This is a genomic window from Rhizobium sp. BK316, from assembly GCF_014193695.1.
GTDB lineage: Bacteria > Pseudomonadota > Alphaproteobacteria > Rhizobiales > Rhizobiaceae > Rhizobium.
Genome location: NZ_JACHZR010000009.1, coordinates 1 through 110,348, shown reverse-complemented (window position 1 = coordinate 110,348; position 110,348 = coordinate 1). Strand labels below are relative to the sequence as shown.

The following is a 110,348-nucleotide window of genomic DNA, read 5'->3' as shown; positions in this document are numbered from 1 at the left end:
GCCGGCTGGACGGAGGAGATCCCGGCAAGGCGATCGACGCCGCAAAGCTGGTTGGATTGCACGAAGCGATCATGCGCCTGCCCCGGGGCTATGAGACCGATATCGGTGAAGGCGGAAACCTGCTCCTTCGCGCTCAGCGCCAGCAGCTGGGGCTGGCGCGGGCGGCCTATGGAAATCCGTCCCTGATCGTTCTCGACGATCCGAATTCGAGCCTGGATTATGACGGCGAACGCATGCTGTTCAATGCGATCGAGCGCATGAAATCCCGTGGGATGACCGTCGTTATCATAACGCACCGGATGGGGATCCTGCCGGTCACCAACAAGATCGCCATCATGCGCAACGGAACGGTGGCGGCCTTCGGCGACAGCGAGCGGATTTATGAAACCTATCTTCAACCGCCGTCTCGAACCGGAACATAGGGAGGGACGCCGCCATGACCCTTGTTCAACTGGACGCAATGCCGGCGAGAATTTCAAACTGGACAAGGGCGTGCCGGCAGTTCGCGCGACGATCGACAGCGGCAGCCAGGCGGCGGACGGCCCTTTCGCCAGTGATCGAACAGAGCCAGCACGGGTTCGCCCCCCCTTCCCCCATGCCGGGGCTCAGAGGCGTTGTCTGGACGGGTAACCTGTTGATCCTCGTCTTCATCGTCGGATTGGGCGGCTGGTCGGTTCTGGCGCCGCTGAAAAGCGCTGCGATCGCATCTGGTGTCATCGAGCCGGAAACCAGCCGCAAGACCATCCAGCATCTGGAAGGCGGCATTATCAGGCGGATCCTCGTCAAGAACGGCGACAGGGTCATGGGCGGACAGATCGTGATCGAACTCGACGACACGAAGTTCCGCGCCGAGCGCGACAGCATTCAAGGGCAGCTTTGGGACGCCGAAGGAAGCCGCGCCCGCCTGTTTGCGGAGCAGACGGGCGGCGACCGTGTCGTCTATCCGCAAGATCTCCGGGCGGCCATGGACAGATATCCTTCGGTCGGCGCGATCCTGACCGGGCAACAGAAGATCTTCGAAGCCCGTCGCCGGGTCATGCAGGCGGAAATTCAGATCGCCAATGAAAAGATCGCGCAGGTGCGGCAGGAAATCGTCGGACTGGGCGCGCAGAAGGCGGCACTGGCAGACAGAGCCGCGATCTCGAGCCAGGAACTGGATCAGGTGAAGTCCCTCAACGCCAAGGGACTGGAAAAAAAGAGCAGGCTTCTCAACCTCCAGCGGGAAAAAGCAGACCTTGATGGCCAGCAGGGCCAGGTCGAGGCGCAGATATCCCGCGCCTACCAGGTGATCAGCGAGACCCAGGCCGATCTCGCAAAGCTCGAGAGCGCCCGGTTGAGCGAAGTCGCCCAGGGCATGCGCGACACGGAAAGCCGGATCTTGCAGCTGCGCGAGCGCCTGCGGGCGATCGACGACCAGCTTTTGAGGACCGATATCCGTGCTCCCGAAGACGGAACGATCATGAACCTGCGCATCCACACGGCCGGTGGCGTGGTCGGCGCGGGCGAACCGCTCGTCGATCTCCTGCCGCGCTCCGATCGCCTCATCGTGTCCGTCCACGTCAGACCGGAAGACATGAATCTCGTGCGCGCGGGGCTCGAGGCGCAGGTTCACCTCCTCCCCTACAATCAGCGGCGCGTTCCGCTCCTGAAAGGTCGCGTCGAATACGTATCGGCCGACCGTCTCATCGATCAGCAGACCGGCCAGCCCTATTTTGCCGCGACGATCCGTGTGACGGACGAGCGGCTGGCGAAAATGAGGGATGTCGAACTGGTCGCGGGCATGCCCGCACAGACACTGATCGAAACGGGCCAAAGCAGCGTGGCGCTCTATGCTGTCAGGCCATTGCTCGACAGTTTCAACAGAGCATTTCGCGAGGACTGAAGCGGTGATGGGCAAGAGAAAATTCGACGACGACCAGATTACGGGCATTCTTAGGGAGCACAAAGCCGGTGTGACGGTGGCCGATGTCTGCCACAGGTACGGCATCAGCGAGCCGACCTTCTATCGATGGCAATCCCTGCAGGTGCGAAATGTCGGTTTCGATGCCAAAAGGATGAGAGCACTGGAGGAAGAGAACCAGAAGCTCAAGAAGCTCCTGGCCGAAGCCATGCTCTCGGCGGCAACGCTGAGCGAGATGCTGGCGAAGGCATCGAAAGGGTGAGGCTGACGTCCGGACAGAGGGTCGGTGCCCCCGATCTGACCGGCTGATCACGTTCTAAGATCAGATCGCGGCAGTGAGGATACCCCTTCGGGGACTCCGCACAACAAAAGAGCGGAATTCGGTAGGAGGTACCACCGGTCAAGGCTGTGGCGTTCATGGCAGCTTTGCGCCAACAGCGGTCATCGAACCAGTAAAAGCACCAAATGTGTTGGAAGCAGACGAGCGGTGAAAAACCGTTCACCCTGGGGCAACTGTTCCTCCTTGCGCGACACAGCGTTCCGCTGGTTGGCACTACGAGAGGCAACCCAGCGCTCTCAGATATTGTCTGCCGAGCCTATGGGATTCATCCCCGAGTTCGACAAATCCAACAATCGAACGAGGAACACATGATCAATCTTGAGGGCAAACTCGCTTTTGTCACAGGCGGCTCGCGCGGGATCGGAGCGGCAATCGCGCTCGCTCTGGCTGAGAACGGCGCTGATGTCGCACTCACATATCAGAACTCGGAGGAGAGAGCCAAAAATGTCACCGAATCCATCCAGCGCGCGGGGCGACGTGCCTTTGCGATCCAAGCCGACAGCGCCGATCCGAAGGCCATTCAGCGGTCTGTAAATGAGGCGCTCGATAAGCTTGGTGGGCTCGATATTCTCGTCAACTCGGCTGCGGTCGGGATGAATGGCACGATCGCAGACCTCGATGTCGAAGCCTATCAGAAGATGATGGATATCAACGTTCGTGCGCCTGTGCTGTTTGCAAAGGCGGCAATTCCGTATCTGAAGGCAGGTGGACGCATCATTTCCATCGGGTCGGGTCTCGGTGAACGTGTACCCTTCGCAGGCGTAACGGCCTATGCGATGTCCAAAGCGGCTCTTACCTCCTTCACGCGCGGCCTTTCGCGAGAGCTGGGGCCAAGTGCAATCACCGTCAACCTCGTGCAACCTGGTTCGACCGACACGGACTCGAATCCAGCGAGCGGTCCCGCCGCCGAATTCCAGCGAGGCATGACATCCTTGGGACGCTTCGCCGAGGCCCGCGAAGTTGCGAACGCGGTTGTCTTTCTGGCCAGTCCCGCGGCGAGCATTATAACCGGCGCGATACTGACCGCAGATGGCGGTGCGATCGCCTGATCAGACGGCCCGTTTCAGCCAACCCCGGTGGTTTGCTTGCAAACCAGCTAGGGCCGGGCATCTTTGCGCCAGGATCAAAGGCGATCGGCTCGGACGTACCTGGGGTATGCCCGTCGCCAATCGCCTTTACCCTGACGAAAACCTGCTCCGGCAGAATGCTTCAATCTAACCAGGAAAGGCTCTACAGCGCAGCGCGTCTTTTAAGACGCGCAAAGGACGCTGTAACACTTTGAGTTTCTGCATAATTTTGTCCTTAAATCGATTCCGATTTAAGGAATTATGCAGTAGCATCAGCCCTCATCGAAATCTTGTGGCACTTGCTCCATGATGCCGCAAAAAAGGGGCACCTCGCGGCACCCCCTTTCTGCCCCCCAAAGCCGGCATCCCCTCCCCGGATCCCGGCCCCTCACAAATATCCCTCTCCCCCCTCATCTCTGTGTTCCCGGCCCAGCCCCGAGTTATCTCACAGAGATTCAGCGCCCGCCCTTTTGGCCGCGGTGACTCCTACGCAGTCACATATGAACCATCACCGCAGAGCCGACGCCTGAATTCCTGTGACTTCCTTTGCGCCAGCACGCGGGCACAGGAATGAGAGAGGAAAGGGAATGCGCCCGGCAGATGGTGGCGACAAGACACCGCCGCCGGACCGCATTTCGATACCGCCATTGAAGAAGGGCTTCGGTTCTTGAAGCCCTCTCCCGGATCAGGACATCGGATCAGCCGCGGTTGTGTCCGCCCTTGTCCGAGTTGCCATTGTCGGAATTGCCCTTATCCGAGTTGCCCTTGTCGGAGCCATTGTCCGAGCCGCTGCTGCCGCCATTGTCGGAACCGCTGCCGCCGCCATTGCCGGAACCGCTGCCGCCGCCATTGCCGGAACCGCTGCCGCCGCCATTGCCGGAACCGCTGCCACCGCCATTACCGGAACCGCTGCCGCCGCCATTGCCGGAACCGCTGCCGCCGCCATTGCCGGAACCGCTGCCGCCGCCATTGCCGGAACCGCTGCCGCCGCCATTGCCGGAACCACTGCCGCCGCCATTGCCGGAACCGCTGCCGCCGCCATTGCCGGAGCCACTGCTGCCGCCATTGCCGGAACCGCTGCTGCCGCCATTGCCGGAGCCACTGCTGCCCTTGTCAGAACCGCTGCTGCCGCTCTTGCCCGAGCCACCCTTGTCGCCCTTGTCGGAGTCGCCCTTGTCGCCCTTGTCGGTGCCACCCTTGTCGCCCCGGTCAGAACCGCCCTTGTCGCCCCGGTCGGTGCCACCCTTGTCGCCTCTGTCGGAGCCACCCTTGTCGCCCCGGTCAGAACCGCCCTTGTCGCCCTTGTCCGAGCCACCCTTGTCGCCCCGGTCGGTGCCACCCTTGTCGCCCCTGTCCGAGCCACCCTTGTCGCCCTTGTCCGAGCCACCCTTGTCGCCCCGGTCGGTGCCACCCTTGTCGCCTCTGTCGGAGCCACCCTTGTCGCCCCGGTCAGAACCGCCCTTGTCGCCTCGGCCCTTGTCGCCGCGATCACCGTGATCCTTGTCACCACGATCACCATGGTCCTTATCGCCATGGTCCTTGCCGCCGTGGTGATCACGGTCCTTGCCGCCGTGATGGTCACGGTCCTTGCCGCCGTGATGGTCACGGTCCTTGCCGCCATGGTGACCACCATGATGACCACCGTGATGATCGCCGGGGCCATCGCCGTCACCATCGCCGGAGCCGCCAGTGTTGCCGTTGCCGCCGCCGCTGCCGTTACCGTCGTTGCCGCCGTTGTTCTGATCGCCGGAAGGATTCTGGTTCGACGCCTGTTTGCCGGAACCGGAGCCGGAGCGACCGCCGAAGCCGTTGCCGCTGCTGTCATTGTTGACCGTGCGGCTGTCTTTGTCAGTGCGGATGGATTTCGTGGGCAGGCACAGCCTGGCCTCGATCGAGCCCGGCGCAGCCGTGGCGCAGTTGACAACTGCCGGTGCGGCCATCGTGAGGCTGCTGCTTGCCAGAAGGTAAGCAACGGCGACGCTATACTTCGCTGCTTTGCGGATCATCTTTTTTCTCCCAAAGTTAACAAACCGTTAACTGAGGGGAATTCCTATATTAGCAAAAAGTTAATTCCAAGAATAAACTGTGGATAGTGGCACAGGTTCTTAACCTATAGTTAATTACGCAAGTAATAATTTTTATTAAAGTTTTAGTATAAACTGTGTTACCTTCTCTCACGAACAATAGAGGGGTGATTCATGCGGCGGCTTGTTTGTCTTGTTTCCCTTGTGTTCTTTCCCATGCAATTTCAAGCATTTGCCGGGCAGCTGCTGCCGGTCGGCAGAAGCATCGGCGCGCCGGTGGGATTCGCCTCCGCCTGTGCCAGCTACCGCTGGCTTTGCCGTGAGACTCCCTCGCGAGCGACAGCCGAGCAGCCGGGCATGCCACTTCTTCGCAAGGTCACCCGCGCCGTGAACCTGCACGTGATTTCGACCGAGGACCGCTCCGCCTCCGGAAACGGCGACGTCTGGACCCTGCCCTCGAACGGACGGGGCGACTGCGAGGATTACGCTTTGCAGAAGATGAAGGACCTGATCGACGCCGGTTTTCCGGCAAACCGCCTGGCGCTCTCGGTGGTGATCGGCCTGCGTGACGAGAACCACGTCGTGCTGATCGCCCGCATGGACGACGGCGATTACGTGCTCGACAATCTCAACAACGCAGTGAAACCCTGGAGAGCCACGCCCTATACGTTTCTGGCGACGCAGGATTTCCGGGCAAAATCGACCTGGCGGGTGACCCTTGCCGGGCCGAGGGCGAACGAGTTTTCTTGATTCTGGCGGGGCGGCAGAGGACGCGGGGCGCGACTATTGAACGTATGTGCCGGGCGCATACGTCTAATACCCAAGAACTGCATCTCGCAAACCATGATTCCCGTCCGCCACCTTTGCGGATCGCGTTACCACCCTACTTCTCTCCCGGACATCCCCGATCGCAACCACAAGAGGAGGGTTTCCCCGTGGGCGTCTTCGACCGCATCAAGAACGCGATTTTCGGCAAGGCGCAGGCAGCCCCCGCGCCGGAGCCCGCACCCGCGGCCCCGCAGGCCAGTGCGCCGGTGAGCGAACCCGCAACCGGCGCGCCGCCGCCTGCTCAATCAGGTTCGGCCCAAGCCAGCCCAACCCAAGCCAGCCCAACCCAGGCCAGCCCAACCCAGGCTAGCAAGGCCGATATCGAGCAGATCCTGAACGCGGCCGTGAAGAAATCCGGCCAGAAGCTCGACTGGCGCCATTCGATCGTCGATCTCATGAAGGCGCTCGGAATGGATGCAAGCATGGCAGAGCGCAAGGAGCTGGCCGGCGAACTCGGCTATACCGGCGATACCAATGACAGCGCGAAGATGAACATCTTCCTTCACAAGGCGCTCATGAAGAAACTGTCGGAAAACGGCGGCAAGGTGCCGGCCGATCTTCTGGATTGAGCGGCAGTCGAGGACCTGCCCGAGCAATACCGCGAATGGCTCATCGATTTCGGAGACAGCGGATATGCGGCTCGCTACCGCTTCGATCAGGACACGGTAACGATCCTCGCGGTGCGGCACCGGAAGGAAGCAATGTTCTGATACTGACGTCGCGGCGATTGCCGTGACAAGGTTCGGCACGCTTCGAGATCGGTATTTGATCTACACCAGCCCGATCGCCGCGCGCGCCATCAGGCAGGCTTCGTCGCCCGGAAGGCAGGCGCGACAGACATCCGGCCGGATATCGTAGACCATGCACGATACATATGACCCGACAGTGCCGGAGAGCGCGCAGCAGCGCTCTCCATCGCAGCGCATGCCCGTCTGATCCGCCGAAACGAAATGCGCCGGCAGCAGATCGAGGTCCTCTTCGCTTTCAGTGGTAAACCTCGGCCATTCGCTCGAATAGGAACAGCACGCGCCGCAGGCCTGACAGTCCAGCTCTGTTGATAGGGTCATATGTGGCTCTTAACATTGTATCGGCCAAGGATGCAAAAGCATCGGTCCAATGCCGGACCGGCAAGCGTGAACAAGTTGATCCTCCACGCGCCCGGGGCGCGTCCTGTCGCCGGTGGCAGTCACGTCGCCAGCACCGGTTCCGGAAACAATACCGGCAGCCTCACTTCGCTTTCAGCGGCACCGGAAAATCGTTGCTCAGGTCGGCCAGGCACAGTTGAAAATCGATCGCCGTATCCTTCGAGCGCACCCGTTCCCCGTTGGGCTTGACGTCCGTCACGTCGAGTTCGATCGGAACGGTGATCATCCTGTCCCCGTAAAACTGGTTGAAGGCAACGCTGATCGCATGAGAGGAACTCGTCGCTTCCATGAGGATTTTCAGCGCCGGGTCGGTATCGAGCAACATCTTCACGGTTCCAGGCGTTTCGGTGCCTGTCGGTTCCCCGCGACTGTCGGTGTGGCTTTCGGTATCCGTGCCGACGAGATAGGCCTTCGACGGCGCCGATGGCGTGAAACGGATATCGCCATCCTCCCCGTTCGAAGCCTCTTCGACAGTGAGAAACAAGGTGCTCACAAACGGGGGAAGTATGTCGGTTTCGCCTACCAGGACACGGGTCTTGATCAGGTTGAGATAACCGGTCACACGAAGATATTGTCCCGACCGATAGATATGATCCCGCGTGAGCGCGACGAACCAATAGGTACAGCCGCCCGTCCGGCCATCCTCCATCACCATGGGCTGGGCCGCCGCTTTCAGCGTGCCGTTCAGGATATCGAGCGCGTCTCTTGCCTTTGCCGGCACCACGGCGAGGCATGCTGCAAGCAACGCCCCGGCCAGCGAAATCCACTTCATGCCAATCCCTCGCCCCCTTGATGAGGACGCATCATAAATGCGCTTCACTGCCCATAGTCCAGCCCCCTCACGGCGACCACAAAAAGATGCGCCCACCCATGCGGGTGATATCCATGCGATTGCCCGAGGCGTAAACTTTTCTCCGGCTCCGATATCAGGAGCAGCAAGAGGAGGACGCAATGCCGACCATCCTGGCTCATCACGACGTCAAGGACGTCAAACACTGGCTCGCCTCGCCCCGCCGCAAGGAAGTTTTCGAACCGATCGGCTGCACGAATATTCGCACCTTCGTCGATCCGCAATCGTCCAACAAGGTTGGCCTCGTCATGGACGTCGCCGACATGGCCCGCCTGGCGGAATTCATGAAGAGCAAGCAAGCAGCCGATGCGATGGAATATGACGGTGTATTGCCCGAGACCCTGGTGATCCTCGTTCAGTCCTGACCAAGCAGCCAAGTTCAATCCGGCAGGGATCAACCCGTTCTGTCGGCGCACCGTGCCGGCAATCGATCCCCACCGCCCATGCATCCTTTTTCCGCCTCGAACGTTTGAACTGCGTCAGCAAATGAGGAGACCGAAATGGCGAGCACGACAGGCAGGGACGCCATCGAAGGCATGGACGAACTGAAAGACGCGAGCGAGCTCACGCCAGCCTCCGAACGTGAAAAGACCCGCGAACAGGAAAAGGCCGATCAGCACGCAAACACCGAGGGCTTCGAGAGCGAGGAGGCCTTTCAGGACTATCTGCATGCGGTCGCCGAGGATGCGCCGGTGGAGGAGATCGTCGTCGATGTCGAGCGCGCCGCCGCGCGCGAGGAGCTCGAGCGGCAGATCGAGGAGGTGCGCTACGAGATCAACAATCTGCGCGCCCGGCTGCACATCATCCGTCATCAGGCAGGCAGCGTGGTGGAAGAAAATATTCGCTGGGCGGATGCGAGCGCCCGTGCGCAGCTCGGTGACCATCCCTGGCTGAAGCTTTCCAGCGCCATGGCCGCCGCCTTCCTCGTCGGCAAGGCCCTGCAGCGCCTGCCCTTCGGTCCGTTCGCCACCGCCCTGGCGCCGCTCATTCTGGTCGTGGCGCGGGAGAGAGGAAGGTAGCGGAAGGGCTGTTCCTATCCTCTCTTGGCGAGTCTGATGAGGGGTGAGGTTTGCGCCCGTGGCCCCTTCATCCGTCGCCCTTCGGCCACGGGCTCAGGCCTCACCCTAGGCAATCCCCACCCGTTACTACTGTGACAATGCGCTCAGCAAGTTGGCCAGTTGATCGCTTTGGGCGATGTCGAGCTTGTCGCCAAGATGACGCTTTATCGCGGGCGCATAGACTTTCCACATTCTCGCCTGCATGGCGCGACCATCATCGGTGATAACAACCCATCGGCCCCGGCCGTCCTCGGCATAGAGTTCACGCACGACAAGTCCGCTCTTTTCCATCCGGTCGAGAAGGCGGGAAAGATTGGGCTGTGCAAGAAGCGTGCGCTGCTCGATCTCGTAAGGGCGCAATCGGCCGCCCTCTGCCCGCGAAAGTTCCAGAAGCACATCGTACCAGCCGAGCGGCGGGAGGTCGGCCGCTTTGAGATCGTTTTCGATCGCCTCGAGAACCCGCTGCTGGGCACGCATGAGCAGCACCCAGGCGCGGGTGGCGGAAGGAGACGGTTGAGCATCGTCGGGAGCGCAGGGATCATTCATAGATGCAATTACATCTATATTGACGGCGAGTGCAAGGGCTTATATAGATGCAATTACATCTACCTCTTTAAGGAGTCCTTCCATGAACCAGGCCATGAACCAGGAACGCATGACCGATTATGCCGTCACACTGCTGCGCGTGAGCCTCGGCGTGATGTATCTCGCCCATTCCATCGTGCTCAAGCTCTTCACATTCGGCCTTGCCGGCACGGCAGGCTATTTCGCATCCATCGGCCTGCCGGGATGGCTGGCCTATCTGACCTTTGCGGCCGAAGCCGTTGGTGGGGTGATGCTGGTGCTCGGCATCTATGCCCGCTGGGTTGCCCTCGCATTGATCCCTGCCCTGCTCGGCGCGATCATCTGGGCTCATTGGGGTAATGGCTGGGTGTTCAACGCACCGAACGGCGGCTGGGAATATCCGTTCTATCTCATCGTGCTGTCGCTGGCCCAGTTCCTGCTTGGCGATGGTCGCCATGCGCTTCGTCCCTCCCCCGCGTTCTAAGGTGCCTGTCATGTCCGATGCACATCTGATCCTCGTCAGCCATCATCTCTGCCCCTATGTCCAGCGCGCCGCCATCGCCCTTGCGGAAAAGGGCGTGCCCTTCGAGCGCCGCACTATCGATCTCTCGGCAAAGCCCGACTGGTTCCTGGCCATCTCGCCGCTCGGCAAGGTGCCGCTGCTGGTCGTCAACCAGGCGGATGGAACGCAGGCGGTGCTGTTCGAAAGCGCCGTGATCTGCGAATACCTGGAGGAAACCCAACCGGGATCGCCACTCCATCCCGCCGATCCGCTGAAGCGGGCTCGGCACCGGGGATGGATGGAGTTCGGCTCCTCGATCCTTTCGGAGCTGTGGGGCTTCGAGACAGCCAGGGATGCCGCAGCCTACGAGGCCAAACGATCAGCCCTGATCGACAAATTCAGGCGCGTCGAGGCGGAACTCGGCGCCGGGCCATTTTTCGCCGGCGAGACGTTCAGTCTCGTCGATGCAGTCTTCGCGCCGATTTTCCGCTATTTCGACGTGTTCGACACGATCGCACCCACCGGAATATTCGATGGGCTGTCCCGCACGGCCCAATGGCGCGCAGCCTTGACCGAGCGCCGGAGCGTGCGCGAAGCGGTCGGGGGAGACTATGGCGACCGCTTGCGGACCTTCCTTAAGCATCACGATGCCTGGCTGCTGAAACTATCGGCATGATCCGAACCTGGACATATTCTCGCCTGGAGCGCTGATGAAGAGAGAGCAGGCACACCCTTTCCTCCCTCATTCCTGTGCTTGTCACAGGAATCCAGCAGCCGCGTGTCCACGCGGCGAAAGACTCTTATCCTCCGACAACCTCACAGCCCCATCAGATGCCAGGAGATATCCTCCCATTCCGGATTATTTCCTCAATGAGATTGAGCTTCCACTGCCGCGGCCATTTCTTGATCGTTTTCTCGCGCGTAATCGCCGTCGTCAGCAGATCGTGCTCCTCGAACCAGACGAGCGTCTTCACGCCGTAGCGCGAGGTGAAGCCCGGTGTCAGTTCGTTCTGGTGCTCGAACAAGCGGCCCGCGATATCGCGCGTCACGCCGGTTAGAGCGTGCCGTTTCTCTTCGACGCGAGGATGTAGACGTAACCCTTCATGGTTGAAGAGTGGCGTATTTCGGCACTGTTTTTCAAGAGTCTTTTCGGCTTGCAGACGCAAGCCGGCTGGATTCCTGTGACAAGCACAGGAATGAGGGAGGTTGGGGGTGCCGCCTCTCTCCATCAGCGCTTCAGGTATTGCATGGAGGGGCGCGCCGTGTGGCCCCCACCAAAGACCTGCCCTCCCGCACAAAGCCCTCTTGTGGCACCGACGCTCCCTCCTCTCTCGTCATTCGGCAGTTTCCGCGCTCATCGTAAGACCTGATCGAAAGCGTTAGGGAATGCAGCCTTTTTCGCACGGGCCAACTCGTGTATTTTAAGCTTTTGTAATATACGATCGCATTTTCCTGATCTGCTGCGGGGGGAGCCGTCATGAGAATTTGCCGGAGCGTGCTTGCGGGTGCGGGTCTCCTGGCCCTTGGTTGTGTCCCGGGATGGGCTCAACAGGTCACCGGTACTCAGGGATCCCCCGAAGCCACCGCCACGATCACCGGAAAACAACTTCCACCGCCTGATCCGAAATTCGGCGGTGTCATCAACGAAAAGGCGTCGGACTCGACACCATGGTGGGCTCCGCGCGTCGTGCCGCCGAAAGGCGCCCCCAACGTGTTGCTGATCATGACGGATGACCAGGGCTTCGGCGCACCGAGCACCTTCGGCGGCGTCATTCCAACGCCAGCCATGGATCGCATCGCCAGCCAGGGCCTGCGCTTTACCAATTTCCACTCCACGTCACTCTGCTCACCGTCGCGCGCGGGCAACCGCGCGATCTATCACGACGGATGGGTAGCAGCCACGACGCCGGCAACGCTACCGTGAGCTCCGAGCACCACGACGTCTCCGGACGTGATCAGCGGAGCACCGAACTTGGTACAGGCGGCACGGGTGTGCTCTCCGTCGACGGCAAGGAAGTGGCCACGAACTCGCTGGGGCACGGCATCCCGGTGACGTTCCCCGAGGACGAGACCTTCGACGTCGGCCTCGATACGCGCACCGGCGTGGCGCTCGTGGAGCATCGGTACGACACGCCATTCGAGTTCACCGGCAAGATCGACAAGCTAACTTTCGAACCAGGGAGAAAAAAATGAGCCTCAAGCACACCATCAGCACCATCGCGGTAGCCGCGACGTTCGGCATTCTCACATCGTCGACGTCGATGGCCGAAAACGCCATCACCGCGCCGGCGACGAAGTCCATCGGCACCTCGAGCACGCAGAAGACGGAACTCGTTCCCTCGCTGATCGTGATGAACTCCGGCGGCGCGACCCTGAAGGGCGACACGCTGACGCTGACGAGCATTTCCAACAACTCGATCCTGTTCGCCGACCGGCCGGTCCGCTCCGCCGGCCATGCGCTGACCACCCACTTGCTGGAAGAGTGGGCTCAGGGCGGCAGCTTCGAAAAGGATCCGCCGAACGCCACCGTCTCGGTGCTGAACAAGGACGCGTCGAGCGTCGAGGACGCCGTCGTCGTGCTGAAGGAACCAAAGCTCGAAGGCACGAACCTGACGTTCAAGGTGGAGGTGCTGGAGGGCAGTCTCGCCAAGGCGGATGGCCCGGCATCGATCTTCATCGACATTATCGGCATGCCGAGGACGCCTCTGTCGTTTGCGGGTGTAGCACGAAGGACGGCCTTTCGGGGAGCCTGGTACGGCGCGGCTGCGGCGGCCTACGACCGGCCCTATTACCCGCCCTATTACCGGCCCTACTACCCGCCGCCGGCCTGCGGCTATTATCCGCTGCCGCCGTGCTAGGGCTGCATGACGGAGCGCGGCAGACGGAGCGTCAACAATGGCCCGGTCGGACGGGGCCGATTCAATCCGATGGCAGTAACCAGAGAGGAGTGCACCATGCGAATGAAATTGGCCCTACTAACGCAGATTGCTGCGACTACCTTGGCGTGTTCCGCCTGGACCGCGAGCGCCCAGCAGGTCACCGTTGAGCCGGGTTCGCCCGGTGCCACGACCTCGATCGACGGCAAGCAATTGCCGGCGCCCGATCCCGCGTTCGGCGGCGTCATCAAGGATGATGCGCTTCAGTCGAAACCTTGGTGGGCGCCGGCCATCGTGCCGCCGAAGGATGCGCCGAACGTGCTCTTGATCATCACGGATGATGCCGGGTTTGGTGTGCCAAGCACCTTCGGCGGCGTTATCCCGACGCCGACCATGGATCGGATCGCCAATGAAGGTCTGCGCTACAACAATATCCATTCGACGGCGCTGTGCTCGCCGACGCGGGCGGCCCTCATCACCGGGCGGAACCATCACTCGGCCGGTTTCGGCGTAATCTCCGAACAGTCGACGGGCTTCCCCGGCTACAACAGCATCATCGGCGAGGACAAGGCCACGATCGGGCGGATTCTGCTCGACAACGGCTACGCCACGTCCTGGTTCGGCAAAGATCACAACACTCCGGCATTTGCCGCCAGTCAGGCCGGTCCATTCGATAAATGGCCGACCGGCATGGGCTTCGAGTATTTCTACGGGTTCGTCGGCGGCGATGCGAACCAGTGGCAACCGAACCTGTTCCGCAATACCACCCAGATCTATCCCTTCGACGGCAAGCCGGGCTGGAACCTGGTCACGGGGATGGCCGATGATGCCATCGACTACCTGAGCCGCCTCAACCAGACGATCCCCGACAAGCCGTTCTTCGTGAAATACGCGCCCGGCGCCACGCATGCGCCGCATCATCCGACCAAGGAATGGCTCGACAAGATACAGGAGATGCACCTGTTCGATGAGGGCTACAACAAGCTTCGCGATCAGATCTTCGCAAACCAAAAGAAGCTCGGCGTCATCCCTCAGGATACGCAGATGGAGCCCTGGCCGACGAACGTGCTCCAGAATTGGGACGATCTGCCGGCGGAAGAGAAGAAGCTCTTCATCAAGCAAGCGGAGGTATTCGCCGCTTACGCCGCCTACAATGACCACGAGATCGGCCGTGTCGTCCAGGCCATCGAGGACATGGGCAAGCTCGACAACACGCTCATCATCTACATCAACGGCGATAACGGCACGAGCGCCGAAGGCGGCCCCCTCGGCACGCCCAATGAGGTCGCCTTCTTCAACGGCATCAACAAGATGCCGGTCGACGTGCAGATGAAGTGGTACGACGTCTGGGGCACCGAGCAGACCTACAACCACATGTCGGCAGGCTGGTCGTGGGCCTTCGACACGCCCTTCACCTGGTTCAAGCAGAACGCCTCGAAGCTTGGCGGCGTCCGCCAGAACATGGCGGTCTCCTGGCCGGCACGCATCAAGGACAAGGGCGGCCTGCGCGAGCAGTTCATGCACGTGATCGACGTGGTGCCGACCATCCTCGAAGCAACCGGGATCCCCGCGCCTGAGACGGTGAACGGCATCAAGCAGGCGCCGATCGAGGGCACGAGCTTCGCCTATACGTTCGACAAGGAGAACGCCAAGGCGCCTACCCGTCACAAGACCCAGTACTTCGAGATGATGGGGCAGTGGGCGCTATACAATGACGGCTGGCTGCTCAGCACCAAGGTAAACCGCGCTCCGTGGGACGCGTTCGGTCCAGCCAACGCCGACCCGCTCAACAACCAGGTGCTGGAACTTTACGATCTTACCAAGGACTTCAGCCAATCCCATGACATCGCCGACCAGAATCCCGACAAGGTGAAAGAGATGAAGGAACTGTTCATCGCGGAGGCCCGGAAATATCAGGTCTTCCCGATGGACGCCTCGGTGGCGGCCCGCATCGTGGCGCCGCGCCCGAACATCACTGCCGGCCGCAGCGAGTTCGTCTATACTCACCCGATGGTTGGGTTGCCGCAGGGCGACTCGCCGCTGCTGATCAATACGTCCTACACGATCACCGCCGACATCGACGTGCCGGAGGGTGGGGCCGAGGGTATGATCCTAACATCGGGCGGCCGCTTCGCCGGCTACGGCTTCTATCTGCTCAAGGGCAAACCCGTCTTCCTGTGGAACCTGGTCGACCTGAAGCGGATCAAATGGGAGGGGCCGGACGCGCTGACGCCCGGCAAGCATCTGATCGAGTTCGACTTCAAATATGACGGGCTCGGCGCTGGCACACTTGCCTTTAACAACTTCAGCGGCGTCGGCGGCCCAGGCACCGGCACGCTCAAGGTGGACGGCAACGTGGTGGCAACCCAGAAGATGGAACGCACCCTGCCGATGATCCTGCAGTGGGACGAGAGCTTCGACGTCGGCTCCGACACGCTCACCGGTGTCAACGACGCCGACTACCAGCCGCCGTTTACGCTGACCGCCAAGCTCAACAAGCTGACGCTCAAGGTGGACCGTCCGGTGCTCAGCGAGGACGACATCAAGAAGTTTCAGGAAGCCCAGGCGGCCGCGAGCGACGGCGCCGCCAGCCAGGCCGTTGCGGTCGACGGCAAGCCGATTCAGCACGTCCAGCCTGGGCCGAATTGATCCGAGCGCCTCGCCAAACTCGCGAACGAAACGGGCCTGAGGCCAGTCCTCAGGCCCGTCGATCAGGAGAAGACAATGGCTCGACCGAAGTCTCGCGCGGCGCAAGGCGGTTCTTGTGGACTCGCAGTCCGTTGCAATTGGCGCTCTCGCGACTAACTTTCATATGACGCCACGCCCCTTTCCGTGGCGGTGAGACGATGAAGGAAAGCAGCGCATGTGCCGAAATATAAAACCCCTGTTCAATTTCGATCCGCCGGCGACGGACGAGGAAATCCATGATGCGGCGCTTCAATTCGTTCGCAAGCTGAGCGGAACCACCAGGCCATCGAAACGCAATGAGGCCGCCTTCAAGAGCGCCGTCTCGTCGATCGCAAGATGCGCCCATGAATTGCTCAATTCGCTGGAGACGTCTCAACCGCCTCGCGACCGCGAGGAAGTCGCTGCCAAGGCGCGGGCACGAACGGCGGCCCGCTTCGCATAGGAAACGCCCTACTGCTGCTGGTTTCGAAGCACGCCGACGAGCGCCTTTCCGTCGGTGAAATAGGGATCGCCGCCGCCGTTGCGGCCGTCCTTGGTCGCTCCGATGCCATCGATCTCATAGCTCGACAGAATTTGTCCGGCCTTGAGAAGATCGCCGATGACAAGGTCTCGCTCCGCGTCGACATCAGGGCCGATATGATGCGTGATCTGACCGGTATCGTGGCTGAAGCCGACGCCTCGGTCGAAACTTGCCGAGCCCAGCCAGTGCGGGCGGTCATTCGGGCCCGTTTGTCCGGTCAGCCAGAAACGGACATGGTTGCGTTCGTCGGCACTTCTGCCCACGGGCTTTTCGAAAGCCAGATCCTGTTTTCTGCCCTCGAAAAGCAGCGGGCTGACCGGCGCATCGAGATCGGGCCGGTCAAGCACCACGCTCAGTCCGATATCGATCGATGTGCGCAGGGTGATCTTATCGGCAGGATCCCATTTGGCAGCCGCGAATGCCCGGATGACCTCTTCCTTCGAACCGACAAGACCGACATTGATGGGGTCGCCGGGGATCCCCTGCTCTGTCGTCGTGACCATGTTGCCGACTTTGGCAACGCGGTCGGCATCGTGAAAAATCCAGATCTCGGGAATGAGGAAATAGGCAAGCAGCAAATAGGTGAACAGCAGGACAGCCACTGTTCTCGTCGCCATGCGGATCTTCGTGCGATGAAGCATTTGGAAATCCCCCCGATTGCCAGGCAGGATCATACGCCGAACATGCGGCGACGACATCCATAATTTGCAGTCGGCTTCGGCAGCGTCACCCAGGGCATGAGGGACAATATGACGTGCTCGCCGTCGACCGCATGCTGCCGGGCCTCGACGGCCTGTCGATCTGCACGACGGACGGGCAGCCCCTCCGGGCCACCCGTTGTCTTGACCCATTCTCGATCAGTTGCCTGGCTTGTTCCTGATCGCCGCCTCTATCTGCTTCTTCACGGCATCCAGGTTGAAGGAGGCCGGATCCTGCATTGGCGGATAGTCAACCGCCGTAAGCGCGAGTTTGGCGACTTCCTGCTGAACGCTCACGAAGCGCCAGAACTCGCGAGCAAAGAAGTCGTTCATGTAGCCTCCACCAAGGTCATTGAGGCTTTGCTCGCCAATCGACGGTGTCCGCTCGAAGGGATCCTGACGGATATTGACCATGGTGGGCATATCAGTCGTTACCTTTGCGCCGGGCCAGCCCTGCGGCTGCTGAAAGAACTGATACTTGAAATCGTCGAGGCGCACAGCCCCCAGCGCAGGGCCGCCGAAGTAGAAGAACTCATGACGTGCGGACGGCGCATTGCCCTCCAGCAGGTCCAGCTGGTTGTAGCCGTCGAGGTGGTTCTTGTAGGTCACGTCACCCAGCTTCACGCCTTTGAGCAACTGGTCGGTGATGTTGGGATTACCAGCCGCCGCCACCAGCGTGGGGAACCAATCCAGGGCGGAGAAAATACCGTTCTCGACCGTGCCCGGCTTGACCCTGCCCGGCCAGCGGATGATCGCGGGTGCGCGGAAGCCGCCCTCCATCACAGTACCCTTGGTGCCCTTGAACGGGGTCATGCCGCCGTCAGGCCAGGTAAAGACTTCTGCGCCATTGTCGGTCGTGAAGACGACGATGGTGTTGTCGGTCTCGTCGGCGTCCTCGACGCATTTCAGGATGGCACCGACGCTGTCGTCCAATTGCGCCATGCCGGCTTCTTCGAGACCATAATTGGTCTGGCTGTTCATCAAAGCCTGGTATTTGGGAGACAGGAACGTCCAGACGTGCATGCGCGTCGTGTTGTGCCAGACGAAGAACGGCTTTCCTTCGGTCTTGGCCTTGTCCATGAAGTCGCAGGAAGCCTTGACCAGCACGTCGTCGAACGTACCCATGTCGTACTTGGCCTTGGGCGTTATGTCATGCATGTTCGGCACGTTGGACATATCAGGGTATGGCGCCAGCGGGCCTTCGTCGATGATCCGCTGCTTGCCGATCTTGCCCCAGCGCGGCTGCTGGGTCGCGTCGTCCGTATCCGTGGCAAAGCTATGCACCAGATTGCGCGGCCCGACCTTGTCACGGTACGACTGGTCATCCGGGAACGAATACCAGTAGGGGTCCGACATCGCATCGAGGTGGTACAGGTACCCGAAGAACTCATCGAAGCCATGGAGAGTTGGCAGGAACTTGTTCAAGTCGCCGAGGTGATTCTTGCCAAACTGGCCCGTTGCGTAGCCCTCTGTTTTGAGGACGGTGGCGATGGTTGAGGCCTTGTCCGGCATACCCACATCTGCGCCCGCCTGGCCCACAGTCGTCAGGCCGGTGCGCAACGGGATTTCACCGGTGATGAAACTCGCCCGGCCAGCCGTGCAGCTCGCCTCGGCATAATAGTCGGTGAACATCATGCCCTCAGAGGCCAGCTTATCGAGGTTCGGCGTCTTCCCGGACATGATGCCCCGGTGATAGGCACCGATGTTGAACCAACCAACATCGTCGCCCATGATGACGAGGATGTTGGGTTTCGACTGCTGCTGCGCGACTGCCGGTGCACCCAGCGCGGTTGCGCATGCGGAAGCCAGCAGCCCGAAGCAAAGGTTTCTCATGGCACTCATGGTGTATCCTCCGTTGAGTTTGCTCGTGCTCGGCCCTATTGGTATTGCCTCTTAGAGCAGAAGGATGCCCATCCTCTCGGCCGGGGACGATCTGGTGTCGTGACAGTTCGCGGCATGGTGCTGCAGGAGGTCGGTCTGTTGGGTTATTTGAAAAATGCCGCGCTGATTGCTCGCCATAGAGGTGGCGACAGGCGTACCCGCTATCGAAGTGTCGATGGCCAGTAATGACATGCTTGCCCTCGCGTCTGCCTGGATGTCAGCAGTCGCGTTGCCGGATAATCGCACATCTTCGCCCTCGCCGCCAGATTGAAGGCTCTCGTCAATACACTCCGATTGGATAGGGTCCGGGTGTATGACATCCACCGTAATGCCGATCCCATATCATGGCCGCTTTTGGCGCGAAGCGGCCGCTGGAACCGCAGTGAAGCGGGCTGGTGGCATTTCCTCCCTCCGTCATCAAGTCGACAACGAGGGAACGTGGTGCGTGTGGCTCCCTCATTCCCTCCTCGTGCCGGCACGAGGGATGTCACAGGAATCCAGCTGCCGCGTGTGTCCACGCGGCGAGAGACCCTGACCCTGCGGCAGTTTCACAATCCCATCGGATGCCGGGAAATATCCGGAATTAGGTAGCAACCGCCACCAGGGAAGGAACTACTCGAAGCGAGTATCGGCACTAGGTTCTTCGAGGTCGAAATCGTCCTCCATCTCAACGCGTGGCGGACGTTCGCGGCCGTGACGGATCGCGAAAATTGAAATCTCATCGCCCAGAATCTTGTAATCAACGAGATATGGTCCCATGACAAAGCGTAAAACTCCAGGAACGGGAATCTCGTCGTTGAACTTTCCCATCTCCGGAAAGCGACTGAGCCCTTGCCTGAGCCACTTGATGTCATCAGCAAATTGTTGAGCTGCTCTGGGACTTCCCGATTTAAGATATTTAGCTTCTCGCCTTACGTACTCTCGTGCCTTAGGAGAGAGAGTGACTTTCAAGCAGCCGCTCCCTTGACGATCGCATCGACTTCGTCAATCACGTCGTCAAGATCATGCCCCAGCCCGTTTTCAATATCCCGCCTTGCCTGAGCGAGTTCGATAATCTCGCGCCCCTCTGCGGCTAAATATGATTTCAGAGCACGGACGAAGACCCAGCTTCGGCTGCGATCGCATATTTCAGCGATCTCTTCGATTTCAGATAGCACATCCAGCGGCAGCCGCATGGTGATCGGGTCTGACAGCTCACGTTCTGACATCGTTTTTGCCTCCGTTTGTAATACAGGAAAATAGCTCATCGGCTGTCAAATTCAACACCCGATAAACTCTTCGCGCGCACCTTTCGGCTTGCGGACGCAAGCCGGCTGGATTCCTGTGATGATCCCGGAACAAGCCCGAGGACGGGAATGAGTTGAGTGGGCACTACCGCTCGCTCTCAGCCTCATCAGCAGTCCGCGCGATGAAGCGCTTCGAGACCAGCCAGCACAACAGCGCCCAGAGCGAACCGGCAACCCAGCCGGCGAGCACATCGGTCGGGTAATGGACGCCGAGATAGATGCGGCTGAGGCCGATGATGGTGGCGAGGAAGATGCCCGCCCCCATGACGAAGATGCGTGTGGCGCGGAAGCGCTGCGTGCGCGCCAGAAGCGCCCCGAGCGTGAGATAGGTGACGGCCGAGACCATCGCATGGCCGCTCGGGAAGCTCAGATCGTTGACATCGACGAGATGCGGAACCACGTCCGGCCTGGCGCGGGCGACGATGATCTTCAGGCCCGTACTCGCCAGCCAGCCGCTGAAAACCGAGAGGAACAGGAAGACGGCAATTGTGGTCTTGCGGTCGAGCAGCAGATAGACGGTGGCCAGCAGCGTCAGGATCGCCAGCACGGTGACCCCGCCGAGGCTGGTAATGTCGCCCATCGCATGAACAAGCCAGTGCGGGCCGATCGGCCGGCCGAGATCGCCGGGTTGGCGCAGCCACAGCAGGATCGTCTGGTCGAAGCCCTGCGTTTCGCCCTCCAGCACCTCGCTCGTCAACTGCTGCAGCAGGAAGACGCCGCCGGCGAGGCAGGCGAAGGTAATGAGCGTCATCGGCTCATATTGGTTCAGCCAGGTCTTGATACGGTTCATTCTTCTCCCATCGGACGGTGTTGTGCGCCTGAAAGTCCCGGCGCAGGAACTCATCAACTGTGTGCAGCGGTTTGATTTGGCAAGGGGTGGCGTCGTGCCGCACCGCACAACAGAGCGACTGTCTCCGAAGTCAAGCGTTTTGCCATGTTTTCTGGTCTCAGATCGAAATTGAGACGATCTGTAAGATCTAACCCAAATGACACGAAGATAGTTTCGCGCAGAGATGGATATATTTTTGTGGACTACAGTATAAGTTAAGTCTATATTGTTAATAATCCCATGCCATCGTGTTAATTTTCCTCACGTTCCGGCTTTTCCAAGAGCCAGGTTCATATGTAACGGGCTTTCCTAAGGTGCTTTGTACGTCGTTTGAACACGAGGGCCGCGGCGAGACTTTGCAGAATGTGAATTTGGAGGATTTCCGATGATACGTTTGGATAAGGCAATCGCAGCCTTCGCCTTCCTCTTGGTTGCCGTGATCTGCTCGTCCTGCACCCCCGGTGGCCCCGGTGCCCGGAACTTGAACGAGCCTTTGAACATGGCCTGCAAGGATGGCTTCACGGCCAGAGGCGGCGGCTCTTGCAACTTTTAAGACCAGAGTTGAGAGTAATAGCCTGCCGCGGGCTGAGCTATAGCTAGGCTGCAGGCGGATGACGTCAAGTTACAAGGGGGGTTCCGCACGGCACAACATCAAAGACAGCCGCCGAACCCTCGCCTTCGGGCGCCACCCAGCCAGCGAACCCATCAAAGCCTGATGGCAGTCTCCTCTTTCGCCGTCCGGATGACGATCATGGTGAAATAGCGGGCAACATTGTTTTCGTCGCGGAAAAGACGTTCGCACAGGCTATCGAATTCCTCCATATCGCGCAGGCGCAGCATCAGCACGACATCGGTTGCACCCGTGACGGAATAGGCTTGCGACACGGCCTCTTCGGCGATGGCGATATCGAGAAAGCGGCGCATATGCGCCTCGCCGTGCAGCTTCAGTTCCACGGTCACCAGGGCCTTGATCCCACGTCCGGCTTTTGCCGGATTGAGGATAGCGACGATGCGGTCGATGACGCCGGATTTGCGCAGCCGCTGCACGCGGCGCAGACAGCTGGAGGGAGCAAGACCCACCTCGTCGGCCATTTCGATATTCGTGCGCGATGCGTCGCGCTGCATCAGGTTCAGAAGTTTTCGGTCGATCCGGTCCATTCCCGCAGCATATCCGCCAGACACGCCTTTGCAATAAAATTGCAAGGCGCTGCAATCTTTGACCGAAAATTCGAAGCGAACGGGTCTAGCAGATGGAGACGTCACAAAAGGAGTCTCACATGCCGTTCCTGTCGTTCATCCGGCGCAACACCAGCCAGACACTGGGCATCTACTGGGTGCTTGTCCGCATCACCGTTCCGATTGCCATCCTGACGGAGCTGCTGTCGCGGATGGGAGCGGTCAAGGCGGTTGCGCCCGCCTTTGCACCTGTCATGAACCTGATCGGGCTGCCCCCGGAGCTGGGACTGGCCTGGCTGACGGGCATGCTGGTCGGGATCTGGGGCGCCATTCCCCTCGTCTTCACCCTCGTTCCCGTTTCCTCGCTCAGCGTCGCCGACGTCACGGTTTTCTCGGCCCTCATTCTGTTCGCGCACGGTCTGCCAATCGAGCAGAAGATCATCCAGAAGGCCGGTCCCGGCATGATCGCGACGACGGTGCTGCGCATCGCGGGCGGCCTGCTCTATGCCTTCATGCTGCACCATGTTTTCTCGGCGACGGGATGGCTCTCGTATCAGGTCGATCCTGTCTGGCTGCCGATGAGCGCAACGCCCGACTGGGCCGATTACATCTGGAGCCTTGCCGGGACCATGGTCTGGATGCTCGTCATCCTCCTCGTCCTGTCCTGGGGTCTTGAAATCCTCAAGGTGACCGGGCTCATGGAGATGATGATGAAGGCTCTTTCGCCTGTGCTGCGTCTCGCCGGCATCCGCGGCGAGGCCGGGCATCTGACGGCGATCGGCCTATTTCTGGGCATTTCCTACGGCGCCGGGCTGCTGATCCGCGAGGCGCAATCGGGCTCGGTGGCGCCGCGCCAGATCTTTCTCTCCTGCGTGTTCATGGGCTTCGCGCACAGCGTGATCGAGGATACGATCGTGGTGATGTCGCTCGGCGCCAATCTGCACGGCGTCCTGACCGGCCGGCTCGTCTTCGCGGTCGCGGCATGCGCGGCGATTGCGGCCCTGCTTCGCCGCCTGCCCGACAAAGCGTTCTTTGCGCAGATGTTCCGGCTGGGAAACATGGAGGCCGAGCGCCGATAGAGACGATCACATCGGGCTCACCGAACTTTGTACTCACCTCTTCATCTACTGCTTTCTCGACCTTCGTATAGTTACAAATCCCGGCTAACCCGGTGATCCTGATGCGGCTGAAAGACAGTCGCCGCCTGTCGCCGCGGGAGCCTCTCCTGTTCAGGCACGGAGCAGCGGCAGAAAGGACCAAAAATGTCTGGAATGACGAAAAGCCTCGTGATCTCGTTCGGCCTCGCCCTGATCTCCCTATCGGTTGCAGAGGCAAAACCCATGTCGCCTGCCACGGTCGTGACAAGCGGACAACACAAGCTGTTGGCGGACGATAGCGGCCGATCGCTTTACACCTTCGACAAGGACCAGCCCGGCAAGTCCGAATGCACACTGCTTTGTGCCCTCGCCTGGCCCCCCTTTGAAGCGCCGGCCGGCGCCAAGGCCTCCGGTCCCTGGAGCATTGTCACACGGCCGACCGGGGTAACCCAGTGGGCTTACAACGGCTCGCCGCTCTACACCTATCACTTCGATTCCAATCCTGGCGATATCCACGGCGACGGCGCCGAAGGCGTTTGGCATCTTGCCAGGCCGTGACGGCATAACGCGTATCGAACTGGCGACAGGGCAAGCCGAGTCTTCCATACCGCCCCGACAAACTTGTCCTGCCGCGCGATTCGTTCCAATGATGGCAAGCTCATGTTCGCGCCAAAGGCGCTATAGGTGAGCGCCTTTGCATCCTCCCAAATCAGAGCCTCCGGAAAAGGGAAGAGAATGAAAAAGGTACCCGCCGCCCTCGTATTTGCGATTGCTGTCTGCGGCGCGGAAGCACGGGCGGACGATATGGCGCCGCCATCCTATGCCGACACCACATTGACCGGCGATTGGCACGGCGCCCGCAACCGCCTGCGGGATCAGGGGATCACCTTCACGATGTCGCAGACCAGCGATGTGCTCGGCAATGTATCGGGCGGCCTGAAACGGGGAACGGCCTATGACGGTCTTTTTCAGTTGCAGGGCGATTTCGACATGAGCCGGCTGGCAGGCTGGACCGGCGGCAGCATTCATATCTCCGGTTATGCGATCCAGGGTCAGGGCCTGTCCGGAAAGGATGTCGGCAATCTTCTGACGGCAACCTCTGTCGAGGCCGATCCCGGCTTCAGACTGGGCGAATTCTATCTCTCGCAGAGCCTCATGAACGACAAGGTGACGGTGAAGCTCGGGCAAATTCTGGCGGACCAGAATTTCGCGATCAGCAATACGGCCAGCCTTTTCGTCAACTCGACATTCGGATGGCCCGGCATCTTTGCCGCGGATCTTCCAGGCGGAGGCCCGGCCTATCCCTTCGCCGTTCCGGGCGCTCAGATCATCGTCAAACCCGACGATGCCTGGACCCTGCAGGCCGCCGTCTTCAATGGCAGCCCGACCGGATCGGACCCTGACGGCAATGCAAACGGACTGGGATTTCCGCTCGGAGACGGCGTGCTTGCGATTGCCGAGGCGGCCTATGCCTATACGCCTGGAAAGGGCGATTACGGCTTGCCGGGCACCTACAAGATCGGCGCCTGGTACAATTCCGAAAAGTTCGACAGCCTGTCCACCGCATCGAACGGCGTTTCGCTCGCCGATCCCCTGTCGAGCGGCAGCCCGCGCCGGCTCTCGGGCAATTTTGCGGTCTATGCCGTTGTCGATCAGACGCTCTGGCAGGAGCCCGGCAGCACGGATAACGGCCTCAATGGATTTTTCCGTGTCGCGGTTGCGCCGCAGCAGGACCGCAACAGCATGAACTGGTATTTCGACATGGGCCTTGCCTATAAGGGGCTTCTGCCTGGCCGCGACGATGACACCGCCGGCGTCAGCTTTGCCTATGCCAGCATGAGTTCGGGCATGTCGGACCTGGCAAAGGCCGAGAATGCTTTTTCCGGGACGTCGCAGCCGGTTCCGAGTTCCGAGGCCGTGATCGAAGCCACGTATCAGGCTGCCGTCACGCCATGGCTGTCGGCCCAGCCCTTCTTTCAATATGTCATCCGTCCCGGCGGCAATGCAGCCGATCCCGACAAGCCCGGCTCGCGGATCGAGAATGCGGCGATCTTCGGCTTCCGGGCCGTGACAACCTTTTGAGAGGGCGGCGCCGTTTCAGACGCCGCTCTCCCTCTACACCAGCGGCCCGCGGCTCGTGGCCACCAGATCCTCTTCCTCATCGCGCTGATGCCCGCCGAACGCGGCAGCCGCAGCGGCGATGAAGGCGCCGACCAGCAGCGACAAAGAGCCGATCAAGGCCGAGGTCGCCGCAGCCTTGCGGGCCTCGTCGGCGGCAGCCTGTGCTGCGACCTTGGCGTCGTCGATCTGCTTCAGCACGGTATCGACCCTGGCGCGGGCATCGGCCTCGGAAAGCCCTGTGCGGGCCGACACGATGCCGGCAATATAGGTCTTGTCGCCATCCGGCACCGAGCCGTTGACAGCGCCCTGCAGCAGGATGCGGGAGATCTCGGCAGCAGCCGCGCCATTATCCTCGTTGACGCGATTGCCGATATTCTGCGGCCGCAAGAGCGCATCGGTGAAATAGGCGGTGGATAGACCAGGCCCCGTCGAATCCGTGTCCGAAGCCGAGGCGGCGGCCCCTCCGGCGACACCGGCAGCCATTGCGGCCTGACCGGCAGCACTTGCCCCAGCGCCTGCAAGCGAGGTCAGCGACGATGCCAGGAAGCCGGCGACGAAGACGGTCGCGAGCGCCCAGCTGAGGAAACCGTGCGCCGTATCGCGGAAGAACACCTCGTCGGTATGGATCGCCGCCCACTTGGTACGCAGCCGTCCGGTCAGATAACCGCCGAAGGCCGAGGACAGCCATTGCACGACGACCAGCCAGATCGCCGCGGTGACGCCGACGGTCGTGGCCGAGCTGCTTTCGCCCGACCATGGGGAGACCATCGTCAGACCGACGCCGGAGCCGAGCAGCAGCAGGATGAGCGTGATGCCCGTCGCCGCCACGGCGCCGCCGATGATCGGCCCCCAGGCCATGGCCGATTTCGATGATTCGACCGGCATCACGCCGGTCCGCCCGCTTTCGAGGCCGGAGCCTCCGATAACTGTTCTGTCTTCAGCAAGAGACATGGCAGCCTCCTATCGCATGAAGAGAACGAGCAGGATGACGATCGGCAGCGGGATACCCAGAAGCCAGAGAAGAATACCGCGACCCATTTGAAAATCCTCCGTGAATTGAATGTGTTCGCGGAGATCGAACGCCGGCGGATGCTGTTTGTTCCGGGAACGGGTGTGGCGCTGGGGACAAGCCCTCGAATCTACCCCTCGATGGAACAGGAGAGTCTGCCCCGCGTTGCGTTTTTAGAGAAAAGGAGCGCCTCATGCCCCAGAAGACAAAACCGCTCGTCGAAGTCGCCGCAAAGACCGAGGACGGCCGCGTGCCACTTGGCATCATGAACACCAAGCAGGCACTCGACCTGCCCGATGAGCTCGATGTGGAAGTCTCCCATCCTGACAAGGAGCCCGGCGCGACCGATCACTTCATCGACAAGGAAGAGCTTCGCAGCGTCGGAAGAAAAGCCCGTGGCAAGCAGTAAGCCATGGGCTGCGAGCGGCTGAGGATTCCTCCTTGGATTGACCGCCGTTGATACCTGCGGCAAGCGAGCTATCTCGCCTGCATGGATCATCTCTTCGACGACGACACGCATCACAAGAGCCTGCGCGCGGGACTGCGACGCATCGAGCGGGGCGAAGGCCGTAAGGCCGTGCTCCTGCAATTCGTCTTTACCGTCGTAGACATCGCCATCCTCGCCTTCTTCGTGCTCGGCCCCTATTTCCGCGCCGCCCCCACCTATCTCGTCATCGACTACGTCATCGCCGTCTGGATCGCCGCCGAGACCGCGGCGCGCGCCATCGCGGCACCCTCGCTGCGCAGCTGGATCCTGCGGCCGATGACCTGGATCGATTTCATCGTGCTGGCAACGCTGCTCTTCCCTAATGCGCTCTTCAACTTCGCCTTCCTGCGCGTCATGCGGCTCTGGGCGATCGGACGAAGCCCGCTGCTGAAGGTGGCGCTGCACCGGATGGGCTGCGGCTACGCGATCGATGTTGTGCGCGCGGTGATCAATTTCCTGGTCTTCCTCTTCCTCGTGACGGGCTTCGTCTACACCTCCTTCTTCTACAACCAGCCGGGCGGCGAAGGTTTCGTGGACGCGCTCTATTTTACTGTCGCGACCGTGACCACGACGGGCTTCGGCGACATCACACTGCCCGGCACGCTCGGCAAGCTCACCTCGGTAGTGACCATGATCGTCGGCATCTCGCTCTTCGTGCGCCTGGCGCAGGCGGTGGTGCGGCCGCACAAGGTGACCTTTGCCTGCCACCGCTGCGGCCTGCAGCGCCACGATGCCGATGCCGTCCACTGCAAGGCCTGCGGCGAAGTCCTCAACATTCCCGACGAAGGCGCGTAGGCCGAACGCGGCACGCTGAAAAGAGTGGATGGTCTTGGGCCGTGGCGAGACTGGGCGCAGCGGGTCGAGGGCGAAGCCCTGCCTTGCGGTCACTTCATTCCCGAGGAAGCGCCTGACGCCGTCATCGCGCATTTCACCCGGTTCCTCGGCGCCGGCGCCTGATCTGCCTTGTAGGGTCTCCACGCCATCCGGCTCAGAAGCGGCAAGGCCCATCGCAACCCGTCCCATTCCGGCGCATCGAGCGGATCGGCGAGCGGGTCTTGTCTCTGCCGGCGGCTTTGCCTGTGAAGCTCGTTTGAAAGCATGATCCAGTTGAGAAGCATCATCCTGCCTCCATCTATGTCAGATGCAACTGACCTAAGGCGCACCCACCCGCAAAGGTAGACGCATGGATAAAAGGGGGTTTTCATCCATGAAAGAGGCCAGCTGGGACGATCTGCAGCTCTTTTTCCATGTCGCGACATCAGGCGGCCTTACGGGGGCTGCGGCACGCACCGGCCTCAGCGCGCCGACCATCGGCAGGCGCATGCTGGCGCTGGAGCGGGCGACGGGGCGCACGCTCTTCCGGCGCGGCCCGACTGGCTATCTGCTCGCCGAGGATGGCGAGACGCTGTTCGAGCGTGTTCTCGTCATGCAGCAGGCGGCAGAGACGATCGCCGACTGGCGCGGCGACGTTTTGAGCCTGCCGATCGTTTCGACCGGGGCAGATGCCTGGATGTTATGGTTCATCGCCGGCCACCTGCCGGCCGTTTGGCAGCCGGAAGACCGGTTCCGCATGTGCTACAAGGCGCTCGATACCGGTCTTGATCTCACCTACCGCGAGGCGCATCTCGCCATCATGCATGGCCGGCCGGAGCGCGGCAATTTCGCAACCCGCCGTTCGGTCTCCGTTGCCCACGCTGCCTATCAGGCCGCCACTTTCAGCGCCGCCAATCACAACTGGATTTCGCTCGGAACGGAGATTGCGGTGACACCGGCCGACAAATGGACCTTCGGGCAGCCGGACCACTGGATCACCAGCTGGACGAACACGCCGCTGATGCTGCTCCATCTCATCCGCGGCGGCGCCGGCCGCGGCCTGCTGCCTTGCTTCATGGGCGATGCCGAGCCCGGCCTGGTCCGCGCCGGGCCTGTGATCGACAGCCTGACCTATGACATCTGGATCACCGTTCATGAAGATGAGCGCCAGCGCCCGGAAGTGCGCACTGTTATCGACAGGCTGGGCGCGCTGTTTGCCGCCCATGCGGATCTCTTCGCGGGCAAATGCGAGCGCGTCTGAAATGCTCTATAGGGCGGCGGGTGCTGCTCCACGCCTCGGCCATTGCGGCGGCTGCACGGTCGGGTGGATGACATCCTCGGTTTCGGCCTCGTCGTCGCAGGTCGCCTGCAGCTTCAAAGCGCTGCCTTCGATCCCATCGAGCAGGGATTGAACGTCATCGAACCGGCCGAGAAGCCGGTGGGTCAGTCTCTTGAATTTGCGTCTGGACATGATGGGCTCCTTCGATCCGGAAACGCCGGGGATCGAAGAAAGTTCGGCGCCGATAGGGCATCTTTTCCTGCTGCGGGAAGCGCTGCCCTCCTTGAAAGCACTGGCAATACCATCCATCTCATAGTAGGTTACATGTAACCTTTCCGGAGTGTCGTCATGGCTGGAGCATCAAGTCCGAAGTCCTCGCGCGAGAAGGTGCGCGAACATCGCGAGCGCTTGCGGTCGCAGGGCCTGCGCCCGATCCAGATCTGGGTGCCGGATGTGCGTGCATCATCGTTCAAGTCGGAGGCGCACCGCCAGTCTCTGGCCGTGGCCGCCAGCGCTCATGGCCATGCCGATCAGGCGTTCATCGACGCGGTCTCCGACTGGGACGACGAATGAAGCGCGGAGAGATCTGGACCGTCGCGGGCGGCAAGGATTATGCGGGCAAGCCGCGCCCCGTCGTCATCGTCCAGGACGACAGCTTCGACGCGACGGACTCGATCACCATTTGCGCCTTCACCACGGATCCGACCGACGCACCGCTGTTCCGGCTCCCGGTCGAGCCGAAGGAACGAAATGGCCTGCGCTCTCCTTCCCTGCTGATGGTAGACAAGATCACGACTGTCCCCAAGTCCAAGGTCGGCGACCGGCTCGGACGGCTCGACGACGAGGACGTGGTCCGGTTCAATCAGGCCGTCATGGTCTTCCTCGGGTTGGCGATCTCCCCAAGACTGGGCCGGATAGAAGAATAGCAGGAAAGCGTGTCCGCATGGTTCGGGTATAGGGGCCAACACGGGAATAATAGAGGGCCGCTGGCGGCCTCAGGCGACGCGAAACAGGAACGAATTCCATCCTAAATTGTTATCCGGCCAGCAATATCCTGGATCGGATCGGCCGATGCGAATGCTCATGATGATAATCCTGGCACTGATGATCGCATCGGTGGTCGGCATATTGGCGGTGAAAATGTTCGACGGCGGCGGCACCAAGAGCAAGACGCCGCCGCCCGTCATTCAGCAGTCGGAACCGAAGTGAGCCCCTCACCGCTCCATCAATGCCCTCATCACCTTCTCCGTCAACCGGTCGCATTTCCAGCCGGCGAAGGGAAAGGCATCCATCGCGATCGGCCCGATCATCTCGTCGAGCTGGCGGCGGAGCAACGCGCGTGCCCGGTGCAGGCGGCTGCGGACGGTTTCGGGTTTGAGGGAAAGCATTTCGGCGGTTTCCTCGACGCTCATCTCCTCGATCACCCTGGCGATGAAGACGAGGCGGAATTCTTCCGGCAGGCTGTCGGTCGCCTCTTCCACGAGTTTCAGGATCTGTCGCTGCGCCATTGATGTCTCGGGATTGTCGATCGGCGAACCGGTTGGGAAATCGAGGATGCGGCCTTGCATCGTATCGACGGGCATTTCGGGCGTTCGCCGCGCCTTACGAAGTCTGCCAAGCGCCTCGTTCATGACGATGCGCGTCAGCCAGGTGGAAAAGGCGCTGGTACCCTGGAAATCGGCAAGGTGGCGGAATGCCTTGAGATAGGCATCCTGCAGGGCATCTTCGGCCATGGCATCATCGCGCAGGATGCCGCGGGCAATGCGGAACAGCCGGCGGTTATAACGCCGCATGATGGCACGGAAGCCGGCGGGATCGCGCGCGAGCGCCATCGCCACCAGCTCCGGGTCGCTTCTCTCTTCTATCGAAATCTCCGCCTGCTGCGCCATGGCTCATCCTTTTTCCCTATTGGATGCCGCGGCAAGGCGAAGGTTCCCGATATCTCAAAAAATCTTTTCGGGAACGTCTGCCCGATGCCGGCATCCAAGTCTGCGTAGGAAACATCGACCGGCGCATTGCCGCCGGATGGAGGACCAGATGCAGAAACATCTTATCGCCGCCCTTGCCGCCTTCGCGCTCTCCGCCCCCGCGGCGCTATCGGCCGGCGCAGCGCCCACCGATCCGCAGATCGCCCATATCGCCTATACGGCCGGCGTCATCGATATCGAGGCGGCCAAGCAGGCGGTCGAAAAATCCAGGGATAAGGAGGTCGTCGCCTTCGCCAAGGATATGATCCGCGACCACGAAGCCGTCAACAAGCAGGCGCTCGATCTCGTCAAGAAGCTGAAGGTGACGCCCGAGGATAACGATACCAGCAAGTCGCTGACATCGGCCGCCAAGGCCGAGCGGGAAAAGCTCTCCAAGCTCAAGGGTGCGGCCTTCGACAAGGCCTATGTCGACAACGAAGTCGCCTACCACAAGCAGGTCAACGAGGCGCTGAAGACGGCGCTGATCCCGGCCGCGCAGAATCCGGATCTGAAGGCCCTGCTCGAGACCGGCCTGAAACTCTTCGAAGGCCATGAGCAGCATGCCGAGCATGTTGCCTCGATGCTGAAATGACCATGGCGTTCGTGTTGAAACTCTGCCTTGCGGCCGGTCTCTTCCTTTGCGGAACGGCCGCAGGTGCCGCGACGATCGAGGTGACGATCGAGAAACTGGAGTTCAAGCCGGCGGCGGTGACGGCGCGGCCGGGCGATACGATCGTTTGGCGGAACAAAGATGTGATGGATCACACCGCGACGTCGAAAGGGAATTTCGATGTGGTGATACCCCCGGGCAAGTCGGGGTCGATGGTGGTCAAGGGTGATGGGGTGGTGGGGTATTACTGCCGGTATCATCCGAATATGAAGGGACGGATCGAGTTGGGGCGGTAGGGTTGGATTACTCCCCATCTTGTTGGAAAAACAATGAAAGGCCGTACCCGGCGCCCCCTCACCCTAACCCTCTCCCCGCTGGGTAGAGGGGACTTGCCACGCAATAGCTTCGAGATCGCCGAGACGGTGCGGCATCCCCTTCTCCCCAGCGGGGAGAAGGTGGCCCGAAGGGTCGGATGAGGGGGCCGCGCGCTCCACTTTAGCGGCTTCTCCGGCTCCGCTTGCCCCTCAATCATTCACCGTCACGCTCCCACTCCAGTTCCCCCTCACCGCCAAAGCTTTTCTTCCGTATACACATCCATCCAGCGCCAGACCCAGGCCATGGCGAACATCGTCAGCAGCCAGCCAAGCACGACGTCCGAAAGGAAATGAGCGCCGAAAATCACGCGATTGAATGCCACGAACAAGAGGCAGGGCACCAAGACCATCGCGGCCGCCCACCTGAGCCTGGCGGGCACCAGAACCAGCAGCGACAGTGACGCCGCCGCTGCGGAAGCCTCGCCGGACGGGAAGGAGCAGTTGCGGCTGCACGCGGCGGAAAACTGCCACACCGGCGTGAAATCCATGGTTCCACCGAACTCGGCAAGCTCGCGCGGCCGTACACGCCCGATGAGAACCTTGAGCGTCTGAACCGTGAAGAGCGGGCCTGCGACAAAGCTCAGGAGCACGAACAAGGGCTTTTCGGGCGGGCAGAACCGCATTCGTCCCGGCAGGAGCCACTGCAGCGCGATCAGCACGATCATCGAGCCGATAAGATAGGGTTGTGCGAGGCGGCTGATATCCCTTACCGCCAGCAGGAATGGATCGTCGGCCAGAATGAAGGTCTGTCCGCTTGCAAACCAGCGCGAGACGATGAGATCGAGATTGGGAAAGACGACAAAGACGAAACTGACCCAGACGATCGACGTGCCGATCGCGGCGAGCGCCCGGTCAGCCTCGGATGGCGTTGCCGGCAAGCCCACGCCGCTGGAGGCAGGATTCCAGGAATCGAACACAAATTTTCGCATGCCGGCATCTCCGAAAGCTGCAGCATCGGCCCGAAAATCGGAATCGATTTTCGGAAAGCCTGATGCGCCAAATCAAAGGGTTAGAGCGTCCGTTGCGCGTCCGGACGGATGCGCGGCGCTCTAATCGGCGGCAAGCTGGTTTCGAATTGTCAAGAAATGGCGAGGAAGCGATCAAGGCGCTGTTGAGAACAGGTTGGCCGGTCGCTAAAAGCGCGCTTGCAAATTGCAGAAATCTCCTCCGTCCGCGATGGTGGACGTCCGGCGGCAAAGCCGGCAAAGGCAATTGAACAACCGCAGGGCATTGGGGTGGATAACAGTCTCGTTCTGATCGTTGAGGATGAACCGGCAATCGCGCAGATACTGGAAGGATATTTGTTGCGTGACGGGTTCCGTACCGTTCGCGCCGGCGACGGCGAAATAGCGCTTCAACATCATGCCCATCTGAAACCGGATCTTGTGCTGCTTGACGTGCGCCTGCCGAAACTCGACGGTTTCGACGTGCTCGCGCGTCTGCGGCAAGCCGGGTCGACGCCGGTCATCATGGTGACGGCCATTGCCGACGACATCGACCGGTTGGCTGGTCTGCGCCTCGGCGCCGATGATTATGTGGTCAAACCGTTCAACCCGCAGGAGGTCGTGGCCCGGGTCAAGGCCGTCCTGCGCCGGACGCGGGGAGAACACGCCAACGTCATCAAGCGGTTTGGGCCTATAGAGGTCGATTTCACCAGCCACACTGCGTTTGTCACGAGCGACGAGCGCCGCACGCATCTATCCCTGACGCTCAGCGAATTTCGAATTCTCGCCTATATGATCCGCCATCCGACCCAGGCTTTCGCGCGCGCCGATATTCTCGACGCCTGCCTGCCGGAAAGCGACGCCCTGGTGCGCACTGTCGACACGCATATTTCCAACCTTCGGCGCAAACTGGAAGAGTTGGGGCAGAACGGCTTCTTTCCTGCCGTGAGGGGAATTGGCTATCGTTTTTCGGATCCAAGATGAAGATATCAAGGCTCCCCTCGCTGCCGCTTGCAACGGTCACCGCTGTCACCATCGCAGTGATGCTGCTTCTCAGCGTCGGCATGACCTATCTCGGGGCCATCTGGTATTCCACCTATCTCGAGGAAAGCATTATTGAAAACCTGCCGCCGAGAGCCGCGGCTGCTTATCGCGATCTGGACAATGGCGTCGTCCCCGACCAGGATTCGCTCAAGCTCCTCCTCGCCAACCTCAATGGGCTGCAGGAAGAACAGACAGATTTCCAGCTCCAGATCCTGATTCTGACCTGCGGCCTGCTTTCGGCCCTTGTCTGCGCCATCATCGGGATATTTCTGGCGCGGCGGATCGCAAGGCCTCTCGCAGAACTCACATCTGCTGCCGAAGGCCTGAAATCCGGCGACTTCTCAGTGAGCGTCACGGCGTCGCGCCATGCCACCCGAGAAGTCTCCAGTCTTATGGATACGTTCAATGCGCTGGCGGCAAGCCTCGACAGCATGGAAAAAAGGCTGCGCTTCAACAACATGGCGGTCGCCCACGAATTGCGCACGCCACTGACGATCCTGCGGGGTTCGTTGCAGGGCATGCTCGACGGCGTTTTCCCGATGGACCGGAAGATGATGTCCGATCTCCTGGTCCAGGTGGAGGGCCTTGGAAGAATTGTCGAGGATCTGCGCACCTTGTCCCTGGCGATCGGCCAGAAACTCGTCATGGAGCGTGAACGGACCGACGTGTCGCAGGTGGTGGCAGCGGTGCTGACATCCGCCAAACCCATGCTGGAGACCAGCACGCTGACGCTCGAAACCGGTCTGCAACCCGCCTTCCTATCGGTCGACTCCCCGCGCATTCGCCAGGCCGTGCTGGCGCTTCTGGAAAACGCCTGCCGTTACGCGGCAGACGGCAACTGGCTGCGCTGCGAAACGGAGCAATTGCCGGATGAGAGCGTCGTCATCCGTTTTCTGGATCGAGGTCCCGGATTTCCTGAAGGACTGGATGCGGTGGCCACGAACCCCTTCTGGCGCGGCGATCCCTCCCGGTCTCGCGCAACGGGCGGTACGGGACTGGGACTATCGGTGGTGCAGGCCATCGCGCTTGCCCATGGCGGACATCTTGAATTCGCAAACCGGCAAGGCGGCGGCGCAATGGTTGCAATCCACCTGCGTCCGGCATAGTGCGCACGGGGCCAAGCACCCTCAATGGAACACTTCACCCTCAATGGAACAATTCGCCAATCATGTGGAAACGCGATTTGCTCCGGCTGCGCCTGTCCGTTCCGCCGATTGCTGACTTGGGCACCCTGAACCCGTAGACATCTTCGGGCTCGGCAGAGCGCTCGGCCCAGAACGCATCGATCGCCGACAGCATCATGGAGCGTCGTTTGCGGCGGCGATATTGTATCGGCTGCCTGGCCCGCGAGACGGCCAGGAAATACGGCATGCCGCCTTCGACAGTCAGCCCCTGCAGCACGATCAGGATCGCCTCCTTCGGGCGAACGCCTCGGAGATCGCGGGTCGCCTCGACGATCAGCCGCTTTCCATTGCGAGGCCCCTGCATGCTGCCGATGACGAAGGTGTAGCCGCCCTGAGCGCCCTGGCGAAGGAATGTGAACCTGCCGGTGCATAGGAGGGCCTTGTCGCGTGTGCGGACAAGCTCGACGGCGAAGACACCCTCGTGACGTCCGCCGCAAAGATCGGCCAGTGCGATGCGGCACGTATAGGCCTCGTTGCGGCCGTTCACCACGCCGATCTCAAGCCTTTCCCCCTGCCACAGCCGCATCATGGTTTCCCTGGCCAGGATCTTGTCCGCGACAAGGAAATGCTCGACGAGACGTGCGAGACGCCCGGAATTGGGCATTCCGTAAACCAGGAACTTCGACAGCGGCTTCTGCAGCAACGCGTCATGCGGGGCCGGAAACGCCCGTGCTGCGGCAAAACCCGCAAGGAAGCGCCACCAGCTGATGGTCAGGAGCGGATGGGCGGCAAAGCGAAACCAGAACAGAACGCCGCGCTTCCAGCGGGCTCGCAGAACGAAAGTCAATATTCTCCAGAGCACGAGAAATCGGAATTGCCGTGGTCCATCGGCGATTTCGAGCGCTGAGTACTGAGGAGTGGTGGAGATTTCGCCTTTTACCGCTGCGGCGATCACTTCATTCTGGATCATGTTTCAAGCCCCGACGCGTGTGGTTGCGGCCAACCATCTGCGGCGGGACTATCAAGATCGTGGCAAGAAACCGTGGTCATCGCGGGGAGGACTGCCGGGGTGGCGGCCTTGATTTGCAGGCAGTGCTGTGACACGCAATCCCTGCAAAAAGCTCCCGGTCTTGTGCCGTGGGATACCCCCCTCTGCCCTGCCGGGCGTCTCCCCCACAAGGAGGGAGATTAGCTGGGGGCGCCGGCTTCCCCAAACTATCAACGCTGCAAACTGTGCGACGTCAGTGATGTGCGAAGGTCAGGCCACTTGTCGATCTCCCCACCTGTGGGGGAGACGCCCGGCAGGGCAGAGGGGGTGAGCCACACGGCACAGCGCTAGATCCCCACCCCCATGTCACCCCCACAACCTTTCACCCGCAGGCTGCCTCCCATCGACGCCGAACCGGCTGGAGACCACCCTCCTCCAACCGCTCAACCTCACGATCGGATGCCCCATGTGCATGTTCTCCTCGCCGCCGAAAGCCGAGCCGCCGCAGGCGCCACCCGAATACGCCCAGCAGAAGACGCCCGATTATGCTGCGGCCCAATCCACCGCCGCACGACGCGCCTCCGACAAGGTGAAGGGGGTGCCCTCCACCATCCTCACCTCGCCTTCGGGCGCACCTGTTCTCGCCGATACGCAATCGCCGGCGCTCTCGGGCAATACGCTCAAGAAGACGCTGCTCGGGCAATAGAGGCTGACATCATCTATGGAAAATCCTCGTCGCGACAACGAGACGCAAATTGCCTATCACCGCCGCCGGCTGGCGGAACTGAAGGAGGTCCGCCAGCCCTGGGAAGCAGAGTGGCGGGCGCTGGCAGAGCATATCGAGCCGACGCGGCTCAGACTTCAATCCGACCGGGAAGGCCCGCGCTCGCGTGACAAGATCATCGACAGCACCGGCAGCCATGCCTATGAGACGCTGAAGTCAGGCATGCATTCCGGCCTCACCTCGCCCGCCCGGCCCTGGTTTCGGCTGACCACCTTCGATCCCGATCTGAAGAAGCAGGATTCCGTCAAAGTCTATCTCGCTGCCGTGCAGGACAAGATGCGCGAGGTCTTTGCCGCGTCGAACCTCTACCGCGCCTTCCATATCGGCTATGGCGATCTCGGCCAGTTCGGCCAGTCCGTCGCCATTCTCGTGGAAGACGAGGAGACGGTCATCCGCGTACAGCAGCTGGTGCATGGCCGTTTCTGGATATCAAGGGATCACAAGGGCAAGGCGACCACGCTCTACCGCACCTTCCGCTGGAGCGTGCAGCGCATCATCGAGCGCTTCGGCTACGACAATGTGCCGGAGCGGCTGAGGAGCCTCTATGACAGCTCGAAATATGGCGAATGTTTCGATGTCTATCACGCCATCGAACCGCGCTATGACCGCGACCCCAGACTGATCGACAAGCGCAACAAGGCCTTCCTCTCCAATTACTGGATCGATGAGCTCGGCGGCGATCTCCTGGAAGAAAGCGGCTTCGACTCGAACCCGATCATCGCGCCGGCCTGGGAGCTTTCCGAAGACGATCACTATGCGCTCTCGCCCGGCCAGAAGGCGCTCGGCGATATCAGGATGCTGCAGCTGGAGCAGACGCGAAAGCTCGAAGGCATCGACAAGAAGGTGCGCCCGCCGATGAACGCGCCGACCTCGATGCAGAACAGCCCGGCCTCGCTGCTGCCGGGCGCCGTCAACTATGTCGACGACCCCACCGGCAAGGGTTTTAGGCCGGCGATGGAGGTGAACCTCAGCCTGGCTGAACTGCGCGAGGATATCCAGGAAGTGCAGAACCGCATCGAGAAGACCTTCTTTGCCGATCTCTTCTTCGCCATCACCAATATGGAAGGCGTGCAGCCGCGCAATCAGTTCGAGCTGACCCAGCGCAAGGAAGAGCAGCTGCTGCAGCTCGGTCCCGTCTTGGAAAACGTCTTCGGCGATCAACTGGGACCGACCATCGACCGCACCTTCGATATTCTGGCCGCCCGCGACGAGCTGCCCCCACCGCCGCCGGAGCTGCAGGGAACCGAGCTGAAGGTCGAGTATATTTCCACGCTCGCGCAGGCACAGCAGGCGGTTGCGACAGGCGCGATCGAGCGCGGCGTCGCCTTCATGGGCCAGGTCTCCGCCGTCAAGCCGGAAGCGCTGGACAAGCTCGATGTCGACGAGGCGATCGATCTCTATTTCGACGCGATCGGCGCCCCGCCCTCGATGATCCTCGCCGACGACAAGGTGGAGGATATGCGCGCCCAACGCGCCCAGCAGATGCAGGCGGCACAGACGGCGCAGATGGCCTCGCAGGTGGCGCCTGCGCTGAACCAGGGCGCCAAGGCCGCACAGGTGCTGGCCGATGCCAATGACAACCCGAACGGCGCAGCACTTCTGCGCCAGCTGGGGCTCGCTTGATGGATCATTTTAAGGATCAACCATCCATCCCCCAAACCATTCAGCGAGACGAAATCACGACGGCGTTTCGCGAGGTCTTCGCGACCGCCTCCGGCAAGCGCGTGCTGTTCTGGATGCTGGAACAATGCGCCGTCTATCAGGAGGCCTATGCGGGAGAGCTTGGCAACGCGACGCATTACACGCTCGGAAAACAGGGCGTCGGCCGCCGGCTGATCGCCGAGCTCGATCGCATCGACCCGACGCTCTATCCGCGCCTGCTGCTGGCCATCGCGGATCTCAAGGCAAGTGACAAGGCAGCGGCGGCAAGCCGCGCCGAACAAGAGGAAGGCGAAGACCATGATATCGATGCTTAGCAGGAGCCCCTTTCCGGCCGTTCTGCACAGCGCCGAGGGAACCGGCAGCGGTGGCGGCGAAAGTGCTGCACCGGAAACCGTTCTGTTTCCGGACGATGCGGCATCACCGGACGGTGACAGCGGTGGCGACGATCATGCCGACGCCGCCGATCACGACACCGGCAAGCCCGACGATACCGATGACAACGACCCCGATGACCGCGTCCCCGATGATGGCCGCTATTCGCTCACCATGCCCGAGGGCATCGAGGTGGATCAGGAACTGATCGATGCGCTCGGCCCTGATTTCCACAATCTCGGCCTGACCAACCGGCAGGCGCAGCAGCTGGCCGACCGCTTCATCGAGATCCAGGGCCGCCGCGGCAAGGCGGCTTCCGAAGCCTGGGCCGGCCGCGTTCAGGGCTGGGCAGACGAAGCCCGCCGGGACCGCGAGATCGGCGGGGCGAAGTGGAGCGGCACCGTGGGCTCGGCCCAGCGCGCGCTCTCGCGGCTCGGCACGCCGGCGCTGCGCGAGTACCTCAATACCAGCGGCGGCGGCAACCACCCCGAAATGATCAGAATTTTCGCAAAGGTCGGATCGATGATCCAGGAGGACAACCCACCGAACGGCGGCGCGGGCGGAAACGGCAGGAAAGCCGAAACCGCGCACCTGATGTTTCCCAAAGACGCACCGAAGGGCTGATAAGACATGGCCACCATTGGCAGCTACTACCCCAATCTCGTTGACGCATTCAAAGGCTCTGCCGAAGGCGCCGTCATCGAGCTTCTCTCCCAGCAGAACCCGATCCTCGACGACGCGATGGCCGTCGAGTGCAACATGGATGCCGTGCACCGCCATATGGTGCGCACCGGCCTGCCCTCCGTTTCCTGGGGCCGGCTCTACCAGGGCATCAAGCAGTCCAAGGCCACCATGCAGCAGGTGGACGATACGACGGGTTTCGTGCATGCCCGCTCCGAAATCGACATGCGCCTGCTCGATCTGGCACCCGATAAGGCCAAGGCCCGTCTCGTCGACACCATGCCCTTCATCGAGTCGCTGAGCCAGGAAATGGCCTCCGGCCTCTTCTACCATGACACGGCGACGACCCCGGAAAAGTTCAAGGGACTGTCGGCCCGCTACGCCGCCTATAACCCGAACCTGCCGAACCCGGCGCAGCCAAACATCGCCAACCAGGTGGTCCATGGCGGCGGCACCGGTGCCGACAACACTTCCATCTGGTTCGTCACCTGGGGCGACCACGCCACCCACCTGCTCTACCCGAAGGGCACCAAGGCCGGCGTGAAGATCGACGACAAGGGCGAGCAGCGCGTGCTGGATGCCAATGGCGACCCCTACTATGCCAAGGAAACGCTCTACACCTGGCATATCGGCGCTGCCGTCAAGGACTGGCGCTACAACGCCCGCGTCGCCAATATCGACGTGTCCGACATGATGGCCGGTACCGTCGATCTCTGGTCGCTCTTGCGCAAGGGCTACTACCGCCTGCAGTCTCGCCGGCTGAATGCCAAGGCCAGCCGCATCGCCATCTACATGAACAAGGATGTGCTCGAAGTGCTCGACGTGCAGTCGTCTGATCGCGCGCTGACCTCCGACCGGCAGAACACCGTGCACCTGACCACGCAGTTCGTCGAGGGCCAGGAAGTGAAGTTCTATCGCGGCATCCCGATCCGCGAGACGGACGCCATCCTCAACACCGAAGCCGCCGTCCCGGCGCTCGCCTGATCGTCTCCCTCAAGCCCGCCGTCTTGAGCGGCGGGCAACCCCTATCTAACGAAAGGCACTTCCCATGATTTTCGACCGGCAGACGCTGCTTTCGGACGCGCAGGTTATCACCGCAACCGGCCCCAGCACCAATGTCATCAATCTCGGCCCGATCAAGGCCGGCCTCACCCGCGATATCGGCAAGGGCGAACCAATCCCCTTCCTGATGCAGGTGGTGGAAAGCTTCAACAACCTCACCTCGCTCGCTGTCACCATCCAGACCGACGACAACGAGGCCTTCGCCTCGCCGAAGGCGGTCATCACCACGACCCTCAACCTCGCCGATCTCAAGGCCGGCAAGATCATCCCGCCGAGCCATATCCCGCGCGGCACGGATGAGGTTTACCTGCGCCTGCTCTACACCGTGACCGGCACGGCCCCCACCACGGGCAAGATCACCGCCGGCTTCACCGCTGGGGTTCCCTCGCATGGTTGATGTCGTCGCCACCGAGCGCGGCTATTTCGGCAGCATCCGGCGCGAACCCGGCGAGCGTTTCAGCTTGCCGGACGCGCTCTGGAAGGACGAGAAGCGCCGCCCGAAATGGGTGCGTCTCGCCCGATCCGGTGACAAATCCACTGGCAAGGCGGAAGCGGAGCCGGCCGAGAAAAAGCCGGCCGCAAAGCCCGTCAGGGCTTCCCCGCCTCCTGAACCAGTTGGCAACGGTGTGCAGGAAGCTCTTGGCGGCCCTGCCCCAGATTGGGTGCCGCCGGAAATCCAGAACTCCTCCCAGCCTGTCGATTGACACCCCCGATTGACAGGCCACCTCGGGCGGCTTCGGCCGCTCTTTTTTCTCTTCGAGCGAAGGCAGAGCGCACCGATGGCGAAACTCTATAATATGCAGCGCGTCCAGGGCGTCGTCATCGTTCCCGACGGCACGCGCATGTTCAACAACCGCCCTGTCATCGGCATCCGCGATGTGGGCGACACCACCCTGTTCGCCGATAACAGGCCTGTCCTCGGCGTCGAGATCGTCACCGATGGCGCGACCGTCCATAACGACCTGCCCGTGCTCGGCGCCGTCAGGATATCGGATGGGCGCAGCCTCTATGGCAACGCGCCGGTCATTCCGGTCAAAGGCGGTGCGCCAAGTTCGCTCTCGGATGTTTTCCTGACCGGGACGCCGATGAATACGCTCGAGATCACCGTCCAGCCCGCCACCTATGATTTCGCCCCTGATAGCATCAGCCGGCAGATGCAGGTTTCCGATGACGGATCGACCGGGTGGACGAACACGGGAAGCCCGTTCGGGGGAACGACATTCGCTTTGGGAACGCTGACGGGGAAATACCTGCGGGTGATCGAGACCGCGATGGCGGACACCACCCCCGTCGAAACCACGAGCGCATCAATCGGCCCCGTCGCGGCATTCGTTGCCCTGCCGAGCACGCCGCTTGCCGCCGGCGAACTCCTGGGCGCCATCGGCGACAGCTACGTCGCCTACAACAACCTTGATTTCAACCCCAACATCCCCGACACCACAGCGGGTCGCGCCGGCTTCAGCATCGGCATCGGCTTGATCGAGTGGGCAAAACGTCTCGACCCGCGTTTCCGTGTCGATCAGTGGTTCGACACGACGTCGCCGCTGGGACTGAACAGCTCGGGGTTCAACAACGCGAAAGCGGCCGATCATCTCGCCTTTTCAGGCGCTGGTTTTCTGGGTGGCATTGTCGCCCGTCTCGATGCCTTCCTGCTTGGCGATTTCAAGGCCGTGATCTTCGAAGGCGGCTCGAATACCCTATCATCCGGGGACGATGGCGAGTTCTCCCTGACCTATCTGATCACGAAGTTCGACGAGGGCCTGTCGAAGATCCGCAAGGCCGGCAAACTCGCCATTGTCGTAAAGGTGCCATACCGCGGCGATTGGCCTGCTGGTGACGACCGCCATGCCATGCGTATCGCCTTCAACGCATGGATCGCCACGCAGGCCACCCGCGATGGCATCGTCGCGGTTCTCGATCTCGATACGGTGCTTGCGCCTGGTGGCGTTCCTGACCTCGGCATGTATCTGAGCGATAAGATACATCAGAACCCGAAAGCTGCCCGCGCCATCGGCGAGGATATCCTTCTTCCGGTCATTCAAAACCTCTTTTCTGCCGGCACCTTCATCGACCTCGACCCGGCCAACAACAACCTCGCTCCATCAGGCATATCGCTGCTCAACGGCGGCACTGCCGGGACATGGGCGAATACCAATGCAAACCGCACCGGCGCTGGACAAGTTGCCACAGGGGTTGCCATCAGCGTCGTGCGCAATGTCTCGGCCGTGGCTTCAATCGTGGATATAGGCGGAGGTTATAAGGCCCAGCGCATCGACTACACCCCGCTTCAGGTCGATATCGGCCCCTATTTCGAGCTTGTCGCCCAGTCCATTTCCGTTCCGTTCACCCTCGATCAGACGAAATGGTATCGCGCCATGTGCGAGCTCCAGACCTTCGACGGCACGCCGGCTTTCATCGAATTGCGCTACATGACCCGCCAGGGCACGACAAACCGCTCAAGCGGCTTCAGCGGCTATCGCCTCTCCTCCGACACCTTCGTTCTCGGTATGGGACGCTCGGGAACCTACAAGCTCATCTCCGAGCCCTTCCGATGGGATCCGGCCTGGGGAACCGCCGACCGCGTCGGCATCGAGATCCGCATCACCGGCGACCGCACCGCGCCGCCGTCAGCCGTTCAGTTTTCGAAGATCAAGGTCATGGAAGACGTTGATCCTGTGGCGCTGTGGGGGTTCGGCGCGTAGCGCCCACCCGATGATCGAAAAGATGGGGCTCGCCGCGCTACTCGATACTGGGACGAGCCCCGCTTGCCTGATCTGCTCAGCCGCATCAGGCAGGGAAACAAACCACGCCGAGAGGTCATAGTCGCGTGAAATTGGTGTGACATGTGACGCCCGTCACAGTGTCGCGCTCCTGGCCTGCGCAGGCGGGGGATTTCGCAAAAAGACGCCCGCCGAAGCGGGCGACAGGTAGACCGCCGGCGATCTGAACGGTTGAGGAACAAACGTCAAGCGGTCCACTAGGGAACCGAAAACATTGTATAAAGTTCCGCCCTCTAACGAAGGAGTGATTGCGTCTATGCCACGCGGGTGCCGACGTCGCGGGAGCAAAAAACGGCCCGTCGCGGCCGGTGAGTCCCATCAATGAAGAGTTTGGATCTTTCGCGGGTTCGCGGAAGTTATTGATATGCATGCAGGCTCCCCAACCAGAAGGCGAAGATACACCTCATGCGCGAAAATTACGCAAGAACCTTTTTGGACTCTTGTGACAAAGGTAACAGGAAGCTAACGCCATGCCCTGCCGCCCGATTATCGGAAGCAGGTAACTCGTGCTCGTGACAGCGCAGACGCGAACATGGTTTCTCGCGATAGCGGCATACATGCGGGTCCCTTCCCGCCCGTCAACGATGGTACATACTCACGTTAGCGAAAGCGGCTGCCCTGGCGTCGACCCTAATGGCCTGGTCTACCAACGGCGGTTGGCGTCGAACTCTTCGCGCTCAAATTCGGTCATCTGGCGGTAAGCCCACCTGCCATCGATGACCTTCCGCATGACGGGGCCGGTGATCGGCATCTTCGTGTTGATATCGGTAACATCGCCGGAGACGCGAGCGAATGCCCAGTCGTCCTCGTATCCACCGTTCCGGTACATCATCCAGAAACGCTTAAGCGCAGATGACAAGAAATGGAAAATGTCTTTGGCGGTTTCGCCAACGGTAGTTGTTCGCATTTGAAAATCCCCAGCAACTTGGGGATGCTGCAAATTACGCCGAAAGACAATCGTGACTTTTTAGGGGTGGCTTAGGCGAGCCGGACTTTTATTGGTCTTTTTGTTAGCCGACATCCGTTGCGTCTGCGTAAGAAGGCCGTTACCTATTAGAATATAAGTCTCCAAATCGTGGAATCTTTAAACCAGCTGAGCGATTAGTAGAGAATCTACAGCATCCATAGCAACGGCAGTAGGTTTAACATGGAATTGCTCGACTTTATTCCGGAAGAATACCTTCATTATCAATTCGCTCTGATGAACGAGCGTACGCTAAGCATGCTTCCATCAAGCGTGAGCATTGTGCTTCGCATTACCGGTGACAACAACCTTCGAATACGCACCACGGCCACGCCGGATCCTGATGGTCGGCAATCCTACGCGATACTCGTTTCGAAGGATCTCATTGAGTTCATAACGAGGTACTTTTTCGGCGTTGCGCGTTGCGCAGGTTCAATTAATGGGGTCGAGATACCAAACCCTCAGCCAAGCGGAATTACACACAGGTGGATCCCTGAACTGGAGAGGATTGAAGCCGTACTCAACACAATTCCGGCGGATCTCGATCTCGACGAGCAAAGGACTGACCTGTTCCTAGCTTTGATTGAAGTTGCATGGGACTTATTGCTATTTCATGAAACCGCGCACATCACCGAGGGGCACATCAACTTCATGCGAATGGAGCCGCAACGGTTCAAGGCTGACGCAGCGTATTCTCGAAGTTGCGAAATTCAGGCTGACGAAACCGCTCATCGTTGGCTGCGCGAACGCATGACGTGCCTGACATATGCTTGGATCAAAGGGGCTCAGCTTGGAAATGCAGCGTACAGCAAAAGTTCCCAATTTTCAGCTTTCGTGGCGTCGACGTTATTTCTCAAAATGCGCGTAAATGCCTCGACCTTCGGGCATGAGAGCGATCAGTACCTTCCTCGCGAAATAAGGCATCGGTTAGCCATACGGCAGATACTTCAAGAAGGATCGTTCGAAACTAAGGAAACACTGTATGATGCCATGCTCTTAGCAGAGGTCGAAGCGCTTCGCATTTTTGATCTGGTAATGGGGTGGCCAGAGAGAACTGAAAAGGTGCTATTTGTTGATATTCCGCCTGAAGAGCAGCAAGAATATCTCGCTAAGGCGATTGTGGATTACGAAAGGCTCCGGGGTGAGTGGACGAAATACCAGCCAACCCAACGAACGGACTAAACATCCATAGGCCGTGCCAGTTCACCTCGCGCAAACCACGCAAAACCGATTGACCAGGAACCTGCCGGTGCTACCGTGGCGCGATCGGGTCGCTGGAGGACATGAACGGATCGCTGGAGGATGTGATGAACTCTTCGAGAATCTGGCTTGGACGACACAACGAGGAATTTGCAAGGAGCTTGCCCGCGGGGTCGATCGTGCTTGATGCGGGAGCCGGAAGCCAGCCCTATAGGCACCTTTTCGACCATTGCATTTACGAGGCCGCCGATTTCGAAATGGTCGACAAGGAATATGCGAAATCCACCTATGTATGCGACCTTTCAAGCATTCCCGTCGCGGAAGCCAGGTTCGATGCCATCGTGCTGAATCAGGTCCTGGAGCATCTGTCGGACCCGGTTGCCGTGCTTCAGGAAATGCACCGCGTCCTCAAAGATGGCGGGACGATGATCTGCTCTGCGCCGCTTTTCTACGAGGAGCATGAGCAACCCTACGACTTCTTCAGATACACGCAGTTTGCGTGGCGCCATCTCCTCGGAAATGCGGGCTTTGAAATCATCAGCCTGGATTGGATGGAGGGATATCTGGGAACGGTGGCCTATCAGATGGAAACGGCTTCGAAACATCTGCCGCGTGGCGCAAAGAATATCGCTCCAGGCGCGCTGGGGGTTGCGGCCGTCCCGCTGCTGGCATCCGTGCGGATCGCATGCAGGCATCTGGCCCGGGTCTTTTATCGTCTCGATGCGCAGCAAAAATATACCCTGTCGGGTTTTCCGAAAAACTACATCGTCGTGGCAAAAAAATCATTTGTCGCCAGGCAAGCCGCTTAGGGACTCCCGCCCTTCATCGAGCTGTGACGTTACGGCCAAACCATCGCCACCATTGCATCCAATGCTGCATCCGGTCGCCTTGTCGCTGATATCTCGGGGCTGACGACCGGCTCGATCACACCTGATGACGGAAGGCTCGCATTGAACGTTACACGCCGCAACCTGATCGTCGGCCTTTCGGCGATATCCGCAGGCAGCATTGCCGCCGCTTTGACGGCGGCCGGCCGGCCGGCGCTCGCCATGCAGATGCCTGCCGGGAATGGTGAAGGGCAGAAAGTGCGCCGCGCCGTCGCCTACGGCACGAACGCGGGTTATCAGAAGGATACATCCGGTTCGACCCAGATGGCCTTCGTTCGGCGCAAGGCGTATTTCCTGCCCTATGACATCAAAGCGGGCGAGCTGATCGAGTTTTCCTTTCCGCTTTGGACGCTGGAGCGTCCGCCGCGCAGTCCGGTTCTCGAGGTCGATCTCGCCGAAGCCTATGATTTCATGCTGTCGATGGAATATCCGTTCAACGACAGTTCGACATCCTCGCCCGATCTTGCCAGCCGCCATCGCTGCCTGAACACCAGGGATAACAAGGCGATCTATTCATATGTTCCGGGCCAGCCGGAGCGCATGATGGTCTTCACGGTGGCAGCCCCGGCCGACATTCCGGCCTTTACGGCAATCGGCGGCATCCTGCTGCATGAATGCGTCGCCGGACGCTCCGGCTCCGTGAAGAACAAGGCCATCAACAGCGTCGTCAATGCCTCGACCTTCATCGGCCGCCGGGACGGTTCGTTCAATTCGACGACCTCGCTGGTGTCCTCCGACCCGACGATGACGCAGACGAAGTTTCACGCCGCCAATGGCAGTCAGACCGGCAATCCCGGAACCATGCTGGTCGGCGCCATCAGGGTCGCCGTTCCCGCAGATGCCGTTGCCATCATGTCGATGGGCAACTCGAAGCTTCAGGGTGCCAACGAGGGCATGGCCGGTTCGGGCACTTTCGGTGATGGCGGCGGCGACCGTTACGGCAATACCGGTTGGGGCACGCGTCTGGCATGCAAGCTTGGCCTCGGTTGCGCCCAGATGTCCAGAGGCGCCGACAGCTATAACTATCAGCTGATCTCCGGTATCGACCGCCGCATGGAATTCGCCGCCTGGTGCAATCCCACACACCTCCTTCCGTGCGATCCTCATAACGATACGACGCAGACCTCGACCCCGGACTGGTCGCAGAAGACCTGGGAAGTCGACGACACCTGCAGGGCGAACGGCAACGCTTATATCGCCGATACCGGCGGCGCCTCCGGCTCCATTACGCCCCACGGCACCGGCAAGGGCATCGTCGACGGCGACATCAGCTGGACCTATATCGGGCCTGACGACATGGCCTCGACCGCCGGCATGTCCCTCGTCGGCAAGATGCGCAAGCTCTTCAGGCAGTACAGGGCTGCGATGCCGCATGTGAAGATCATTCCGCCGACGCTCACGCCCGACACGACGTCGAACGTCAAAGCTTCGGATTATATCTATGACAGTGGTACCGGTGACCTCACCCTGACCATCCCCGACGTTTCAAAACTCGTTGTCGGAAGCAATGTTGGAGTGGCCGGCCTCATTCCGAAGGCCTTCAACACGAGTTGGAAAAACTACGCGCAGATCAGGGCGATCGACGGCAACAGGATCACCGTCAATCTGCCCGCTGGCCTTGCCTCTCCGATCGGCGATGCATCGGTCAACCTCACCTGGAGCGATCCGAGTTATCAGGTCCCCAGGCCCGGTTATGCCGCCCATGCCAGCTTCCGCTCCTGGATCAACCGCTTCCTTCGCACAAACCCGAACGGAGCGCTCGACATGGTCGTCTGCGCGGATGCAGGCAAATGGGGCGAGGCCGGCAACCCGACGACACCGGCAGCAGAAACCGGGGCATGGGCTGCCCTTCCCGTCGACCGCGTCTCTCTTGGCGGCGCTTTCACCTCGGATGGGACGCACGAGACATCCTGGGGCAATGACTACATCGCCACGCAGCTCGCGGCCGATCCGGCGCTCGTGGCGGTATTGCAGGAGGCCGATTAACGCCTCGAACCCCGAGCCACAACGTCCTTTGCGCGTCTGAAAAGACGCGCGGCGTTGTAGTGTGACGTCCGTTATATCTTCTGATGGCTAGCCGGATTAGGTAATGGACGATGAACAAGGTTCAAACTACAGTTCTTCACCTGCCGAGTTTGCAGCACCGGCAGGACGTCAGTGAGGATGGACAACAGGAAAGTCCGTCCTGTGCTTACGGACCGCAACCGATTTGAGAAAGCCGCTGCCCAGGTGAAGGCCTCACCTGTCGACAAGACTCCATGAAACCACGGCATTATCTACTGATGATCTTCGTCGCACCGCCACTCGTGGCGCTCGTGCTCGGACTTGTTTTCGTGATCGTGACATGGCCCAGCGATCAGCGCACGGAACAGCGCGCAGACCCGCGCCCGACCGGAACGATCGGCGTCAAAAAGGGCGACAGGATCGGCAGCCCCGGGGACAGGTTTGCGCCTCCGCGACCAGGCGGCGACATCAAATAGAGTAATTCCAGCAAAAGTGGGAAAGTGCGAACGCCCCCGTCGCCATCAGCGTTGCTTCAGTTCCATCCGGATCCTGTAAAAATTCTCGGCATCGGCCGTCGCCTTCACGTCGCATTGTTTCGTGCCGACTGCCACGGTCGCGATCTCCTTGACATCGGTGGTCAGCCAGATCGGTGCCTCGCGGCTATAGGACCGGCCGGGGAGCGCGCGCCAGTTGGCGAAGAAAATGCCCACCTCCTGCCCGGCCGCATTGAGGAAGCTCGCAACGACGCACACTTGATCGTCATCCTCGGTGTCTTCGTTTCTAAGCGTGATGCGGGATGTGACCGAATTGGTCTTCGGGTCCAAACGGAAGGAAAAGCTGTAATATTGCGGCCGCTTCCAATCCCATTTGTCCTGGACCAGGACGCAATATCCATCCTCGACATCAAGGCATTCCTGCGCGGCGTGGACGCGCCAGACGTAATTCTGCCAGCCGTCCTCATTGGGAACGGGAGAATGATCACTGGTCAACAGCCCTAAGGCGATGGAAAGCTGCTTGAGAGTCGGCATGCCCAATGCTGTCTAAATTTGCTGCATCGCGCAAGGCATCCGCCTGTTCCGGTCAGGATTTCCGCGCCAGCGGCGGCAGGGGAATGAAAGGGTTTTGGGAGTCGTAGCTCATCTTCGGCTTGCTCCGGCCGGCTTTCAGCAATCCCGGCGCGAGATGCCCCTTGGGACCGAAGAGATAAGCGCCTCCCGCGCAGAGATGGGCGAGCGAGCGGTAATCGAAATAGCGGAAGGTGCTGTCGGCAAGGAAGGCAGCTTCATTATAGGCGTTGCCCTTGATATCTGCAAAGCGGGTCTCGGTCATGTAGGCGTAGAGCGCTTTCTTGTCGAGAGATGCACCGCTGCAGAGATTGCTGAGCGTATTTGCGAGCTTCACGACCCTCAAGGTCTGAGCATCAGGGTTTGCAAGCGGCTTCATCGCCTGGGCGAGGTAATAATTCGTCGCCGGATCGCCGGTCATCGATTTCTTCCAGGAGGCCGGCACCTCCTCCGCTATGCTTGAGCCCGCCGAAACAGTCACGGCAATTGCGGCGAGCAGGCAAGATCTGAAGCTGTGAGCCAAAACATCCCCTCCGGCTGAACAATCCAGACTGCCCTGGATTCGCGATCGGAAGCAAGACCGGCATCAGGGGCAGCTTCGGTGCTGCAGCGCAATAAAAGACTTGTATCCGCACCCCAAACTATGGTCAAATTCGCTGATTTCTACGAGCAAACAGTGAAATTCCCTAACCCCCAGTAGAGGAATTGCGTGTGACGAGCGTTAGCAACGGCGGTCGTGTCGACTGCCTTGACGGATTGCGCGGCCTGGCCGCTCTTTGGGTACTGGTTGGCCATGCTCATCTTCTGACCGGATTTTCGGTGCCTGTCATTGGCGATCCGGATCTCGGCGTCGATCTCTTCATCATGCTGTCGGGCTTCCTGATGGTCTTTCACTATCAGCGCAGAAAAGAGCGGGAGCCCTGGGAAGCGAGCAGCACCTGGATCACCTTCTGGGTCAGGCGTTACTTCCGAATTGCGCCGCTCTATTACGTGATGCTCGTTGCGGCCCTGACGCTCGGCCCCTTCATTTACGATGCCCGCATGGTCATCGACGGCTTCAACGGCGTGGAGCCGCAGTTGGCCAGCCGTTATCTCGACAGCAGCCTGACCAACTATCTGGCGCATGTGACCTTCCTCTACGGCTTCAGCCCCGAATATGCTTTCAGGACCGCGCTGCCGGACTGGAGTATCGGTCTTGAAATGCAATTTTATGCCGCCCTGCCCTTCATCATTATCGTTGTCGGCCGCATCGGCTGGATCAAGGGCATTGTCGGCGCTTCGTTTGCCGGTATCGTGATTTCCTATGCCTTGAACCGGCTCGGCATTTCCTTTCCGATGCCGACCTTCCTACCGCTCAAGATGCATATTTTTGCCGCCGGCATGCTGCTGGCCGGCGCCTTGTGGACCGACAGGATTCGGGCCTTCCAATTTGCGACGATCGCCATGGTGCTCGTTCTGGCGCCGCTCGGCGGCGGAAAGGACCTGCTGCACCAGTCCGTGCGGATTTCGCTCGTCCTGATCTTCTTCGCTTTCATCCATACGCACCGCCTGCCTGAAACTCCGGCAAAGCTTCTAAGGCCGATCGGTGCATGGCTGGGTAACGGCTTTTTCCATAGTCTGGGCGAACTGTCTTTCGGCGCCTACCTGATCCATCTCATGGTCATGCAGCCGGTCATCGCCTACCTGATCAAGGCGACTGATGTCTCCGATCCGGTGCGCTGGGCACTCTCCCTCGTCATCACGGTGCCGATCGTCTACGGTCTCGCCTGGGTCGGTTACAACCTGATCGAAATGCCCGGCCAGAATGTCGGCCGAGGCCTGACCAAGCCCCGCGCCTCCGTCTAGGTAAAGCGCCCCCTGGGTCTCATCGGCATCGTCATCCGCAGGATGGCGGTGCCGATCTCGCTTGGCTGCTGAGGCGGGAGGCCGGTTTTGCACAGGCCCCGACGACTTGGTGGCAATCGCGCCACGCAAGTGCAGCAATCGTGCAACGCAAGTGCAGCAATCGACGATCTGTCGAAGATTCCGGTTCCAGCCCATGTATTCTCCATGTATTCACAGGCAGAGAGCGCCTGAGGATATCAATGGCAAAAAGAGCTGAAATACGCGCGCTGACCGGATTCCGCGGTATCGCTGCGTTAATTGTTGCCCTCTACCATTTTTCCCGCGGTTTTGGCGGCGAGCCGGTCTTTTCGATGGGTCCGGGCTATGCTGCCGTCGACGCATTCTTCGTTCTGAGCGGATATGTGCTCGCCTATAACTATGCGTCTACATTCTCACGCCGCTTCGACAAGGCAGAGTACTGGGATTTCCTCATAAAGCGTGTCTGCCGGATATATCCGGCTTACGTTGCCATCCTGCTTGTTGCGACGGCAAAACTCAGCCTGAACTTCAGTGGCGCAGAGCATGCCAGCCTTGATGGGTGGGATGCGTTCTGCAACATATTCATGCTGACCGGCTGGGGATTGCACGCAACTCCCATTATGGGTGTCTCCTGGTCGGTGAGCGCGGAGCTGTTCTGCTATCTGCTGTTTCCGCTGATTGCACTTCTGACGGCGCGGGAAACCTTCTTCCTCGGCTTTGTCGTCGTCGCCGCTTTGGCTGCGATAACAGGGATGTCGCAGTTGGGCCTCGGCATCGAAGGGCCGATGGACATCGTCTCGTCGGATCATTCCTTTGCCCTGGCACGAGCGCTGTGCGGCTTCACGCTCGGCGTCGTCGGCTATGCGCTGGCTGAGAAAGCAAAATTCGGCCTGATGACGGTGGTAAATTACAGCCTGCCGGTCGCGCTCGTCGCCCTGGCAGCGAGCTGGTACATGGACCATACGGATCTCGTCAATTACGTGCTGATCGTCCTGGTCGTGTGGCTGATCGCTCAAGGGTCAAAACTCGGCGAAACCGTATTCGGCAATCGCCCGGTCTACTTCCTCGGCGAGATATCCTACTCGCTTTATCTGATCCATCCGCTGCTCGTCCCGTTCTTCGCCAAGCTGGCGAGGCGGCTTTTGCCGACACTGGGCGTCGAGGCCGGATTTGCCGCAGCCTTGTGCGCTTACCTGTTGCTGGCGATTGGTCTTTCCTACGGCACCTATCTTGCATTCGAGCTTTGGGGCAAGCGCGTCATGCTGCGCGCGCTTCTTCCCAAGCGCCGCGCAGCCGCCTGAATCCCTTCTCGGCGGCCGGTTCAGACGCTGTGGGCCGCGCGGTGCAACGGCTGTGTGCGCAGAGCCGCCGCAACCCTGACTTATGAAAACTCGCCGCGGCGGTTGAAAAACAATCGGAATTTCTGGGAGAGTGGTCCGGATTCACCCTGGATCGAGCGTGGAAACACATCCCGGATATGGCGCGTATAATACCAGCCAGGTGATGCCGCCGTGATCAGGTTTTCGTAGATCACCGGCGGCACGTTGAAATACCTGCGATTGCCCTTGAGGCGAATCTCGATGTCGAGGACCCCGGTCGACGGGTCGTAGGCAACGGATTTCACGAGTTTTGACGAGAGTTCCATTGTTGCTCCTATGCTGCACCGCACAATGGAAACATTCCTGATAAAATAGTCAAGCATTTGTAAGGTTTCGGGACACATTACCTCACAAGCCTTGCCTTAGGTGAATGCCGCTCTAACAGGATTGATCCGGCAGACGACCGCTTTGCAGCATTTTGCCACACCAGCCGATTATCCGCCGATTCCATTCCCCATTGAATCCACCCGAGTTCTCCCGCTATATAGGAGAAAACGCAAAATCTCGGAGAGACTCATGCGGCAGGACGATATCGAGGAAACTGTCGCCGAGAGCGGTTACAGGCAGATCAGGGCCGATATCATCTTCGGGCGGCTTGCGCCCGGACAGAAGCTGAAACTGGAAAATCTCAAAGGCACCTATGAGACCAGCGTCAGCACCCTGCGCGAAATCCTCAACCGGCTGACCTCGGAAGGGCTTGTCGTCGCCGAAGGGCAGCGGGGTTTTGAGGTGGCGGGGGTTTCCGTCGCCGATCTGCGCGAGATTGCTGCACTTCGCCTGCTCCTGGAAGAACATGCGCTGGAGCAATCCTTCGAGCAGGGCGATGTGGAATGGGAGGCGCAGCTCGTCTCGGCCCATTACAAGCTGGCGCGCATGGAAAAGGTCATGGCATCGGGCGATACCAGCCAGGCGGAGGACTGGAAGCGCTATGACTGGGAGTTCCACCAGGCACTGATTGCCGCCTGCGGCTCGCGGCTCCTGATGGAAACGCATTCGGCCGTTTTCGACAAATATCTGCGCTACCAGATGGTGGCGCTCTCCTATCGCGGCGGCGTGGCCGAAGAGGAGCATAAGCAGCTGCTGGAAGCGGCCCTGCAGCGCGACAGCAAGACGGCGAAGACGATCCTGCAGCGCCATATCGAGGGCGGTGTCGAACATGCGCTCGGCAAGGGCCTGCTCTCGGCCCCGGCGAAGCAGGCGAAATAGACCATGGCTGGCCCGCGCAAGACAGAAAAACTGATGCTCAAGACCACGGCCGAAGCCTCCGAAACCATCAGCGACGTCGTCTTCCGGCAGATCCGGAAGGATATCATTTCGGGTGCGCTGGCGCCGGGCGCCAAGATCAAGCTGGAGCAGGCCAAGGAACATTATTCGATCAGCGTCTCGTCGCTGCGCGAGATCCTCAGCCGGCTTGCGATGGAAAACCTCGTGCTTGCCGAGGGACAGCGCGGCTTCGAGGTGAGCCCTGCATCACGCAAGGAGCTGGAGGAGCTTGCCGATTTGAGGACCGTGCTCGAAACCCACGCGATCGGCCTCTCTTTTGCCGCCGGAAACCTGGAATGGGAAGGCCGCATCGTCGCCGCCCATCACAAGCTTGCGGCGGCCGAGAGGAAGCTGCTCGCGGGGGACGCCTCGCGCACCGTCGACTGGGTGCGCTATGACTGGGAATTTCATCAGGCGATCGTCTCGGCCTGCAATTCGGCGACGCTGATGGCGACGCTGTCTTCGGTGTTCGACCGGTTTTTGCGGTATCATATGTTGGCGCGGAGTTTTCGCGGGCAAGCGGTGGTGGATGATCACAAGCTGCTGTTCGAGCTGGCGCTGAAGCGCGATGTGGAAGGTGCGAGGGCGGTTATTCGGCGGCATGTGCAGAGTGGGGTGGCGCATGTGCTGACGAGTGGGCGGATTGGGTGAAGGCGGCTGGCATGCCCTTCTAAGCCGGAGACATTCGCTACCGTTTTCGGCGCTTATCGATGCTGGATTACGGCATGCACGGCGCCCAGAGAAAACCCCTCCCCAACCCCTCCCCACAAGGGGGAGGGACTAACTTGAGGCACCCGCCTCACTCATCCCGCAATGTCGAAGATCCAGAAGGTGGGTGCGGCAGTTTAAGCCCCTCCCACCTGTGGGGAGGGGTTGGGGAGGGGTTTTTGCACGGACGACAGACCGGGCTTCTACCCGACGCCCTCGCCTCATCCCCTCGAACCAACCCCACTTCACCCCGCATCCCTCGGAATCCCCTCCGGCCGCATCTGCTTCTTCAGCGCCGCAATCCTAAAAATCGCATTCGGCGCCCCATAGCCGCGATAGCTCCGCCGCTCCACCACCTCAAAGAAAAACCCCTCCCCATAGGTCCCGCTGTAGAGCTGGAAATATTCCCCCTCGCCATCGCGGTCATAGAGAATGTTCTCCGCCTTCAGCCTCTCGGTCAGCTCCGGGTCCAGCCCGAAGCGGGCTTCGACGTCATCGTAATAGTTCGGCGAGATCGGCAGCGGCCTGAAACCTTTGGCGCGCAGGCGTTCGGCGGTTGCGAAGATATCCTTGGTCGAAAACGCCAGGTGCTGGATACCGGAGCCGAACTTCTCCGCGATGAAATGGCCGGCAAGCGTGCGGCGGTTTTCCGCACCGTTCATGGTAATGCGCAGCGTGCCCGCCTCGTTTTCGATCACCTGGCTGCGCACCACGCCGGCGGGATCGATGATATCGACGACAGGGGTTTTGCGGGTTTCGAAGATCGAGGTGTAGAAGAGCAGCCAGGTCAGCATCTCGTCATAGGAGACGGTCTGGGCGATATGGTCGATCTGCAGCAGGCCCGCATCTGGGGCCTTGTCCGCTGCCGCCACCGGCTCGAAATCGATCTCGGAGAAACGGCCGAGCGGGCTCTTCTCGTCGATGAGATAGATCAGCCCGCCGCCGACGCCGCGAATGGCCGGCAGCTGCAGTTCGCCTTCGGCCACGGCCTGGGTGAAGGGTTCGGCATCGAGTGCCAGCGCGCGGGCATAGGCCTCAGCGGCATCGTCCACCACCAGCGCCATCGCATAGGCGAAGGTGCCGTGCACGGCATAGGCTGCATTGGCAAAGCCTTCGGGATCGACATTGATGATGATCTTGATATCGCCTTGCTGGAACAGCGTCACCTTCTTGGAGCGATGCACCGCGACCTTGCGGAAACCGAGCGCTTCAAGAATGCCGACGAGCTCCACCGCCTCCTCGTCATCGGTGGCGAATTCGATGAAGCCGACGCCTTTGACGGCGGCTCGCGCAGGCATTTCCACACCGATCGGCGTCTCCACCTTGCGGCGGATCTGGTCGGCGAGATAGATCAGCGAGCGGTGGCCGTCTGCGGCAATCGCCCGTGTCGAGCCGCCGCGGAACTGGTCGTTGAAGATCTCCAGCGAGAAGAAGCCGTCATAACCGGTCGAGGCGACGGCCTCGGTAAACTCGGTGACGGGCAGATCGCCCTCGCCCGGCATGTTGCGGAAATGCCTGGACCAGTAGAGCAGGTCCATATCGATCAGCGGCGCATCGGCGAGCTGCACGATGAAGATCTTTTCCTTCGGGATCGAGCGGATGGAATTGATGTCGATCTTGCGTGACAGCGAATGGAAACTGTCGAGGATCAGCCCGACATTCTCGTGATCGGCGCGGCGCACGATTTCCCAGGCATCGCGATGGTCATTGACGAAGCGGCCCCAGGCCAGCGCCTCGTAGCCCACCTTCAGCCCGCGTTTTGCCGCCCGTTCGCCGAGCTCGCGGAAGTCGGCCGCCGCCCGGTCGATGCCGCCGAGGGCTGCCTGCGAGACATTGGAGCAGACGAGCACCATGTCCGTGCCGAGCTCCTGCATGATGTCGAACTTGCGCTCGGCGCGGTCGAAGGTGCGGCTGCGCAGACTGTCCGGCATGCCCTCGAAATCGCGGAAGGGCTGGAAGAGCGTGATGGCGAGGCCGAAATCCCGCGCCATCTTCCCCACATCGGCGGGGCTGCCATCGAAGGCCAGGAAGTCGTTTTCGAAAATCTCCACGCCGTCAAAGCCGGCCCGCGCAATCGCTTCCAGCTTTTCCGGCAGCTCGCCCGAGATCGTCACAGTCGCAATCGAGGTCTTCATATCAGGCAATCCTCCTCGTTCGGGCCGCCATCGGCTGAGGCCGACGACCCTCCTGACGGCATTATGGCGAATGTCGTGAGGATTTCAATTCAATTGACCAAATGAAAAGTCTCATATGATTTTCAAAAACTATGTTGATTTATGGCTTCCCCTCTGGCAAACATTGTTGCGAACAGTCGGGAGAGGATGACTGTGGGGCCGTTTTTGACGGCCATGCAAAAAGGAGGAGAATTCCAATGCTGAAGTCTTTGCTGACGCGGCGTGGCGCCATGCTGGGTGCTGCCGCTCTCGTGGCCGCCATCGGGCTTGCAAACCCGGCTGCCGCCGTCACCCCCGAAGAAATCAAGGCCCGCGGCAAGCTGATCGTCGGCATCCAGGGCGACAACCCGCCATGGGGCTTCGTCACCAGCGCCGGCAAGCAGGATGGCCTGGATGCCGATATCGCCACACTCTATGCCAAGGAACTCGGCGTCGACGTGGAATTCGTGCCGCTGGAAGTGAACAACCGCATTCCGGCGCTGACGACCGGCCGTGTCGACGTGCTCTTCGCCACCATGGCCATGCTGCCGGATCGCGCCAAGGCCGTGCAGTTTTCAAAACCCTATGTCGCCAATGCCATCGTGCTGATCGGCGCCAAATCCGCCTCGATCAAGACCAATGAGGATATGGCGAACCTGACGATCGGCGTCGCCAAAGGTGCTGCTCAGGACACGCAGGTCACGAAGAACGCGCCGCCGACCGCCACGATCCGCCGTTTCGATGGTGACGCGGCAAGCGTCCAGGCGCTCGCCTCCGGCCAGGTGCAGGCGCTCGGCGGCAACATCTTCTACATGGACCGCGTCGAAAAGGCCCGCCCCGGCGAATTCGAAAACAAGCTGGAATTCCAGAAGCTCTATAACGGCGCCTGCACGCGGCTGGGCGAAAAGGAAATCAACGCCTCGATCAACACGTTCATCGACAAGATCAAGGCCAATGGCGAGCTGAAGAAGATCTACGACAAGTGGATGAAGGTGCCGGTTCCGGAATTCCCGGAAAAGCTGGAAGGCATTCCGTTTACGGCGGGCTGAGCGAAACGCCCTGAAAATCCGGATACCGGGGCGGGCATTTCGATGCCCGTCCACGCCATCCCTATGCCTGAAGCCCTGCCCCGTTTGAGGTGCGCGACATGACCAGAACCATCTTCGTCCTCAACGGACCGAACCTGAACCTGCTCGGCGAGCGCGAGCCCACCATCTACGGCTCCACGACGCTTGCCGATATCAGGCAGATGTGCCTCGCGAGAGCAAAGACGCTCGGCTTCGAAATCGACTTCCGCCAGACGAATTTCGAGGGCGAGCTGGTGGAAAGCATCCATCAGGCCCGCAAGCAGGCCTGCGGCATCATCATCAATCCCGCCGCCTACACCTTCACCTCGATTGCCCTGCTCGATGCGTTGAAAACCTTCGATCCGCCGAAGATCGAGCTGCATATTTCCAATGTCCATGCCCGCGAGGAGATCTACCATAAGTCCCTCGTCTCGCGCATCGCCACCGCCATCATGATCGGTTTTGGCGCCCGCGGTTACGAGCTGGCGATTGAGGCTATGGCCGGCATGGTGGGAGCGGCGAAAGCGGCATGAATTATCAACTGGATTTCACGCCCGTCATCGACGGGTTGCCGAGCCTGCTGCTCGGCTGTCTCGGCACCTTCCTGCTGGCGCTCTGCGGCATGGTGCTCGCCGTCGTCATCGGCGTCGGCGGCGTAGCGCTGAGGGATTCGCATATCAAGGCGGTGCGCTGGCTGGTGATCGGCTTTGTCGAGCTCATCCGCAACACACCCTTCCTGGTGCAGATCTTCTTTCTCTTCTTCGCCCTGCCGCTGATCGGCATTCGCCTCGACCCGACGCCGACGGCAATCATCGCGCTCGGCATCAATGGCGGCGCCTATGCGATCGAGATCATCAGGGGCGGCGTGCAATCCATCCCCAAGGGGCAGATGGAAGCGGGCCTGGCGCTCGGCCTGCACAAGGTCCAGGTGTTCCGGCTGATCATCCTCAAGCCGGCGCTGCGCGCGATCTACCCGTCGCTGACCAGCCAGTTCGTGCTGCTGACGCTCTCGACCAGCATCTGCTCGGCCATCTCGGCCTATGAACTGACATCGGTCGCGCAGCGCATCGAATCCGACAGCTTCCGCAGCTTCGAGGTCTATTTCACCGTGACCGTGTTCTACCTCGTCATTTCCTGGCTGATGATGCGCCTCTTCGCGCTCTTCTCGGCCCGCTATTTCACCTATCCGGTCAAGTGAGGGCACCATGGGCAGCGAAGAATTCATCTTCCTTCTGATCGGCCTGAAATGGACCGTGCTTCTCTCCGCCGTCGGCTTCGTCTGCGGCTGCATTGCCGGGCTTTGCGTGGCGCTCGCGCGCACTTCCGGCATGCCGTGGCTGGAGCGGCTGACCTCGGCCTATATCGCCGTCTTCCAGGGCACGCCGCTGCTCATGCAGCTCTTCGTCACCTACTATGGGCTGGCGCTGATCGGCTTCAAGCTCGATGCCTGGGAAGCGGTGGCGATCGGCCTGACGCTGCATGCCAGCGCCTATCTCGGCGAGATCTGGCGCGGCTCCATCGAGGCCGTGCCGCGCGGCCAGACGGAGGCGGCAAAGGCGCTCAGCCTCAGATATGTCTCGCGCATGAAGGATGTGATCCTGCCGCAGGCGATCCGCATCTCGCTGCCGGCAACGATCGGCTTCCTGGTGCAGCTCATCAAGGGCACGTCGCTCGCCTCCATCGTCGGTTTCACGGAGCTGACGCGCGCCGGCAACATCGTCTCCAACCAGATCTTCCAGCCGCTGACCGTCTTCGGCATCGTCGGCATCCTCTATTTCCTAATGTGCTGCCCGCTGACGATCATCGGCGCGCGACTGGAGCGGCGCTTCAACGCCGCCCATGCACGATGACGCACATTGCGATCGGAACCAACACCATGACCACAGCAACAGCAACAGCACCCGCTCTCAACGCCGCCACCGGCGAAACCATGATCACCATGAGCCATGTGGAGAAATGGTACGGCGCCTTCCAGGCCCTGCACGATATCAATATCGAGGTGCACAAAGGCGAGCGCATCGTGCTCTGCGGCCCCTCCGGCAGCGGAAAATCGACGCTCATCCGCTGCATCAACCATCTGGAGACCTACGAGAAGGGCGAGATCCGCGTCGGCGGCATCCTGCTCGGCAACCAGGCCAAGGCGATCGATGCGATCAGGCGCGAAGTCGGCATGGTCTTCCAGCAATTCAACCTCTTCCCGCATCTGACGGTGCTGGAAAACTGCATGCTGGCGCCGATGCGTGCCCTCGGCGTGCCCAGGGCCGAAGCCGAAGAGCGCGCCCGCACGCTGCTCGCCCGCGTCAAAATCTCCGAACAGGCGGCCAAATATCCGGTGCAGCTTTCCGGCGGCCAGCAGCAGCGCGTGGCGATTGCGCGGGCGCTCTGCATGCGCCCCAAGGTGATGCTCTTCGACGAACCGACCTCGGCGCTCGATCCCGAGATGGTCAAGGAAGTGCTGGATACGATGATCAGCCTTGCCGAGGAAGGCATGACAATGATCTGCGTGACGCATGAAATGGGCTTTGCCCGCCAGGTCGCCAACCGGGTGATCTTCATGGCAAGCGGCGCGATCGTGGAAGAAGCCGCCCCGGCGGAATTCTTCACCAATCCGCGCCATGAGCGCACCCGCAAATTCCTCGGCGAAATCCTGCGTAATTAGGATCGGAAGGACGCTTTCATGCCCGAACCGTCGCGCACACGCCCGCTCGAAATTAGCGGCACCACACGGCTGATCGCCCATCTCGGCTACCCGACGGAGAGCTTCAAGGCGCCGCTGATTTACAACCCCTATTTCAAGGAACAGGGCATCGACGCCGTCGTCGTGCCGATGGGCTGCAAGCCCAGGGATTACCCCGATTTCCTGAGGCTGGTCTTCCGCCTGTCAAACATCCACGGGGCGCTGATCACCATGCCCCACAAGATCACCACGATGGGCCTGCTCGACGAGATCTCCACCAACGCCCGCGTCGCCGGCTCCTGCAACGCCGTCAAGCTCGGCGCCGACGGCCGCCTGATCGGCGACATGTTCGACGGCGAAGGTTTCGTGCGCGGCCTCAAGCGCAAGGGCCAGACGATCGCGGGCGCCAGCGCCCTCATGGTCGGCGCCGGCGGCGTCGGCTCGGCCATCGCAGCATCGCTGGCCAGCGCCGGCCTCACCCACCTCGCCCTCCACGACGACAACGAGGCGGCGCTGGACGGCCTGAAGACCCGCCTCAACACCTACTATCCGGAAATGCAGGTCACGACCGGCGGAAACGACCCGGAGGGATTCGACATCGTCATCAACGCCACGCCGCTCGGCATGCGCAAGGATGATCCGCTGCCGCTGGATGTGACGCGATTGTCGCCGGCAGCTTTCGTGGGCGAAGTGGTGATGAAGGAGGAGATCACGCCGTTTCTGGCGGCGGCACGGGAGAGAGGCTGCCGGTATCAGGTGGGGACGGATATGCTGTTCGAGCAGATACCGGCATACCTGGAGTTTTTTGGGTTTGCGACGACGACCGCGGAGCATTTGAGAAGCGTGGCGCGGTTGTAGCGTGGTGGGCGGCGCAGACGCTTCGCGAGCCAACTTAGAGAAAATCGCCGGAATACGCCTCACAGTTGAAAATAAGTAAGACTTCGAATAAGTATACTGATCGGTGCGGGCGGAGTGGATAAAACCACTGGCTCAGTTGGGTCACGGTCATACAGCAAGGCTTGTCCTTGGCGTCTGCTACATTCCTTCGTGAGTGTTTAGTTGCTTCGAGATATTGCGCCCGCACCACCACTCGTGGGGGGAATATGCACGCAACTACCGGGTCAACTATAAACGACACTATCTGGATTACCTCGAGAGTAAGAATGATCTCTGAGAGAAAGGCTCTTAGAAATCAAAATGTATCATTTCTTGCTGTTACATATTACTCGCTGTTCTCAGTGATCCTATCAATATTTGCCGACTTTTACAGCGAACCTTACCCGGTTCTCGACAAGATCAATCTTTCAGCTTCGGTCGTAGTGCTTGTTGCTTCTCTCGTAGCTGCAGGATTTCGTCTTGAGGCACGGGCAAGCGCATTTCGAGAATGCTATCTCAAGCTCCAGAGTCTCTACGATGAAGAGCTACCTGAATCTGACAAGAAGAAAAAGTATAGGGAAATCATGATGGATTTCCCTAATCATTCGCCGCGAGACTATACCGACCTGCTAGTCAACCACATCATGCTGGAGGGAAAGACTCTTTCTAGCGGAACAAAAACGCTTGTTTATACAACAGCGATGGCTATCTCATTTTTTGCTCGTGCCACGCTATACTGGATGCTGCTAGCACTCCTTTTCCTTGGCCCAGTAATATTTTTACTCTGGCCGTTTGCCTGACGAGTTATAGATCAGATGACCGCAAAGCAAATTTTTGACGATCAGTTTTCGGCGGCTAATCTAAAATCCATTTTCCTTGATCGCGTTTCCCAATCCGGGACTGTCGGCAGAGACGGCGTTCATCCCAGCGCGTTCGAAGGAAATCTTGATCGTGAGATCGCACTGATTAGAAAGAACGTTCTCAACGAAAAATATCGTTTTACAACTTATAAACAGCGGCTGATTTTGAAAGGTGCTGGCAAAGCTCCTCGCGAAATTTCAATAGCTGGGGTAAGAGATCGTGTTTGTCTAAGAGCGCTCAACAACGCTCTATCTACGATTTTTACAGACGCTAAACCTGCCTTGGCACACCAGTATATTTCGGAGATAAAAGAGTACATAAAACCGCTTTCAGATGATTATTCCTTTGTTCAGTTAGACGTCCAGAATTTTTTCCCGAGCCTTCTACACGATCAGCTGCTTAAGCGACTTCGAAGCAAAACTCGATACCATAAGCTCCTGCACTTGTTGCTGTCAGCTATTCGAACACCTACGGGAACCGCTGACGTAAATGGGTGCGGAGTGCCCCAAGGACTGAGTATCTCGAACATATTGTCGTCGATCTATATGTCCCCGATTGATATCGAGGCGCACGAGAAATACGAATACTATCGGTATGTCGACGACATCCTGATCATCTGTAGAACCGAAAATGCGCAGGCGAACCTGAGATTCATGATCAGGCGGCTGGCGAAAATCGGCCTAACATGTCACGAGCCAACGCCTGGCAGCAAAACAAAAATCGAAACTCTCTCTACGGGCGTGGATTACCTAGGTTATCATCTGACGCCTGCTAAGGTTTCGATCCGCAAGAGTTCGTATCGCAATATCATGGAAGCATTGGTCTCAGTCACCACTGCCGCAAAATACAAGCCTTCCGACCGACGGCAGATGCGCCGTTTGAACCTTAAGATCACCGGCTGCTTCGTGAACGGCAAGAGATATGGCGCAATGTTCTATTTCTCGATGACAGACGATATCGGTCAGCTGAAGAGACTGGATCGCTTCGTTGATCGGCTCTGGAAGAAGGCCGATTTTACGAAATATGGAAAGGCAAAGACATTTGTAAAAACATTTCACGAGATAAAATATAATCTCGCGACTACAAAATATATCCCGCGCTTCGATGACTACACGGTTGATCAAATGATGCAATTCATTGCCGACCTAGAAGCAAGAGACATCGATGAAATAAAGAATTGGACCGAAGAAAAAGTAAGAAAAACCTTCAAAAAACATGTCAAGCGCGAAATCAGCGATCTGCAGAAAGATATGAGCCCGATGAGTTGAAACAACGCCTTAGAAGTACCGTTGCTTCGCCTTCGCGCTCGGCCTCTCCATTGCTCATGGTGGGGAGCGCTTTCCTGAATTTGCACCCATCGATACAGAGGATCGAATTATCTCACTTCAGAGGCATCTAAGGTGAACAGCACCAGATTAATTCGGCCTGGAAAATCATAGCGCTCAATTAGGTCGAGCGCATCATTCGCCCCCACAACCATGTATTCAAAAAAAGAGTTTGCTCGGCTTCGCTCAATTGCTTTTCGGTAATGATTTTTATCGGTCCTGAATGAAGCAGCCGACTGTCAAACGATAGAAATAATCGCACTGCGAAGCCATCCCGACACGCTTGGCCTCGGTGGCCACAGCCGCCAATACCTCCGTGTCATGCCCATTCGAAGGCTTCGATTGACGCTGCGTTCGCCCGGCTTGCGCTGGTTCAGCCGCCTTGCCCATGCTAACAGCAGTCAAACAACGGAGCTCGGTCGCGACATTGCTGTCACTCGATATCATCATCACCTTCGCTGCCGCCGCCACCATCCTGTGCTGGGTGCCAGGCCCCGATAATCTCTTTGTGCTGATGCAGTCGGCGATCTATGGTCCCGTCGTCGGCCTCTGCGTGACGATTGGGCTTTGCGTCGGTCTCGTCTTTCACACGGTCGCCGTGTCGCTCGGCGTTGCCGCCATTTTCCAGACGTCGCAACTTGCGTTCGACGCCTTGAAGTTCGTTGGTGCCGCCTATCTGGTCTATCTTGCCTACAAATCCTTTCGGGCGCGGCCGGATCGGCTCGATGAGGGCACGACCAAGGTGAAGCCGATGTGGCAGATGGTGCTGCGCGGTGTCGTCATGAATGTCACGAACCCGAAGGTCGCCATTTTCTTTCTGGCGTTTCTTCCGCAATTCACCTCGCCCGCCAGCGGCAGCATCGTGCTGCAGATGCTGGAGCTTGGAGGCATATTCATCCTCTGTGCACTTGCTTCGTTCTCGGTCATTTCGCTGCTCGCCGGCTCGATCAGCAAGTGGCTGAGGCGGTCGGACAAAAGCCAGGTCATCCTCAATCGCATTGCCGGTTTCGTGTTCGTCGGGCTTGCCCTGAAACTGGCAACCGCACATCGGTGAAACAGGCAGTGATGGCTCACCAGAGGAGTGGCTGAGCCGACGACAGCTTGCGCCGACGGCCTGGCCCCAGCTCTCGGCCCCGTGCCTAGAGCTTGCACCCCTTCGACAACGCAGCACTCTCCATCGCCGACACTTTCCCCTTCGACACCGCGACCTCGCCTTCCTTATCTCCGCCTGCCACACTCCCAATCGGCACCCCGACCAGAAACACGCCGAAAGCATCCCCATTGGCCGCCGAGATCTGCTGCTTCGACAGGTCGTCGAGCTTCTTCTTTTCCTTGGCATGTTCGCTGGCGATCTGCGGGCAGCTGAGATTGGTATAGGCCTGCATCGGGATGTCGGCCTGGACGATGGCGTCAGGTCTTTTCGCGCAAGCGGTGAGTGCTGCGGCAAGGGCCGCGGCGAGAATGAATTTTTTCATCAGATAACCCCAGTTAGCAGGCGATCTCTAGCATTGCCGCCCGCCTGGCGCGAGTAACGCGCAAGAACAACCACAGAAGAATTCTTCGGGTGTTGCCGGTGGTCTCTTGTCGGCGGTGCAGGCCTGCTCGCATGACTGCCTTGTGCAAGCCCTCAAAAAGCGGTTAGCTGCGGCCGCTGGGTACGCTCATTCCTGCACGGCCGGACAAGTATTGAGATGAAACGCGTGCTGAAACGCGCCCGCATTCCGGGGGAAATCTCGTGCTCTGGTCCAAACCCTTAAGGCTGCATCTCGGCGTCCTGGTCATCGCATCGCTGCTTTGCACGTCGATGCCGATCATCTGGCTGGCCTTCAGCCGCGGAAGCGACGCTGCGGTCAGCGCCGGCGTGCAGCAGATGCGCGGGATGAGCCTGCGGCTGATCGAGGGATATCGCAATACGCTGCAGGGCGGCACGGAGGCGGTGGCGCTGGCAGCCACCCTGCCGCAGCTCGCCTCCCCGCCGCCTCAGGATATCGAGGCCAAGCAGCAATTCTTTCTGGAGGTTCTGCGAAACGTCCCCAATGCGACCAGCATCTACACCGGTTATCCCGATGGCTCGTATCTGCAGGTCATCAACGCAGCAAGGCAGGATGTTCGCCGGACGCTCGCAGCACCTGACGGGACGGCCTTCGCGATCAGGACGATCGCCGAGAGACAAAGCCCCGATGTCATCTCGACGCTTCGGTTTCTCGACAGCGAGGCAAGACCGATCGGCGAGCGGGACGTCGACTCCGCATCCTTCGATCCGCGCCAGCGCCCGTGGTATCAATCCGTCGTTCAGGACGGCGTGCCGGTGTCCGTCGGACCCTATGTTGCAGGCACGCTCAAGGTTCCGACGCTGACGATCGCAGCACCGATGCGGGACAATATCAAGGTGGTCGTCGGCATCAACATCCACCTGCAGACCGTCAGCCGCCTGCTCGACGCGCGCCAGATTTCGCCGCGTGCCCGCGCCTATATCATCGACGCCGGCGATGATCTCGTCGCCCATTCCGACCCTGATATCATGAGCAGGATCATCGAAATATGGTCGAGAGCATCAGGTACCTTCGACTCAACGGCAAACGGCTTCGACACAAGCGTCGAAACCGTGGCAAGGCTCAGGCGCGATCCCGCCTTTGCCAATGGCGGCCTGGCCCGCGTCGAGCTCGATGGCGAAGCCTATCTCGTGCAGATCGCCCCCGTCGGCGTGTCCGGCCTGTTCCAGGGAAGTGCCGCCGCAATCGTCGTGCCGATGGAGGACCTGGTGGCCGAGGCCAACCGGCTGCTCCTCCACAATCTGCTGATTGCGAGCGCCTTCCTGATCGCCGGTGTCGCCGCTTCGGTCACCCTGTCGCGCATGGTCAGTCGCTCTCTCAATCGGCTTGCCGAAGAGGCCCGCCGGATCGGCGATCTCGATTTCGGCGAAAAGCCTGTGGCCCATTCCTGGATCACCGAGATCAACACGCTGGCGACTGCGCTCGCCGCCAGCCGCCACGCCATCAGCCAGTTTGCCCTCTATGTGCCGCGCGAAGTCGTGAGGCGCATCGTCAATCCCGGAGGGCAAGCGGTGGTCAAGGCCAGGCGCCAGGACGTGACCGTGCTCTTCACCGATATCAGGGATTTCACCACCATATCCGAACAGCATTCGCCCGAAGACGTGGTCGATACGCTGTCGGCCTATTTCGAGATCCTGAACACAACAGCCGAACGCAATGGCGGCACAGTCGTGCAATATCTCGGCGACTCCATCTTCGTCATGTGGAACGCCCCCGTCGAAGATGTTGATCATGCCGAACACGGCTGTCGCTGCGCGCTCGCCATGAAAGCCGCGATCGATGAACTGAATGAGGAAAACAGAGAGAATGGCCGCCCCGAACTCGTCACCCGCTTCGGCCTCCACACCGGCCCCGCCGTCGTCGGCAGTTTCGGCGCAATCTCGCGCCAGCAATACACGGCGATGGGCGACACGATCAACGTCGCCTCGCGGCTGGAAGGGCTGAACAAGCAATACGATACGTCGATCCTGGTGAGTGCGGCCATCCGCGACGCGGTAGGCGAACGGTTCGAGCTGCGGCCGCTGGGCCTGGTGCAGCTCAAGGGGCGGGCTGAGAGGGTGGATCTATGGGAGCTGGTTGGGGAGAGCGGCGGGTAGACTGGCCGCCGCAACCGACGTCCATGCTGTGGGGCAACGCTCGGCTTGAGCGGAACCTGCACGAAAAAGCCGCCAAGGGGTGTTGGCGGCTGATCAGGAGAAAGGGTCGAAAAGGGTGCTCCGACTCTGAAAAAGACACCCTTTTCGCGCTGATCCTGGAGTCATCAGCGGAACAAAAACTAGCGGCCGGATCGCCAGCTTCAATCGGACTAAAGTCCCACCCTCCTGCCCTTTTTTGCCAGCCCGCGGATGGTGAGCGACCTCTCAGCGCAAACCGCTCGAACTCGCATGACATCAAAGCGCAGACGCCCCCCTGGCGACAGCGCAAATATCCTCACCTGCCGACCGGTGCCCTGTGAAAAATGACGAGTTCTGTCATTCCACTCATACAGTCCTATATCTTCAACACCGGAGCAGACCACCGCACACCGGGCACCTCCCGCAAATGGTGTCGCAATGACATATGAAGCCGACATGGTGATAGTGTGGGATCAGGTCTCACGAGGAGTAGCGATTGTCTTTCGGGGTAAGCCACACTATCTGGACGGGCCTTTCTCGGACAGAAGGAGCGGGATACGTGCTGCAGAATGGTACTGCGCCCGATTGGGATGGCGTGACGCAAAGCTTAAACGACTTCCGGTACCTGCCCCCATCATCATTTGAGCGAGAACGAATACGCGCACGGTCTGCTCGCTTAGGCTTGGTCAAATCATAGGTATCGTCACAACAAGGACGCCAATGAGCGCAGCTGTAAGCACCGATGTTTCGATCAGAAAGATTGCGATTTGCCTTCCCGTCAGGCCAGGAAAAAATTGCTGCATGATTTGCCTCTTCTTAAAAAAATTTATTCTACAAGCGCACCGTATCATTGTTTGGCGCCAAATATTTTTTTATTTTCGAAAATACTAAAGTTTTTAGCGTTCGACCCGGCAAACGTTTGGTTGCCGCTCGCGAACCGGACCGACGACGCGGCGAGGCTTTTCACTGCGATGGCATGTCATTGCGCAGCCCCCTCACGACAGCGCAAAAATCCGCACTTCCCGCCCGATGCCATGAAGCTCCTCCATCCGCGACACCGAGCTGATGCCGCCGTCGCGCAATATTTCCGTGACCTGCTCGTTGCCGACCACCGCTTCCGTCGTCAGGATCACATGCGGTTCGGCGAGCTCCTGCACACGCGAGGCGATATTGACGGTCTGGCCGAAATAGTCCTGCCGGTCGTTCATATTGACAGCGAGGCATGGTCCCTCATGGATGCCGATCTTCAGGAGGAGATCCTCGCTGCCGCGTTCGGCGTTCAGCTGCAGCATCGCTTCGCGCATCCGAAGTGCTGCCGCCACCGCGCGGTCCGGGCTCGGGAAGGTCGCCATCACGGCGTCGCCGATGGTTTTCACGACTGCGCCGGCCTCGGCCGCGACGATCTCGTGCAGAACCCTGAAATGCGTGCGCACCAGATCGAAGGCCGAGAGATCGCCGACACGCTCGTAAAGGGCGGTCGAGCCCCTGAGGTCGGTGAAGAGGAAGGTCAGGCTGGTGATCTTCAGGCGCTGGTCGACATCGAGCGTATCGGTCCGGTAGATGTCGCGAAAATTCTGGTTCGTCAAAAGCCGCTTGGCCGTCAGGAAGGGTCGCCTGTGGCCCAATATGTCGTGCAGCTCGTCTCCCGCGACGCAGACATTCGGCAGCACCCTGCGATCGGTGTGGTTTTCCAGCGTCAGCCGCAGCGGGCCGGGGCGCAGGACAAGCGTCTCGTTCGCCGCATGGCCTTGGCCGAGGACCATCGACAGGTTCTGTCGCTCCTCCGTCGGCTCGCCCTGCACGTCGATGAACTGCGCCGAATGCGTCACCGCATCGAAGATGATGACGAATTGCGCCGGCAGCTGCAACGAGACGAGCGCTCGCTCGCCCGGCTCCAGCTCAACCTCCTCCAGAAGGACGTGCGAGAACCTTTCTTCGAGATTGTCAGGCAGGTCGACGCCGGTGCTGAAAAAGATCTGGCGGTAATATTCGAGCGAAGGCAACCGGTCGGGGTCGTGGGCGGCGATCTTGCGCACGCGCGGACTGACCGTGAAGGACACCTCGACCATTTCATCGAGGGTCGGCTCGTAACCGGCCGCGCAGAGCGCGCAATGATAGCATTCCCGATCGACAGTTTTCAGGGTGGCACCACTGTCGAGCACGCCGCCGCATCCGGGGCAAAGCACGTTCCAGGTCATCTCGAACGCCCCGATGCGGGCAGCATGGAGAAAGGCCGCGATCACCTTCTCTTCATCGAGATGATGCGCCCCGGCGAAGGCCAGCGCATTGATGCGGTTGAGTTCTCGATCGGCGCCATGCCTGACGACATTTTCGATGCAGTCGACCGTCTCGGGGTCGGCCGCCTGTCGCAGGGCCGAAAAAAGCACGTCCATTTCACTCATCGGACAAGCCTCTGTGCACGCAACGCCACGGCTGACGAGGCCGCCGGCAACGAAGGATTATATCACGGAATCCGCCGATATCGTGCATCAATGGGGACAACGCCGGATCGAAGGCTGTTTTTTGATCCGCAGTTGCCATGGGATGCTCCCCATACAAGCAATACGGGGATAATCGATCGGCGGCCGATCAGAGAGGGACGATGCGGATAATCAAGCTTCCCCACAACGTGAGCCGAGCCCCTATTTCCGGATCGGTCCGAAGTTCTGGTCGGGGTAATGGATCGTTTCCTCACCCGGCCGGCGTGAGCCGACAGCCAGGAAGCTGCCCGGCTGGTCCGACCGGTTCCGTATGTGATGTCCGTTTGGCTCACCCGCCGGAAAGGCGGCGAACATGCCGGGAGTCAGCTCATGAAGACCATTATCGTCGAGCAATGTCAGTGTGCCTTCGAGCACGTATATGAATTCGTCCTCAACCGCGTGCCAGTGGCGGAGTGACGACCACGCTCCCGGTTCAAGCCGCACGTGATTGACGCCGAACTGTGTCAGCAAGAGTGGTTTCGCCAACCTCAATTCAGCCATACCGGCGAAGCGCTCGGGCATAATCTGGCCCTCATAGCTGGGGCTCGGCGTGCGCGGTGCCGTCGCAAGACTACCTATGCGGCTCTCGGACATTGCTCTGGTCTCCGGTGAGTAAATCCTCCACTGCACGGTGGACAGTTATTTAATCTCTTCGTTGACGCGGGAAAAGGCACGATACGCCTCTCAGGGTGCGTACCGGCTGAACACGAAGTCGCGGTCCTTGACGACCGTGTGACAGGCAAAGCAGGCTTCGGGCATTGCCGTAGCGGAGGGTTTGCCGTCATCGAATTCGACATAACCCCAGCCGCCGGTCGAGGCGAACTTCTTTGCATCCTTGACCATGAACTGCACGCCGTTCTTGGGCAATCCCGCGACAAAGGACTGGGGAGCGCCGAAGGCTGCTTTGCTTTCCTCCAGCGGGTGATAATCCCAGGCAAGGCGTCCGATGATGGTGCCGTCGGGATAGGTAGCGGCCCCCTCCCGGAAGGCCGTGATCGCAATGTCGTTGCCCAGGACAGCTCTGATATCGTCGAGCTTGCCCTCCTCATGCGCCACAGTGATCAGCCGCCAGTCGCGGTAACCGGCGGGCAGTGTCGTCAGGGCCGGCGCGCGCGCGGCGTCAGCCTCCCCGGATGCTGTGGCATCGTAACCGATCAGGCCTGTCACCAGACCGGCCGCCAAGGACACCGTGATAATCTGCTTCATCGAAAGAACTCTCCTGCCATTAGAGCGCCGTGCGTCCATTCGGACGCACTAAGGACGCTCTAACTCTTGAATCTACGCATCAGGCTTTCCGAAAACCGTATCCGATTTTCGGGCCGATGCTGTAAGCGACGAAGCGATCCTCGCAGATATTCCGGCAGGCGAAATCATACTTTGATATGGTGGACACTGTCCCGTGACGGACCCTACAGGCCCCGCCGAGCCGGAAAGGGTCATCCTCTACCAGGGGCGGCCCGCCATCGTGCTTGCCGTCAACAAAAGCGGACACGCAGGGCTTCGGCGGTTCGAAATCCCTTCCCCCGAAAGCGCAATCCGCAACCGGCTCCGTCACCCCTTTTCGCCCTTTGTAGCGGGCAGAAGCACACATGGAAAAGGCCGGCTCCGCAGCTTTGCAGACCCGGCCTCCCTTTACGTTTTGACGCCTATTCCTGAATATCGGGCTCGACCAGACGGGCAAGGTTGCGCAGCGATTCCTGCCAGCCGAGATAGCAGGCCTCCGGCGGGATGAGGTCAGGGATGCCGGCCTGCACCACATGGAGTTCGGTGCCGACCGAAACCTTCGTCAGGGTCACCGTCACGTCCATTTCGCCAGGCAGGTTGGCGTCGTCGAACGTGTCGGTGTAGCGAAGCTTCTGGCCGGGAACGAGTTCCAGATACTCACCGCCGAAGGAATGGCTGTGGCCGGTGGTGAAGTTGCGGAAAGACATCTTGTGTGTGCCTCCCACGATCGGTTCCAGATGGTGGACCGTGCAGACAAAGCCGTTGGGGGGAAGCCATTTGGCAACGGCATCGGCTTCCAGGAAGGCGCGATAGACCTTGTCCGGAGTGGTTGCCAGGACGCGGTGAAGGCGAATTGTGCTTGGCATGATGATTCTCCCTTTGGATTGAACTGTGGCAATGTCTCTAAGACGGGCCTGATCTGGCCGATCCGACACGGCGCTCGATTTTTTTGCTTCCGCCCTCTCGCCTGCCCGCGATGGGGGACCGCATCCCGACCTTCCGCCGAGGCGGTGCATGTTTCAAGCTTGCGACGTGGAAAACAGCCGATCGGGCGTGGATGGCTGTCGGCATTGGCCTGCCTCAAACGTTCTTTGTTCGACGAGGCAACGCCTTGTAAATCGAAACGACAACCACGGAGATTGAAAACATGGCGCTCAAGCGAATGGACAATGTCGGAATCGTCGTCGAAGACCTTGACGTGACGATTGAATTCTTTCGCGAACTCGGCCTCAATCTCGAAGGGCGGGCCATGATCGAGGGAGAATGGGCCGGACGCATCACCGGACTGGGCGATCAGCGTGTCGAGATCGCCATGATGCGCACACCGGACGGACACAGCCGGCTGGAGCTCTCCCGCTTCCTCGCCCCTCGCGTCGTCGCAGATCACCGCAACGCCCCGGTCAACGCGCTCGGCTACCTCCGCGTCATGTTCGCCGTCGATGATCTCGACGACACGCTTGAAAGGCTGCGTGCGCGCGGCGCTGAGCTCGTCGGCGAAGTCGTCCAGTATATGGAGGCGTACCGGCTCTGCTACATCCGCGGGCCTGAAGGGATTCTCATCGGGCTCGCCCAGGAACTCGGCTGAGCGCAACACCGATCGGGGCGTGCCCCGACCCTTATCCGCCCTTCCCCTTGCGCGCCGCCTTGCCGGCGCTCGCCCGCTTGCCCGCCACCTCCACCAGCCGGCGAAAGGTCGGGCATTCCATATGCGAGGGCGCCGGGCATTCGGCCACGTGCCGCAGCGTGTCGCGCAGCGCCGAGAGCTGGCGGATCTGGCGGTCGATTTCGTCGGCCTTCTCGTGGAGCGTTGCGCGCGGCAGGTCCGGGCCGCCGGTCCTGCCGAACATGCCCGATATCTCCTCCAGCGAGAAACCGGCCGTCTTGCCCATCGAAATCAGCGTCAGCTGCAACAGCACCTCGGGCGGGAACTGCCGGCGCAAGCCGTGGCGGAAGACCGAGGTGATGAGCCCGACCTCCTCGTAATAGCGCAGCGCCGAGGGCTTGATTCCGCTTCTTGCGGAGACCTCTCCGATATCCAGAAATTTCATGCTTGACCTCAAGTCGGCTTGAATTGGTAGCCTGCTCTTGAATGACATTTCAAGCAAGAGGATATCGATATGCAACAGGCAGAAATGACCGGATCGGAGCGAACGGAAAGACGGGGCGCCACACTGACGCTGTCCCTTTCAATGCTGCTCGCCTCGCTCGGCACCAGCATCGCCAACATCGCCCTGCCCAAGCTCGCGGAGGATTTTTCGGCGCCCTTCGCCCAGGTGCAGGGCATCGTCATCGCCTATCTCGCGGCCCTGACGATCTCTGTCGTCATCGTCGGCCGGCTCGGCGATCTCTATGGGCTGAAGCGCATGCAGCTTGCGGGCCTCGGCCTGTTTGCCGTCGCTTCGCTGGTTTCGGCCATGGCGCCCGATCTGACGCTCTTGATGGCCGCGCGTGCCGCGCAAGGGGTCGGCGCAGCCTTCCTGATGACGCTCTCGATGGCGCTGATGCGCGAGAGCGCGAGCGAGGCGCGCATCGGCCGCGCCATGGGCCTGCTCGGCACGGTCTCCGCGCTTGGCACGGCGCTCGGCCCCTCGCTCGGCGGCGCGCTGATCCCGCTTGCCGGCTGGCGCGGCATTTTCTGGGTGCAGATTCCGCTGGCGGGACTTGCACTGATCTTGGCCATCGCGACACTGCCGGCTGACAGGGCCAGGGGCAAGACGCGCCCGGCGGGCCTGCTTGCCATGCTGGAACGGCGCCTCGTCCCCAATCTCGTCGTCAATATCGTGGTCGCCGCCGTGATGATGACGACGCTGGTGGTCGGCCCCTTCTATCTCGGCCTGGCGCTCGGTCTGAAGCCCGCCTGGGTCGGCCTCGTCATGTCCGTCGGCCCGGTCATCTCCATCGCCAGCGGCGTGCCCTCCGGCCGGCTGGTCGATGCCTGGGGCGCGCGACGGGTGCTTTCGATCGGCCTTGCGATGCTCGCCGCCGGCGCTTTCCTGCTGGCGATCCTGCCTGAGCTTTCGGGCGTCGCGGGCTATATCGCCGCCATCATTGTGCTCACACCCGGCTACCAGCTTTTCCAGGCTGCCAACAACACCGCAGCCCTTGCCGACGTGCCGAAGGACCGGCGCGGCACGGCCTCCGGCCTGCTCGGCCTGTCGCGCAATATCGGCCTGATGTCAGGCGCATCCCTCATGGGCGCCGTCTTCGCCTATGGCGCCGGCACGCAGGATTTCATCCATGCGGCGCCGGCAGCGATCTCAGCCGGCATGCAACTGACCTTCCTGCTTGCCGGCGGGCTGATGCTTGCTGCCATGGCCGTTGTCTTCGCTGGCGCTGCGAATTGGTTATACCTTTTTCGTGAAAAGGTATAAGCGACGCCTTCACCGGCCATCCAGACCTTCGTCGCCTGGGTACGCAAGAAGCCGCCGGGATTCTATGACACGCAGCGCAGCAGGCGGCGGCGGGAGTGAGGAGAGATCGCGTTGGCTTACTCGCGGTGCAGCCTCTATTCGACCACTCAACGGTGCTTGAGGTGTACGGCGCATCCCCACCTCCCTCATTCCTGTGCTCGTCACAGGAATGAGGGAAATTGCGATTGGCGCCGGTGCCCAAAGTGAGGCTTGCGGTGTTCGAAAGCTGTAACTGATGTTCCGCTCCCACGTTGTCTCCGTCGCCTGCAAGCTTAACTCCGTCGATGCAGCTTGCGGGTCTCGGCCTGTTTGCCGCCGCATCATAGGGCAGCTCAGGCAAATACGGTAATACAGACGGCCGTCCAGATTAACGCCGTCCCCAGTGCCATCGCTCGCCTGGCGGCGGCCACCTTGTCTGCCTCGTCCTCCGCGACAGGTGTGGTCACAATCCAGGGAACGCAACCAAGTGCTGCAAATCCGATGACGGCTACGATCATCACCAGATAATCGACGGTACGCCAGCTCCCCTGTTCATAGACCCCCCAGTAACCCAGAAAGGCCATTCCGACTGCAAACATGGTGGCGGACGCAGAGCAAAGCCCTGTAACGGACCCGGTCGGTGCATGCAGGTTGCTTTTTTCACGTGTCTGCGAACTCATGACGCAATATCCACGACGGTTGGCTGTCCCTCCCGCAAATATGTCAGGAATTGAGCGCGGCGTGAAGCGCTGGTGACCCTCCGGGACACCAGCGCATTCCCCGCCTCGGGCGGCGCCACCACCGCCCGAGGCCAGTTCTGCTACAGCAGCCGCACCGACATGCCGCCATCGACGATCATCGGGCTGCCGGTCATGAAGCTCGACTGGTCCGACAGCAGGAAGAGCGCCGCCTGCGCGATCTCCTTGGCAGCGGCCATCCGCTTCATCGGATGCAGGCCGGAGATATAGTCGAGGAAGTCGGGGGTATTCTCCCCGCCGGCGGGTGTGATGGTGCCGCCGGGCAGCAGGCTGTTGATCCGGATGCCATCGGCCGCGTAATCGGCGGCGACCGATTGCACGAGGCCGATCAGGCCCGCCTTGGAAGCTGCATAGGCCCCCATGCCCGGCAGGCCGCCATTGCTGTATCCGACGAAGGACGAGGTGAAGACGATCGAGCCGCTGCGCTGCGCTTTCATGACCGGCAGCTGCGCCTTCAGCGCAAAGAAGGCGCTCGTCAGGTTCGTGGAGATCACCGCCTCCCAATTGGCCACGCTCATCTCCGAAAACGCGCCCATCTCGCCGACGACACCGGCATTGTTGAAAGCCCCGTCCAGCCGGCCGAAAGCATCGAGCGCCCGGTCGACGAGGGCCTGCGCGTAAGCTCCTTCGCGTACATCACCGGCGAGAGATACGGCCGTGCCGCCGCTTTTGCTGATCTCGGAAACCAGCGCTGAGAGGTTTTGCGCCCGCCGCGCGCCGAGCACGAGTTTCGCGCCCCTCCCCGCAAACAGCCGAGCGGCGGCCGCGCCAATACCGCTGCTCGCGCCTGAAATGATGATGACCTTATCTTCCAGTTCCATGTCCAGACCTCCTGTTTTGATAGTCATGGAGGGGTAGAAAATAAGAGAAGCGGCAGCCACCCGATTCCTGATCGGCGACCTGCCAGCCGACACCGAAACCCGTTAACCATCTCCCGCTCTCTAAGACCATAGTCCGGTGGATGCCGGACCTCGGTCCGATGCACGCCCCGCGTTTCGCGCCTAACATCGCCTTCATTCGATAGCCGCCTTCCCGAGTCGGCTATCTCACGATTTTTGATGAATTATCCTGCGAGGAGACCCGGATGCGTATCGCAACTCTTGCGTCCATAGCCGCACTTTCGATGATCATGGCGTCCAGCCCGCTGACGATCACCGGCTTCGATAGTGCCGCCATGGCAAAAGGCGGTGGAAACGGTGGCAGCAACGGCGGCGGTAATGGCGGAGGCAACGGCGGCGGTGGCGGCAGCAGCAATGGCGGCGGCAACGGTGGCGGACAGAGCGGCAGTCACGAAAACCGCAGCAACAAGTCCGGCAGTTCCCAGACCGGCAAATCATTGCGTGACGGTTCGAAATCCGGGAGCGCAGCGAAAGGCAAATCCGGCGAGGCGAAGACGAAATCGCTCACTGCGAAAAACGCCGCAGCCAATATCAAGCAAAAGAACCTCGCCTCCGAGCTGAAGGGCCTGAACTCTCTCAACCGCAGCTACAAGGCCTATATGCACACGTCCGATCCGAAGATGACCGCGATCGCCGCCTATGCCACGGCCTATGCCCAGTTTGAACTCGACAACGGCTTCGCACCCGCCATCGATGACCCGATACTGGGTGACGCAGCACTGGAGGACGCGCTGGAGTCCGCCACGCGCACCGGCCAGCTGAGCCCGGAAGCCTTCGAAGAGGCCAAGACCATCCTCGGCGTCGGAGAAGCCGACGGCAAAATCGACCAGATCCGTGAATCCCTGTCTTACTCCGCCCCGACCTCGACAGGGAATTAACGGCCCCTCGATCCGCCGGGCACCATGCCCGGCGGATCGATTGCACCTGTCATGGGTTTTCCCACGGGCAGGATAATCTCTTTCCCCCTGCAGCTGCACCCGCTTCCCGCGACATCCCAGCCGCCCTGCAACAGGCTTCGAGCCGAAACCGAAAAAGACCTCTTGAGCCGGACCCAGCATCATAGCTTGGAAAGGGTTCCGAGACAGCGCGGAAGGCGTGATGGACGCCAAGGAACGGGAACTGGCTGACGGCGCCGCAATGTGCTCTTCTTACCCCTGCTCCTCGATCGCCACCTGCGCCACATCAGGCGCGCCGCTGTTGATCCGCGTCGCGATGAAATGGCCGACAGCCACCGCCCCGATGCAGAGCACGACGGAAGCCGTCACATTGATGCAGGCCCGCACCACGGCACCTGATCGCAGCAGATCGAGCGTCTGCAGGCTGAAGGAGGAAAAGGTCGTATAGCCGCCGCAGAGGCCGATCAGCACGAAGAGGCGCATATTGTCCGAGACCGGAAAGCGGCCATTGGCGAGCGTCAGCGTGCTGAAAAGGCCGATCACCAGTGAGCCGGTGACATTGATGATAACAGTGCCCCAGGGCATGTCCCGGCTGATCGGCATGGCGATGATGGAAACGGCATAGCGCGCGAAAGTGCCTAAGGCGCCGCCGGCCATGATGATGAGGCAGGTATAAAATGACATGCTCGCTCCAAAAAGCTCGGACGGGCAATAAAAAACCCGCCTTGCAGCGGGCTCCGGACAGATTCCCACCGCGGTTCAACACGGTAGGAGTCATCAGCCTCTAGGGCGGTTTCGGGGGTACTCCATCCCCATCGCCGCAATATATAGCGCGGGCTGCGGTGGGATGGCAAGGGGGTGAGAGGTGGATGATCTCACCCCGACAGACACCCCTGGTACGACTGGCTCACCCGCCAGGCTGTTATTTCCCGCGCGGCGGCCTGCGGGTTTTATCGCTCTTGTCTTTGGCAGAAGATGTCTTTGCATCGAAGGCCTGACCGAAATTGGTGCCTCCCAGGTGCCCGCCGCCGCTGGTGTTGGCCACTTGGCGCGCGGCACGTCTGAGAAGCGCTGCAGCATCTGTCTTCGTCATTGTGTTCTCCTGAACAAACCGGCTTGAAAACAAAAAGGCCGGGACTGGCCCGACCTTTCCAGGGTTCGCATATCCGCAGTGCCAGTACATCCGTGGTCAAAGCGGGGTGCGAGCCGATTGATTATGCAGAACCGAGGTTCTGCGCCGCGTTCTTGCCGCTGCGGCTGTCACGGACCAGCTCGAAAGTCACCGACTGGCCTTCGCGCAGCGCAGACATGCCGGACTGCTCGACAGCCGAAATGTGAACGAACACATCCGGCGAGCCGTCGGTCGGCGAGATGAAACCAAAGCCCTTGGCCGTGTTGAAGAATTTGACGATACCAGTATTCATGAACGATTTCCTTTCAATCGCAAAGTATTACCAAGCCCGCTGCGTGCAGGCGATAAATGGTCGAGCTTGAGAGGAAAGATTAGCCAATGCGCATCTTGCGCAGAAACGAAGCTGACGAAGCAAATTCGATGAGCTGAACATAGGGAACATTTGTGTTCAGAACAAGGTATATTTTATTTTTATTAATTTCGCCGGCCATTGTGGAGGCAGCAAAAAGGGCGCATCTTGACCGCGTCAGCAGCCATTTTCACGGGCGCTGTTGGTTAAGGGCATCCACACCCTGGCCCCGACCGGAAGGAGGACTGAATGTCTTCCACGATCCTGCTGAATCTAGTTCCGATGTCCGCAATCCCGGTATCTTTGGCCGGCGAAACCGTACTTGATAACGACGACATGAACCTGCTGACCCGTATGCTCGATCGAGCCGGATATGACCAGGCTGCCGAGCCGAAGTTGTTCGTGCACGCTGCAGCACAGATCCTTTCTCTGTTCGATAGCGGCATCCGCCATGAAACGATCCTCATGGCCGCGCTTCAGAACGCCGGCGACTATCCCGGCGTCGCCGATCCATACGTCAAGCGCCGCTTTGCGATCCAAGGCCTGCCGCCGGGCAACACCGCGCAGGCAGTATGATGCGCAGGAGAACGGATATGCCCGGGCGTGAACGGCATCTGCAGCTTGTGCATTCGAGACCGGCCAATGCGGCTGATCTGGAATCCGAGGTCTCGGCATCGCTTCACCGCGCAGGCGATATCGATGCGACCTATATCTTCGTATCGGCGCATGAAGGCGACGTCACCCTTGCAGGATGGGTGCCGCTCTACACCCAGATCGAGCGGGCGGCGGATGTGGCGTGGGGCGTCGGTGGCGTGAGGCACGTCTTAAACGAGCTGTCCTGTTCGCTCTGAAGAGAAACACATGCCGATACCCTTCGAATCCATGCCGCAGGAAGAACGCCTCGCCATCATCGAGCTGCTGATCGCCCATCTTGCCACGGCCTCATCCAACGCGGCGGCTGCCGGCAACGCCTCGCTGCATGCCGAAATCGGCAAGGTTTCGGGACGGCTGAAGGCCTGCCGCGAGCAGATCTCCGCCAGCAACCCGGCATCCGCCAGGCCCGCCGTCTCCGCAGCGCTGCGCTTGTTGTCGCGCCTGCAATCCAGAGCTCCCGGCGCCACGGCATCTGCCAGTACGGGTTTCTGCTGACTTGGTAAGGTGATCAATTACCCTGCACGCCCTCTTCCCCATCCCCTCCCCGAGCCAAACCCGAGGAGGGAACGAGGCGAACGCCGGCCGCTGCCCCTCGCAAAACGACCGGCGATGTCTTGCAACTCGACGATGCCGACGCGCGCGAGGTGAAGCGCTGGGCGATCAGGACGCTGGAGGCCGCGGCCCAGAAAGGCCACGGTTGATCTGCGCCCGGTCGCGATCTGCACCAGCTGCAGCTATCAGCCCTGACTCGCCGGTGCGACACCGAAAGAACAGGCAAGCTCCATTAAAGAATAAAACTATGGCGTCAGCACTTCTATAGACCGCCAAAGAGCCGACTTACCGTAACATTCAGCGAAACAGATGAATTTCATTTATGAAAATCGACAATTTATAAATGGATGAAACCAGTCACACTGGATTGCGCATGATGAACGACTAAACATTATATTGACGCGCACCTTCCGCGAGAGTTTAATTACAGAATTGCCACCTCACCGGGAGGTTGCGCGCCGAGACGGGGGACTTGCCGCATGAGCAATAGCAGCCGCGTGATCCTTTTGGCCCTGTTTTCGTCGCTCGTTGGCCCGCTGACGGCCAATGCGGCGGGCCACACATATCAAGGCATTTGCGAGGCCTCGGCCGCAGCCTTGGTCGATGCGTCGCATGTGGCGGTCGCAAGCGACGATTTCTCCGCGATCATGATCTATCAGCGGGGGAAACCGAAACCGGTCACACAGTTCGCGGTCGACGATGTGACTGATATCGAAGGCGGTGCCCGCATCGGCGACACGATCTTCTGGCTCACATCCCATTCGCTGAACAGCAGCGGGGAAGACAAGAAAAAGCGCAAGGAACTATTTGCAACGACCGTTTCGGCCGATGGGACATTGTCGAACTCCGGCGAGGTCTATCGCAATCTTCGCGCGGATCTGGCCGCAGCACTTGGCCGCAGCGAAGACAGATCGAAAGCCCTCATCAACATCGAAGGCCTGGCAGCAACGCCTGACGGGCATCTTCTGATCGGCTTGCGAGGCCCTGAAACAATACCCAACGACCGCGCCATCGTGCTCGAACTCGCCAATCCGATGCAGCTGGTCAAACTGGGCACGGGCGACGTGGGCTCCGCGCAAATGACCCGTGTCGTCACGATGGACCTCTCCGATGGACCGGGAACGTCCGGTCGAGGCGTGCGCGACATCGCCCGGGTCGGCAGCCGATACCTCATCCTGGCGGGCTCCGAGCCTGATGGCGGCAATCCTCCGCCGAAACTTTTCTGGTGGGATGGAAACGCCGAGGGCCGCGTCACCCTAGGTCCCGACGCTGATTTCTCGGGAATGACGCCGGAAGCAATCGTGGTCTGGAGCGATCACGAGGGCGAGATCCTCAGCGATAGCGGCGGCATGATGATCAATGGGGTGGAATGCGCCGACAAGGATCCGCCCAAGGGCGCCTTTTTCCCCGCCATCAACCTCAAATTCTGAGTTTTCAAGAGAGGGCGCCAAACGGCATAGTCTCGCTCTTCAATCCACGCCCGCCCGTCCCGCCACCTCGAAGAGCTGCGGCACGGCCGGGTTCTTCGCCGCACGCGAGGCGCAGAGCACGACATCGAATTCCGGCGCATCATCGAGCCTCCGCGACACCACGCCCTCGGCCAGATCATCGCAAAGCGATTGCGGGATCAGCGCCACCCCCAGCCCCTCCTGCACCAGCCGGATGATGGTGTGCTGCAGGCGCGGCTCGAAGGCATAATGCGGGGTGACGCCGCCGGATGCGCAATAGAGGCCGATCGCCGTGCGCAGCGTTGGCGCCACGGTTGCGGGCGCAGCGATCAGCCTTTCGCCCGCAAGCGACTGCGGCCCGATGGTTTCGACCCCGGCCAGCCGATGGCCCTGGGGCACGATCAGGCACAGCCGGTCGCGGGCAAGCAGCAGCGTGCGCAGATGCGGCGCAGGACCGCCGCCGAAGGTGACGGCGGCATCGAGTTTCCCTTCGGCCAGCATCTCCTCGATATCGGTGGGTATGCGCTCTTCAAGGATGAGGCGCACATCAGGCCGCGCTTCGGAATAAAGCCGCACCAGCGCCGGGATGACGCTATGGGCGGCATGCATCATGAAGCCGAGCTTCAGCTCGCCCTTCATGCCGCAGGCGACCAGCTGCACATCGCGGCAAGCGGCATCGAATTGATCAAGCACGGCGCGGCAATCAGCAAGGAAATGCTGGCCGGCCGGCGTCAGCGCCACATTGCGCGAGTTGCGCTCGAAAAGCCGCACACCGAGCGTCTTCTCGATCGCCGATATCTGCCGGCTGAAGGGCGGCTGGCTCATGTTCATGCGCGCCGCCGCATGGCCGAAATGCAGCGTTTCGGCGAGCGCCACGAAATAGCGCATATGACGTGTGTCCATTTGATACCTCAAAAGTATCAATCAGCATCCAAGATGACATTGGATTATCTCGATCCCAGGCGCTAGGCAATGATCGCCCCAGTCAAGAATTCCATCCGAGTTGCCACATGCTGACGAACCTGACGATTGTCCTGCCGATCTTTGCCCTCATCCTCGCCGGCTGGATCGCCCGCAAGACCGGCGCGCTCGGCGAAAATGCCACGCGCGAGGTCAACCGGCTGGTCGTCTATCTCGCTCTGCCGGCGCTGCTCTTCGACATCATGGCCAATGCAAAACCCGCCGAGATCTGGCAGCCGGGCTTTATCCTGGCGTTTACCGCCGGCTGCGCCGTCATCTTCGGCGCCACACTCTGCTGGCGCGTCGCCAAGGGCCGGCATCTCGCCGATGCGGCGATCGACGGGCTGAACGCGAGCTATGCCAATACCGGCTTCATCGGCTTTCCGCTCGTCCTGTCCCTGGTCGGCGACACAGGCATGGCGCCGACGCTGATCTCCACCATCCTCACTGTCTGCGTGCTCTTCGCCGTCGCCATCATCCTCATCGAAGGCGGCCTGCAATCCGAAAGCCGCCGGCGCGATATCGCCATCAGGACGGCCCGCTCGCTGGCAAAAAACCCGCTGCTGGTCGCGCCCGCTCTCGGCGCGCTGGTCATGGTCTCGGGTGTGGTGCTTCCCGCCCCCGCGCATGCCTTCCTGAAGCTCTTGGGCGGTGCCGCCTCACCCTGCGCGCTGATCGCCCTCGGCCTGTTTCTCGCCGGCACCAAGGCTGGCGAGGCAAGCGCGCGGGCGACGACGACAAGCATTCTCGTCGGCCTGAAGCTGATCGCGCAACCAGCCGTCACCTGGGTTATCGCCGCACCGCTCCTCAACCTGCCGGCTTCCGCCGCCCATACCGCCGTGCTACTCGCGGCCCTGCCGACCGGTACCGGCCCCTTCATGCTGGCGGAATTCTACGGCCGTGAGGCGAGCCTCACGGGCCGCGTCGTTTTGGCCTCGACCGTGCTTTCGGTGCTGACGATTTCGGCCTATCTGGCGTTAGCCGGCCATTGAGGCAAAGCCGCAGGCAACGAGACGGGACTTTGACAAGTGAAGGTCGGTCGCACACACCGCAAGCAGAAAAGAGTACTTTATTCTTTTTGATTGCCCCTTATACATACAGAAGTTGCAGCGTTTTTGGGGGCGGCGCGTGAGACGATTGCTATTTTTCTTTGCCATTATCGGATTGACCGCAACGGTCGCGACTGCCGAAGATATAAATAGGCCAATGGTAGATTTATGGATCAACGAGATCGGAACCGATGATCCTTTGATGCAGGCGATCCTCAAAGATCATATGGATGAAGCGCTTCAGATAGACAGCTTGCTTCAGGCAGAAAATGTCGACGCTGTTCAAAACGCGATGGCCGCAGTCCGACTGAAATACAGCAACCGTGCATTTTCACGCGCGAGCGATGCTACGGCAATCCAGGTGGTCAAGACGACCGCTGAAATCATCGACTTCTTTAGCGAAAACTATCCGCAAGGCTGCTTCGAGCTGCTCCACAAACAACTGTCGTTCAAGGCGGCATCAATCCTCGACGAAAAACGCATCTACTCGGCTTATCTGGAGATTCAGCGCCTTGCTTACGAGGACGGAAAAAACCGAGCGCCGGTTGAGAGAATGGACATAGCAACCATGTACGACGTCGTGACCAAGGATTTGGGTGTAAGCGATGATGAGATCCACATGATAGTGAAATCCGAGAGCACTCCCGCACCGCAACTCTGTTCAATCATGAAAAAGAACCTCAATATCGATGCCGTACGAGAGTCTCAGAGGGGCCAGTATGCAAGGGCGAACATCGCGTCGAAGAGAGCAGAATGACGATATGGCGAAGGTTCATGGACCTATGGCAATATTTTACGCTCGCTTGGATCGTCGCTCTTACGCTGGTGTGTTGGCCGCTCGTCACGAGTGACGCGTGGTGGACGGGCAAGGCGAAGGTAGAAGATTACGCATTGACCGAGTTGCCGATAAGCTGCGTTGAGGCCCGTGGTACATTTGCCGTTGATTATGAAATGCGCGACCCAGCCGAACCATGGAACCGCGACCCCTATGAATTGTTCAACCTGGCCTGCTGGTACGGTGAGAAGCAGTTCAAAGCTCTCTGGCCGGAAACTAAGGATACGCCGTTCGCTGAACTTTCGGTCGCGCAATACAACTCTTTGGGTTGGACGCAGACTGAACCGGCTGGCGCTTACACGGGGACCAAGTTGGCCGCGCTCCCGCCTCATAGGCACAAGACGCGGCATTCCCGTCCGGATGCACCGGGTATTCAGCGATCAGAGCGAACCGCCGCTCAATCTGGAGGCCTAGAAGAGCCCGATCAGCCGGGCGGAGCTGATCATCAGGCCGGCAATCGCCACCAGCACAAAGGCGCACATGAGAATGAAAAAGATCCGGTTCTTCACAATGTCTCCTCGGGGCTGCTGCGGGCAAGGCGCATCATCGACACCAGCCAATCCGCCACCTCAATAACCGATCTCATCATTGCCCACTACACTATAAAAGTGCAGGATCGACCCGCCGCATTCATTCCGTCCGACATTGAGGGAAGCCGGGGCCAATCATGTCAGCCATCACCACAGGCAATGAAGAGCAATATAGCGACAGCAAAAAGCTCGCAGCCCGCGGGCGCTTGAACCGGGAATATACGATTGCCGAAACCGGCTGGTTTCCCTGGGTCGCAAGGCAGCTGCCGCTCAGGTCAGGAGATCGCGTGCTGGATATCGGCTGCGGCCCCGGCTGGTTCTGGGCTTCGGTGGTGAACGAACTGCCCGACGATCTCGGCCTCACCCTTGCCGATCTCTCCCCCGGCATGCTGCAGGAAGCACTCGAGCGCTGCCACCTGCTCGCCTTCGCCGAAGTCACGGGCCGGCGGGCCGACGCCACGGCCCTGCCCTTCGAAGACGGCTCCTTCGATACCGTCATCGCCATGCACATGCTCTACCATGTCGCCGATCAAGCTAAGGCGATTGCCGAAATGCACCGCGTGCTGAAGTTAGGCGGTCACCTTGCGGTGACCACCAATGGTGCCGGCAACATGCGCGGCATGTACGAACTGACGACGGTGTTCGGCAGCCCGCCCTACGACCCCGCGGGCGCGGCTTTCGGTTATGAGACGGCAGAGCGGTTGATGCAGGCGCAGTTCGGCAATGTGACGATGACGGAACACCCGGCCCATATGCGGATAACCGAGCCGGAAGACGTGTTTCTGGCGCTGACTTCCTATCCGCCCGGCGACAGGGCTGATGAGGCAGAGCTTGCGGCGTTTCGGGTGGCGATATCAGAGGCATTCCGGGCGGGCGGCGGCGTGCTGAAGGTGGGCAAGGAGACGGGGTTGTTCATCAGCCGGAAGGCGGAGTGAGAGCGCTTCACTCCCCACCCTCATTCCTGTGCTTGTCACAGGAATCCAGCCTGCCCAAGTCCTTGGGCAGGAGAGACTTTTTTCCTTTAAGTCTATCGACGAGCGCAGGTTACGTGCTGGCTCTCAGTGCAGGAGTCCTCTCGGCTTGCCGACGCAAGCCGGCTGGATTCCTGTGACATCCCTCGTGCCAGCACGAGGAGGGAATGAGGGAGGAGAGATTTCACCCCCACAACCATCTCCACGTTAGCCCTACCCCAACTCCAGAGGTTGGTTCATGGCTACCGTTGTCTCTATCTGCAATCTCGCCCTTTCCAATATCGGCAAGGACAATATCAACGATCTCACCGAAAAGAGCGCCGAGGCGCGCGCCTGCAATCAGTTCTATGCGCAGACGCGCGATACACTCTTGCAGTCCTTTCCTTGGGCTGCGGCCGGCAAGACGCTGGCGCTGGGCGCGCTGGACAATGACAAGCCGGGTGTCTGGCGCCACTCCTATGCGCGGCCGGCCGATTGCCTGCAGATCCGCTGGATCAGGCCGCGATATTCCGCTGATGCCGCAGCGCTGCCGGAAACGCTCAACCCCGATCTCGATGAGGCCGGGCGCGAGATGCAATACCCTTACGCGCTCGAAGGCGACCGGCTCTATTGCGATCTCTCGCCGGCACTCCTGCGCTATACCTGCCGCCTGACGGACCCGACGAAATATGCGCCGCTCTTCGTCGAGGCGCTCTCATGGCATCTCGCCGTCCGTCTCGCCATGCCGCTGACGCGCGATCCGAAGATCCGCGCCGATGCGATGGCACTCGCCCAAAGCAGCCAGCGGGCGGCCGAACAGGCCGAGGCCAATCAGGTGAGGCACACGAGCGAGAATTTCGTCAGCGAACTGATTGCGGTGCGCGCCCATGGCTGATTTCCGCGCCTACCAGCCTTCGTTTACCGCCGGCGAACTCTCGCCCGCGCTCGGCGCCCGCGTCGATCTCACCAAATACCAGAGCGGCCTGCGCACGGCGCTGAACGTCTTCGTGCATCCGCATGGCGGCGTGTCGAACCGGGCCGGGCTGCAATTCATCCACGAGATCAAGGACAGTTCGAAACAGGCCCGGCTGATCCGCTTTCAGTTCAATACCGAGCAAACCTATATCCTCGAATTCGGCCACCAATATATCCGCATCTTCCGCGATGGCGGGCTGGTGCTGTCGGGTGCTGCCCCCTACGAGGTCGCGACCGCCTATACTGATAATGACGTGCAGGATCTCGTCTTCGTGCAGGAAGCCGATGTGCTCTATCTCTGCCACGTCAATCATCCCGTGCGAAAGCTCGGGCGTCTGGCCGACAACAACTGGACGCTGACATCAGTCCTGTTCAAGCCGCTGATCAATCCGCCGGCGGGCACACCCTCCGTAACCAAGCCCGGCGATACATCAGGCAAACCCGGCTATGTGGCAACCACATACCGCTACCGCATTTCCGCCGTCGCAGACAGCGGCGAGGAAAGCCTGCCGTCGAACGCAGGCGCGGTCGTCAACGATCTCGCCATTCAGGGCGGCATCAACCGTGTCACCTGGGCGGCGGTGTCAGGCGCGGCACGCTACATCGTCTATCGCGACGACAACGGCATTTTCGGCTATGTCGGCGGCACGACGGGCCTGACCTTCGACGACGAGAACATCACGCCCGATCTCTCCGACACGCCGCAGACGGGCCGCAACCCCTTCAATGCGGCGGGCGATTATCCACGCTGCGTGACCTTCATCGAACAGCGCCTCGCCTTCGCCTCGACGCTGAACGATCCGCAGGCCGTCTGGCTCAGCCAATCCGCCAATTATGAGAATTTCGGCGTCTCCTCCCCCGCCAAGGCAAGCGATGCCGTGACCTTCCGCATCCGCGCAAGGCAGGTGAACGAGATCCGCTCGATGATCTCGGTGCGCGGCCTGCTGCTCCTGACATCAGGTTCCGAATGGATCGTCACCGGCGGCTCGGCCGCGGATGCGATTTCGCCCTCCGCCATCAAGCTCGATAACCAGGGCTATCGCGGGGCCGCCAAGGTGCAGCCGATCGTCGTCGGCAATACGGTGCTTTTTGCCCAGCGCCTTGGCGGCGTGGTGCGCGATTTCTCCTACGACTATACGCAGGACAGCTATGTCGGCAAGGATCTGACCATCCTCGCCCGCCACCTCTTCAAGGGCCGCGAGATATCAGCCTGGGACTATGCGCAGGCACCCGATTCCGTCGTCTGGGTGGTGCTCGATGACGGCGCGCTGGTCTCGCTCACCTACATGAAGGAGCAGGATGTCTGGGCTTGGACCCGCCATGAGAGCGGTGCCGATGCCTTCTTCGAGGATGTGACTGTCATCGAGGAGAATGGCGAGGATGTGCCCTATTTCATCGTCCGCCGCACGATCGATGGCACGCAGAAGCGCTATATCGAGCGGCTGCACAGCCGCGCTTTCGAGGATGTGCAGGATGCCTTCTTCGTCGATTGCGGGCTCACCTATTCCGGCCCGCCGACATTGGTTCTCAACGGCCTCTCCCATCTCGAAGGCCAGTCCGTCGTGGCACTTGCCGATGGCAATGTCGTGCGCAATCTCACCGTCACAGGCGGAGCCGTGCGGCTACAGAACGCGGCCTCGAAAATCCATATCGGCCTGCCGGTGACGGCGGCGATCCAGACGCTCGATCTCGATGTCGGCCAGGTGCAGGGCCTCGGCACCGTGCAGGGTCGCACCAAATCCGTCTCCGAAGTGACATTCCGCGTGGAAAACACCCGCGGCATCTTCACCGGTCCTGCCGACGGCGAGCGCGACAGCAATGTGCTGGTGGAATACAAGCAGCGCCGCAACGAGAATTGGAACGAGGCAATCAGCCTCTATACCGGCGATCTCACCATCACCCCCTATTGGGACTGGAGCACCAGCGGCGCCATGTGGGTGAAGCAGTTCGACCCGCTGCCGATGACCATCCTCTCCATCATGCCGGATGTCACCCTTGGCCGCTGAGATTGCCATCGTACCCGCCCGGCCCGACCATATCAGAGAGATTGCCGGGCGCATGCGCCGCGCCGATCGCGAGGAGGTCTTCGCCGCCTCCGGACGCTCGCCGATCTCGGCGCTTTCCTTCTCCTACCGCCATTCCTCCCTTGCCTGGACGGGACTTTTCGATGGCCGGCCGGAGGTGATGTGGGGTGTCGGCGATATCAACATCCTCACCGGCATCGGCGCACCCTGGCTGCTCGGCACGGATGCGGTGGAAGAGAATTTCCGCGCCTTCCTGCGGATATCGCGCGATTGGCCGGCTCAACTGTTGAGCCGCTATCGCTTGCTCAGAAACCTCGTGGATGCGCGCAACACGATCTCCATCCGCTGGCTCGAATGGCTGGGCTTCCGGCTGTTCGAACCCGTAGAGATCAATGGCCATCCATTCCACCTGTTCGAAATGGGAGACGCGGATGTGTGATCTTGGTCTAGCGCTGACATTGGGCTCGACGCTGCTCGGCGCCGCCGGCCAGGTGCAGCAGGCAAAGGCGACGGCGGAGGCGAATAAATACAACGCCCAGGTCGCCGAAATGAATGCGCAGATTGCCGACAAGCAGGCGAAAGACGCGATCGAGCGCGGCAAGCAGGAGGAGCAGCAGAAGCGCCTGCAGACCTCGCAGCTCGAGGGCCGCCAGCGTGCCGCGATCGCCGCAAACGGCGTGGACCTCTCTTTCGGCTCGCCGCTCGACACGATCGTCGACACGGCGAAGATGGGCGAGATCGATGCGCTGAACGTGCGCACCAATGCCTATCGCGAGGCCTATGGCTACAAGATGCAGGGCACCAACCAGCTGGCGAGCGCCAGGCTGGACCGCATGCGCGCCGACGCTGCCGTCAAGGGCGGTTATCTCGAAGCCTTCGGCACCGTGCTCGGCGGTACCGGCAAGGTCTACAGCCAGGCGAAATCGCTTGGATATATCAAGTGAGGTGAAGAATGCCGACTGTTCCGACCTATCAGGATACGCAGCAGCATATCGCGCTTCGTCCAGAATATACCGAGGGTTTTACGGTCAAGGCCGATGCCGAGGCTTTCGGCTCCGCCATCGGCAAGGGCATGCAGGGGCTGGCAACCGCCATGGGCACGCTCGGCGAGGCCGTGGTCGAGGTGGAGAAGCTTGATAATGCCAATGCCGCCAAGGATGCGCAGACGAAGCTCAACGACTGGCAGCGCGACGGGCTTTACGGCAAGAGCGGCTTCCTGACGCTGACCGGCCGCGCCGCCGTGGAAGGCCGCGCCGCCTTCGAAAAGCTGGCCGAGCAGAAACGCGCCGAATTCGGCAAGGGCCTGACGCCGGGTGCCGCGCGCACCTACGAAGAGACCAGCCGCGCCAGCATGAACGCGCTGCTGGACAGCACGATCCGCCACACATTCGACCAGCGCAAGGCGTGGTTTGCCGAGACCTCGGCCAACAGCATCAAATCCGCCGGCGCCGTCGCCGTCGCCGTCTACAGCGATCCGGCCAAGGTGGATGCCGAGATCGGCAAGGGTGTGGCCGAGATCGAGCATCAGGGCCATATGCAGGGCTGGAGCCAGGAAAGGCTCGAGCAGGAACGCGCCCGGTTCGTCTCCGACACGACGAAGAATGTCGCCCTTCGCATCGCCAATGACAGCGCCATCAAGGCCGAGCAATATGTGAAAGACGCCGGCGACCGGATGCTGCCGGCCGACAGCACCGCCCTGCTGAAATCGCTGCAGCCCGCCGTCACCGAGGAAAAGGCCCGGCAGAACACCACCGATATCATCGCCGGCCGGCCGCCGACCTATACCGGTGTGCCTGATGCCAATGCCGCCCCCACAGCGGCCACCGCAAACGCCGATAGCAGTACAGGCGGCCAGCCGCAGACCGGCAGCCCGGTTCAGCCCTCCACAGCAGGCGCAAGAACCACCGGCCTCGAAACGGATGGCGCCGGCAGCAGAACCGGGGGAGCCCGCACACTTGGCGCGCAGCCTTCGGCGGGCAAGACCGCAGCCCCGCAAATCGCCCGCGCTCAAACAACTGGCCAGCGACCCGCCGGCCCGCAGGTATCGACCACTCAGATCCCGCCGCGCCAGCCGAGCGGCCCGGAGGATTTCCGCACCGTTGCCGCCACACTTACCTTCCCCGGCAAGGCGAAGGACGATCTGGCGCTGGCGAGTTTCGTGAGAAATGCCGCCGGCACCACAGTCGCCCCGTCGCTCCAGCCCTGGTTGACCGATGTCACGGGAGCTATCCTCGGCACGGCCGCAGGCCCCGCCGGAAGCACTGCGGCCGATGCCACAAGCTTCCGCCATTTCGGCCTGCCGACGCAGACACCCCGCCCCGGCGACATTGTCGTGCTCGGCCTGCCTCAAAGCAAAGGCGCCGGGAAGAACGGCGGCAACGCCCCTGATGATCGCGAGAAGGGCCAGATCGGCATCTTCCGCGGCTACGATGCCGACGGCAACATCCTCGTGCTCGGCCGCGATCCCAGACGCGCCGGCGAAACCGTGCTGACGGCCCACGCCGCAAGTCAGGTCATCGGCTTCCGCACATCCGGCACCGTCGACGAGAAGACCATGACCTTGCCGAACTACAATCCCGAGAGCTTGCGCAGGATCGAAGAAAGCCTGAACAGCATCGCCGACCCCGCCTTGCGCGCCGCCACCGAGGCACAGCTGAACGGCTATACCGTCTCGCTGAAGAAGGCGATCGACGCCCAGCGGGTGCAGGTGCAGGAATGGGCCAATAACCAGGTTATCGCCGACCCGAGCTTCGACCCGACGAAACTGCCCGTCCACATCCAGCAGGCCATCGGCCCATCCGGCATGCTGACGCTGCGCGACTACAAGGAAAAAGTCCGCGCCTACGGCCAGCCGGCGACGGACACGCAGACGCTCTACGACCTGCAGACCGAATTCGCCAGGGATCCGGCCGCCTTCTCGCAGATCGATCTCCTTGGGTATCGCTCCAAACTCTCCGACAAGGACTGGGAAAAGGTCACCGGCTGGCGGCAGATGGCCCTCACCGACCAGCGCAAGGCCCGCCTCGAAAGCCTGGATCTCAAGACCGCCTTCGAACTCGCCCGCCCGCAGCTCGAAGGCCTCGGCCTCATCGACACCAATCCCGGCTTCTTCTCATCCGGCGACGCTCCCCGCCGCGCCGCCCAATTCCAGACCATGCTGGTCGACCAGATGGACGAGTTCAAAACCACCCACAACGGCCAGAACCCGCCCCAGAGCGACGTCCAGAAAATGATCAATCGTCTGCTGCTGCCGATCGTTATCAGCACGCCAAGCCACGGCCGCGGCCTGCCGGCGAGCGAGCAACCGGGCTATCTCTTCGAAGCAAACAGCCGCGCCAACGACGCGACCTACGACATCACCGTGCAGTACGAGGATATTCCGCGGGATCTGAGGTTGGCGATCGAGGCTGACCTGAAGAAACGTAACGGCAAGCAGCCAACGCCGGGAGAAATTGCGAATGAATATGAGCGATTTATTCTCAATCGCTGACCTGATGCGTCAGGAAAAACCTCGAGCCATGACCGGTCTCGATCAATCACTCACTTCGATCGGCGGAGCGCTCTCGAAATGCTGCTTCAGCCGCTCGATCTCCTCAGCCGACCAGCCGGGCGGCTCCGTGACCGCCAACCAGGCATCGATATAGTGCTGCGGCGCATAGACATGGCCGTAGCCCATGGGCGATGTGGTGGCGATCATGGCGTCGAAGCCGAGCTGCAGGGCGGTGACGATCGGAAACCATTGAAAATGCGGTGACACGTCGGGGCCGCGCTGCCCCTTCATCCAGTCCGGCTCCCGATAGAGCGCCCGCCAGTCGAAAAAGGTTACGGGGTCGCTGGCATATTGCAGGAAGACGATGCGGACCGGCCCCCAGGCGGCACCGGCAGTGGTGGCAGACGTCCACTGATTGGAAAACCGGATCATGCTGCCATCGCGAAATTGCGGCAGCCAGGCCGGCGATCCCGGATTGCGATTTGCGGTCAGATAGGACCACGTGGCACTCGCAAAGGGCGGCCCGCTCCACAGCGCCCCCTGGAACGGATCGTCAAACACCTCGAAGAGATTGACGGACGATTGCGAATTCAGCGCCCCGAGGCTGAGGCCATGCAGATAGAGTTTCGGGCGATGATCGCGCGGCAACGTGCGCCAATAGCCGTAGACCTCCCGAAACAGCGCCCTTGCCGTATCGGACCCATATTCCGGCTCGACCATCAGTGACAGCCAGCTGCTGAGATAGGAATATTGGATCGCGACGCTGGCGACATCGCCGCGCAGCAGATATTCGACCGTATCCAGCGCTTCCGGATCGACCCAGCCGGTTCCCGTCGGTACGACGACGATCAGGGAAGTTCGCTCGAATGCGCCCTGGCGCTTAAGTTCGGCAAGCGCCAGGCTTGCGCGCGCCTCCGCACTGTCTGCGCTGTTGAGGCCGACATAGACCCGGATCGGATCCTTTACGGGAGAGTTCAGGAATGCGCCAATCTGCTCACGCGTCGGGCCAGAGGTGATGAAATGACGGCCGCGTCGTCCGAGCTCCTCCCAATTGACGAGCGAGACCGCACTTCCCGTTTTGGCCGGGTCTTCAGGCATCGGCGTATCGTCATCAATCAGCGCATCGGCCTCCCGGAAGGAGGAATCGACGACGCGCAGCGCGACATGGAACAGCACACCGTCGACGACAGTCCAGAAGGCAAAGGCCGAAATCAGGATGGCGGCAAGGGCGGCGATCCGCCTTGGAACGATACGGCTGGCGCGTTCATAACTCGCAAGCACCATCATCTTGAAAAGCCGGCCGATCGCGACGAGCAGGACGAAGACCACGGCTGCGGTGAGGATCAGCAGGAAGGGCTCGATCGTGGCATTGGGCGGAAGCTGCATCAGCGCCCGGACCGAATTCTGCCAGGATGACGCCTGCCACACGAAAAACGCCGCGATCAATACGCCGGTTATGACCGCGGCCGATCGCACTATCCATCCGGGGCTGAACCGGAACGACGGGATCTCGAGATAGATCCAGAGCCATTGCAGGACGACACCGCAGAAATAACCGACCGCAGCGCTCGTACCCGACAGGGCACCCTGCACGAACCAAGACCGCGGCATCAGGCTCGGCGTCAGCGACAGGCACAGGCAAAGCAGCGCGAAGAAAAGCCCCGGCCACGAAAGCGGCCTGACGGAAACGATCGCCTGATATCGCATCATTGCCCTCACACCATGCCGAATGCTGCACCTCCCTGTTTTATGTCAGGTTTTGCATACAATCCAGAAGCGATGTGTGGTTGTATGGCAGGCTGTAGGATTTGTCAGATGATGGCAGGCTGATATCACCCGAAATCGCATCATCGAAAGATATGAGCAGCAGACGCGCGATCCCTCTTACTCGCCGGATCTCCCGGTCAATTCAATGTCTAACCAACTGGGAAAGCCTCTGCTTCAGAAGATATGCAGTGTCGAAAACGACCGATGCCATGCTGCCGGAGCCTCTTTTCCGAGCTATCAATTGGTGGGTTACGTCGAGCAAGTTCTCTTGAGACATGCCCCTCGCTACAGCTGCGGCCCCAAATGGGTGGCGTAGCAAACTCGCATCTTCCTTCAGGATTTCATTTCGAAGAACGCGCAAGCCTGCGAGCTTCGCACAGGCCTCAATGTAATCCGTTGAGGGGCGCATATTGAAAAAGGACGGATTGAGCATGTACGCGACCTTCGCCCTGGCACGCTCTTCTGTGGGGTAGAGATTGTTATTGATCGCTATCTCGGCAATCTCGTCGGGAGACTTCACAAGGTGGATCCAGGGCCATTTGAGGAACTCACCATATGGTGGCCGCCGGGCGACTGCCAAAGCGGGGATGCGAGGGAATATATGATGCCGCCCTTGCGCACCACTCGCGCCATTTCGGAGAACGCCGCCTCCACGTTGGGGACGTGTTCCATCGTCGCATAGCAGTACACCAGATCGAAGGATTCATCTGCGATCGAACGCATGTCTTCCGCGCTCTCGCAGAGATATTTTACTTTCGGGTGCGTGAACTCGCTTCCGACTTCTTCGATTACATCGAGGCCCAAAACCGCCTTGGCGCCAAACTCGACAAAATAGGAACAATCGTTGCCGGTGTTGGCCCCCACCACAAGTACATCCGGATGCCTGATCGTCAGATGCTTCCATGCGGAAGCCGCGTTGTGCCTATTATAATCCACGTTCATCCCCTACCCACCAGAAGGTATTACTATCCACGAGACCGCCAAAACACAACGGTAGATGGCAATTTCGACTTGGGATGGGCAAAACGTCGATCCAGTATCCGATTGCTGGGCAGGAGGTTTCAGCAGAAAGGCTCGGTGGCCGGCCTTGCCGGGCAGTAGCGACATAATAATGGCTCGCGTGACGTGCAGTTAGGTTCGATATTTGACGACCTTCGCAGGTGAGCCAACAGCAATCGCGTATTCCGGGATATCGGATATCACGACAGAATTGGCGCCGATTACAGCACCTTTTCCTATCGTTACGTTCATCAGAATCTTTGCCCCCACTCCAATCCAGACATCGTCTCCAATCTCTACGAAGCCGATGTCTGCCCGCTGCAGGCGCATTAGAGTATCGCGTTTTGTGCCGTGGCTGTGATCGGTGATCTGGACATCTGATCCGATCAATACATCGCTTCCGATGCGAATGAGGTTCTTTGCCGTGACAATGTTTCGTCGGCCTATGACCGTATTGTCACCGATAAATACCTTTGGCTCCGGCATTGTGAGTTGGAAGAAAGAATAGTCCTGGATCGTGACATTATCCCCAACCTCCAAGACTGCATGCTCAACTATCAGGAACTCCGCGCGACGCTTCACGACCAAGTTTCTACCCGCCCTGGTGAAATAGCGAGCCCGTTTATAAGCGGTCACCAGCTTCTGAATGATGCCGCCTCGATTTCTATAGGATGCTCTGTCTTTTGTCGCACGCGCTCCCATCGGGAAAGGTGCTTTCAGCCTGACGAGTTAGCTATTACCAGAACTGCCAGACCCATCATGGGTTGAACTGGCGCTGGCATCTTAGAAGTAAAATCGAGTATGCCCTTTACGATTGTTCGACGACAGCGCTTGGCCCCGTCCGTTCGATCTTGCCCCTCATTCAGAGTCGGCTTGCTACTCCAACGATCCGTCGCCCTGCTTCCATCTTTAAGCGCTTGCCCGCCGCGCTGCGTTTTCGGCAGGTCAGGTAAACAACCTTTTTACGCCCATGATCGGCAAAAAAATAAGGCACAACGACATGACCATATCGAGTGAAGTAAATCGATCCGGCCCTTATGACGCAAACGGCATAACGACGGCCTTCGAATACAAGTTCAAGATCCTTGAACCCCAGCATCTGCAGGTGATCCACACGGATTCCTCGGGCACGGATTCAATCCTGATGCTCGATGCCGATTACACCGTGACCGGAATTGGCAACGATGGCGGCGGCAGCGCGCTCATCACCCCTGCCCCGGCCGAAGGCAGCCGGATAACCCTGCTGCTGGACGTGCCCTTCACCCAGGAAACCGACCTGGAAAACCAGGGCGCGTATTATGCCGAGACCGTCGAGCAGGCGCTCGACCTGATCGTGATGCGGCTTCAGCAACTGAAGGAACGGGCGGCCCGCGCCATAACCATTCCGCCGTCCTTCGATTCGGCGACGATCGACAAACTCATCGCAGATGTTCTGGCGTTGAGCAACAAAGGCGATGCGCTGGAGGCTGTTGCCGCTGTCTCGCACTATCTGGAGGCTGTGGCCGATCTTGCCGATGACATTCCCGATGTTGCCAGCTTGACGCAGACCACCCAGCAGAAGGCCGCGGAAGCCGCGCAGTCGGCCGCGGACGCAAATGCCAACGCCGGGGTTGCGACCGCTTACGCGACGAATCCGGAAGATGTTGCGGTTCCAGGTTCGGGCGGGCTGTTTTCCGCCTTTCATTGGTATCGGAAGACGCTGGCAATCTACGACACCGTTGCCAATACTCTCGCCGGCTGGCTGCACGGCGCAGCGGCAAAAAGCGACATCATGGATACAGACGAATTCGCCATTGCCGACAATGCGGCAGGCTGGGGACTGAGAAAGGTTCTGGCGGGCAGCATCGTCAAATATGTGGCCCGGGCGCTGGACCTGGACTTCATGGTCGGGTTCATCCCGGCCTGGGCCAGCACCACGTCCATCTCGATTGGTCCCGGCGTCGGTTTCTTTGGTGGCAAGAGGCACGCTACTACGGTTGATACCACGAGGCAGCTTTCGGCCACCTTTGGTACCGGCACCGGTTTCCTCGACACAGGCGTGGTGCAAGCCTCCAAGACCTATTTCATATACGCCATCAGGAACCTCGACACGGGTGCTACCGACTTTGTGGCCTCTCTTAGCGCTATAGAAGGGGGCGTGTCGTTGACCAACCTAACGGGCTGGGAGCTACTCTCTGGTAGTCGTGTGGGCATCCTATTGACCAATGCCAGCGCGCAAATCCACCGGTTCAAACAAACCGGGAACTTCGTCCAGACAGTCGCATCAAACGAGGTTAATACCTCGGCTGCCTTCACGAACGACAACATGAGGTTTGCCTTCTGGCCTGTCGGTGTTCCGGTCCTGGGGCGAGCAAACAGCAGCATCGTCGCCAACAGTAATAACGGCGTTATTACCCTCAAAGGCGGTGTTGCGACGGCTGCTGACGCAGTGGGGGAGAGCGAACTGCTCGTTCAAGCCAACAACGGGACCGGCACTATCGCCATCACCGATACATGGGACATCCACACCCGAACTGATGGGACCTTTCGCCTTGTGGGGTCAAGCGCGGGCGGCAGCATTAACATCAGCATTTCATCATCCGGATGGACTGACTACACCTGCAAGAGGCTACTGGGATGACCATAGTTTACGTTGACCGAGATAATGATGGGAATATTAGGGGAATTTATGCCTGCGATCAGATTGGGCTTTCGCTCACTCCTCGCGACGACCAGGATCCATTGATTGCCAAATTCCTCCGCGACCCCTTCGGCCTCGAAGATGCCTTCCCCCCTCTCAAAAAATGGCAGCTCTGGCTCGCCGCGCTCGAGCTTGAACCGCCGATTTTCAAGACCGATGTTCTCTCCACCGTCAACGACATGGCCGGCATGTCTGGGAAAGACAAGGAAACCGTTCGGATCATGATCGAGGATGCCCAGGAATATTCCCGTGAAGACTCCCGCATCGATCTGCTCGCGGCAGCCATGGGCATTCCGCCGAACCAGATGGACGACCTCTGGAAATGGGCGGCCCAGATCGAGCCTATCTGACGCGGGTTCACGTAAAATAGCCAGCGGGACCAGCCCATCCCGCCGGCCCCGCTTGGCAATCATCTCACAGCGGCAACGGCCTGCCCGTCTGCTCGGCCATCATGTATTCCGCATACCAGTCCGGCCAGTTCTCGTCGTGCTTTCCACCATTGCGCTTCTCATGCTCTCCATGCGCCTCGGCCGCCCGGCGCAATCCCGCGGCGAGGTCCTTCGCCGTGCCGAAGGCGGCGAGGTCGGAGGTGATGCGGCCGGGCAGCCGGGCGGTGATTTCCTGGAAGAGCCAGCCATTGCCGTCAGGGTCGCTGAAGGCCGCGAAGGAACGGTAGCTGCCTCGGTCCGGATCGCGGCCGCTGACCCGACGCCGGCCGAAAAGATAGGGCACGTCAGGGCCGCTATAGACTTCACCTTCGGGATGAAAGGCCTCGCTGACCTCGACGCCGCGCTCGCGTAGCTCCTTGCGGGCGGTCTCTATGTCGGACACGATGAGATAGAGGCCCTGCGCGGAGCCGGGCGCTGCCGGTGTCACGTTCTTCCCGAAGATGACGGATGCTTTCGAGCCCGGAGGGGTGAACTGGATCACCCGATAGTCATCGCCTGAGGAATAATCGGCATCGAGGCGCCAGCCGAGCCCGCCGTAAAATGCCTTGGCCCGGTCGACATCCGAAACGGGTACGACAATGATCTCCAGCTTCATCTCGCTGGTGCCGTTGCCGGTCATAGTGCTTGCGCTGCTCATGATCTTCCCCCTTCCCATCGTCACGACGATGGTGTTGATGATGATGATGACGGCGATGCGGCGAAGGCATCGCCGGCACCCACTCTACCACGTTGCGCGCCGGCGATCTCCGCTCACCCCCCTCGCGGCATAGCCTTGATGAAATCGATGAAGGCGCGCAGCGGCGCCGGCACCAGCCGCCGGCCGGGATAATAGAGGAAGGGGCCGGAAAAGCTCTCCCACCAGCCCTCCAGCACCGGCTCCAGCGCGCCACTTGCAAAATAAGGCCTGAGCCAATCCTCGAAAGTGAAGACGACGCCGGTTCCGGCAATGGCCGCATCGACGGCGAGATCCGTGCCGCCGCCATTCTGGACGATCAGCGGGCTCGGCGGATCGACCCTGACGATCTCGCCATTGCGCTCGAATTCCCAGACCGGGATGGCGCGACCGGCAAAGCGCCCGCGGATGCAGGCATGCTCGAGCAGATCGCGCGGATGATCCGGCCGCCCGTGTTCGGCGAGATAGGCTGAGGATGCACCACCGGCAAAACGCTGGCGGCGTGGGCCGATCGGCACGGCGATCATGTCCTGCTCCAGCCGCTCGTCGTATCGAATGCCGGCATCGCAGCCGGCGGCGATGATATCGACGAAATTCTCTTCGGTGACGATTTCGAGGCGGATGTCGGGATAGGCTTTCAGAAACGCCGGCACGATGCGCGGCAGCACCAGCCTTGCGGCGCTGACAGGCACATTGAGCTTCAGCGAGCCGGCCGGCCGGTCGCGAAAATCCTTGACGAAATCGAGCGCCGCATCGATCTCGCCGAAGGCAGGACCCAGCCGCTCCATCAAGCCGCGGCCGGCCTCGGTCGGCACCACGCTGCGCGTCGTGCGGTTGAAGAGCCTGACACCAAGTTCCGCCTCGAGCCGGCGCACCGCATCGCTGAGTGCCGACGAACTCATACGGCTCATCCGCGCCGCCTCGCGAAAACCACCGGCCCTTGCGACGGCGAGAAAGGCGCTGACATCGCTGATCTCGGGCACACCCTGTTTCATAGTCCCACCCCGTTCATTGTCCTGTATTCCGGACAGCCCGTCCGGATTATAGCCGATTGTCCGAATAGCGATACGGGCCTATCTCCTCCTTGGCTTTCAATCGGAGATGAGATTTCATGTCTACTGTCGAAAAATCCGGAACCTTCAAGCTCGGCGACCGCACGGTCAAGCGGCTCGGCTATGGCGCGATGCAGCTCGCCGGCAAGGGTGTCTTCGGCCCGCCGCGCGATCGAGACGAAGCCATCGCCGTTCTGCGCGAGGCGGTCGAAAGCGGCGTCAACCACATCGACACCAGCGATTTTTATGGACCCTTCGTCACCAATGAGATCATCAGGGAAGCGCTGCACCCCTATAAGGACGATCTCGTCATCGTCACCAAGGTCGGCGCGCTGCGTGGGTCCGACGCCTCCTGGAACCCGGCCTTCTCCAAGGCAGAGCTGACCGCTGCGATCCACAGCAACCTGAAAAACCTCGGCCTCGATGTGATCGAGGTGGTCAACCTGCGCGCCATGTTCGATGTGCACGGCCCGGCCGAAGGCTCGCTCGAAGCGCCACTCACGGTTCTCGCCGAGTTGCAGCAGCAGGGCCTGATCAAGCATATCGGCCTGTCGAATGCCACGGCAAAACAGGTGGATGACGGCCGCAGGATCACGGAGATCGTCTGCGTCCAGAACCAGTACAACCTCGCCAACCGCGACGATGACGCGCTGATCGACAAGCTTGCCGCCGAAGGCACCGCCTACGTGCCCTTCTTCCCGCTCGGCGGCTTCTCGCCCCTGCAGTCCTCGACGCTCTCAGATGTCGCCACCCGCCTCGATGCCACACCTCTGCAGGTGGCACTCGCCTGGCTCCTGAAGCGCGCACCGAACATCCTCCTGATCCCCGGTACGTCCTCGCGCGGCCACCTCAGGGAAAATCTCGCAGTGGCCGAGATCGAACTGTCGCCCGAGGTGATGGCGCAACTCGACGGCATTGCCGCAGCGAAAGGCGCCTGACCCCACGTAAGGAACCGAAACGCGGCGGATCACCTGCCGCGTTTCGAAGCCCACATTGCGGCCCCTCCCCAGATTGACGAATCGCCACGGCATCGACATCTTTCTCGTCAGGCGTGGCCTGCGCCCAACCTCCAGCGATCCTCCCCGGCAGGGTCTTCAAAACGGAGGCAAAGGGACTTCCGTCTCGGGTTCGAAAACCTTGGTCCGATCGCTCGGGCGTGGTTGCCGGGGAACATGCGTCCGTGACGGAAAGGCCAGACAATGACCCAGAACGGAAATCTCAAACGCAGGGTTCGCGCTCGCGCTGCAAAAACCGGCGAATCCTATACTTCAGCCCTCAGCCACATCCGCAAACCAAAGCCGGATGAGCCCGCCGGCAAATCCCTGCGGCTGGCCGTGGCCCAGACCACTGTTTGCCTCGACCCGCGCGATGCCTCGGCATTCCGCGCCAACGGCGCCGAAATGCGCCACCTGATGCGCCAGGCGAGCAAAGCCGGAGCCCGACTGATCCACTTCCCGGAAGGTACAATCTGCTTTCCCAGCAAACGCCTCCTCTCCGAAATCGGCCCCAGGGAGATCGGCGCGGCCGATTGGAGCCGCTATCAATGGGAGGTTCTGCGCGAAGAGCTGGAAGAGACGAGAAAGCGCGCAAAGGAGTTGAAGCTCTGGACGGTCTTCGGCGCGCCGCACAGGCTGACCCCGCCGCACCGGCCGCATAACAGCCTCTATGTCATCTCAGACCGGGGCGAGCTGGTGACGCGTTATGACGAGCGCCTGCTCTCCCACACCAAGATTTCCTTTATGTATTCGCCGGGCAGAATCCCCGTCACCTTCGAGGTGGACGGCATGCGCTTCGGCTGTGCTGCAGGCATAGAGTCGCACTATCACGAGATCTTCACCGAATATGAGCGGCTCGATGTCGATTGCGTGCTCTTCTCCACATCGGGCGAAGTCCCCTCCGCCGCCCCTCCCTTCGCCGCTGAAGTCCTGGGAGTTGCGGCCAGCAACACATTCTGGGTGAGCTACGCTGCCCATGCGCCGCAAAGCGTCATCGCCCCCTGCGGCATCGCCGGCCCCAGGGGTCAGTGGGCGGCTCGTTGCTCGGATGATGGCAAACCTGGCATCGCAATCGCCGAAATCGCAACCGACCCAGCCAATCTCGCCCGCCCTTGGCGGCGCAACGCCCGGGGCGATCTCTACCGGCCGCATCAGATCGAGGGAGATCCCAGAAGCGACAGCCGCGAGGCTTTCTGAAGCGGCAGGGCAATTCCGGCAGAACCGTGCAGCGATTGTGCTGGAATTGCATGCTGCTTACTTCAGGAAAAGACCGGTCACGGCAAGCCCCGCGCTAACCCCGTAGATCAGCACCATACCTGCATACACGCAAGCGGTTGGAGATTCATATTCCCAGCCGGATGGTAGTTCCACAAATCCTGAGACTATGCATCCCACGAGACCGGTCATCAAAAAATGCCACTTGTCGATTGGTTTCTCATCCACGTCATCAGAAGGTCTGATCTCTCCAGGAGGGTGGAATTTTAGCCGAAACCGGTTTGTCGAAACAATGACCACCATCATGATGAGACCGGACCACCCAAGCCCCCGCCCCAGATAATCCGTCCGTTCATCGCTTATTGAGTGAGAAGCCAGATCCGCCTGCCAGAGGCATATGATGCACGTTACATAGACAAGGATCACGCCGGTCAGCACGCAGAAAAAGGCCAGCAGCGAATAGAGCTGCCCCTTCGGCAATAGCCGCGCCCAATATCTCGCCCCAAACCAAGCCGCCATGAAAGTGGGCACGAGGGTGGAGGCGAAGCCCAGATTGGAAGTCATGCGCGCTCGGCCCCCTAGCGCTGGTCGGGCGGCGACCAGCTCTTGCAGCCGTCACGGCAATATTGCGGGAAGGCCGCGCTCGCGCTTGCCGGTGTGGGGTAGATCGTGACGGTGGTGACATTCCCCGCCCTGCTGACTGAGACGAGAAACATTCCGGCCGGCAGGCTGTTGAGGTAGGCATCGCCATCGGGGAAGGCAGCACCCGGCCGCGGTGGTTTCGTCGCTCGGGAAGCAACGAAGCTGATTGTCTGCAGGCTCTGATTGTCCTTGGCCAGATAACCGGAAAACCGCCTCTTGGTCTCCTCTTCGCCGAGATCATGAACAGCTTTGACGATGTCGATCGTAACATTCCTGGTCACAAGATCGACAGGCACATCCTCGTTTTGATGGGAAAAGCCTGATGAACCGACGATCTCCCAGAAACTGTCGGCGCGATTGGGCGTGAACTGTCCGTAAAGTGCGCGGCCATCCAGCATGCCGATCCGGAACGTGCCGATCTGATCGCCGAACTCAACTTCATCGAAACACAGGCTTTTCCGCTCTCCGACATCGCAGGCATACCAGCCCTGCTGCGACAGGATGCCCTCATAGCCGTCCCCTACCCGCACGCCGAATATGAACTCTGCAGGCCCGCCATTTTCAGGCTCCACCGCGTGGGAAGCCGATGGCAGGGAAAACAGAAACAGGCCAACGCCCGCAGCCCCCAGCCGACGAACGAAGTTCCTCAAAAACATGCCCCTCACAGACCACCCCTGACGCCAGCAGGCGCTTCCGTCATTTCTGCCTCGTGCGGCATCCATCTGCCGCCATGACGCATCACGTCTCTATCGAAAATCGTTCAGATGATTGAGGTCGCCGAGATAGCCGAGGCCCGATAGCGCGAGCACGGCGATCAGGCCTGACAGCACGCCGGCAAAGCGATCGCCGCTCTTGCGCCTGATGAAGCGAACGATGAAGAAAACGATAAGGCCGACGACAAATGACGGCAGCGAGCCGCCGATGATCTCGCCGATAAGTCGTCCCCCCTCCGCCGCCGGATAGGCCGTCGCCGCTACGAAACGGCGCACCAGGCTGCAGACCAGTGCGACCGCCGCCAGGATCGCAATTCCCGCTCCCATACCACCTTTGCTGCTGGCCGAAGCCCCACGCATATCAGTCCCGTTTACCATCTGCATTTCTCCCCAAATTTATAAAACAACCGTTCCGCACCTACCCCTGTCTCTCTGCCGAACGGGAGACAGACATGGACAGCATGCAGGACAATAGCGCCCTGTCGCGGAAGCGGGACCAGCAGGCCGCAGCCACCGCAAGCAGCATTATTCAATCCTCGGATGAAAATCCAGATGAGGTTGCGGAAAATCTTAGTCTCGCGCGTAAGTTATCGGAAACGACCGGAAAAACCGTCCCCCCACAGATGATCACGGGGAATCGCGAGTTTGTTCAGGGAATTATCGACGCCGAACGCAACAGACTGGTTCTGTCGATGTCGCCGCGGACGGCGACCTGGTGTAGCGAGAATCCCACGGCCGCTCTTCTGGCGAAGGATGATGTCTACAACCTATGCTCCTTCGAGGAGATGGCGCAAAGGTTCGGCCAGATACCGAAGGCTTTCGGTGACGTACGGCTTTCAAAACAGCCCCTCACCGAACCGACCGCAAATCCTGAAGCTCCACGGTCTGCGCCCACCGTGAGCCCAAGCGCGCCGCAACAGGCGCCGAACTCATATCCCCTGGCCCCCGACACTCAGTCCACGAATGCTGCGCACGAAAATGCTGGCTCGGTCCCGCAGCCTGCATCTCCGCCGGCCGATCCAGCCGGTTCAAAAACGTCCCCTTCCGATCCGCTGGAAGCCCAGCCCCAAGCGCAACCTGCCGTTCAACCCGCAGGCGCCGCCGCACCGGCCACGGGAAATGCTCCGGCCGCTGTTGAGGACACTCGCAGCGATGAAACCAAGGCAAGGGATGCCCTCATCGAAGAGATCGCCAACGCGGCAAATTTGACCGATGAACAGGCTGCCGCACTCTTACAGAAAATTATCTCCCAGGAAGCGCTCGATCCCTATAACGCGAAATTCTATCTGGATGCCGTGCGGACAAATGGGGCTACCTCGGATGAGGTCTTCACGTACTTGGCACATTCGTCCAGTTCGACCGTCCAAAGGACCAAGGAATTCGGGCAGAACCTGGTGGAGGTTCCGAAGGGCGCTGCCAGCGCCGCCGTGACCGCAACCGGCCGTATCGTCGAAGGCACCGGCCAGCTTATGTACGTCCCCAAATCGGAGGAGGAGCTCGCCCGCATTGACAGGATCTCCAAAGCAGCAAGCCTTTCAGACAAGGATTATGCCCTGCTGGACATGGAACTTGACAAGCTGTCGTGGTTCCAAGCGGCAACTGCCAAAAGAGTCTTGAGGGACGTTCGAGCAGGACGCCTGACCGCCGACCAGGCAAAGGCACGGTTCGACTCCACGTGGGACAATCTTTCCCAATACCTTCAGACCCAGGGTGCCCACGTTGGAGACTATGGCGAAACCATTTTTCGTCCGGCAGCTGGCTATGAGAACAGCTGGGGTCGCATGACCGGCGAAATATTGGGCGCCAATCTTCCCAACATTGTGGCAACCGTAACGGTTGGACGCTTCGCCGGTACCGGAGTGGAATTCCTGCGCGCTGCCGGGGACGGTGCTGCTGCCGCGAGAAAAGCCAATCTCAGCGAAGGTCAGCAGAGCGTCGCGGCGTGGGCTTACGCCCCGACCGCACTTGCCGACAAGATCCCTTTCGACAGAGTGTCGTCGCCCGTCCTGAAGCGCGTGTATTTGAATTCGTTCCTGCAGAAATGGGTCGCCGTGGGCTTCAAGGAAGGTGGAGCACAGGCGTCACAGCTTGTCGCACAGAATGCGGTCAAGCACTATTTCATCGATCCGAAGCAGGAGTTCTCCGAGAAAGTTGCCGCCACCTTTGTCGCGGGAGGCGTTGCCGGCATCGGCAAGGAAATCATCCAGGATGCCGCCACTGTGGCTTTGCGGATGCTCACGCGTGGTCGCGGGTCCCCGCACTTATCCATGTCCCGGCCCGAAGCGGCCGTTAAGGCCCGCCAAGACCTCGACGACATCGCAGCGACGGTGGAGGCGTCGAAATATCGCGTACGTGACCCGGAAGGCCATCGAGATTTCACCGCAAAAGTGCTGAAGGACACTCCCGCCGAATATGGCTACGCGTCGCACGAAGCTGTCGAGAAATATAGCAACGCGACAGGCAGGGATCCGTCCGGAAAAATCGGCACTCACGCCATGCAGGTGGCGAAAGATACCGGCAGTGATCTCAAATTCCCGATGAGCGGCTACTTAGTCCATTCCTCCCCCTCCAAGGCGGACGCGAACTTCAGGGACAGTATGCGCCTGGGCGCCGACGCCTTCAACCATTCCGAAGCCCTTGCTTCGCATATCGGCGTGCCTGCGCCCGGTCTCAATCCGAGAGTTAAGCAGAACGGCCCCTACATCGCCACTGGATACGTGGGCAACCAAAAGGTCGATGACTACGCGGCTTCGCATTCTCGCAATGCCGATCCCACCGCGAAGAAGATGGGGCGCATCGGAAGTTCAGGAAACACGCACCGCTACCCAGACGGGTTCAGCCTCAGGAGCCCCCACCAAACCCTTAACCGCTAGTCGATTTGCCGAGAGGATTCCCGTTGAACAATCTGACCGACGTTTCACCCACGAGCGACGTTCTGTCCGCTCAGCCTTTACCCGATAGCCAGACAGCGGAAGCATTTATTCCCAGCGCAACCAGCGCTCTCTTTACCCGTCCAGATCGTAATCCGCATTCCGTTCCGCGCATTCCGAACGGCGCCGACGGCGTGGCGATCCTCGACATTTTCCGCAAGCCGGATTTCTCCACCGTGCTGCGTGGAGCAAGCCGCTATTTCCTTCAAACCATGCAGGACATGGCGGCACACGATATCGCCATCGTGACCGAAGATTTCGCCCATCTCGAAAACTGGTGGCGCGAAAACGCCCGCGCCATTGCAGCCGATACCGCTCGCGCGGCATCCGGCATCAAAATCACCGCAAGAGACGTACTCGCCGCGCTCGATCGCGGCACCACCGGCAATCCCCGCAAGGACGCGGTCATCGACACCGCCATGCAGTCCCGTTTCGCCCACGCTGCCGAAACCTACCTCATCGAAGGCACAGCCCCATCACCCGAGATGCGCGGCGTCTTCGAACAATTCCGCGACTGGTTGCTTTCGATCTACCGCCGCCTCGTCGCCCTCGACATCTCCCTCGCCCCGGGCGTCGCAGCCATCTTCTTCCGAATGCTCGCCAGCGACACCGCAATCGAGATGGCCCTGCAGAATGTCGGCGGCGATGAGCCGGTCTTTGCCAATGCGCAAGATGCCGGCCTGACACAGCCGCACTACGACCGGCTGCTGAAGCTGCGCGCGCTGGCCTCACAGGAAGCAAAAGCCCGCCTTCTGCGCCAGATGATGGAGCCCGTGCGGCGAGAGGGGCAGAAGGCTTACAAGGCGGAAAAAGCCTCCGTGCAGCGCGCGGTGGAAAAGGAGATCGACGCCACCGGCCTCTACCGCGCCATCGAATGGATGGCGAACCGCCGCTGGCTGGATGAGGAAAATCCCGCGCCATCCGGTGACATAAGCTTCGACAAGGCGGCCCTTGAGGCCCGCTATGGCGCGGGCATTCTTGGCGCGTTGCCCCGCGGCAAGCACTCTCTTTATGCTGATGACGGCGGGCTCGATCCGGATATCGTCGCCGATCTCTTTGGCCTCGGCTCCGGTGATGAACTGGTGGCCGCCATGGCGCTGGCGCCGAACCGCGATGAGGCGATCGCCCTCGAGGTCGAGCGCGTGATGCTGCAGCGCCATGGCGACATGCTGATCGACGGCTCGGCCGAGGAGCGGGCGATCGCGGCCGTGCACAATGACAGGCGGGCCGAATGGCTGGCGGCCGAGCTTGCGGCCCTCGTCGAGGTCGGCGGCTCAGGCGATGGGCTGACAGCGAGCGAAGCCAGGGCCTATGCGCTGTCGGCGACTGCGGGCATGGAGGTGGCCGATGCCATGGACGGCGCGCGATTCCTCGCGGCCGGCCGGCGCACCGCGATCGAGGCTATCAGGCTGGGTGACGAATTGGCACAGGATGAGGCCTGGCGCGAGAGGGCAAACCGCAAAGCTGCCGGCGATGCAGACGCTGTCCCTCACGAACAGGACGAGCGTATCGCCAGGCTGATCACCGCCAAACGCCGCCAGCTTCTCAATCACGCGATCTATGCCGAAAGCCTCGACATTATCGGCGAGGTGGAGAAATTCGAAGCCGAAGCGGAAAGCCTCGCAAGCGGCCCCACGCGCGAAAATCTCGCCGCAGCCGTCCTTCGCGACAATGGCCGCATCGATTATCTCGGTGCGATCGACGCCCTGCTCGACCGCTACGGTCTCGGCGGCCGGGCGGATCGTCAGACCGGAGGTCAGCGGGGTGGACAGGGTGATCCGCGCATCGCCCTCAGAGACTATAGTCTCGCCATGAAGGCCGCAGGCCGGGAAAACGAGCTCGCCATTCCCGATAGTGTGCTGATCGGGTCCGGGCGCCAGTCCTACAAGGAGATCACGCTGGAGCGGTTCCGCGCCGTCGCCGCGGCGCTGACGAATCTCGAACATGCGGCCCGGCGCGCGGGCAAGCTGATCGATGCCGATCATGAAGCCGATGTCGAGGTGACTGTTGCAAGCCTCGTCGGTGCCCTGAAAAGGCCGCGGCCAGCCGGCCCGGCCAAAGGCGAGCGTACTCCCCTCGATCCGGCCCGTGCAGCGGATGCCCTGTTGCTTGAACTCGACGCCACCGCTGCCGGCCCAGCCCACAGGGCCATCAAGGCGCCGCTCGATGCCGCCGCAGGCCGCCTTGCGCAGCGCAAACAAAAGGCGGCGGCTGATCTGGAAGCGCTCTACGATGCCTATTCCGACGAGGAGCGACATCAGATGGCAAGCCGCCGCTATCTCCCGGCCCTCGGACAGTCCCTGTCGAAATGGGAGGCCATCGCCATTGCGCTGAATGCCGGTAACGAGGCCAACCGCCGGCGCCTGACGGATAGCCGCATCGAAGGCGCCCTGAACGAAGCCGGCCTCGCCGCCGTGCTCGCCTCGCTCGATGCGCGCGATGCCGGCTTCGTGCAATCCGTCTGGGATTATCTCGCCGCCTTCGAGCCCGATATCGCTGCCCGCGAAAAGCGTGTGACCGGCATCGCGCCGCAATGGGTGCAGCCCGTCTCCGTCGTCATCGCCGGCAAGGCGTTGAAGGGCGGCTATTATCCGCTGGCCTATGAGGGCGCGGATGCCGCCCCGGATCCGGCGCAGGCGCTTGCCGCCGGCCGTTTCGCCAAATCCGCAACCGAGGCCGGTCATGGCCGGTCCCGCATCGACCTCGCCGCCCGGCCGCTCGATCTCGACATCGCCGTCCTGCACCGGCACGTCAATCATCTCATCTACGACCTGGAATTCAGCGAACCGCTCGCGAATGCAAGGCGCCTGCTTGACGATGCCAGGGTCAAGACGGCCTTTGAGGAGACCGGCCGTGCCGCTGATCTGGAGGCCCTGCAGGCCTGGCTCAGCGAAGCGGGCGCCGGCGAATTACGCTCCGCCGATCGCATCGGCCGGATGGCTCGCCTGGCAAAAAAGAATGTCACCGCCGTCAGCCTGGCGAATGATCTCGCGGCCTCGCTTTCAAGCCGCTACCGGCTCGCCGAGATCATCGCCGCCTCCGGCAGCGGCGATTTCGTGGCCGCGTTGCAGAATGCCTTCCGCCCCGGCATTATCGAGAAAGTCGCCGGCCGATTGCCTCTGATGGCCGACCGCGGTTTTTTCGGTGAGGCCCGAACGGCATGGGAAACGATGGCCGGCTGGCTTGAGGAAACGCTGCGACACCATCTCATCGAGATACCGGCCTGGCTCGCCTTTTATAACAAGGGCGTCGGCCAGTTCGCAGGGGATGAAGCGAAGGCTCTTGCCCATGCCGATGCCTGCATGCAGCAGGCGATACTGGATCCGTTCCCGGCCCATGCCGGCAGCAACGAAACCCTGCTGCTCTTCAAGGCGCTGGGCGCGCATCTCGCCGCAAAGTTCAAGGCCGGTGCCGAAGCCACCGGTCAGGATGCGGACACAGCAGCCCGGCAGGGCATTGCACTCGCCATGGATCTGACCGCACTCGCCATGAGCGATATGGTCTTTACCGGCGCCATCGGCGGGTACGACAACGGCCCTGCATGGCCGGCCTTCCTGGCCCAGCACACCGGCTATTCCGTCATGGCCGCCCTGCCCGCCATCCGCGATGCGGAAAAGCCGCTTGCCGGCACCGAGAGCGATGCCAGGGCGCTCATAAAGGCCATCCGCCCTCCGTCAGGCGACATCGGCATCGGCCATCAGCATGTCACCGGGATCCTCGAAGCCACCGGTCTCGCGGCGAAGTCGCCCGCCGATGAAATCCCCCGCAAGGTGGAGGCCGGGTTTGCGCGGATCGGCCAGCCGTGATTTTCGATTTCAACTCTTCGCACCCTATCCATGATGCCAAAAAGGAATGGCATCATGGATGAGACAACCCGCAACGAGCTTGAGAAGCTTCACAGCAGGATCGGTGACTTGAAGGAGCGTGTCGTCTCGCTGGAAGCGCAACAGCCGCATATCAATGCCGCCCTGCTGCGCATCGAAGGCAGCGTCGAAAAGCTCGCAAACCGCATCGGTAAGGCGCTCTGGGCCGTCGTCGCGATCGTGCTGACACCCCTCGCCGGTCTGCTGATCAAAGCGATCGCCTCAGGTGCGCTCGCCCGCTTTCTCTGAGGCAGGCGCAGCAGAGGTGTGGGGCAGTTTTTGTGTCCGTTACGCCCTAGGCAGCGGTGACGATTTAACTATTTGAGCCATATGGCGATAGCGGCGAGTTTGACGAAGCCCATGAAGTTTGCGAGCAACTTGTCATAGC

General features: G+C 60.6%; 118 protein-coding genes, 2 pseudogenes and 1 riboswitch (1 of these 121 running past the window's edge). Of the genes and pseudogenes, 77 read left to right on the top strand and 43 right to left on the bottom strand.

The genetic code is table 11. From position 1 onward, the window contains the following. From FHT87_RS29870 to FHT87_RS29855, 4 genes are all read left to right on the top strand, one after another. On the top strand, positions 1-422 hold the end of the coding sequence (locus FHT87_RS29870) for a type I secretion system permease/ATPase (protein ID WP_183806301.1). The gene continues 1,294 nt to the left of window position 1, outside the view; 422 of the gene's 1,716 nt are visible here — the last part of the coding sequence; its start codon lies off the left edge, out of view; its stop codon occupies positions 420-422. A gap of 14 nt (positions 423-436) precedes the next feature. Further along, positions 437-1,882 (top strand): HlyD family type I secretion periplasmic adaptor subunit, encoded by a 1,446-nt coding sequence (locus tag FHT87_RS29865; RefSeq protein ID WP_183806299.1) that lies wholly within the window; start codon positions 437-439, stop codon positions 1,880-1,882. 7 nt (positions 1,883-1,889) lie between these two features. Continuing rightward, the gene (locus FHT87_RS29860) at positions 1,890-2,162 is read left to right on the top strand and encodes a transposase (RefSeq protein ID WP_183735835.1); all 273 of its coding nucleotides are present in this window, start codon (positions 1,890-1,892) and stop codon (positions 2,160-2,162) included. 386 nt (positions 2,163-2,548) lie between these two features. Further along, positions 2,549-3,289: an SDR family oxidoreductase gene (locus FHT87_RS29855; protein ID WP_183735834.1), complete on the top strand. Its 741-nt coding sequence runs from the start codon at positions 2,549-2,551 to the stop codon at positions 3,287-3,289. Between the two features lie 716 nt (positions 3,290-4,005). Here FHT87_RS29855 and FHT87_RS29850 read toward each other — a convergent pair. Beyond that, positions 4,006-5,313: a hypothetical protein gene (locus FHT87_RS29850; protein ID WP_183806297.1), complete on the bottom strand. Its 1,308-nt coding sequence runs from the start codon at positions 5,311-5,313 to the stop codon at positions 4,006-4,008. A gap of 192 nt (positions 5,314-5,505) precedes the next feature. Here FHT87_RS29850 and FHT87_RS29845 point away from each other — a divergent pair, with 192 nt between their 5' ends. Beyond that, positions 5,506-6,081, top strand: a complete 576-nt coding sequence (locus FHT87_RS29845; protein WP_183806296.1) for a transglutaminase-like cysteine peptidase — start codon at positions 5,506-5,508, stop codon at positions 6,079-6,081. 185 nt (positions 6,082-6,266) lie between these two features. After that, the gene (locus tag FHT87_RS29840) at positions 6,267-6,728 is read left to right on the top strand and encodes a DUF3597 domain-containing protein (RefSeq protein ID WP_183806294.1); all 462 of its coding nucleotides are present in this window, start codon (positions 6,267-6,269) and stop codon (positions 6,726-6,728) included. A gap of 201 nt (positions 6,729-6,929) precedes the next feature. Here FHT87_RS29840 and FHT87_RS29830 read toward each other — a convergent pair whose 3' ends face one another. Both FHT87_RS29830 and FHT87_RS29825 read right to left on the bottom strand, forming a co-directional pair. Then, the gene (locus FHT87_RS29830) at positions 6,930-7,226 is read right to left on the bottom strand and encodes a YkgJ family cysteine cluster protein (RefSeq protein ID WP_183735829.1); all 297 of its coding nucleotides are present in this window, start codon (positions 7,224-7,226) and stop codon (positions 6,930-6,932) included. Between the two features lie 160 nt (positions 7,227-7,386). Further along, positions 7,387-8,076, bottom strand: coding sequence for a hypothetical protein (locus FHT87_RS29825; protein WP_183806292.1), 690 nt, complete (start codon positions 8,074-8,076; stop codon positions 7,387-7,389). Between the two features lie 179 nt (positions 8,077-8,255). Between FHT87_RS29825 and FHT87_RS29820 the strand changes: the two genes are divergently transcribed. Next, positions 8,256-8,519, top strand: coding sequence for a hypothetical protein (locus tag FHT87_RS29820; RefSeq protein WP_183806290.1), 264 nt, complete (start codon positions 8,256-8,258; stop codon positions 8,517-8,519). Between the two features lie 135 nt (positions 8,520-8,654). Then, positions 8,655-9,173 carry a hypothetical protein gene (locus tag FHT87_RS29815; protein ID WP_183806288.1) on the top strand — a complete coding sequence of 173 codons (519 nt, stop codon included), beginning with the start codon at positions 8,655-8,657 and terminating at the stop codon, positions 9,171-9,173. Positions 9,174-9,299: 126 nt separating this feature from the next. Here FHT87_RS29815 and FHT87_RS29810 read toward each other — a convergent pair whose 3' ends face one another. After that, positions 9,300-9,758, bottom strand: coding sequence for a MarR family winged helix-turn-helix transcriptional regulator (locus tag FHT87_RS29810; RefSeq protein WP_183806286.1), 459 nt, complete (start codon positions 9,756-9,758; stop codon positions 9,300-9,302). Between the two features lie 82 nt (positions 9,759-9,840). Here FHT87_RS29810 and FHT87_RS29805 point away from each other — a divergent pair, with 82 nt between their 5' ends. Continuing rightward, a complete protein-coding gene (locus FHT87_RS29805) occupies positions 9,841-10,260 on the top strand; it encodes a DoxX family protein (RefSeq protein WP_246699693.1) in 420 nt (139 codons plus the stop codon). Between the two features lie 10 nt (positions 10,261-10,270). Next, the gene (locus FHT87_RS29800) at positions 10,271-10,954 is read left to right on the top strand and encodes a glutathione S-transferase family protein (protein WP_183806284.1); all 684 of its coding nucleotides are present in this window, start codon (positions 10,271-10,273) and stop codon (positions 10,952-10,954) included. Positions 10,955-11,094: 140 nt separating this feature from the next. Here FHT87_RS29800 and FHT87_RS29795 read toward each other — a convergent pair. Beyond that, a pseudogene (locus tag FHT87_RS29795) lies at positions 11,095-11,383 on the bottom strand (GIY-YIG nuclease family protein). Between the two features lie 372 nt (positions 11,384-11,755). On the opposite strand from FHT87_RS29795, the pseudogene FHT87_RS29790 reads away from it, so the two are divergent. The 5 genes and pseudogenes from FHT87_RS29790 to FHT87_RS29770 all read left to right on the top strand — a co-directional run. Beyond that, positions 11,756-12,139 (top strand): annotated as a pseudogene (locus FHT87_RS29790) (sulfatase-like hydrolase/transferase); the annotation flags it as partial. 59 nt (positions 12,140-12,198) lie between these two features. Continuing rightward, positions 12,199-12,471 carry a hypothetical protein gene (locus FHT87_RS29785; RefSeq protein ID WP_183806282.1) on the top strand — a complete coding sequence of 91 codons (273 nt, stop codon included), beginning with the start codon at positions 12,199-12,201 and terminating at the stop codon, positions 12,469-12,471. After that, entirely contained in the window at positions 12,468-13,136 is a 669-nt protein-coding gene (locus FHT87_RS29780) for a hypothetical protein (RefSeq protein WP_183806280.1), read from the top strand. The genes FHT87_RS29785 and FHT87_RS29780 overlap by 4 nt, the downstream gene beginning before the upstream one ends. A 102-nt stretch (positions 13,137-13,238) precedes the next feature. Further along, a complete protein-coding gene (locus FHT87_RS29775; protein WP_183806424.1) occupies positions 13,239-15,803 on the top strand; it encodes an arylsulfatase in 2,565 nt (854 codons plus the stop codon). A gap of 214 nt (positions 15,804-16,017) precedes the next feature. After that, a complete protein-coding gene (locus tag FHT87_RS29770) occupies positions 16,018-16,284 on the top strand; it encodes a DUF2277 domain-containing protein (protein WP_183806278.1) in 267 nt (88 codons plus the stop codon). Positions 16,285-16,292: 8 nt separating this feature from the next. Here the strand turns inward: FHT87_RS29770 and FHT87_RS29765 are convergent, their stop codons facing one another. The 6 genes from FHT87_RS29765 to FHT87_RS29740 form a co-directional block, all read right to left on the bottom strand. Next, a complete protein-coding gene (locus tag FHT87_RS29765; protein ID WP_183806276.1) occupies positions 16,293-16,979 on the bottom strand; it encodes an LssY C-terminal domain-containing protein in 687 nt (228 codons plus the stop codon). 240 nt (positions 16,980-17,219) lie between these two features. Then, positions 17,220-18,902, bottom strand: coding sequence for an arylsulfatase (locus FHT87_RS29760; protein ID WP_183806274.1), 1,683 nt, complete (start codon positions 18,900-18,902; stop codon positions 17,220-17,222). A 651-nt stretch (positions 18,903-19,553) separates the two neighbouring features. Then, entirely contained in the window at positions 19,554-19,892 is a 339-nt protein-coding gene (locus tag FHT87_RS29755; protein WP_183806272.1) for a type II toxin-antitoxin system RelE/ParE family toxin, read from the bottom strand. Beyond that, on the bottom strand, positions 19,889-20,149 hold the full coding sequence (locus tag FHT87_RS29750; protein ID WP_062374542.1) for a ribbon-helix-helix protein, CopG family: 261 nt from the start codon (positions 20,147-20,149) through the stop codon (positions 19,889-19,891). Before FHT87_RS29750 ends, FHT87_RS29755 begins: the two co-directional genes overlap by 4 nt. A 163-nt stretch (positions 20,150-20,312) precedes the next feature. Further along, positions 20,313-21,017, bottom strand: a complete 705-nt coding sequence (locus FHT87_RS29745; protein WP_183735814.1) for a phosphatase PAP2 family protein — start codon at positions 21,015-21,017, stop codon at positions 20,313-20,315. A gap of 744 nt (positions 21,018-21,761) precedes the next feature. Further along, positions 21,762-22,214: an Lrp/AsnC family transcriptional regulator gene (locus tag FHT87_RS29740; RefSeq protein ID WP_183806270.1), complete on the bottom strand. Its 453-nt coding sequence runs from the start codon at positions 22,212-22,214 to the stop codon at positions 21,762-21,764. Positions 22,215-22,333: 119 nt separating this feature from the next. On the opposite strand from FHT87_RS29740, the gene FHT87_RS29735 reads away from it, so the two are divergent. The 3 genes from FHT87_RS29735 (at position 22,334) to FHT87_RS29725 (ending at position 25,411) form a co-directional block, all read left to right on the top strand. After that, positions 22,334-23,311 (top strand): nucleoside recognition domain-containing protein, encoded by a 978-nt coding sequence (locus tag FHT87_RS29735; protein ID WP_183806268.1) that lies wholly within the window; start codon positions 22,334-22,336, stop codon positions 23,309-23,311. Between the two features lie 183 nt (positions 23,312-23,494). Next, positions 23,495-23,887 (top strand): hypothetical protein, encoded by a 393-nt coding sequence (locus FHT87_RS29730; protein ID WP_183806267.1) that lies wholly within the window; start codon positions 23,495-23,497, stop codon positions 23,885-23,887. A gap of 177 nt (positions 23,888-24,064) precedes the next feature. Then, complete coding sequence (locus FHT87_RS29725) at positions 24,065-25,411, top strand: carbohydrate porin (protein ID WP_183806265.1); 1,347 nt, start codon at positions 24,065-24,067, stop codon at positions 25,409-25,411. 33 nt (positions 25,412-25,444) lie between these two features. Here the strand turns inward: FHT87_RS29725 and FHT87_RS29720 are convergent, their stop codons facing one another. Beyond that, on the bottom strand, positions 25,445-26,335 hold the full coding sequence (locus FHT87_RS29720) for a hypothetical protein (protein WP_183806423.1): 891 nt from the start codon (positions 26,333-26,335) through the stop codon (positions 25,445-25,447). A 317-nt stretch (positions 26,336-26,652) separates the two neighbouring features. On the opposite strand from FHT87_RS29720, the gene FHT87_RS29715 reads away from it, so the two are divergent. Continuing rightward, positions 26,653-26,868: a hypothetical protein gene (locus FHT87_RS29715; RefSeq protein WP_183806263.1), complete on the top strand. Its 216-nt coding sequence runs from the start codon at positions 26,653-26,655 to the stop codon at positions 26,866-26,868. Positions 26,869-26,949: 81 nt separating this feature from the next. Further along, positions 26,950-27,741, top strand: coding sequence for a potassium channel family protein (locus FHT87_RS29710; RefSeq protein WP_183806261.1), 792 nt, complete (start codon positions 26,950-26,952; stop codon positions 27,739-27,741). A gap of 89 nt (positions 27,742-27,830) precedes the next feature. On the opposite strand, the gene FHT87_RS29705 is transcribed toward FHT87_RS29710, so the two are convergent. Beyond that, a complete protein-coding gene (locus tag FHT87_RS29705; RefSeq protein WP_246699692.1) occupies positions 27,831-28,067 on the bottom strand; it encodes a hypothetical protein in 237 nt (78 codons plus the stop codon). 86 nt (positions 28,068-28,153) lie between these two features. On the opposite strand from FHT87_RS29705, the gene FHT87_RS29700 reads away from it, so the two are divergent. Beyond that, positions 28,154-29,020, top strand: coding sequence for a LysR family transcriptional regulator (locus tag FHT87_RS29700; protein WP_183806259.1), 867 nt, complete (start codon positions 28,154-28,156; stop codon positions 29,018-29,020). Between the two features lie 6 nt (positions 29,021-29,026). On the opposite strand, the gene FHT87_RS29695 is transcribed toward FHT87_RS29700, so the two are convergent. Continuing rightward, positions 29,027-29,230 (bottom strand): hypothetical protein, encoded by a 204-nt coding sequence (locus FHT87_RS29695; protein ID WP_183735806.1) that lies wholly within the window; start codon positions 29,228-29,230, stop codon positions 29,027-29,029. Between the two features lie 156 nt (positions 29,231-29,386). On the opposite strand from FHT87_RS29695, the gene FHT87_RS29690 reads away from it, so the two are divergent. The 3 genes from FHT87_RS29690 to FHT87_RS31455 all read left to right on the top strand — a co-directional run bounded on the left by FHT87_RS29690 (position 29,387) and on the right by FHT87_RS31455 (position 30,247). Beyond that, a complete protein-coding gene (locus FHT87_RS29690) occupies positions 29,387-29,611 on the top strand; it encodes an antitoxin MazE family protein (protein ID WP_183806257.1) in 225 nt (74 codons plus the stop codon). After that, positions 29,608-29,964, top strand: coding sequence for a type II toxin-antitoxin system PemK/MazF family toxin (locus FHT87_RS29685; protein WP_183806255.1), 357 nt, complete (start codon positions 29,608-29,610; stop codon positions 29,962-29,964). The genes FHT87_RS29690 and FHT87_RS29685 overlap by 4 nt, the downstream gene beginning before the upstream one ends. A 151-nt stretch (positions 29,965-30,115) precedes the next feature. After that, positions 30,116-30,247: a hypothetical protein gene (locus tag FHT87_RS31455; RefSeq protein WP_281411244.1), complete on the top strand. Its 132-nt coding sequence runs from the start codon at positions 30,116-30,118 to the stop codon at positions 30,245-30,247. A gap of 5 nt (positions 30,248-30,252) precedes the next feature. Here the strand turns inward: FHT87_RS31455 and FHT87_RS29680 are convergent, their stop codons facing one another. Then, positions 30,253-30,927: an RNA polymerase sigma factor gene (locus tag FHT87_RS29680; RefSeq protein WP_183806253.1), complete on the bottom strand. Its 675-nt coding sequence runs from the start codon at positions 30,925-30,927 to the stop codon at positions 30,253-30,255. A gap of 148 nt (positions 30,928-31,075) precedes the next feature. On the opposite strand from FHT87_RS29680, the gene FHT87_RS29675 reads away from it, so the two are divergent. Both FHT87_RS29675 and FHT87_RS29670 read left to right on the top strand, forming a co-directional pair. Beyond that, positions 31,076-31,597, top strand: a complete 522-nt coding sequence (locus FHT87_RS29675; protein ID WP_183735802.1) for a DUF4142 domain-containing protein — start codon at positions 31,076-31,078, stop codon at positions 31,595-31,597. Then, entirely contained in the window at positions 31,594-31,911 is a 318-nt protein-coding gene (locus FHT87_RS29670; RefSeq protein ID WP_183806251.1) for a cupredoxin domain-containing protein, read from the top strand. The genes FHT87_RS29675 and FHT87_RS29670 overlap by 4 nt, the downstream gene beginning before the upstream one ends. A gap of 266 nt (positions 31,912-32,177) precedes the next feature. Here FHT87_RS29670 and FHT87_RS29665 read toward each other — a convergent pair whose 3' ends face one another. After that, complete coding sequence (locus FHT87_RS29665; protein WP_183806249.1) at positions 32,178-32,918, bottom strand: phosphatase PAP2 family protein; 741 nt, start codon at positions 32,916-32,918, stop codon at positions 32,178-32,180. Between the two features lie 306 nt (positions 32,919-33,224). Between FHT87_RS29665 and FHT87_RS29660 the strand changes: the two genes are divergently transcribed. After that, positions 33,225-33,917, top strand: a complete 693-nt coding sequence (locus FHT87_RS29660) for a response regulator (protein WP_183735798.1) — start codon at positions 33,225-33,227, stop codon at positions 33,915-33,917. After that, complete coding sequence (locus FHT87_RS29655; protein WP_183806247.1) at positions 33,914-35,083, top strand: ATP-binding protein; 1,170 nt, start codon at positions 33,914-33,916, stop codon at positions 35,081-35,083. Before FHT87_RS29660 ends, FHT87_RS29655 begins: the two co-directional genes overlap by 4 nt. 40 nt (positions 35,084-35,123) lie before the next feature. Here FHT87_RS29655 and FHT87_RS29650 read toward each other — a convergent pair whose 3' ends face one another. Next, positions 35,124-36,071, bottom strand: a complete 948-nt coding sequence (locus FHT87_RS29650; RefSeq protein WP_183806245.1) for a DUF535 family protein — start codon at positions 36,069-36,071, stop codon at positions 35,124-35,126. 484 nt (positions 36,072-36,555) lie between these two features. Between FHT87_RS29650 and FHT87_RS29645 the strand changes: the two genes are divergently transcribed. The 8 genes from FHT87_RS29645 (at position 36,556) to FHT87_RS31330 (ending at position 43,352) form a co-directional block, all read left to right on the top strand. Further along, a complete protein-coding gene (locus tag FHT87_RS29645) occupies positions 36,556-36,795 on the top strand; it encodes a hypothetical protein (RefSeq protein ID WP_183806243.1) in 240 nt (79 codons plus the stop codon). A gap of 15 nt (positions 36,796-36,810) precedes the next feature. Then, a complete protein-coding gene (locus FHT87_RS29640; protein ID WP_183806241.1) occupies positions 36,811-38,496 on the top strand; it encodes a portal protein in 1,686 nt (561 codons plus the stop codon). After that, the gene (locus FHT87_RS29635; protein ID WP_183806240.1) at positions 38,496-38,849 is read left to right on the top strand and encodes a hypothetical protein; all 354 of its coding nucleotides are present in this window, start codon (positions 38,496-38,498) and stop codon (positions 38,847-38,849) included. The genes FHT87_RS29640 and FHT87_RS29635 overlap by 1 nt, the downstream gene beginning before the upstream one ends. Then, on the top strand, positions 38,833-39,531 hold the full coding sequence (locus FHT87_RS29630; RefSeq protein WP_183806238.1) for a hypothetical protein: 699 nt from the start codon (positions 38,833-38,835) through the stop codon (positions 39,529-39,531). Before FHT87_RS29635 ends, FHT87_RS29630 begins: the two co-directional genes overlap by 17 nt. A 6-nt stretch (positions 39,532-39,537) precedes the next feature. After that, entirely contained in the window at positions 39,538-40,572 is a 1,035-nt protein-coding gene (locus tag FHT87_RS29625; protein ID WP_183735792.1) for a major capsid protein, read from the top strand. A 64-nt stretch (positions 40,573-40,636) separates the two neighbouring features. Then, positions 40,637-41,047 (top strand): Bbp16 family capsid cement protein, encoded by a 411-nt coding sequence (locus FHT87_RS29620; RefSeq protein WP_183806236.1) that lies wholly within the window; start codon positions 40,637-40,639, stop codon positions 41,045-41,047. After that, positions 41,040-41,354, top strand: coding sequence for a hypothetical protein (locus FHT87_RS29615; RefSeq protein ID WP_183735790.1), 315 nt, complete (start codon positions 41,040-41,042; stop codon positions 41,352-41,354). Before FHT87_RS29620 ends, FHT87_RS29615 begins: the two co-directional genes overlap by 8 nt. Positions 41,355-41,429: 75 nt before the next feature. Further along, entirely contained in the window at positions 41,430-43,352 is a 1,923-nt protein-coding gene (locus tag FHT87_RS31330) for an SGNH/GDSL hydrolase family protein (RefSeq protein WP_246699691.1), read from the top strand. A gap of 721 nt (positions 43,353-44,073) precedes the next feature. On the opposite strand, the gene FHT87_RS29605 is transcribed toward FHT87_RS31330, so the two are convergent. Next, positions 44,074-44,337 carry a hypothetical protein gene (locus FHT87_RS29605; RefSeq protein WP_183806234.1) on the bottom strand — a complete coding sequence of 88 codons (264 nt, stop codon included), beginning with the start codon at positions 44,335-44,337 and terminating at the stop codon, positions 44,074-44,076. Between the two features lie 240 nt (positions 44,338-44,577). Between FHT87_RS29605 and FHT87_RS29600 the strand changes: the two genes are divergently transcribed. The 4 genes from FHT87_RS29600 to FHT87_RS29585 all read left to right on the top strand — a co-directional run bounded on the left by FHT87_RS29600 (position 44,578) and on the right by FHT87_RS29585 (position 48,961). Then, positions 44,578-45,576, top strand: a complete 999-nt coding sequence (locus FHT87_RS29600; RefSeq protein ID WP_183806233.1) for a hypothetical protein — start codon at positions 44,578-44,580, stop codon at positions 45,574-45,576. Positions 45,577-45,677: 101 nt separating this feature from the next. After that, positions 45,678-46,403, top strand: coding sequence for a class I SAM-dependent methyltransferase (locus FHT87_RS29595; RefSeq protein WP_183806231.1), 726 nt, complete (start codon positions 45,678-45,680; stop codon positions 46,401-46,403). 141 nt (positions 46,404-46,544) lie between these two features. Then, a complete protein-coding gene (locus FHT87_RS29590) occupies positions 46,545-48,467 on the top strand; it encodes a hypothetical protein (RefSeq protein ID WP_183806229.1) in 1,923 nt (640 codons plus the stop codon). Between the two features lie 272 nt (positions 48,468-48,739). After that, positions 48,740-48,961, top strand: a complete 222-nt coding sequence (locus FHT87_RS29585) for a hypothetical protein (RefSeq protein WP_183806227.1) — start codon at positions 48,740-48,742, stop codon at positions 48,959-48,961. A gap of 45 nt (positions 48,962-49,006) precedes the next feature. On the opposite strand, the gene FHT87_RS29580 is transcribed toward FHT87_RS29585, so the two are convergent. Both FHT87_RS29580 and FHT87_RS29575 read right to left on the bottom strand, forming a co-directional pair. Next, on the bottom strand, positions 49,007-49,513 hold the full coding sequence (locus tag FHT87_RS29580; protein WP_183806225.1) for a hypothetical protein: 507 nt from the start codon (positions 49,511-49,513) through the stop codon (positions 49,007-49,009). Between the two features lie 52 nt (positions 49,514-49,565). Then, positions 49,566-49,970, bottom strand: a complete 405-nt coding sequence (locus FHT87_RS29575) for a hypothetical protein (RefSeq protein ID WP_246699690.1) — start codon at positions 49,968-49,970, stop codon at positions 49,566-49,568. A 290-nt stretch (positions 49,971-50,260) separates the two neighbouring features. Here FHT87_RS29575 and FHT87_RS29570 point away from each other — a divergent pair, with 290 nt between their 5' ends. Together FHT87_RS29570 and FHT87_RS29565 are read left to right on the top strand one after the other, a co-directional pair. Further along, positions 50,261-51,394, top strand: coding sequence for an acyltransferase (locus FHT87_RS29570; RefSeq protein WP_183806223.1), 1,134 nt, complete (start codon positions 50,261-50,263; stop codon positions 51,392-51,394). A gap of 239 nt (positions 51,395-51,633) precedes the next feature. Then, complete coding sequence (locus FHT87_RS29565; RefSeq protein ID WP_183735783.1) at positions 51,634-52,713, top strand: acyltransferase; 1,080 nt, start codon at positions 51,634-51,636, stop codon at positions 52,711-52,713. Between the two features lie 80 nt (positions 52,714-52,793). On the opposite strand, the gene FHT87_RS29560 is transcribed toward FHT87_RS29565, so the two are convergent. Beyond that, entirely contained in the window at positions 52,794-53,057 is a 264-nt protein-coding gene (locus FHT87_RS29560) for a KTSC domain-containing protein (protein ID WP_183735782.1), read from the bottom strand. A 250-nt stretch (positions 53,058-53,307) separates the two neighbouring features. Between FHT87_RS29560 and FHT87_RS29555 the strand changes: the two genes are divergently transcribed. Both FHT87_RS29555 and FHT87_RS29550 read left to right on the top strand, forming a co-directional pair. Further along, complete coding sequence (locus FHT87_RS29555; protein ID WP_183806221.1) at positions 53,308-53,997, top strand: GntR family transcriptional regulator; 690 nt, start codon at positions 53,308-53,310, stop codon at positions 53,995-53,997. A 33-nt stretch (positions 53,998-54,030) separates the two neighbouring features. Then, entirely contained in the window at positions 54,031-54,705 is a 675-nt protein-coding gene (locus tag FHT87_RS29550; protein ID WP_183806219.1) for a GntR family transcriptional regulator, read from the top strand. 302 nt (positions 54,706-55,007) lie between these two features. On the opposite strand, the gene FHT87_RS29545 is transcribed toward FHT87_RS29550, so the two are convergent. Next, positions 55,008-56,897: a sugar phosphate isomerase/epimerase and 4-hydroxyphenylpyruvate domain-containing protein gene (locus FHT87_RS29545; RefSeq protein ID WP_183806217.1), complete on the bottom strand. Its 1,890-nt coding sequence runs from the start codon at positions 56,895-56,897 to the stop codon at positions 55,008-55,010. 236 nt (positions 56,898-57,133) lie between these two features. Here FHT87_RS29545 and FHT87_RS29540 point away from each other — a divergent pair, with 236 nt between their 5' ends. From FHT87_RS29540 to FHT87_RS29500, 9 genes are all read left to right on the top strand, one after another. Then, positions 57,134-57,964, top strand: a complete 831-nt coding sequence (locus FHT87_RS29540) for a transporter substrate-binding domain-containing protein (protein WP_183736297.1) — start codon at positions 57,134-57,136, stop codon at positions 57,962-57,964. A gap of 98 nt (positions 57,965-58,062) precedes the next feature. Then, positions 58,063-58,515 carry a type II 3-dehydroquinate dehydratase gene (gene aroQ, locus FHT87_RS29535; RefSeq protein ID WP_183806215.1) on the top strand — a complete coding sequence of 151 codons (453 nt, stop codon included), beginning with the start codon at positions 58,063-58,065 and terminating at the stop codon, positions 58,513-58,515. After that, positions 58,512-59,180: an amino acid ABC transporter permease gene (locus FHT87_RS29530; RefSeq protein ID WP_183736299.1), complete on the top strand. Its 669-nt coding sequence runs from the start codon at positions 58,512-58,514 to the stop codon at positions 59,178-59,180. Before aroQ ends, FHT87_RS29530 begins: the two co-directional genes overlap by 4 nt. A gap of 7 nt (positions 59,181-59,187) precedes the next feature. Next, complete coding sequence (locus FHT87_RS29525; protein WP_183736300.1) at positions 59,188-59,832, top strand: amino acid ABC transporter permease; 645 nt, start codon at positions 59,188-59,190, stop codon at positions 59,830-59,832. Between the two features lie 80 nt (positions 59,833-59,912). Further along, positions 59,913-60,641, top strand: a complete 729-nt coding sequence (locus FHT87_RS29520; RefSeq protein WP_183806420.1) for an amino acid ABC transporter ATP-binding protein — start codon at positions 59,913-59,915, stop codon at positions 60,639-60,641. A gap of 18 nt (positions 60,642-60,659) precedes the next feature. After that, the gene (locus tag FHT87_RS29515; RefSeq protein WP_183806213.1) at positions 60,660-61,517 is read left to right on the top strand and encodes a ThiF family adenylyltransferase; all 858 of its coding nucleotides are present in this window, start codon (positions 60,660-60,662) and stop codon (positions 61,515-61,517) included. Between the two features lie 245 nt (positions 61,518-61,762). Then, complete coding sequence (locus tag FHT87_RS29510; RefSeq protein WP_183806211.1) at positions 61,763-62,335, top strand: SLATT domain-containing protein; 573 nt, start codon at positions 61,763-61,765, stop codon at positions 62,333-62,335. A 15-nt stretch (positions 62,336-62,350) separates the two neighbouring features. After that, entirely contained in the window at positions 62,351-63,664 is a 1,314-nt protein-coding gene (locus FHT87_RS29505) for a reverse transcriptase/maturase family protein (RefSeq protein ID WP_183806209.1), read from the top strand. A gap of 445 nt (positions 63,665-64,109) precedes the next feature. After that, positions 64,110-64,775: a LysE family translocator gene (locus tag FHT87_RS29500; RefSeq protein WP_246699688.1), complete on the top strand. Its 666-nt coding sequence runs from the start codon at positions 64,110-64,112 to the stop codon at positions 64,773-64,775. 85 nt (positions 64,776-64,860) lie between these two features. On the opposite strand, the gene FHT87_RS29495 is transcribed toward FHT87_RS29500, so the two are convergent. Next, positions 64,861-65,196, bottom strand: coding sequence for a hypothetical protein (locus tag FHT87_RS29495; protein ID WP_183806207.1), 336 nt, complete (start codon positions 65,194-65,196; stop codon positions 64,861-64,863). A gap of 260 nt (positions 65,197-65,456) precedes the next feature. On the opposite strand from FHT87_RS29495, the gene FHT87_RS29490 reads away from it, so the two are divergent. Beyond that, positions 65,457-67,370: an adenylate/guanylate cyclase domain-containing protein gene (locus FHT87_RS29490; protein ID WP_183806205.1), complete on the top strand. Its 1,914-nt coding sequence runs from the start codon at positions 65,457-65,459 to the stop codon at positions 67,368-67,370. Between the two features lie 1,013 nt (positions 67,371-68,383). Here FHT87_RS29490 and FHT87_RS29485 read toward each other — a convergent pair. From FHT87_RS29485 to FHT87_RS29470, 4 genes are all read right to left on the bottom strand, one after another. Next, entirely contained in the window at positions 68,384-69,790 is a 1,407-nt protein-coding gene (locus FHT87_RS29485; RefSeq protein WP_183806203.1) for an adenylate/guanylate cyclase domain-containing protein, read from the bottom strand. Between the two features lie 240 nt (positions 69,791-70,030). After that, positions 70,031-70,462: a cupin domain-containing protein gene (locus FHT87_RS29480; RefSeq protein WP_210277935.1), complete on the bottom strand. Its 432-nt coding sequence runs from the start codon at positions 70,460-70,462 to the stop codon at positions 70,031-70,033. Positions 70,463-70,552: 90 nt separating this feature from the next. Beyond that, positions 70,553-71,074, bottom strand: a complete 522-nt coding sequence (locus FHT87_RS29475) for a cytochrome P460 family protein (protein ID WP_183736309.1) — start codon at positions 71,072-71,074, stop codon at positions 70,553-70,555. A 440-nt stretch (positions 71,075-71,514) separates the two neighbouring features. Beyond that, on the bottom strand, positions 71,515-71,958 hold the full coding sequence (locus FHT87_RS29470) for an SRPBCC family protein (RefSeq protein ID WP_183736310.1): 444 nt from the start codon (positions 71,956-71,958) through the stop codon (positions 71,515-71,517). A gap of 281 nt (positions 71,959-72,239) precedes the next feature. Here FHT87_RS29470 and FHT87_RS29465 point away from each other — a divergent pair, with 281 nt between their 5' ends. Further along, entirely contained in the window at positions 72,240-72,677 is a 438-nt protein-coding gene (locus FHT87_RS29465) for a VOC family protein (protein WP_183806201.1), read from the top strand. Between the two features lie 31 nt (positions 72,678-72,708). Here FHT87_RS29465 and FHT87_RS29460 read toward each other — a convergent pair whose 3' ends face one another. Further along, positions 72,709-73,140 (bottom strand): helix-turn-helix domain-containing protein, encoded by a 432-nt coding sequence (locus FHT87_RS29460; protein WP_183806199.1) that lies wholly within the window; start codon positions 73,138-73,140, stop codon positions 72,709-72,711. A gap of 69 nt (positions 73,141-73,209) precedes the next feature. Between FHT87_RS29460 and FHT87_RS29455 the strand changes: the two genes are divergently transcribed. Further along, positions 73,210-74,463, top strand: coding sequence for an MFS transporter (locus FHT87_RS29455; protein WP_183806197.1), 1,254 nt, complete (start codon positions 73,210-73,212; stop codon positions 74,461-74,463). A 371-nt stretch (positions 74,464-74,834) separates the two neighbouring features. Here FHT87_RS29455 and FHT87_RS29450 read toward each other — a convergent pair whose 3' ends face one another. Both FHT87_RS29450 and FHT87_RS29445 read right to left on the bottom strand, forming a co-directional pair. Beyond that, the gene (locus tag FHT87_RS29450; RefSeq protein WP_183806195.1) at positions 74,835-75,161 is read right to left on the bottom strand and encodes a hypothetical protein; all 327 of its coding nucleotides are present in this window, start codon (positions 75,159-75,161) and stop codon (positions 74,835-74,837) included. A 140-nt stretch (positions 75,162-75,301) separates the two neighbouring features. Next, complete coding sequence (locus FHT87_RS29445; protein ID WP_183806193.1) at positions 75,302-76,060, bottom strand: SDR family oxidoreductase; 759 nt, start codon at positions 76,058-76,060, stop codon at positions 75,302-75,304. Between the two features lie 263 nt (positions 76,061-76,323). Here FHT87_RS29445 and FHT87_RS29440 point away from each other — a divergent pair, with 263 nt between their 5' ends. Then, positions 76,324-77,016 carry a hypothetical protein gene (locus FHT87_RS29440; RefSeq protein ID WP_183806191.1) on the top strand — a complete coding sequence of 231 codons (693 nt, stop codon included), beginning with the start codon at positions 76,324-76,326 and terminating at the stop codon, positions 77,014-77,016. A 270-nt stretch (positions 77,017-77,286) separates the two neighbouring features. On the opposite strand, the gene crcB is transcribed toward FHT87_RS29440, so the two are convergent. The 3 genes from crcB to FHT87_RS29425 form a co-directional block, all read right to left on the bottom strand. Beyond that, on the bottom strand, positions 77,287-77,718 hold the full coding sequence (gene crcB / locus FHT87_RS29435; protein ID WP_183806189.1) for a fluoride efflux transporter CrcB: 432 nt from the start codon (positions 77,716-77,718) through the stop codon (positions 77,287-77,289). A gap of 77 nt (positions 77,719-77,795) precedes the next feature. After that, a riboswitch (Fluoride riboswitch) is annotated at positions 77,796-77,857 on the bottom strand. Positions 77,858-77,956: 99 nt separating this feature from the next. Then, the gene (locus FHT87_RS29430; protein WP_183736319.1) at positions 77,957-78,127 is read right to left on the bottom strand and encodes a hypothetical protein; all 171 of its coding nucleotides are present in this window, start codon (positions 78,125-78,127) and stop codon (positions 77,957-77,959) included. A gap of 121 nt (positions 78,128-78,248) precedes the next feature. Beyond that, entirely contained in the window at positions 78,249-78,458 is a 210-nt protein-coding gene (locus FHT87_RS29425; RefSeq protein WP_183736320.1) for a cold-shock protein, read from the bottom strand. 306 nt (positions 78,459-78,764) lie between these two features. Here FHT87_RS29425 and FHT87_RS29420 point away from each other — a divergent pair, with 306 nt between their 5' ends. The 4 genes from FHT87_RS29420 to FHT87_RS29405 all read left to right on the top strand — a co-directional run bounded on the left by FHT87_RS29420 (position 78,765) and on the right by FHT87_RS29405 (position 81,151). Beyond that, on the top strand, positions 78,765-79,091 hold the full coding sequence (locus FHT87_RS29420; protein ID WP_183806187.1) for a hypothetical protein: 327 nt from the start codon (positions 78,765-78,767) through the stop codon (positions 79,089-79,091). Between the two features lie 17 nt (positions 79,092-79,108). After that, positions 79,109-79,366 carry a BON domain-containing protein gene (locus tag FHT87_RS29415; RefSeq protein WP_183806185.1) on the top strand — a complete coding sequence of 86 codons (258 nt, stop codon included), beginning with the start codon at positions 79,109-79,111 and terminating at the stop codon, positions 79,364-79,366. A 10-nt stretch (positions 79,367-79,376) separates the two neighbouring features. Beyond that, positions 79,377-79,664: a hypothetical protein gene (locus FHT87_RS29410; RefSeq protein WP_183806183.1), complete on the top strand. Its 288-nt coding sequence runs from the start codon at positions 79,377-79,379 to the stop codon at positions 79,662-79,664. 536 nt (positions 79,665-80,200) lie between these two features. Next, positions 80,201-81,151, top strand: a complete 951-nt coding sequence (locus tag FHT87_RS29405; protein WP_183806182.1) for a DUF3616 domain-containing protein — start codon at positions 80,201-80,203, stop codon at positions 81,149-81,151. A 39-nt stretch (positions 81,152-81,190) separates the two neighbouring features. Here FHT87_RS29405 and FHT87_RS29400 read toward each other — a convergent pair whose 3' ends face one another. Next, positions 81,191-82,072 carry a LysR substrate-binding domain-containing protein gene (locus FHT87_RS29400; RefSeq protein ID WP_183806180.1) on the bottom strand — a complete coding sequence of 294 codons (882 nt, stop codon included), beginning with the start codon at positions 82,070-82,072 and terminating at the stop codon, positions 81,191-81,193. Positions 82,073-82,179: 107 nt separating this feature from the next. On the opposite strand from FHT87_RS29400, the gene FHT87_RS29395 reads away from it, so the two are divergent. The 9 genes from FHT87_RS29395 (at position 82,180) to FHT87_RS29355 (ending at position 91,982) form a co-directional block, all read left to right on the top strand. Continuing rightward, positions 82,180-83,121 carry an AEC family transporter gene (locus FHT87_RS29395; RefSeq protein WP_183806179.1) on the top strand — a complete coding sequence of 314 codons (942 nt, stop codon included), beginning with the start codon at positions 82,180-82,182 and terminating at the stop codon, positions 83,119-83,121. A gap of 136 nt (positions 83,122-83,257) precedes the next feature. Continuing rightward, a complete protein-coding gene (locus tag FHT87_RS29390) occupies positions 83,258-83,935 on the top strand; it encodes a hypothetical protein (protein ID WP_183806177.1) in 678 nt (225 codons plus the stop codon). A gap of 134 nt (positions 83,936-84,069) precedes the next feature. Next, the gene (locus FHT87_RS29385; RefSeq protein WP_183806175.1) at positions 84,070-84,753 is read left to right on the top strand and encodes a hypothetical protein; all 684 of its coding nucleotides are present in this window, start codon (positions 84,070-84,072) and stop codon (positions 84,751-84,753) included. Next, a complete protein-coding gene (locus FHT87_RS29380; protein ID WP_183806173.1) occupies positions 84,681-85,478 on the top strand; it encodes a class I SAM-dependent methyltransferase in 798 nt (265 codons plus the stop codon). Before FHT87_RS29385 ends, FHT87_RS29380 begins: the two co-directional genes overlap by 73 nt. A gap of 274 nt (positions 85,479-85,752) precedes the next feature. Next, positions 85,753-86,388, top strand: a complete 636-nt coding sequence (locus FHT87_RS29375; RefSeq protein WP_183806171.1) for a hypothetical protein — start codon at positions 85,753-85,755, stop codon at positions 86,386-86,388. Continuing rightward, positions 86,381-88,474 (top strand): hypothetical protein, encoded by a 2,094-nt coding sequence (locus FHT87_RS29370; RefSeq protein ID WP_183806170.1) that lies wholly within the window; start codon positions 86,381-86,383, stop codon positions 88,472-88,474. Before FHT87_RS29375 ends, FHT87_RS29370 begins: the two co-directional genes overlap by 8 nt. Further along, positions 88,455-88,931, top strand: a complete 477-nt coding sequence (locus FHT87_RS29365; protein WP_183806168.1) for a hypothetical protein — start codon at positions 88,455-88,457, stop codon at positions 88,929-88,931. Before FHT87_RS29370 ends, FHT87_RS29365 begins: the two co-directional genes overlap by 20 nt. Continuing rightward, positions 88,924-89,436, top strand: coding sequence for a hypothetical protein (locus FHT87_RS29360; RefSeq protein ID WP_183806166.1), 513 nt, complete (start codon positions 88,924-88,926; stop codon positions 89,434-89,436). The genes FHT87_RS29365 and FHT87_RS29360 overlap by 8 nt, the downstream gene beginning before the upstream one ends. A gap of 8 nt (positions 89,437-89,444) precedes the next feature. Then, positions 89,445-91,982: a hypothetical protein gene (locus tag FHT87_RS29355; RefSeq protein ID WP_183806164.1), complete on the top strand. Its 2,538-nt coding sequence runs from the start codon at positions 89,445-89,447 to the stop codon at positions 91,980-91,982. A gap of 42 nt (positions 91,983-92,024) precedes the next feature. On the opposite strand, the gene FHT87_RS29350 is transcribed toward FHT87_RS29355, so the two are convergent. The 4 genes from FHT87_RS29350 to FHT87_RS29335 form a co-directional block, all read right to left on the bottom strand. Beyond that, positions 92,025-93,692 carry an alpha/beta-hydrolase family protein gene (locus tag FHT87_RS29350; RefSeq protein ID WP_246699687.1) on the bottom strand — a complete coding sequence of 556 codons (1,668 nt, stop codon included), beginning with the start codon at positions 93,690-93,692 and terminating at the stop codon, positions 92,025-92,027. Between the two features lie 199 nt (positions 93,693-93,891). Next, entirely contained in the window at positions 93,892-94,269 is a 378-nt protein-coding gene (locus FHT87_RS29345) for a hypothetical protein (protein ID WP_183736335.1), read from the bottom strand. Continuing rightward, positions 94,266-94,691 carry a class I SAM-dependent methyltransferase gene (locus FHT87_RS29340; RefSeq protein WP_183736336.1) on the bottom strand — a complete coding sequence of 142 codons (426 nt, stop codon included), beginning with the start codon at positions 94,689-94,691 and terminating at the stop codon, positions 94,266-94,268. The genes FHT87_RS29345 and FHT87_RS29340 overlap by 4 nt, the downstream gene beginning before the upstream one ends. A 189-nt stretch (positions 94,692-94,880) precedes the next feature. Beyond that, positions 94,881-95,450 carry an acyltransferase gene (locus FHT87_RS29335; RefSeq protein ID WP_183736337.1) on the bottom strand — a complete coding sequence of 190 codons (570 nt, stop codon included), beginning with the start codon at positions 95,448-95,450 and terminating at the stop codon, positions 94,881-94,883. Between the two features lie 298 nt (positions 95,451-95,748). Here FHT87_RS29335 and FHT87_RS29330 point away from each other — a divergent pair, with 298 nt between their 5' ends. Then, entirely contained in the window at positions 95,749-97,368 is a 1,620-nt protein-coding gene (locus FHT87_RS29330; RefSeq protein ID WP_183736338.1) for a hypothetical protein, read from the top strand. 101 nt (positions 97,369-97,469) lie between these two features. Next, positions 97,470-97,778: a hypothetical protein gene (locus FHT87_RS29325; protein ID WP_246698272.1), complete on the top strand. Its 309-nt coding sequence runs from the start codon at positions 97,470-97,472 to the stop codon at positions 97,776-97,778. Positions 97,779-97,842: 64 nt separating this feature from the next. Here FHT87_RS29325 and FHT87_RS29320 read toward each other — a convergent pair whose 3' ends face one another. Together FHT87_RS29320 and FHT87_RS29315 are read right to left on the bottom strand one after the other, a co-directional pair. Further along, positions 97,843-98,514 (bottom strand): VOC family protein, encoded by a 672-nt coding sequence (locus tag FHT87_RS29320; RefSeq protein WP_183736340.1) that lies wholly within the window; start codon positions 98,512-98,514, stop codon positions 97,843-97,845. 113 nt (positions 98,515-98,627) lie between these two features. Next, complete coding sequence (locus FHT87_RS29315) at positions 98,628-99,545, bottom strand: LysR family transcriptional regulator (protein WP_183736341.1); 918 nt, start codon at positions 99,543-99,545, stop codon at positions 98,628-98,630. Between the two features lie 116 nt (positions 99,546-99,661). Here FHT87_RS29315 and FHT87_RS29310 point away from each other — a divergent pair, with 116 nt between their 5' ends. Then, on the top strand, positions 99,662-100,540 hold the full coding sequence (locus tag FHT87_RS29310) for an aldo/keto reductase family oxidoreductase (RefSeq protein ID WP_183736342.1): 879 nt from the start codon (positions 99,662-99,664) through the stop codon (positions 100,538-100,540). Between the two features lie 261 nt (positions 100,541-100,801). Further along, positions 100,802-101,794, top strand: coding sequence for a carbon-nitrogen hydrolase family protein (locus tag FHT87_RS29305; RefSeq protein ID WP_183736343.1), 993 nt, complete (start codon positions 100,802-100,804; stop codon positions 101,792-101,794). A 57-nt stretch (positions 101,795-101,851) separates the two neighbouring features. On the opposite strand, the gene FHT87_RS29300 is transcribed toward FHT87_RS29305, so the two are convergent. From FHT87_RS29300 to FHT87_RS29290, 3 genes are all read right to left on the bottom strand, one after another. Beyond that, on the bottom strand, positions 101,852-102,376 hold the full coding sequence (locus FHT87_RS29300; protein ID WP_183736344.1) for a hypothetical protein: 525 nt from the start codon (positions 102,374-102,376) through the stop codon (positions 101,852-101,854). A 14-nt stretch (positions 102,377-102,390) separates the two neighbouring features. Further along, positions 102,391-103,110: a hypothetical protein gene (locus FHT87_RS29295; RefSeq protein ID WP_183736345.1), complete on the bottom strand. Its 720-nt coding sequence runs from the start codon at positions 103,108-103,110 to the stop codon at positions 102,391-102,393. 90 nt (positions 103,111-103,200) lie between these two features. Beyond that, positions 103,201-103,545 carry a hypothetical protein gene (locus tag FHT87_RS29290; protein WP_183736346.1) on the bottom strand — a complete coding sequence of 115 codons (345 nt, stop codon included), beginning with the start codon at positions 103,543-103,545 and terminating at the stop codon, positions 103,201-103,203. A gap of 74 nt (positions 103,546-103,619) precedes the next feature. Here FHT87_RS29290 and FHT87_RS29285 point away from each other — a divergent pair, with 74 nt between their 5' ends. From FHT87_RS29285 to FHT87_RS29275, 3 genes are read left to right on the top strand one after another with little or no spacing between them, the layout of a single operon-like run. Then, positions 103,620-106,040, top strand: a complete 2,421-nt coding sequence (locus FHT87_RS29285; protein WP_183806162.1) for a hypothetical protein — start codon at positions 103,620-103,622, stop codon at positions 106,038-106,040. 23 nt (positions 106,041-106,063) lie between these two features. Further along, positions 106,064-109,903 carry a hypothetical protein gene (locus FHT87_RS29280; protein ID WP_183806161.1) on the top strand — a complete coding sequence of 1,280 codons (3,840 nt, stop codon included), beginning with the start codon at positions 106,064-106,066 and terminating at the stop codon, positions 109,901-109,903. Between the two features lie 54 nt (positions 109,904-109,957). Next, a complete protein-coding gene (locus FHT87_RS29275; protein ID WP_183736350.1) occupies positions 109,958-110,209 on the top strand; it encodes a hypothetical protein in 252 nt (83 codons plus the stop codon). The last annotated feature ends 139 nt before the right edge of the window (positions 110,210-110,348 follow it).

What these genes read in the sequence shown, in the direction of transcription:
- FHT87_RS29865 (WP_183806299.1), top strand. Translation starts at nt 437, where the DNA reads ATGACCCTTGTTCAACTGGACGCAATGCCGGCGAGAATTTCAAACTGG.
- FHT87_RS29860 (WP_183735835.1), top strand. Translation starts at nt 1,890, where the DNA reads ATGGGCAAGAGAAAATTCGACGACGACCAGATTACGGGCATTCTTAGG.
- FHT87_RS29855 (WP_183735834.1), top strand. Translation starts at nt 2,549, where the DNA reads ATGATCAATCTTGAGGGCAAACTCGCTTTTGTCACAGGCGGCTCGCGC.
- FHT87_RS29850 (WP_183806297.1), bottom strand. Translation starts at nt 5,313, where the DNA reads ATGATCCGCAAAGCAGCGAAGTATAGCGTCGCCGTTGCTTACCTTCTG.
- FHT87_RS29845 (WP_183806296.1), top strand. Translation starts at nt 5,506, where the DNA reads ATGCGGCGGCTTGTTTGTCTTGTTTCCCTTGTGTTCTTTCCCATGCAA.
- FHT87_RS29830 (WP_183735829.1), bottom strand. Translation starts at nt 7,226, where the DNA reads ATGACCCTATCAACAGAGCTGGACTGTCAGGCCTGCGGCGCGTGCTGT.
- FHT87_RS29825 (WP_183806292.1), bottom strand. Translation starts at nt 8,076, where the DNA reads ATGAAGTGGATTTCGCTGGCCGGGGCGTTGCTTGCAGCATGCCTCGCC.
- FHT87_RS29820 (WP_183806290.1), top strand. Translation starts at nt 8,256, where the DNA reads ATGCCGACCATCCTGGCTCATCACGACGTCAAGGACGTCAAACACTGG.
- FHT87_RS29815 (WP_183806288.1), top strand. Translation starts at nt 8,655, where the DNA reads ATGGCGAGCACGACAGGCAGGGACGCCATCGAAGGCATGGACGAACTG.
- FHT87_RS29810 (WP_183806286.1), bottom strand. Translation starts at nt 9,758, where the DNA reads ATGAATGATCCCTGCGCTCCCGACGATGCTCAACCGTCTCCTTCCGCC.
- FHT87_RS29805 (WP_246699693.1), top strand. Translation starts at nt 9,841, where the DNA reads ATGAACCAGGCCATGAACCAGGAACGCATGACCGATTATGCCGTCACA.
- FHT87_RS29800 (WP_183806284.1), top strand. Translation starts at nt 10,271, where the DNA reads ATGTCCGATGCACATCTGATCCTCGTCAGCCATCATCTCTGCCCCTAT.
- FHT87_RS29780 (WP_183806280.1), top strand. Translation starts at nt 12,468, where the DNA reads ATGAGCCTCAAGCACACCATCAGCACCATCGCGGTAGCCGCGACGTTC.
- FHT87_RS29775 (WP_183806424.1), top strand. Translation starts at nt 13,239, where the DNA reads ATGAAATTGGCCCTACTAACGCAGATTGCTGCGACTACCTTGGCGTGT.
- FHT87_RS29770 (WP_183806278.1), top strand. Translation starts at nt 16,018, where the DNA reads ATGTGCCGAAATATAAAACCCCTGTTCAATTTCGATCCGCCGGCGACG.
- FHT87_RS29765 (WP_183806276.1), bottom strand. Translation starts at nt 16,979, where the DNA reads ATGGCGACGAGAACAGTGGCTGTCCTGCTGTTCACCTATTTGCTGCTT.
- FHT87_RS29760 (WP_183806274.1), bottom strand. Translation starts at nt 18,902, where the DNA reads ATGAGTGCCATGAGAAACCTTTGCTTCGGGCTGCTGGCTTCCGCATGC.
- FHT87_RS29750 (WP_062374542.1), bottom strand. Translation starts at nt 20,149, where the DNA reads ATGTCAGAACGTGAGCTGTCAGACCCGATCACCATGCGGCTGCCGCTG.
- FHT87_RS29745 (WP_183735814.1), bottom strand. Translation starts at nt 21,017, where the DNA reads ATGAACCGTATCAAGACCTGGCTGAACCAATATGAGCCGATGACGCTC.
- FHT87_RS29740 (WP_183806270.1), bottom strand. Translation starts at nt 22,214, where the DNA reads ATGGACCGGATCGACCGAAAACTTCTGAACCTGATGCAGCGCGACGCA.
- FHT87_RS29735 (WP_183806268.1), top strand. Translation starts at nt 22,334, where the DNA reads ATGCCGTTCCTGTCGTTCATCCGGCGCAACACCAGCCAGACACTGGGC.
- FHT87_RS29730 (WP_183806267.1), top strand. Translation starts at nt 23,495, where the DNA reads ATGTCTGGAATGACGAAAAGCCTCGTGATCTCGTTCGGCCTCGCCCTG.
- FHT87_RS29725 (WP_183806265.1), top strand. Translation starts at nt 24,065, where the DNA reads ATGAAAAAGGTACCCGCCGCCCTCGTATTTGCGATTGCTGTCTGCGGC.
- FHT87_RS29720 (WP_183806423.1), bottom strand. Translation starts at nt 26,335, where the DNA reads ATGCCGGTCGAATCATCGAAATCGGCCATGGCCTGGGGGCCGATCATC.
- FHT87_RS29715 (WP_183806263.1), top strand. Translation starts at nt 26,653, where the DNA reads ATGCCCCAGAAGACAAAACCGCTCGTCGAAGTCGCCGCAAAGACCGAG.
- FHT87_RS29710 (WP_183806261.1), top strand. Translation starts at nt 26,950, where the DNA reads ATGGATCATCTCTTCGACGACGACACGCATCACAAGAGCCTGCGCGCG.
- FHT87_RS29705 (WP_246699692.1), bottom strand. Translation starts at nt 28,067, where the DNA reads ATGATGCTTCTCAACTGGATCATGCTTTCAAACGAGCTTCACAGGCAA.
- FHT87_RS29700 (WP_183806259.1), top strand. Translation starts at nt 28,154, where the DNA reads ATGAAAGAGGCCAGCTGGGACGATCTGCAGCTCTTTTTCCATGTCGCG.
- FHT87_RS29695 (WP_183735806.1), bottom strand. Translation starts at nt 29,230, where the DNA reads ATGTCCAGACGCAAATTCAAGAGACTGACCCACCGGCTTCTCGGCCGG.
- FHT87_RS29690 (WP_183806257.1), top strand. Translation starts at nt 29,387, where the DNA reads ATGGCTGGAGCATCAAGTCCGAAGTCCTCGCGCGAGAAGGTGCGCGAA.
- FHT87_RS29685 (WP_183806255.1), top strand. Translation starts at nt 29,608, where the DNA reads ATGAAGCGCGGAGAGATCTGGACCGTCGCGGGCGGCAAGGATTATGCG.
- FHT87_RS31455 (WP_281411244.1), top strand. Translation starts at nt 30,116, where the DNA reads ATGCTCATGATGATAATCCTGGCACTGATGATCGCATCGGTGGTCGGC.
- FHT87_RS29680 (WP_183806253.1), bottom strand. Translation starts at nt 30,927, where the DNA reads ATGGCGCAGCAGGCGGAGATTTCGATAGAAGAGAGAAGCGACCCGGAG.
- FHT87_RS29675 (WP_183735802.1), top strand. Translation starts at nt 31,076, where the DNA reads ATGCAGAAACATCTTATCGCCGCCCTTGCCGCCTTCGCGCTCTCCGCC.
- FHT87_RS29670 (WP_183806251.1), top strand. Translation starts at nt 31,594, where the DNA reads ATGACCATGGCGTTCGTGTTGAAACTCTGCCTTGCGGCCGGTCTCTTC.
- FHT87_RS29665 (WP_183806249.1), bottom strand. Translation starts at nt 32,918, where the DNA reads ATGCGAAAATTTGTGTTCGATTCCTGGAATCCTGCCTCCAGCGGCGTG.
- FHT87_RS29655 (WP_183806247.1), top strand. Translation starts at nt 33,914, where the DNA reads ATGAAGATATCAAGGCTCCCCTCGCTGCCGCTTGCAACGGTCACCGCT.
- FHT87_RS29650 (WP_183806245.1), bottom strand. Translation starts at nt 36,071, where the DNA reads ATGATCCAGAATGAAGTGATCGCCGCAGCGGTAAAAGGCGAAATCTCC.
- FHT87_RS29645 (WP_183806243.1), top strand. Translation starts at nt 36,556, where the DNA reads ATGTGCATGTTCTCCTCGCCGCCGAAAGCCGAGCCGCCGCAGGCGCCA.
- FHT87_RS29640 (WP_183806241.1), top strand. Translation starts at nt 36,811, where the DNA reads ATGGAAAATCCTCGTCGCGACAACGAGACGCAAATTGCCTATCACCGC.
- FHT87_RS29635 (WP_183806240.1), top strand. Translation starts at nt 38,496, where the DNA reads ATGGATCATTTTAAGGATCAACCATCCATCCCCCAAACCATTCAGCGA.
- FHT87_RS29630 (WP_183806238.1), top strand. Translation starts at nt 38,833, where the DNA reads ATGATATCGATGCTTAGCAGGAGCCCCTTTCCGGCCGTTCTGCACAGC.
- FHT87_RS29625 (WP_183735792.1), top strand. Translation starts at nt 39,538, where the DNA reads ATGGCCACCATTGGCAGCTACTACCCCAATCTCGTTGACGCATTCAAA.
- FHT87_RS29620 (WP_183806236.1), top strand. Translation starts at nt 40,637, where the DNA reads ATGATTTTCGACCGGCAGACGCTGCTTTCGGACGCGCAGGTTATCACC.
- FHT87_RS29615 (WP_183735790.1), top strand. Translation starts at nt 41,040, where the DNA reads ATGGTTGATGTCGTCGCCACCGAGCGCGGCTATTTCGGCAGCATCCGG.
- FHT87_RS31330 (WP_246699691.1), top strand. Translation starts at nt 41,430, where the DNA reads ATGGCGAAACTCTATAATATGCAGCGCGTCCAGGGCGTCGTCATCGTT.
- FHT87_RS29605 (WP_183806234.1), bottom strand. Translation starts at nt 44,337, where the DNA reads ATGCGAACAACTACCGTTGGCGAAACCGCCAAAGACATTTTCCATTTC.
- FHT87_RS29600 (WP_183806233.1), top strand. Translation starts at nt 44,578, where the DNA reads ATGGAATTGCTCGACTTTATTCCGGAAGAATACCTTCATTATCAATTC.
- FHT87_RS29595 (WP_183806231.1), top strand. Translation starts at nt 45,678, where the DNA reads ATGAACGGATCGCTGGAGGATGTGATGAACTCTTCGAGAATCTGGCTT.
- FHT87_RS29585 (WP_183806227.1), top strand. Translation starts at nt 48,740, where the DNA reads ATGAAACCACGGCATTATCTACTGATGATCTTCGTCGCACCGCCACTC.
- FHT87_RS29580 (WP_183806225.1), bottom strand. Translation starts at nt 49,513, where the DNA reads ATGCCGACTCTCAAGCAGCTTTCCATCGCCTTAGGGCTGTTGACCAGT.
- FHT87_RS29575 (WP_246699690.1), bottom strand. Translation starts at nt 49,970, where the DNA reads ATGACCGGCGATCCGGCGACGAATTATTACCTCGCCCAGGCGATGAAG.
- FHT87_RS29565 (WP_183735783.1), top strand. Translation starts at nt 51,634, where the DNA reads ATGGCAAAAAGAGCTGAAATACGCGCGCTGACCGGATTCCGCGGTATC.
- FHT87_RS29560 (WP_183735782.1), bottom strand. Translation starts at nt 53,057, where the DNA reads ATGGAACTCTCGTCAAAACTCGTGAAATCCGTTGCCTACGACCCGTCG.
- FHT87_RS29555 (WP_183806221.1), top strand. Translation starts at nt 53,308, where the DNA reads ATGCGGCAGGACGATATCGAGGAAACTGTCGCCGAGAGCGGTTACAGG.
- FHT87_RS29550 (WP_183806219.1), top strand. Translation starts at nt 54,031, where the DNA reads ATGCTCAAGACCACGGCCGAAGCCTCCGAAACCATCAGCGACGTCGTC.
- FHT87_RS29545 (WP_183806217.1), bottom strand. Translation starts at nt 56,897, where the DNA reads ATGAAGACCTCGATTGCGACTGTGACGATCTCGGGCGAGCTGCCGGAA.
- FHT87_RS29540 (WP_183736297.1), top strand. Translation starts at nt 57,134, where the DNA reads ATGCTGAAGTCTTTGCTGACGCGGCGTGGCGCCATGCTGGGTGCTGCC.
- aroQ (WP_183806215.1), top strand. Translation starts at nt 58,063, where the DNA reads ATGACCAGAACCATCTTCGTCCTCAACGGACCGAACCTGAACCTGCTC.
- FHT87_RS29530 (WP_183736299.1), top strand. Translation starts at nt 58,512, where the DNA reads ATGAATTATCAACTGGATTTCACGCCCGTCATCGACGGGTTGCCGAGC.
- FHT87_RS29525 (WP_183736300.1), top strand. Translation starts at nt 59,188, where the DNA reads ATGGGCAGCGAAGAATTCATCTTCCTTCTGATCGGCCTGAAATGGACC.
- FHT87_RS29520 (WP_183806420.1), top strand. Translation starts at nt 59,913, where the DNA reads ATGATCACCATGAGCCATGTGGAGAAATGGTACGGCGCCTTCCAGGCC.
- FHT87_RS29515 (WP_183806213.1), top strand. Translation starts at nt 60,660, where the DNA reads ATGCCCGAACCGTCGCGCACACGCCCGCTCGAAATTAGCGGCACCACA.
- FHT87_RS29510 (WP_183806211.1), top strand. Translation starts at nt 61,763, where the DNA reads ATGCACGCAACTACCGGGTCAACTATAAACGACACTATCTGGATTACC.
- FHT87_RS29505 (WP_183806209.1), top strand. Translation starts at nt 62,351, where the DNA reads ATGACCGCAAAGCAAATTTTTGACGATCAGTTTTCGGCGGCTAATCTA.
- FHT87_RS29500 (WP_246699688.1), top strand. Translation starts at nt 64,110, where the DNA reads ATGCTAACAGCAGTCAAACAACGGAGCTCGGTCGCGACATTGCTGTCA.
- FHT87_RS29495 (WP_183806207.1), bottom strand. Translation starts at nt 65,196, where the DNA reads ATGAAAAAATTCATTCTCGCCGCGGCCCTTGCCGCAGCACTCACCGCT.
- FHT87_RS29485 (WP_183806203.1), bottom strand. Translation starts at nt 69,790, where the DNA reads ATGAGTGAAATGGACGTGCTTTTTTCGGCCCTGCGACAGGCGGCCGAC.
- FHT87_RS29480 (WP_210277935.1), bottom strand. Translation starts at nt 70,462, where the DNA reads ATGTCCGAGAGCCGCATAGGTAGTCTTGCGACGGCACCGCGCACGCCG.
- FHT87_RS29475 (WP_183736309.1), bottom strand. Translation starts at nt 71,074, where the DNA reads ATGAAGCAGATTATCACGGTGTCCTTGGCGGCCGGTCTGGTGACAGGC.
- FHT87_RS29470 (WP_183736310.1), bottom strand. Translation starts at nt 71,958, where the DNA reads ATGCCAAGCACAATTCGCCTTCACCGCGTCCTGGCAACCACTCCGGAC.
- FHT87_RS29465 (WP_183806201.1), top strand. Translation starts at nt 72,240, where the DNA reads ATGGCGCTCAAGCGAATGGACAATGTCGGAATCGTCGTCGAAGACCTT.
- FHT87_RS29460 (WP_183806199.1), bottom strand. Translation starts at nt 73,140, where the DNA reads ATGAAATTTCTGGATATCGGAGAGGTCTCCGCAAGAAGCGGAATCAAG.
- FHT87_RS29455 (WP_183806197.1), top strand. Translation starts at nt 73,210, where the DNA reads ATGCAACAGGCAGAAATGACCGGATCGGAGCGAACGGAAAGACGGGGC.
- FHT87_RS29450 (WP_183806195.1), bottom strand. Translation starts at nt 75,161, where the DNA reads ATGAGTTCGCAGACACGTGAAAAAAGCAACCTGCATGCACCGACCGGG.
- FHT87_RS29445 (WP_183806193.1), bottom strand. Translation starts at nt 76,060, where the DNA reads ATGGAACTGGAAGATAAGGTCATCATCATTTCAGGCGCGAGCAGCGGT.
- FHT87_RS29440 (WP_183806191.1), top strand. Translation starts at nt 76,324, where the DNA reads ATGCGTATCGCAACTCTTGCGTCCATAGCCGCACTTTCGATGATCATG.
- crcB (WP_183806189.1), bottom strand. Translation starts at nt 77,718, where the DNA reads ATGTCATTTTATACCTGCCTCATCATCATGGCCGGCGGCGCCTTAGGC.
- FHT87_RS29430 (WP_183736319.1), bottom strand. Translation starts at nt 78,127, where the DNA reads ATGACGAAGACAGATGCTGCAGCGCTTCTCAGACGTGCCGCGCGCCAA.
- FHT87_RS29425 (WP_183736320.1), bottom strand. Translation starts at nt 78,458, where the DNA reads ATGAATACTGGTATCGTCAAATTCTTCAACACGGCCAAGGGCTTTGGT.
- FHT87_RS29420 (WP_183806187.1), top strand. Translation starts at nt 78,765, where the DNA reads ATGTCTTCCACGATCCTGCTGAATCTAGTTCCGATGTCCGCAATCCCG.
- FHT87_RS29415 (WP_183806185.1), top strand. Translation starts at nt 79,109, where the DNA reads ATGCCCGGGCGTGAACGGCATCTGCAGCTTGTGCATTCGAGACCGGCC.
- FHT87_RS29410 (WP_183806183.1), top strand. Translation starts at nt 79,377, where the DNA reads ATGCCGATACCCTTCGAATCCATGCCGCAGGAAGAACGCCTCGCCATC.
- FHT87_RS29405 (WP_183806182.1), top strand. Translation starts at nt 80,201, where the DNA reads ATGAGCAATAGCAGCCGCGTGATCCTTTTGGCCCTGTTTTCGTCGCTC.
- FHT87_RS29400 (WP_183806180.1), bottom strand. Translation starts at nt 82,072, where the DNA reads ATGGACACACGTCATATGCGCTATTTCGTGGCGCTCGCCGAAACGCTG.
- FHT87_RS29395 (WP_183806179.1), top strand. Translation starts at nt 82,180, where the DNA reads ATGCTGACGAACCTGACGATTGTCCTGCCGATCTTTGCCCTCATCCTC.
- FHT87_RS29380 (WP_183806173.1), top strand. Translation starts at nt 84,681, where the DNA reads ATGTCAGCCATCACCACAGGCAATGAAGAGCAATATAGCGACAGCAAA.
- FHT87_RS29375 (WP_183806171.1), top strand. Translation starts at nt 85,753, where the DNA reads ATGGCTACCGTTGTCTCTATCTGCAATCTCGCCCTTTCCAATATCGGC.
- FHT87_RS29370 (WP_183806170.1), top strand. Translation starts at nt 86,381, where the DNA reads ATGGCTGATTTCCGCGCCTACCAGCCTTCGTTTACCGCCGGCGAACTC.
- FHT87_RS29365 (WP_183806168.1), top strand. Translation starts at nt 88,455, where the DNA reads ATGTCACCCTTGGCCGCTGAGATTGCCATCGTACCCGCCCGGCCCGAC.
- FHT87_RS29360 (WP_183806166.1), top strand. Translation starts at nt 88,924, where the DNA reads ATGTGTGATCTTGGTCTAGCGCTGACATTGGGCTCGACGCTGCTCGGC.
- FHT87_RS29355 (WP_183806164.1), top strand. Translation starts at nt 89,445, where the DNA reads ATGCCGACTGTTCCGACCTATCAGGATACGCAGCAGCATATCGCGCTT.
- FHT87_RS29350 (WP_246699687.1), bottom strand. Translation starts at nt 93,692, where the DNA reads ATGATGCGATATCAGGCGATCGTTTCCGTCAGGCCGCTTTCGTGGCCG.
- FHT87_RS29340 (WP_183736336.1), bottom strand. Translation starts at nt 94,691, where the DNA reads ATGAACGTGGATTATAATAGGCACAACGCGGCTTCCGCATGGAAGCAT.
- FHT87_RS29335 (WP_183736337.1), bottom strand. Translation starts at nt 95,450, where the DNA reads ATGGGAGCGCGTGCGACAAAAGACAGAGCATCCTATAGAAATCGAGGC.
- FHT87_RS29330 (WP_183736338.1), top strand. Translation starts at nt 95,749, where the DNA reads ATGACCATATCGAGTGAAGTAAATCGATCCGGCCCTTATGACGCAAAC.
- FHT87_RS29320 (WP_183736340.1), bottom strand. Translation starts at nt 98,514, where the DNA reads ATGAGCAGCGCAAGCACTATGACCGGCAACGGCACCAGCGAGATGAAG.
- FHT87_RS29315 (WP_183736341.1), bottom strand. Translation starts at nt 99,545, where the DNA reads ATGAAACAGGGTGTGCCCGAGATCAGCGATGTCAGCGCCTTTCTCGCC.
- FHT87_RS29310 (WP_183736342.1), top strand. Translation starts at nt 99,662, where the DNA reads ATGTCTACTGTCGAAAAATCCGGAACCTTCAAGCTCGGCGACCGCACG.
- FHT87_RS29305 (WP_183736343.1), top strand. Translation starts at nt 100,802, where the DNA reads ATGACCCAGAACGGAAATCTCAAACGCAGGGTTCGCGCTCGCGCTGCA.
- FHT87_RS29300 (WP_183736344.1), bottom strand. Translation starts at nt 102,376, where the DNA reads ATGACTTCCAATCTGGGCTTCGCCTCCACCCTCGTGCCCACTTTCATG.
- FHT87_RS29295 (WP_183736345.1), bottom strand. Translation starts at nt 103,110, where the DNA reads ATGTTTTTGAGGAACTTCGTTCGTCGGCTGGGGGCTGCGGGCGTTGGC.
- FHT87_RS29290 (WP_183736346.1), bottom strand. Translation starts at nt 103,545, where the DNA reads ATGGTAAACGGGACTGATATGCGTGGGGCTTCGGCCAGCAGCAAAGGT.
- FHT87_RS29285 (WP_183806162.1), top strand. Translation starts at nt 103,620, where the DNA reads ATGGACAGCATGCAGGACAATAGCGCCCTGTCGCGGAAGCGGGACCAG.
- FHT87_RS29275 (WP_183736350.1), top strand. Translation starts at nt 109,958, where the DNA reads ATGGATGAGACAACCCGCAACGAGCTTGAGAAGCTTCACAGCAGGATC.